Origin of the sequence: Psychrosphaera ytuae, assembly GCF_017638545.1 — a bacterium.
Classification (GTDB): domain Bacteria; phylum Pseudomonadota; class Gammaproteobacteria; order Enterobacterales; family Alteromonadaceae; genus Psychrosphaera; species Psychrosphaera ytuae.
Genome location: NZ_CP072110.1, coordinates 806,290 through 921,632, shown reverse-complemented (window position 1 = coordinate 921,632; position 115,343 = coordinate 806,290). Strand labels below are relative to the sequence as shown.

Here is a 115,343-nt window from a genome sequence, read left to right as displayed (position 1 = left end):
TCAAGTGTTACAAAGTACAACAAAATTTGCTATCTTTCACGGCTTTGCACCAAGCACGGTGCAACTGTAGATATAATAACCGCAACAAGAAGTTCGATTCACTTTTAAGTAATTTCGAATAAAGATATGGTAAAAAACAACAGTTGCTGTAAGTTATTCGGTTGGTCGCAAAATGACAAATGCGGCCTTATATAACAACAATAAATTATCGTTACTAAACACTCGGCAGAACGTTAGAAAATAAATGCGCTTAAAACATATAAAGTTGGTGGGGTTTAAGTCCTTCGTTGATGCAACCACCGTTCCTTTTCCTGAGCAGATGACCGCAATTGTCGGGCCTAATGGCTGCGGCAAATCAAACGTCATCGATGCTGTGCGTTGGGTGTTAGGCGAAAGTTCTGCCAAAAACCTGCGTGGCGATGCCATGACAGACGTTATTTTCAACGGTTCGACTAATCGTAAGCCGGTATCTCAAGCTTCTGTTGAGTTGGTATTTGATAATACCGAAGGGCGCTTACAAGGCCAACTAGCGGATCGTAATGAAATATCGGTCAAACGTTTGGTGACTAAAGATGCGGTTTCTTCCTACTTTTTAAATGGCACTAAATGTCGCCGTCGCGATATTACCGATATCTTCTTGGGTACGGGATTAGGTCCACGAAGTTATGCGATCATTGAACAGGGGATGATTTCAAGGCTTATAGAGTCTAAACCTCAAGAGTTGCGGATCTTTTTAGAAGAAGCCGCGGGTATTTCTAAATACAAAGAACGCCGTCGAGAAACAGAAAACCGTATTAAACACACTCGTGAAAACCTCGAACGACTGGCGGATGTTCGCGAAGAGTTAGGAACTCAACTCGAAAAACTCAAGCGACAAGCGGCCACAGCTCGTCGATATAAACAGCTGAAACAACAAGAACGTCAATACAAAGCTGAGCTCCATGCCTTGAAATGGCATGAGTACAACGAGCAACTCAATTTTCACGAGCAACAAAGACTGATAAAAGAAACCGAACTCGAGTCCTTCATGGCCGAGCAACGAGGTGGTGAGCTAGGGCTGATTAAACTCAAAGAACAGCTCAATAGCCTCAACGACAAAGCACAAGAAACACAACAAAAGGTGTTTCAAACCTCAAATACAATCACCAAACTTGAGCAACAGATTGTTTTTGATCAAGAACGCGCTAGCCAGCGTGAAGATCAAAAAACACAGCTGATATCGGCAATAAAAGACGCCGACGAGTTACTCGAGCATGAGCGCGAAAACCTTCAGACCCTAGAATTACAGCTTGAAGACCTTGAACCTCAACAAATGTTGGCGACAGAACAATACGAACAAGTTCAAGCGGAGTTATTGGCAGCCGAAGAAAGCTACGAGCGTCAGCAAAATAGCATTGCTCAGCAACTCAAAAATTTGTCTCAGGCCCAACAAAACGTCAAGGTCATTGAAACTCGAGTCCATCACGCACAAATAGAGTTAGCAAGAAATCAACAGCGCCAGCGAGACTTAAGTCAAGAGTTACAAGACTTGTCCATTCATGAGCATCAAGAAGAGATTGAGCTTCACAAAGCAAAACTGACTGAACTCACCGATACAGTAACTGATTTGCAATCCCAAATTCAGCAGTGGCAAAAGACCGCCACTGAATTAACTGCGCAGCACGAACAATCAAAGCAAGCGGTAAAGGCATCAGAGCGAGCACTGCACGAAACCACTATTCATCTTGAGCAGTTACAAAACTGGCAAATTGAGTTTGAACAAACTCAAAATCAACAAACGCAAATTGAGGTGTTGGGACCGGCAATATCTGCGCTTGATGTTGAACCCAAATGGCTTGCTGCCGTTGAATATATGATGCAACAGCACGGTCAGCCCTTACTAGTTAATAAGTTGCCGTCTGAGGCGCATCATCAAGCGCATGATGGTCAGTATTTACTATCGGGCAAACAAGCGGATAGCCAACCTGGCTCGCTCGCCAGTGTTATTCGTGATGGCGTATTTCCCGCTTGGTTTAATTTGATTGGATTGGCAGACAATCAACAACATGCACAAACCTTGTTATCACAAGGTTGGCATTTTGCAGTGACGACCGACGGCACTTGGTTTGGTCAAAACTGGCAAGGTCGAGGTAACTTCGAACAGTCAGGTAATCAATCGGTCCTACAAAAGCGACAAGAGATCGAAAAGTTATCTGCCTTGAAACAATCTCAATCAGATGAGCTTGCAGATTTAATGGCGCAACAAACAACACTAGAAGCAAAACTTGGAGACGCAAATGCGTCTTTGAAAGAGCTAGAAAGTAAGTTTGCTGAAAGCCAAAAACAACAACACAGCTGCGAACTAGAAATTCGTTTATTAGAGCAACAAGCCAGCTCTGTGCTTCAACAAAAAAACAAAATAAGCCAGGAGCTCAATGAACTCTCGCAAGGAATCGAAGAGTCAGCACTGAGCATAGAAATGTTGCAGGAAGAGTTGTTGATGGCACAAGAGTCAGAGCTCGAATTACAACAAGACTCTGAACAAACTGAGGAAGGTAAAGCCGAGGCACAAAGACGTTTACAAAACATCAAATCTCAGGTCGAACAAATAAACCGTGAGCGTCAGCAAGTCGAATTACAAGTACAAGACATAAAATCTAAAATCGCTAACCTAACAGCAAACCTTCAACGCGCCGAAGCTCACCGAGCGCAAACAGAGCAAAAGTTGACTCAGCTGTTAGACCAAGGTCAAGAACTACAAACGGCAGAATTACTACACGAGCAGCTCGAAGAACAATTACAGCTAAGACTCGAATTAGAGGAGTTATTACTAGAACAAAACAAAGCTGTGGCGGACGTCGCAGAACAAATCAAAACCCTTGAACAAGGTCAGTCTGGGGTTATGGCTAAATTAGATAAGATGCGTGATGTTATTGCCGATGTCAAAATGGAATCGGAAGGGGTAAGAGTTCGGGCGCAAAATATGATTGAAGTTTTGGCCCAGATGAATGTCAACCTCAAAGAACTTCTCGAAAACATGCCAAGCGAAGCAGAAAAAGAAGCGTGGAGCGAAGCATTGGAGAAAACCACACACTCAATCCAGCGTTTGGGTGCAATCAACTTAGCCGCGATTGAAGAATATGACATTCAGGCTGAACGTAAAGGTTATCTCGACGAGCAATTTGAAGACTTAACCAGTGCACTAGAAACGCTCGAAGCGGCAATTAGAAAAATTGACCGAGAATCAAGAGCTAAGTTCAAAGAGACCTATGAGCAAGTCAATGAAGGTCTACAAACTCTTTTCCCAAAAGTGTTTGGCGGCGGTGCAGCCTATTTAGAACTCACCGATGACGATTTATTAGAAACAGGTGTGACCATTATGGCCCGTCCACCTGGTAAGAAAAACTCAACGATCCACTTGTTAAGTGGTGGCGAAAAAGCCCTGACCGCATTATCATTGGTCTTTTCAATATTTAAGCTAAATCCAGCACCGTTTTGTATGTTGGATGAGGTCGATGCACCGCTCGATGACGCAAACGTGGGGCGTTTTTGTAAACTGGTTAACGAAATGTCAGATTCTGTTCAGTTTATTTATATCAGTCACAATAAGGTTGCAATGGAAATGGCAACCCACTTGACCGGTGTAACAATGCAAGAGCCAGGTGTGTCGAGATTAGTTGCCGTGGACATTCAGCAAGCCGTTGAAATGGCAGAAGCGGTGTAATCAATTTATAGATTTTGCCCAGATAAGCAATACGGATAGAAAGCAAAAGGTTAATAATAAAAATGGCAGAAGAGTTACGTTTAGCGCTTTCATTATTAGGTTCATTAGCAGTCGGTGCGGTGGTGTTGCACGGCATTTGGACAGTTAGAAAAACGAGTTTAGAAGAACGCAAGCAAGCAGAACAACAAAAACAGCAAGAAACGCCAGAGATTGATGAAGAAGAGCAAGAAATCCAAGCTCTAAAAATCAAACAAATGGAAATCGATTTCTCTGATTTATCCGATAATGGTTCAGAGGGAAGTACTACAGGTCTTCCAGTGGTGGATATGAATGTAGACTCTATCTACGACAAATCCAAAACTGAGATGGACCAAACTGTCACGAGCGAAGCTAATTTAGCCGAACCCAACCTGTCCGGCGCAAATCAACCTGAACAAAAACAGGGTGAAATGCAGTCGTTTTTGAGTCACGCTCGACAACTCAATCAAAATCCAGATGTCGAAATTCAATCGTCTCAGTCAGCTGAACAACAAAGACAAAACCAACAAGCAGAGTTTGCTGGAATGGAAGTTACGTCAAGCCAAGTTAAAAACGTAGATGTTGGCGAAGCTAGTGATATTGACAATATCAGCAGCTTCCGTAACGACGATGACACTGTTTTGGTTGAGGGCTTTTCCGCATTTGGAAATATTCGGGATGACGAAGTTGAAACTGAGCAACTACGCGGATTGAGCTCAGGCGATGTAGAACGTGATGTTGCTTCAGTATCTGCAGCGGAACAATCTGAGCAGCCAGTCGCTCAACAAACATCAACAGATACTCAAAAAACTGAACCCAAACAAGAAGTTCTGATCTTGTTTGTCGATAAACCATCAGGTGAAATGATCGAAGGTGCCAAATTGTTGCCGCTGTTACTCACTTTAGGCTTCAAGTTTGGTGAGATGGATTTTTTCCATCGTCATGAGCAAAGCTCGGGACATGGTGAAATCCTATTTAGTTTGGCCAACATGTATAACCCTGGGACGTTTGATATCGACCACATGGAACAAGTATCGACTCGTGGTTTAAGTATTTTTATGACGTTGCCAAACGCAGGCGAGGCACTACAAACATTTAATATGATGCACAATGCTGCCAAAAAGATTGCCGATGAGTTTGGTGCTCGAGTACTTGATGCAGAACGTCAACCGTTAGACGTGGTTAGAGTGCGCAATTATGTTGATAAAATTAGAAAGTTCTAATTTTTTCGATATAGATTTGTGACATATCTTTGTGAAATTACTGTGTAGATAATAACAATAATAAAAGCCAAGGATGCTAAGGAAATTTAAATGAAAAATTGGATTGCAGGTGCAATGGGCCTGGCGTTAGTTGCCTGTGGCTCGGATAATGAAAACTACCTCGAAAGTGGCAAACAATCCATTGAACAACAGTCCTTTAGCACCGCTGTTATTCAACTCAAAAATGCCGTTCGACAGCAGCCTGAAGACGCTGAGTCTCGTTACTTTTTAGCTGTCGCTTACATGAGTGTCGGAGACGTGTCTGGGGCCGAAAAAGAGTTCGAACGAGCTTTGGATTTGGGTTACGACGCGAATGAAGTTGTTCCCAATCTAACCAAACTTTATCAAAGTAAAGGCAACAAAAAAGGTATCCACAAGCTAGTTGCCAAAGCAAAGGGAACTCGACCACAAGTACTCGCTGAGCTAAAGCTGAGCCAAGCAAAAGTTTATGTGGAAGCTGGCGAGCACGAGAAAGCACAAGCCGTTTTAGACGAATTAAAAGAAATCCCGGGCTCTGGTGAATTCGGCTTGTTGGGATTAGCGTATTCATTTGTTATCAAGAACAACATTGATGCGGCACTTGTACAATTAGATAATGTGTTGGAGCGTTATCCAAATCAACAAGAGGCTTTACGACTGAAGGGCAGGTTGCTACTTGCCAACGATCAAAAAGAGCAAGCCGCCAATGTCTTTGTCACTTACACTCAACAATATCCAAATGATGTAAATAGTAAGGCTTTATTAGCTCGTCTGTATATGGACTTAGATAAGCCTGAACAAGCTGACGAGCTGTTTAATGAATTAGCTAAAGCCTTTCCAAAAGCACTAGAAATTGCGACGCTGCAAGCTAACACCAAGATGGCATTGCGTCAGTATGAGCAAGCCAATCAAGCAGCAGAGCGAGCTCTGTTGATCAACAGCGAAGATGTTACGGCGCGACTCATTGCAGGTGTAAGTAGTTATTTTCTTAATAACCATGCTGACGTAAACCGTCACTTATCTCTTGTAGCTGGTCTCTTACCAGAGAGTCATCCAGCGATTCGAATTTTAGCAGACAGTCAGCTAAAGCTAGGTCAATCACTTGATGCAAGTGAGACGTTAACAGCCATACAAGGTGCCGACCTCAACAGTGGCGATGCGCTGCTTATGACACAAGTGGGTCGTGGTCTTGTTGTAGATGGCCAGCTTAAAAAAGCCAAACAAATCTTATCTGAGATTCCAGAAAACGTTGAGCAGCCTGAGTCTCTAGTTAACTTAGGTTTACTCAAACTTTCCATGAATGACGTTTCGGGCGTTGAAGACTTAGAGCTAGCGACGGAAAAACTAGACAAACAGCCGTTACAACTGCAACAGGTACTAGCAATTGCGTACTTGAAGTCTAACCAACTTGATAAGGCGTTAGAATTAGCAGAGCAAATGATCGCTCAGTCAGAAAGCCAAGTCCAAGGGTTTTTGTTAAAGTCTCGAGTCGCATTGATCAAAGGTCAACGTGATGAGTCTTTAGCGCTTTTGCAGCAAGCGGCCGAGCTAGCGCCTAACAATGCAAACATTCAATTAGCACTCGCACTTGTACCGTCCATTAATAATGTGGCCGATGCCGAAGTTGCGCTAAACAAGCTAGAGGCGATCCTCGAACTAGAACCGAGCTTTACTCCTGCTATTACTCAACATTATGGGCTTACCAAGCGCTTTGGTGTACCACAAAAAATGACAGTTCACTTAGCTGACTATCTACAACAAAATCCATCAGACATAGAGCGCAGCCTTTTATATGCCAATATCCTAATAACGGAAGGGCACGCGAAAAAAAGTCTAGAGATATTAAAAAGTGAACAGTTCAATGCCGAATTGAGCAAACCTTTGCGAGAAACTTATAACGGTATTTTGGCACAAGCTTATATTCAAGATCGCCAATTTGATAAAGCGTTTGACCACTACAAAACTTGGTATCAAACGGAACCGTCAAACGTAAATGCGGTTAAAGGCTACACACGTCTCCTACAAGCTCAAAACCTAACCAAAGAAGCGCTTTATGTGACGTCTTCTTATATGGAGGATGTTTCTAGCGAGAATATGGAGATAGCGCTTTTACACGCTCAAAACTTAGTTCAAAGTAACCAGCTAGAAGAGTTTCAGGCGCTTCATGACAACTTTAGTGACGAAATAAAAAGCCTACCTTTTGTCAAAGGGTTGTTAGGTCAAAAGTATATGCTGAGCCGTCAGCCAAAAGAAGCACTGCCTTTGTTAAAGGCGTCGTATGATCAGCAACCTACACCTAATGTAACCGCGTTTTTAGTAAGTGCACTAAATGCGACCCAAGGGCAACAGGTGGCTGTTTCATTTTTGAAGGCACACGTGCTTAAGTATCCTACAGACGCTGCAAATGCATTGCGCTACGCGACATTACAGACGTACAAAAACAATGATGAAGCAATTAAATACTATAAAAAGGTCTTAGAGCTAACTCCGCAAAATGCGGTTGCTGCCAATAACCTCGCTCACGTTTTGATGAACGAAGGGCAATTAAACGATGCATTAAAATATGGCGAGCAATCTTTAGCTATAGCGCCTCGTAACCCGAATATTTTAGATACTGTCGCAATGATTCAGTTGAAGCTGGGTAACAAGGAGCAGGCATTAGACTTATTATCTAAAGCTATGGTAGAAGCAGACGAGAAAGTTTCTGATGAGACTTTTGTTAATTATATTGAAGTCTTGTTTGTCAATAACGAAGTTAAGTTGGCTGAGCGTAAGCTTGCACAACGAGATATTAATGACAAACAACAAATGGAACGTCTAAAACAGTTACAGGCTCAATACATAAACTAGCTAAGCTTTAAATGCACTGTAGCTGTAAATTACCCATTAAAAAAGGAGACCCAGGTCTCCTTTTTTAGTAGCTATTTTAGGACGAGACATATCATTTTGCCAAGCTGGATTAGGCTTTGATTCCTTTGGTTAGTGTCGGTCCAGACTTTTTCTGACCATAGGCGTCGTAAGTAGAGTTTTTACTGCCACCAAGTAACAACATTTTGACTTGGTCAATAGCCACTTCGTTTTGTTTTGCCGTCAGATAGATCACTTCGTTTTGGGTTTGGCACTCTTCTAAGAGTTGGGTAATGATCTGCTTGGCTTCTACCAACGTTGGCTCAGTTGTTAACGCCTCGACATTAGGTGACTTAGCAATGGTGTTGTCGGTTTCTACTACTTTTTTTAACAGAGCTTCTTTTTGTTGAGCAATCTCAATGATTTTATCTCCGCTGCGCGTCTTCACTGCTTCTAATTCAAGCACCAGAAGGGCCTGCATGTCTTTTAACAGTTGAGTTTGTTGGCTTAACAATGCCTGCAACGATTGATATTGAGATTGTTCTGTCATAGTTATAACTTAAATTCAAAGTCCGCTAGCTTTTGAGCCAACTTATCATAATTAATCTTATAATTGCCATCAGTGATAGCCTGTTTAATTTCTTCAACCTTTTTACGGTCAAAGTTTTCTGTATCAGAAATCTTCTTTTGTAAATCTTTTAGCTGCTTGGCTTGTGGCGTTAACGCAACGGAGTCTTTCTCAGCTGCTTTAGATGAAGCAGTTTGTTGTTGAGACTGCTGCACATTATCTTGCTTTAATTGCTCAAGCTTTTGATTTTTAGGCGAATAAACAGAGTTGTTCACTCCGCTATTTTTACCATTGTTTATGTTGTTTACCATAACACACCCATAACGTATTTCTCTTCTATAAGCATATCGGCGCTCAGCCCAATAACTTTAGGCGATTCATGCATATTATCCGAAAAAACAGCTAACGTCTTATAGTTTAATTAAAATTTGACGTAGATCGTCAATGACCCCTTTTACGATACGCTCAGAGTTGTTGTTTTTAACTCTGATAGATTCGCCAAACGAGCCGTTTTCCATTGCAGTACCCGAGGTTTTAATTTGCATATTAGACATTGTAGCAACAATTGCGACACTGTCTCCTTTACAGACTAAACAAACATCAGAGCTGCTGATTTGATAACCTTGGGCAATATTTCGCATCGCACGGCCGCCTGCGATTCTTGCAATGTCATCCGTCGCCTTATTGTTTACCCTGTGTTTGTCGACCAAGGTCTTTTTAATCATGTCATCAGTGATGACCTCACCTTTGGCGATATTTGTTGTGGTGACAAGCGTTTCGATTAGTTCTTGCACCTGTACCTGTACATAGGCTTTCCATTCGTGACCCTCGGCTAAGCATTCTGCTTTGACAGGAAACTGACGGCTAAAGCTGCGACTTTGTGACATTGTCACGACGATATCTTCAGGACACTGTTTGATTCTAATTCGTGAGTCAAGTGGCAGGGCGGTAACAGTGATGTTATCGGTTTGATTTGGGTTTAACTGAGCACTTACATGTTCAGAAACTTCTTCTAAAAGTGTTTGATGTGCTAAAGAAATTTTCCCCATTGCCGATGTAGTTGGCATCGAAATGAACAAATAAACACCAGTTAAAATAATTGTTAACAAATTTTTCAACATATTAATCGCCTTTTTACTATGCTGTATCATATAGTTAAAGATAGTTAGTGCATCCTAGATAGATAAAAATAAACGCGTCGATAATTTGACGTTGTTATATCAATAACCTAATTTTTAATACGCTACTTAACGTTTTTAACCTTTGCCTTTTGAACAAACCACACCGAATACGGCTGTCGTTTGTTGTAATTTCCCCAGATTCTAATGGGAAATGGCTTGATATAAGGGGTCTAAACGTAAACTAGCAAGTACCGTTCCTAGTTTTGGAGAAAGTTTATGGCGGGTATTCTTGACTCAGTCAATCAAAGAACCCAGTTAGTTGGTCAGAACAGACTAGAATTACTATTGTTTAAATTGAAAGGGCGCCAGAGATACGGAATTAACGTGTTTAAAGTTAGAGAAGTATTGCAGTGTCCGCCTCTAACATCGATGCCAAAACTAAACTCCTTTGTAAAAGGGATCGCTCATATCCGTGGTCAAACTATCTCGGTGATTGATATGGGGTTGGCGACGGGTGGAAGGCCTATTCAAGATGTTGAAAATAGCTTCATTATCATCACCGAATACAACCGTACCATTCAAGGTTTCTTGGTCGATTCAGTTGAGCGCATTGTCAACTTAAATTGGGAATCGATTATGCCTCCGCCGCAAGGCTCTGGCCGTTATAACTATCTGACTGCGGTGACCGAAATCGACAAAGAGTTGGTTGAAATCCTAGACGTTGAAAAAATTCTAGAGGAAATCGCGCCATCAAGCACTCAGGTTAGTGCTGGTGTTGTTTCTGATTCAGGCATCAAAGACGATCTCGGTGACAGAAGCATTTTAATTGTGGATGACTCATCAGTTGCCCGTAATCAGGTTAAGCGTGCATTAGAAGGTGTTGGTTTGCCTATTGTTGCGAAGAAAAACGGTAAAGAGGCATTAGATTACCTAGCGGAAATTTCTGCAGATTGCGCTGAGTCTGTTACCGAAAAAATTGGCTTATTAATCTCTGACGTTGAAATGCCAGAGATGGACGGCTATACCTTAACTGCAGAAGTTAAATCACGTCCTAAATTATCAGATTTGCACGTAATTCTGCATACCTCATTGAGTGGGGTATTCAATCATGCCATGGTCGAAAAAGTTGGTGCAGACGACTTTATCGCGAAGTTTAATCCAGATGAATTAGCGGGCGCAGTCCAAAAATGGCTGCATCAAGACTAATTAAGGATCAGTAGAGTAAATTTATAGTGGGAAATAAAAATCTCGGCGATAGCGAGTACCGTGTCTTTTGTGAATTTTTAGAGCAGCAGTGCGGTATCGTATTAGGCGACAATAAAATGTACTTGGTAAAAAGTCGATTGTCGCCATTGATGACTCGGTTCGGAATAGAGTCGTTAGGTGAACTTGTAAATAAAACTCTCAAACCTACTGAGCGTCAGTTGCGTTCAGCTGTTGTTGATGCCATGACAACAAACGAGACTCTGTGGTTTAGAGATACCTATCCGTTCGAATTACTAAAAACCAGACTCTTTCCAGAAATAGACACAGGTCGCACTGTCAAAATTTGGTCAGCGGCGAGTTCGTCAGGGCAAGAGCCATACTCTATTGCGATGAGCATAGATGAATACAAAAAAGCGGCCGGTATGAAAAGCAAGAGTAGCTTTTCAGTGGTGGGTACAGATATCAGTAACACCATGTTAGAGCTGTGTAAAAATGCCGAATACGACAACCTTGCCCTGTCACGTGGCTTGTCCCCAGAGCGTAAACGAAACTATTTTGAAGATAGTGGAAACGGCATGATGCAAGTAAAGGCAGACATTCGCCGCATGGTAAGTTTTAGGCACCTAAATTTATTAGATAGTTTCAATCTGATGGGAAAATTTGACATTATTTTTTGTCGAAATGTGCTTATTTACTTTTCTCCAGAAATTAAGTCACAAATCATCAATAAGTTTGCTGAACAACTGAATCCTAAAGGATATTTGATACTTGGTGCCTCTGAATCTATGTCGGGACTGAGTGATAAATACGATATGATCCGCTGTAATCCAGGTATAATTTACCAGAAAAAATAACCGCCAAAATTTTTTGGCCTTCTTTTTGCATTTCATTTGCCATAACGAATCACTGCTTGTGGAGCAATTATGGCAATCAGTCTAGATAAAGCATTTGGCATACATCAACACGCCTTATTAGTTCGGTCAGACCGAGCTGAGGTGTTAGCGAGTAATATCGCCAATGCAGATACCCCTGGATACAAAGCAAAAGACCTTAATTTTGCTGATGCGCTGTCCAATGCGCAGAAAAAGTCAGGCTACAACATGTCTCGTACACATGAAAAGCACTACGACTTGTCCATAAATATGAACTCAAGCACACAATTCAGAAACCCTATGCAGCCTGATACTGGCGACGGCAACAGTGTCGATGTTCAGGTTGAGCGTAATAACTTTATGCAGAACTCAATGGAGTATCAAATGAGTTTGCGCTTTTTAAATGGAAAGATAAAAAGCTTGAATAAAGCGTTGAGCGGAGGACAGTAATCATGAGCTTATATAACGTATTTGATGTGTCAGGCACAGGCATGAGTGCCCAGTCTGTAAGACTAAACACCACCGCAAGTAACATTGCCAACGCGAATACAGTTTCGAGTAGCATTGATCAGACTTATCGAGCTCGTCATCCAGTTTTTGCTGCTGAAATGACAAAAGCACAAAGTGAGCAGTCTCAAGGTGTAAATGTTCTTGGCATTGTAGAGAGTGATGCTCCGCTTAAAATTGAATACAGCCCAAATCATCCGATGGCAGACAGCGAAGGGTATATCTACAAACCTAACGTTAATGTCGTAGAAGAAATGGCCAACATGATTTCTGCATCTCGTTCATACCAGACCAATGTCCAGCTGGCGGATGCAGCCAAAACTATGTTGAGCAAAACCCTTCAACTGGGCCAACGATAAGGTAGTTGCCAATGATTAACAATACGATAACCAACCCGGCAACGGATAAACTTCGTTGGCAAGAAGAAGACATCACGACCAATGAAATCAATGGTCAATTGGGTCAAGAAGACTTCTTTACCTTACTGACGACTCAGTTGTCGATGCAAGATCCAATGAACCCGACCAGCAATGAAGACATGATTGCGCAAATGACGCAATTTACCATGGCAGAAGGCATTACAGACTTAGGGTCTAAATTTGACCAGCTCAGTGCTTCAATGACTTCAAACCAAGCCCTTGAAGCATCGTCTTTGGTCGGCCGTAACGTATTAACAGCAAGTTCGATTGCCTACTCAGATGGCAATGGAATTAGTGGCCAAATCCCACTGCAAAAAGCGACGCAAAACGTAATCGTCGAGGTCAAACATCAGAATGGGCAATCAATTGCCATTCCTTACGGCTCTCAAAATGCCGGAATGCTTGACTTTGCATGGGACGGCAAAGGTCCAGACGGCGAAGCTTGGCCGCCAGGACAGTATCAAATAACGGTTAATGGCTTACCGGCTGGTGAGACAGAAGCCCAACAAATCCCTGTTCTTACATACGGAAACGTAAGCTCAGTAACGTTAGGACAGAATGGCACAGGTCTTGAATTAAATATTCAAGGTTTGGGCTCCATCGGACTTGCTGACATCTTAGCAGTCGGTGAATAGATTAGTAAAAGTAGGAGAATCCTATGTCTTTTAATATCGCCTTAAGTGGCTTAAAAGCAGCGCAAAAAGATTTAGACGTAACCGCGAACAACATTGCCAACGTAAACACGTACGGCTTTAAAGAGTCTCGCGCAGAATTTGCGGATGTATATTCTTCATCCATTTTTACTAACGCCAAGACAGCAAACGGTGAAGGTGTATTAGTAAACGATGTCGCACAGCAGTTTGGTCAAGGTAGTTTGTTATTTACCTCTAACTCGCTCGACATGGCAATCTCAGGTGGTGGCTTTTTTGCCATGACCAACGACTTGTTAAGCCGTGACATTACATATACTCGTGCAGGTGCATTTAAACTTAATGCAGAAAACTACATTGTTGATTCAAACGGTAGCTTCTTACAGGGTTTCCCGGTCAACGATGATGGTTCAGTCAAATCGGTTTCTTTAAGTACAACGACACCAATTGAAGTACCGGATACTGCTGGTGCGCCTCAGCAAACAGCGCAAATCGATATGTCGTTTAACTTAGACAGTGGTGAATTCCCGTTAGACCCGACGTTATTCGACCCAACAGATACAAATACCTACACGTCGTCAACTTCGACCGTAATTTATGACTCGTTAGGTAATAGCCGCATTGCGTCTATGTACTTTGTTAAAACATCTTCACCAAACAACGTTCAGGCGGCTGCTGCGGCTGATGCAACCTCTGCAACAGATGGTTTTGTTGGTGGTATCGCAGCGGTTCCTGCGGCAGAGCAAGCCAATGAAAACAGTTGGATGGTATTTGCCACAGTTACAGACGAGCAGGGCAATACAGTTCCTGTCGACCTGCAAAACGACAACGTGTTGGGTGCAACGGGCGTTGAATTTGAAACTCGTGCTGGTCAGCGTGGTATGTTACTTCAGTTTGATAGCTCAGGTGCGGTATCACCAGCGACGTTCCCTTATCCACAAACAGAACGTTTAGGTGAAACAACGGCTCCAACAACAATTGCGCCGCCTCCAGTTGCTCCTTATGACGGTGCAGGTGCGATTACTAACGGTGCTGATCCTGACCAACGTGTTAACCTTAACTTTACTAACTTAAATCAGTTCTCTGCGCCATTCGAAGTATCGGCATTGAGCCAAGATGGTAAAACAGTAGGTCGATTAACAGGTGTTACTATTGGTACTGATGGCTTAATCGAAGCTAAGTATTCAAACGGTGACTCAGTTCCTGTAACCAAAATCGCTCTGGTTCGTTTTGCTAATGACCAAGGTCTTACTCAAATTGGTAATACATCATGGACCGAAAGTCAGGATTCAGGTGCGCCATTAGCGGGTGAGGCGGATTCTGGTACATTTGGTCAAATTCGTTCAGGTACACTTGAACAATCAAACACTAACTTAACAACGGAATTGGTTGACCTAATCACGGCTCAGCGTAACTACCAGGCTAACTCTCGTGCCTTGGAAGTTAACTCAACCATTACCCAGACTATCCTTCAGCTTCGTTAATTTAGATAGTTGAGGAATAACAGTTCCAGGGAGAACAGAGGGGTCAGAGTCAGCAAGCTAAAAAGCACATAAAAATGACTCGGCCCCTTTGTTAATTTTCCTAAAGCAATTCATCCTCTTTGAATGTCTTCGGTTGATTGCTCGTAATGTATTTGATGCATCTCGCTTTGAATACACAATAAGTTCGCCATGGAGGTGTCTTATTAATGCGAGTATTTCAACCAACCCCTCATATCTAGCCAAAAATGAACTAAGATAAATTGACTTAATTAATGAACAGTTAGCGCATTTTCGGTATACTCTCGCGCTTTCAAAAATACCCACAAATTTAATCGGAGTAGTCATGTTTAATCTGATCACCAAGAGTGATTCAAATGTAAAAAATGACGTGTTATCTGGTATTACGGTTGCACTAGCGCTCGTACCAGAAGCCGTAGCTTTTGCCTTTGTCGCTGGTGTTGACCCTATGGTAGGTCTATATGCGGCATTTATGATGGGCTTAATCACCTCGGCAATCGGTGGTCGTCCTGGGATGATTTCTGGTGCGACAGGCGCGATGGCTGTTGTAATGGTGGCATTAGTTGCAACACACGGTGTGCAATATCTATTTGCGGCCGTGATACTCGCCGGTATCCTGCAAATATTGGCCGGAGTCTTCAAGCTCGGCAAGTTTATTCGACTCGTTCCGTATCCTGTGATGTTAGGTTTCGTCAATGGTTTGGCGATCGTTATTTTCTTGGCACAAATGGGTCAATTTAAAGTATTGGACTCACTGGGCAACAGTCAGTGGATGCAAGGCGAAGCCTTATATATCATGCTAGGCCTAGTTGCTCTGACTATGGCAATCATTCACTTTTTGCCAAAGATCACTACCGCTGTACCAGCGTCACTCGTTGCGATTTTGACCGTTACAGGTATTGTTCATGGTTTAGATGTAGAAGCACGTACCGTAATCGACTTTGTTCGTGACATGCTACCTGAAGCTGAAAAAGCAACGGCAACGTTAGCAGGTGAATTACCTAGCTTTGCTATTCCGGCACCTGAAACTGGCTTTTTGTCTTTAGAAACCTTATACATCATTTTACCAACTGCAGTAATTCTTGCCCTTGTTGGTTTAATTGAGTCTTTATTAACCTTATCGCTTATCGATGAGCTTACTGACACTCGTGGCAGTACAAACCGTGAATGTATCGGCCAAGGCGTTGCCAACAGCGTCAATGGTTTCTTTGGAGGTATGGGTGGTTGTGCCATGATTGGTCAATCAATGATCAACATCAATTCTGGTGGTCGTGGCCGCTTGTCGGGTATTACCGCTGCCGTTGTTCTACTTGCGTTCATCTTATTCCTTGCACCATGGATTGAATTAATCCCACTAGCGGCATTAGTGGGTGTAATGTTTATGGTTGTTTTAGGTACCTTTGAGTGGGCGTCGTTCCGCATATTACGCGGGGCCAACAAAGAAGACGCTTTTGTACTTATTTTAGTAACCGGTGTAACCGTTATTGCTGACTTGGCCATTGCTGTAATTGTTGGTGTTATCGTGTCTGCACTTGTATTTGCTTGGAAACACGCATCACACATCAACGCTAAAACTCGCATCGATGAAGAAGGCTGGAAAGTATATGAGCTAGACGGTCCGCTATTCTTCGGCTCTGTGTCTTACTTCCGTGATTTATTCAAAGTCGATCAAGATCCTGAGCACGTTGTGATTGAATTTAAAGAGTCTCGTATTTGGGACAGCTCGGGTATTGATGCCCTAGATGGCTTAGCCGATAAATATCAAAAGGCCGGTAAAAAACTCCATATTCGTCACATTAGCCCAGAGTGTCGTTCGTTGTTGAACAAGGCGCAAAAGTTCGTCGAGATCAATGTAAATGAAGATCCTCGTTATAAAGTGGCAACTGACAAGCTCGATTAATTTGATATAAATCAACAGAATCGAAACTCTGTACAAAAAAAGTCCAAATTGCGTAAGCCTGCGATTTGGACTTTTTTATTTGAGCCCGTATAATGCGCGCCGGCTTAACGCCCACCAATCATCTAAAATTTTAATCCGCAATGCTCCGGGCTTACGACTCGGGGGGCAAAGAGGAATGTATATGTCACAAGTAGTTGTGTGCGCAATGTATAAGTTTGTGCGCTTAGAAAATTTCCAAGAATTACGTCAACCACTGCAAGAAGCAATGGAAAACAACGGCGTTAAAGGTACCTTACTTCTAGCAGAAGAAGGCATCAACGGTACAGTTGCTGGTAGCCGCGAAGGTATCGATGCAGTTTTAGCTCATATCAAACAAGATGAGCGTCTAGCTGATATTTCTTACAAAGAAAGCTTTGATGAAGAAATGCCGTTTTACCGCAGCAAAGTAAAACTTAAAAAAGAAATTGTGACTATGGGTGTTGAAGGTATAGACCCTCGAGAAGTTGTGGGTACTTACGTTAAGCCAAAAGATTGGAATGATTTGATTTCTGACCCTGAAGTATTTGTAGTTGATACTCGTAATGATTACGAAATTCAAATTGGTACTTTCAAAAACGCAGTAAACCCACAAACAGAAACCTTCCGTGAGTTTCCTGAGTACGTTGCTAAAAACATGGATCCGGCTAAACACAAAAAAGTCGCTATGTTCTGTACGGGTGGAATCCGCTGTGAAAAATCAACAGCCTACATGAAAGAGCAGGGCTTTGAAGAGGTTTATCACCTAGAAGGCGGTATTCTTAAGTACTTAGAAGAAGTACCAAAAGAAGAAACCATGTGGGAAGGTGAGTGTTTTGTTTTTGACAATCGTGTTGCGGTTGATCACGACCTTAACAAAGGTCATTACGATCAGTGTCACGCGTGTCGCATGCCAATCACAGAAGAAGAAATGCAGTCTGAAAAATACGAAAAAGGCATTTCTTGTCCACACTGTTTCGACAAAGTAACAGACGAACAGCGCGAACGATTTGCTGAGCGTCAAAAACAAATCGAATTAGCAAAAGCCCGTGGCGAAGAGCACATCGGCTCAGAAGCAAAAGAAGTGATTGCCGCTCGCCAAGAAGAAAAGCGCAAACAAAAAGAAGCCGCTCGTGAGGCTGCTAAAAAGTCAGCTTAATCCAACGTAGTTGCAAGTAAGCGATTCATTCATTGCTAATAAAAAAACGATGCATATGCATCGTTTTTTTATGTCTCTTAATTAATAACCTTAGCTTTGCGACGCAGCCTAATTAAACTCAAGCCTGCGAGCAACCAAATAAGGTTCATAGAGCCACTGTTATCTTCTTCTTCTGGGTCTGAAACTAACAGGGTATAAGTTGTTTCCGTTGTCAAACCTGACGTGTCTGTGGCTGAGAGTGTGATCAAAAACTCTCCCGCTTCTGTAGGCCTGCCTGCAATTCCATAGGTCTCTGAGTCAAATACAATACCAGCAGGGAACCCTGTCGCTGTGAAGGTCATAACGTCGTTATCTGGGTCCGTAAATACATCGGCGACACTGCCACCATAAGCTTCACCCACTTTTAATGTTTGGGTTGATAGCTCAATTGCGACCGGCGCTTCATTGATATTGATGACCTTTGTTTTTAAGGAATGTTGAAAAGACCAGCCATCATATTCAACTACCAACCTAAACGGAGCCAATTGATCAAATTGCAATGCGGTTGTTTTATCGACTTCAAATTCGACCACACCATCGAACAACTCCGCTTCGGTCAATAAATTAAACATAGCTAACTGAACCATTGCCTCAGCATCTGGATTTAAAAATACCGAGGTAAGATCAAACTCAACCGTTTGTTGTTGACTCACTTCAGCTGGCTCAACGATAGATGCAAGAGAGAAGGGGATTTCAAAATCGATAAGCTTGATCCCAGCCGCACTGTTAGAATCAATAATCACAGCTCTGTCATCTGATAATAAAAAGGCCCGGCCAAAGTTTTCATTTACCTGGCTAGGTGCCTGTAAATAAGTAAAGGCACCAAGCTCGTTTGAATATGCGTCGGCAAAGTTGTAATAGAATAATAAACCACCTTGTGCCAAAACCGTCCCTGTTGCTGGGTTATAGCTTAACGCATCAGGAATAAAAGAATTATATGTCACCAACTCAACTACAGTCTCATCATCTAATAGCTCATAGGTCGAGTTATCTTCGCTAAAAAACGCAAATAAACGCTGTTCGACTGGACTTATAAACAAGCGATAATTCTGCTTAGTTTCAGAAATAGGCAAAGACCAAGTTTGGTTTAGCCACTGTGTTGTTTGTGTCACGACCACAGCCCCATTTTCTTCAACTGTGGTCGTCGTCACGACTTGGCGAGTGAAATAGGTAGGCATGGTGTGCGTGGTTTCAGCCGTACTATTAGAGATACTGCCGTTTTCATGTAACACAACACCATCTTGGTATTGCATCAAATAGGCGTGTTCGTCGAGTTTAATAACGGGGCCAGTTTCTTCGTTTTCTTCAACTGTCGCATTATCAACAAGGGTAACGCACGTACCAATCACCCCATCATTGGCAATAGGACAGCCTTTAAGAACCAGTTTATAACCCGCTTCAGATTCTGTATCGGGCTGTTTTGTTATAAAAAATACTTCCGTTCCATCAGCACTAATAGCTTGCTCGGTTACTCCTAATGAATCTTGGAGTAGTACTTGATCTATCAAGGTGTCATTGTGATACGTCTGTAAATAGTACTCAAAAGTCGGCGCAGTAACTGGACTGCTCTCTACTCGGTCGCTTACCACAGCGACAAGCAACTCCACAGGTTCATCTGAGCCTAATAGCACAGTATCTGTGTGTTCTATTTGTGCCCAGTCATTATTGACCATCAGTGAACGCACAGTGCGTGAGAAAACAGAGGTTGTTGAGGTTGCTCCATCTTCATCCACGACTTCTTGTTGCGCTTCAACAAAGTTTACGATGCCAAATTGAAATACATGATCAAAAGAACTGAGAGACTCTGGTGCAACAACCGTATTCTTGCGCTCAGACTCAACTTCAATCATATAACGAGTGCTGACTTCAATAGGGTTTTGAAAACCAATTTTGTTTGCGGTCAGATCAAATTTACGTGGTCCTAGCCAAACAACATCACCAGCAATAATGGGCTGTGCAGCTGCAGAGGTATACTGAATGCCCTGCATTAAGCGGTCGTATTGGTCTTCGGCAGTTAAAAACGCTTGGTTTTCAGTGTCTGTTTGAGGGTTATAAATAGAAAAATTTTGGTGGCCGCTTTGAAACTCTTCGCTATAACCGATAAATACAGCACCAGATGTATTGTCTGCATAATCAGGCACCCAAGCATTTTCACCGCCTATCGCTTCAAAGGTTGGCGAGTCAGTTAATGGAAAATCAGTGATGTACAATTGATTGGCTTTGTAAGTATACAAACTGTTTTGGTGGCTAAACATATCCACCGAGCCCCATAGTGCTTCAATCAACACAGGTGCCTGAACACGGTCGTTTTGGTATCGATAAACCTGACCTTGCGAGGTGTAAATCTCGCCGTTGGTTTGCACAAAAGAGCCAGAAGATAAATTAGGTATGACAAAATCATCAGCCGTATAAACCACACTTTCTTCTACAACATGACCGTTTACTTTGAAGGTAATTAGCTGATTAGCAACATTCGCCAAAAACAAGTTTTGCTCTGCGGCAAACTCTAAGCCTGCAACATTATTATTGTCAGAGGTATTCTCTAGCACTTCTGCGGTGATGTCGGTAAGCGCTCCATCTGGCAGTCCTTCAGCGTTCAATGCCTGACTAAATACTTTGCCCTGATTTGTAGTTAAATACAGATGGTCACCAGCACCGGTGATATAAATGGATTGCCAAGGGTCATTACTTGGGCTCTCTAATTGAGCTTCACTGGCCCATTTGACGTCATCAATGGTTAAAACATGTAAAAGGAAAATCTCTGCAGAGTAAAAACGTTGAGCGATAGAGGGGTGCTGTTTGACCCCAGAGTAGACATCCAAGTTAGGTTGAGCCGGGCTAGAAGAAGAGAACGCCACAGCTAAAATGAATAATATTGAAATGAGCTTATTCAAAATAAATCCCTGTTTTATTTTTATGCAATCCAGTATCAGTTTACTGTGAAATACAATCAAATCAAAAGGGATTTATTGATTAATTTGCTGTGCTAGTTTGGTTAATTCGCTGTTGACGTCTAACAAACAATAAGAACAAAAATAAGCTAACAAAACTAATAAGAGCGGGCTCGTTAACGTTAGTTGGGGCCTGAACCTGTGGAGCTAGAGAGGGGGCTAGGTTCATTGGCAAACTGGTGTTTTGCGACGAATATTGTGGCGTGTCATCGAGTAGGACGACCGCATAATCGCGATTAAACGAGGTAATATCTAGCACAGGTAAGTCGAATACCTTACTTGTTCCTGAGCCATAGTTGATGACTTTGTTATCACCTGCAGCCCACCAACTACCAGCGGAAGAAAAGTCCACTTCCGTTAATTTGAAATCCAACCCCTGAAACTTTGAGAATGAACGATTACTTTCGTAACCATTTGGCCCTGCCACCCATAGTTTGCCATCTTCTAAAGTCACCACCAAAAAATCATCATCATAGGAAGCAATATCAACTATTCTCTGAGTAAAGGTGTGCTTGGTGTTGTTTTTGTAATTCAAAACGCTGTAGTCACCAGCGGCCCACCAACCTCCTGTAGTTGAATAGTCGAGCATCTTCACTTCAAAGTCAGCATTGCGAAGTTGTGATAAAGAAGTATTACTGAGGTAGCCATGAGGACCTGCTAAATAAAACTCACCGTTATCTAATACCGCTGCGACAAAACGTTCGTTATAGCTGGTGATATCTAGAATATTACTTTCGAAGGTAAAGGTAGTGGAACTGTTGTAATTCATCAAAGTGTTTTGGCCAGCAGCCCACCACCCACCTGTGGTTGAGTAGTCAATCTGTCGAATTTCAAAATCAACAGAGCGGAATTTGCTAAGCGCACTTTCTTTATAATAGCCATTAGGACCAATCTGAACGATCAGAGACGCATAAACTGAGTTTGTTAAAGCCAGAGTAACAAGAGCAATTATTATTTTTATACTTTTCATATTGTTATTCACGTTTAAGAAAGCGCATGTAAAAGGTGGCTAACGACTTTTTACAAAATACTGATTATTTTTTAGTATTGCATACTAATTCAACAAAAGTCGCTAACTTTTTGACTAATATAATGGTTTATAAAAACAAATCAACCTGATTTGTAGCAAAATGATACATACGAATTTGTTGTTGTTTTGGTAGCTAAGTCAAAAAGCGAGCTGTTAGCCTTTGTTTTTAAGTCTTTGGCAAAAATTACAAAAACAAATCAACAAGGTTGTTGTAATAACGCAATCCTTGTTGAGTTAGTTGTAACTCAGCAGAGCGCGTGTCTTGATTGGAAGTGTTATTTTGATTGAGTAGACCTAACTCTACCGCTTTGCTTATTGCAGGTTCGACGGTCGAGCGCTCTAATCCGGTTCTTTGTTCAAACTCAGAAAGAGAGAACGGAGCTCTCAAACGCAGTCGATTCATAAAGTACTCAAACGGCAAGTCATCAGTCTCAACCTGCCATTGTTTATAGCGATAGGACTTTGTGAAGTCCATGTAACCTTTGGGGTGTTTGACTTTTTCGGTGCGAATGATGGTGTCTGAGTTTAAGTCGGTAATTTTGCCATGTGCACCACAACCTATTCCTAAATAGTCACCAAACTGCCAATAATTGAGATTATGTCGACACTGATGTTCCGGCTTAGAGTAGGCGGATATTTCGTATTGTTCGTATCCCGCTGATTTCAATAATTCGTGGCCTTGGGCCTGAATGTCCCACAATACTTCATCTTCAGGAAGCTCAGGAGGCTTCGAATAAAATAGCGTATTAGGCTCGATTGTTAGCTGATACCAGGATAGATGATAAGGCTCTAACGCAATGGCTTGTTTTAAGTCGGCAAGGGCTTGCTCGAGTGACTGATTTGGCAATCCATGCATCAAATCAAGGTTAAACGTCGCTACCGCATCATGGGCAAATCCCGCGGCTTTGAGCGCCTCTTCACTGTTGTGAATACGGCCAAGCTGTTTTAGTTTTTCTAATTCAAAACTTTGTACACCGATAGAAATGCGATTAACGCCCGATTTAGAAAAACCAGAAAACTTATTGGTTTCTAAGGTGCCAGGGTTGGCTTCTAGAGTGATTTCGATATCTTCTGCAAAAGGCACGAGCTCTTCAATGCCTTTTAGTAATCTATCCATCGCTTGTTCTGACAATAAGCTTGGCGTGCCACCACCAAAAAATATCGTAGATAAAGGCCGACCCTGAACAAATTCTAAGTCAGCTGCTAAATCGTCAAGCAGGTGTGAGACATACTCGGTTTCGGGAATGCCGCCTTTTAAGGCGTGAGAATTAAAGTCACAGTAAGGGCACTTTTGCACACACCAAGGAATGTGAACATATAAAGACAGTGGTGGAAGTTGCAAAAGACTCAAAAACTCATTCCTAATATGACTGTTTTGGCGATAACCAATTTTGTTAAAACAATAACTTTAGTGAAACAAAATAGGCTAAATACCCAGTTGTTTAAACTTTTCTAACAAGGCTCTGAGGGCTTGACCACGATGACTGCGCGCATGCTTTTCATCAGGACTTAGTTGCGCAGCTGTTTTGTTTAAATCAGGTTGAAAAAAAACAGGATCATATCCGAAGCCGTTGTCACCATGGCGTTCTGTTGTTATCACACCATCCCAGTATCCTTCACAGATCACAGGACAAGGATCATTGGCATGGCGCATAAAGACCAATACAGTAACAAATCGCGCCTGGCGCTGCTCCATCGGAACCCCGTCCAATTTACTCAACAACTTGTCAATGTTGGTTCCATCGGTTGCACCTGGACCGGCGAATCGAGCAGAGTATATTCCGGGTTTGCCATTTAACGCGGCAACTTCGAGACCAGAGTCATCAGCAATACAAGGTAAACCTGTCATTTCGGCAGCATGGCGGGCTTTAATAATGGCATTTTCGACAAAGGTGGTACCTGTCTCTGGGACGTCTCCGACATTATATTGCTTTTGCGGAACAACATTAAAACCCAACGGCGCCAACATTTCTTGTAACTCATTGACTTTACCTTGATTGCCGGAGGCTAATAACAACTCTTTCATTACCTTGTCCTATCTTTTATCCAAAAAAGCATTCCAAATGCGGTTCGCGCGAAGGGCGCATGATACAAAAAAAAACGCCAAGTTAATACAAACTTGGCGTCTTTAACGATCAGTTTACTAGAAACTATTATGCGAAGTTTTGATTCGCGAAGTCCCAGTTTACTAATGCCCAGAAACCTTTTAGGTATTCAGGACGTACGTTGCGGTAATCGATGTAGTAAGCGTGTTCCCACAGGTCAACAGTGATAAGAGGTGTAACACCTTCTTCAGTGATTGGCGTGCCAGCATTAGACGTGTTTACGATGTCTAAAGAACCGTCAGCTAATTTAACTAACCAAGTCCAGCTTGAACCGAAGTTGTTAACTGCTTTGTCATTGAATGCTTCTTGGAACTTCTCGAAAGAACCCCATTTTGCGTTGATTGCGTCAGCTACTGCACCAGTAGGAGCGCCACCGCCGTTCGGGCTTAAAGAATTCCAGTAGAACGTGTGGTTCCAGATTTGTGCTGCGTTGTTGAATACGCCACCTTCAGAAGTTTTAACGATTTCTTCTAGAGATTTGCCTTCAAACTCAGTACCACCGATTAGACCGTTTAATTTTACAACGTAAGTGTTGTGATGCTTACCATGGTGAAAGTCTAAAGTCTCTGCTGAGATATGAGGTTCTAATGCATCTTTAGCATATGGTAGTGCTGGTAATTCGAATGCCATAATGGTTGTCTCCGTTGGCTTTGTTTATGTTTATTGATAAAATCGACGGACTTGATTGATAACTCTCAAGTGTCCGTTTTGTATTTTATTTTAATGTGCTGGACTTGAAAAAGCCCAATCTGTTCATACTTAATAAGACTTAAAGATTGATTTTCAAGTCTAAAATTACAAAACGCCTTATTTTATTTTTAAGATCAGGCTTAAGTCTAGTCGTCGTGAAAAAAATTACCATTAAGTTGAGGTTACAATGGAAACCATTGAAAAAATTAAAAAACAGATCGCAGAAAACCCAATTCTTTTATACATGAAGGGCAGCCCGAAATTGCCATCATGTGGTTTTTCATCGCAAGCCTCACAAGCCCTAATGCAGTGTGGCGAACCGTTCGCATACGTAGATATTCTACAAAACCCAGATATCCGTGCTGAGTTACCAGCTTATGCAGAGTGGCCAACATTCCCACAACTATGGGTTGAAGGCGAGTTAATCGGCGGTTGTGACATCATCTTAGAGATGTTCCAAAAAGGCGAACTTCAGCCGTTAATTAGCGAAACAGCCGCTAAATTCAAAACTGAAGAAGACGCGTCTGAGTAATTTAGGCACTGCTTAATCATCGAATTAAACAAAAACCGACCTGATGGTCGGTTTTTTATTGGCGTAAGAATTGCTTTCAACAGATGACTAGTACTAACATTTATACGTAATTTTCGAGTAATTGTCGGTTACCAAAAAGCGTTTAGGTGCTTTTGTTGTTTTCCTTTGGTGTTGTATTTAAGGTGTTTGAACACGTATGAGATTATTTTCTGTCCTATTTTTTACTTTGCTGCTAACCGCCTGCGGTGGTAGTGAACCAGAAGGGCCGTCAGGCGCTAATGTTGCAAGTATTAACTTAGGCAGCGATATGGTGGTGGCAGAAGGGCAAGTGATTGCCATTACGGCAGTGGTTTACCCAACAGAAGGGGCGACGACGTGGACCCAAATTGAAGGGCCGGCTATTGAGGACTTTCCAACTGATGCAGCACTAGAGCTTAGTGTTTTAGCGCCACAAGTCGATGTAGATACGGATATTGTTATAGAGGTCGTTTACGTTGCACCAGACGGTCAAAGAGTTGACGATCAAGTTACAATCACGGTTAAAAATATTCCTCGCAACCCTGTAGCAGTCATAGATAATACCTCATCGGCCGTCGCACCGTATAAAACATTTGAGTTGATCACCTTATCAGGTAAAAACAGTTACGATACGGACGGCGAAGTTCGTGCTTATCAGTGGCGACAAATAGACACGCATATTCCGCTTCAGTTTTTCTCGGCGACCGACGGTGATACGGTAACCATTCAAGCGCCGTATGTAGAAGCGTTAACTCACTTTCAAATCGAACTAACGGTAACCGATAACTTCGAATTAATTGGTACCAACATTATTACCATTCCAGTCGCTGCTGCGGCAGGTACGGTCAGCCCGGATGCAGGCCAAGATCAGACAGTCAATGAGTTCTCTCTAGTAAAGCTCGATGCGTCTAACAGCTTCTCAGTCGACAATGTGATTTCTTGTACTTGGACACAAATTAGTGGCATCAGTGTTGACTTAATCAACGCTGACCAATGTATCGCCGAGTTTTATGCGCCCAATGTAGACATTACAGAAGCGCTGAGTTTTCAGGTTGAAGCAATCGATGGCAATGGCAACAGCTCTACGGATACGGTCAACGTCACCGTTAATCCACTTAATTTGGGGACATTACATGACACGGGTGTCGTTGATTGTTACGACGATGACGGTCTGATCCCTTGTGACAATGTGGATTATCCCAACCAAGATGCAGACTCAGGTCGCGACTCGGTCGCCAATGCAATAGATAAATACGGTGCAGGTGAAAAAACCTTCGATTTTACCAAATTTGACGTCAATGGCGATGAGCTAAGCAATGACGCGTTGGTGTTTAGCTGCGTCCGTGACAACTTCACTGGCCTCGTTTGGGAAGTGAAAGAGTCAAATGCATCACCTCAGTACAGTGCTTTGCGCGGAGTCGAGAACTACTATTCAATCGTTGACGAAGCTAACCCTGTGGGTTCATGTCCATCTGCTTATGTCTGTTCGGTCGAGGCCTATATTGAAGCGGTAAATGATCAGGCCTTTTGTGGCGGCGCCAACTGGCGACTACCGACTTATATAGAGTTAATGGGGATCATGGATTATGGCGACACAGATCAAAATAGCTTGTTACCTAATGAGTTTTTTCCATACGCACCTGACCGTGCTGCATTAAACCATATGTTTTATTGGGTATCGGATATTAATGTTGAAGGTGGAGGTGAGTTATTCAATTGGGTGCTCGACGTCAGCAATGGTGATGACTCAGCTATCAAATCTTCATCCTCCGCGTACGTTCGGTTAGTACGCCGCCCTTAATAGATAGAGTGAACCAAATGAAAAACATATCCAACTTTACCACTGTGATCATTCCGTCTTTCTTATCGACGTTACTTTTGAGCTTTAATCTGTTTGCAGAGCAGCGCTGTGAAACCGGAGATGAAACAACGCCAAGTGAGAATTTTATTACCGAAGGGATCAGTTCGGATTACGTGATTGACTCCACAACGGGGTTGGCATGGGCGCGTTGTGTGGTCGGTCAAACTTGGGATGCGACTAATGAAATGTGCGTCGGTGAAGCATTGAGGCTTACCTGGCAACAAGCTTTGCAAACCGCGACGGCATATTCGGCAGGAAACTTTGACGATTGGCGTGTTCCTAACGTAAAAGAGCTCGCTTCAATCGTTGAGCGTACCTGTGTTGAACCCGCAGCCAACCAAGCTATTTTTGCCAATACGCCAGATGAGCGTCACTGGACCTCGACCCCTAATACGAGCGCCAATAAACGCGATGAAGCTTGGTCTGTTGCTTTTTACAACGGCCGTATAGACAGTAATGACAAAAACGCAGATTACTACGTACGCATGGTAAGGTACGCTGAATAACTTGGCTTTTCATGTCACAAAACTGGACACTTAAGACTGAAATAGGTAAAACGCATTTGTAAAAGCGTTTTTATAAGAAGCCTTAAGTAGAGAGTATCTGGTCTAGTACATGGTTCATAAGTTCTTCATTATTTTGCTCATCGCAGGGGCAACCTTAATGCCTTTTGGCAATAAGTCGTTCGCCAATGAGTGCCACATTCGTTTAGAGCTTGGCTTGTTGATCTCACCCGATCACATCAGAGTAATGGAACGTGGCCGTACTCAGGTTCAAATAAACCACGATACTCAATTGTTTATTCGCGGCGAAATGATCGAGTTAACTGACCAAGAGCGGTTTTTACTCAAAGAATTCAGCCGCGGTCTACGCAAAGAATTACCAGAAATCGTTACCATTGCCATGGATAGCATGGATTTAGGCTTTGACGCCTTACAAAAAGTAATTACAGGTTTGGCGGGTACGGATGTATCACAAGAAACTCAAGCCCAGTTTTTATATTTACGAAATTCACTCCTCAAACGATTTTCTCGCTCTGGCGACAACTTCTATATTGCTCCGCAAGGAATGGACGAACTCGACGAGTTCTTCTCTGATGAGCTCTCGTCAAAAATCTCATCCGTAGTCACAGATTCACTTAATGTGATGTTAGGGGCAATGGGCCAAGCGTATCGAAGAAGTGAAGGAGCCGTCGAAGGCCAACAATCAGACTTAGATGACAGCGTTAACGAGTTAACCAATAACGTCGAACAAGCGCTGAAATACAACGCTAACCGCCTTGCACAAAAAGCAGAAGCGTTTTGTGAACGCTTTAAAACACTTGATAAAATCGAAGCTCGGCTACAAAATCAAATTCCACAACTCAGAAAATACGATATTCTGAGCAACCCAGGTGGTGACTAGCCAGCAATTTTGTTGCTTATTTATCCATTAGACCCTCATAACCTTGCAGAATCTCCGTGATGTCGGTATAAACCGGGGGTTAACATTTAAAACTGTACGTAAAATAGAAAAACAAAGCACATCTATTAATACAAAAAATATTACAACAAATATTAGAACAAAAAGGGGTTCACAATGAACAAACCTGTCGCAGCAGGGGAGATGTTAGGCCACCCTAAAGGCCTCTTCCTGCTATTCGGAACAGAAATGTGGGAGCGCATGAGTTACTACGGTATGCGTGGTATCTTCGTACTTTATTTATCAAGCCTTGCAACAGCAACGGCAATGGGCTGGGATATGGCGTACTTCGGTATCGACCCTCTGTCAGCAGATGCCCAAGAAGCTTACCAAAAAGAACTTCAAGCTAATGCCTTAAACATCCTAGGTTTATACGCAATGTTGGTTTACGTCACACCTGTACTTGGTGGTTGGATGGCCGACAACGTATGGGGCCAGCGTAAGTCCATCATCTTTGGTGGTGTGGTCATGATGTTAGGTCAATTCGCGTTAGGTACGCCGCATTCTGTGGTTGCTGGCTTTGAAGTAGAGATGATGTGGTTAGGCTTAGCGTTACTGATCATTGGTAACGGCTTCTTCAAACCAAATATCTCTACCATGGTGGGTGACTTATACGAAGAAGGTGACAAACGTCGTGATGCGGCATTCACTATCTTCTACATGGGTATCAACACGGGCTCTATTTTAGGTTATTTCGTCGTAGGTACAGTAGGCGAGAAGTTTGATTACCAATACGGCTTTATCGTAGCGGGTATCGGTATGTTACTAGGTGTGTTAATGCAATTAGCGCTATCAAACAAATACCTAGGTAACGTGGGTGTTGAACCTTCAGCAAAACAAACGAAAGGCTTAGACCAAGCTGCTGTTAACAAGCCACTAACACCAGAAGAGCGCGACCGCGTTAAAGTTATTTTAATCATGTCGTTCTTTACTATCGTATTTTGGGCTGGTTTTGAGCAAGCGGCAGGTTCAATGAACCTATTTGCTAAATACAAAACCGACCTAGTGTTCTTTGGTTGGGAAATGCCAGCATCATGGTTACAAGCGGTTAACCCTATCTTCATCATAATCATGGCTCCAATGTTTGCCGCGATTTGGTTAAAAATGGGTGAAGCTGAGCCAAACTCTCCTAAGAAGTTTGCCTTGGGTATGTTCTTCCTAGGTCTTGGTTTCATTTCTATGGTTGGTGCGGCTTTACAAATCGGTGACGACGAAAGCTTAAAAGCACACGTTATCTGGTTGGTCATGGCGTATATTTTCCACACCATGGGTGAGTTGTGTTTATCACCAATTGGTTTGTCAATGGTATCTCGCTTAGCACCACTTAAGTTCACATCACTACTTATGGGTATGTGGTTCTTATTCTCTGGCTTTGGTAACTACGCAGCTGCTGCAATTGGTAAACAAGTTGGTGATGCAGGTCCATTATCGACATTCGGTGGTGTTGCGATCATGGCATTTACCGCGGGTATCTGCTTATGGTTACTCAGTGACAAGCTGGTTGACTGGATGCACGGTGCCGAAGACTACGTAGCTGACGATTTAGAATCAAAAATCGAAGAAGAAATGTCAGTAGTAGGTACGCACGAAGGCACACAAGAAGAACACGTTAAAAACTAAGTTTTAACTTGTTTATAAAATTGATAAAGACCCAGCTTCGGCTGGGTTTTTTGACTCATGGTTTAAATTACTTTAGCATCCGACCAGTGGGTAGATTGTTCTGCTCAATATTTATAATAAATAAAACATAATTAACAATGTAAACAAGGATGTGGCTATGCACTCTAAAAGTGTAAAGGGCAGTATTTTTGCTGGTCTTTTATTATCAATAACTGCATGTGGCGGAGGCTCCGAGCCTGCCGCAGATAACAATACCAGTTCTTCAGCAGACAATACTAACAATAATTCAAGTACGACAAAGGTCGAACATCAAGTACGCGTTATTGACGGCTACATCAGAAATGCAATTGCTTATGTAGATTTAAACAACAATGGTACCTTTGACACAACCGAGCCAAATGCCTTGTCTGGAGAGGGAGGCGTTGCAACCCTTGATTTAACGGGTCTTGATCTTGAGCTTTCCACACTGGTGGTTTCTGTTTCGGTCCCTGAAGGAGCCGTTGATGAATCAACGATAAGTGACTCCAGTCCTACAGGTATACCTATTACTGCCGAAAATACGTTTGTCTTGGCTACGTTACCAGGAGAGCAAAACGCGACTCCATATACTTCAATCATAATGGCACTGGCCGCCGAAACTGGAGATTTAGTTGAAAGCCAAATCCATGTTGAAACCACTCTGGGTTTGACCGGAACTGAACTAAAGTCGGACTATATTGCAAGTGGTGATGAAGTACTTTCATTACTGGCAGAGTTGATTGTGAGTGCTCAAGTGATAGAGCCAACTAACTTAGGTCAAGTGTCAAAGTTTGACGCAGAGGTATCACTTCAGCTTACCAACCAACTAAAAGAACAAGTCGAAGACTCTATCGAAGCTAATACCTTTCAACAAAATAAACAAAAGATCACAACATCAGCACGTGTTCTTACCGAATCAGTACAGACTTTTATAAACGAAAACAAAACCACACTTTCTAGCTTAACCAGCGATCAGCTCTCAGCCCTTGTTGGTATATTTCAATTAAGTACTCAACGCACTATAGAACAAGCTACGTCTGACAACGAGCTGAGTAACTTAGCTGAAAAAGCGACTGCATTAAATGCGATTACAGCTAGTGCTATCTTAAGTCAACTGGAACAAGACCTTAACATCGAAAGTGGTATTGAACGCGCAGCGGTTGTTATTAATCTAATCAATGATGTTATTGATGGCGTTCTAGCATCTAACGGCGAATTAGATACAGACCAGACATTAGCCTTGACACAATTAGTGTTGGATTTAACACTGACCGAACTTCAAACAAGTTCAGATTCTGAGGTGACATTTGAAGCTGCAATTGAGGCACTGTCAGAGTCGTTGGTTACTATCGCTAACTCAGTAGTGGTTCAAATTAGTAAGGGCTTTGCTGTTAACGACCTTGATGGTGATGGTATCTTAAACAGCGAAGACGAAGACATCGATGGCGATGGCGTTCTTAATAAAGATGATGCTTTTGTCTATGACTCAACAGAATCAAAAGACATCGACCAAGATGGTATTGGTGATAATAAAGATAAGCTAATAGCCGTCAATGTTAATAATATTCAAGAACACAAGACAAGAATCTTAGGGAAAACCGAAGTTACATTTGCCGATGAAAACAACGTCTACGCAGCACAAAGCGATGGGTTGTTCATATTTAATAATGCATCTGAATTAGGCACAAACCCAGACTACAATCACGTGTTAAAAGCCGAATTTGAAGCGTTAAATATTGTTAAAACATTTTACATTCAGAAATTGTCATCAGGCGACTTTATTGTTGCGGGTATAAGAAAAGAGGACAAAGCCGACCGACGTTCACCGGTACCTTTCTTTGTTAGCATTACAAAAAATGACAATGCCTACGCAATCAAACACGTCAACACTGATGTTCAGATCAGTGACAATAGTGACACCTCTTCTGAAGGCTTCATACCTAACACTTTTGTGCTGTCTTCAAATGAAGAGATGCTATACGCCGTCATACACAACTTCCAACAAGTCTATATTGTGGGCTATCAATTACATAGCAGCCACGAAATGACCTATGTAAATCGTGTAGATGTATCCTATAGCGGTTTAGTGGATTACTACAAAAATTTAGCTCTAGACTATTCAGGTAATTTTATCTATTACACTACATCAGTAGGCTACGATTATCTCAACGGTGCGATCAGTGCAATTAAAGTGGACCCTTCTACCGGTTTTCTAAGCCTTTCAAATCACCAAGACGTGACTGAAGAAGATATCGGAAGCACCGTCATTGAAGCTTTTGGTATGGGCAAAATGTTGTTTGCAACTGCAAATGGCATTAATGTTATGACCATCAACGAAGAGTCTGGTCAATTGACACCAAGCCAAACTATTGCGAATGAAGTACCTTCTAGCCCATTATCCCTGTCTATTAACAGCAAAGGTGATCGCGCTGTACTGCAAGAATTTGGGCCATTAGAAGGAACAACAAAGATAAAGTCTTTCTCTGTTGATCAAAGTGGCGATTTAGTTCTAGCAGGTAATAATACGACAGTAGATTACTTATCGCCGATGACTTGGGCAGACGATGAAACTTCTATCGGCATTCAAGTTTTTTCAGGTCAGCGTGTTAAATATAACCACCAATCTCATACCGTCAAGGAAAGCCCGATAGGTTTACCTTATTTGAGTAGCACAACCAATTTAAATACTTCTGAAAACGGCTACTGGATGCTGAATTTATCAATTACAGCATACATAAACACTTCTGGACAAACGCCAGAAATAGCGCCGTTAAGAACAATATTTGACGTAGAAGAACATTCTCAATTGACGTTCAGAATGGGAGACCTAAATAGTTTAGGGCAAGCGATTCTGCCAAATGAGACTTTCAAAGATTCTCGCGTAAGTTTGATTACTTACGACGAAACCTCAAAAAGACTGTCACAAACCTTCTTAAAATCAGAACCACGGCTCGCAACAACATTTTATCAAGCATGGGTACTAAAGAATGATTTGGTTGTCCTGCTTTATCGTTCATACGAAAACTTCCAACCTCAATACCTTCTCGGCGTATTTGATATCCAAGATGGCTCATTAAAACTGCAAAGTGAAGTAGATATAACTAACTTCAGTGGTTTATATGGACAAAAGCTAATATCAAAAACGGACGACTCATTTAGTATTGGTTGGAGAGAGTTTACCCTTATTGACGGTCAGCTATATGAACTGTTCGAAACAACGGATAAACGCTGGACTCTTTATGAAGGCCAATTCCATATCGAAATCGCGGATACGGAGCAGTATCAAGTGTTCAAAAACATGGCTGATACATCAGAGTTAGTATTAACATCCAGTGTTGAGGCGGTTAAATCGATTTTTAAAGTCGATGAAGAGCACTTTGTGACTCACGAGTTGGTATCTGCCGATGAATCTAAGGTCAAGCTTAACAAACTAAATTCTGATGGCAGCCTCGAGTTGGTTTCAGAAGTGACGGCTAAAGGCAAAAGTAACGAGCAAGTTCTAGAACGAGCACCTAATGGTCAAACGTTTTGGATCATAGACACAGAAATCGAACAAAAAGTAATTAAATTCGATATTCCAAAGCTATAACTCTTAACAGTTTTAGCATTAAAAAACCCAGCTTAGTCTGGGTTTTTTATTTTTAACAAAACTCTCACTATTAATTTTTTTTTAGCAAGGCTACTATAGCCCTAATTTATAGAATTAGCGTTGATACGGACATTTAATGAAGTATTTAGTTACCGGTGCCGCGGGTTTTATTGGGTTTCATACCGCGCAGCAGCTGTGCGAACAAGGCCATCAAGTTATCGGAGTCGATAATTTAAACGACTATTATGAAGTTTCGCTCAAAGAAGCTCGTTTAGAACAACTTGCGCCCTATTCAAACTTCGAGTTTTTTAAGCTAGACATTGCTGATAGAGAGGCGATTGCAGCCTTATTTGAACAGCAACAATTCGATATTGTCATCCATTTAGCGGCTCAAGCTGGTGTTCGTTATTCTCTAGAAAACCCTTTTGCTTATGCCGACTCTAATTTAACAGGGCATTTAAGTATTTTAGAAGGGTGCCGCAACAATCAGGTTAAACACTTGGTTTATGCGTCTTCTAGTTCCGTGTATGGATTAAATTCACAAATGCCGTTTAGTTGCGAACACAGTGTTGATCATCCAATTTCACTGTATGCGGCGACCAAAAAGTCTAATGAGTTGATGAGCCACAGTTATTCTCATCTATACAATTTACCAACCACAGGTTTGCGCTTTTTTACGGTTTATGGCCCTTGGGGACGTCCTGATATGGCGTTGTTCAAATTCACTAAAAAGATCATGAACGGTGAACAAATCGACATCTACAATAATGGTCTACTAAGTCGAGATTTCACCTACATTGATGACATTGTTGAAGGTGTATTAAGAGTAGCCAACAATATTCCAGAGCCAAATCCAAACTGGAACCCTGAGACAGGTTCAGCCAAACAAAGCTCTGCGCCTTACCGATTGTTTAATATCGGTAATGGTCAGCCCGTAAAACTTTTAGACTTTGTTGACGAGTTGGAATCTGCCCTGTCGGTTCCGGTTAAACGCAACATGATGCCAATGCAGCCAGGAGATGTTTATAAGACCTGGGCTGAAACACAAGATTTATTTGACGCAATAGATTACCAACCACAAACCAACCTAAAAGAGGGTGTTGCTAAGTTTGTTGAGTGGTACCGTGCGTATTACAAAAATTAAATTTAAAGATAGGGAATTCTAAGTGAAGAGTTTTAACATTGCGGTTGCTGGGACTGGATATGTGGGTTTATCAAATGCGTTGCTACTGGCCCAACACAATAAAGTGGTGGCGGTTGATATCCTTGAAGATAAGGTAGCGTTACTTAATGACAAAAAAAGCCCAATTGTCGACGCTGAAATTTCAGACTTTTTGGCAAATAAAGACATCGACTTTACTGCAACGACGGACGCTGAGCTAGCCTACAAAGACGCAGACTTTGTGATTATCGCTACTCCTACTGACTACGATGTAGAAACAAATTATTTTAATACCAGCTCTGTTGAGGCGGTGATTAAACAGGTAACACAGATTAACCCTTCGGCTGTAATGGTGATTAAGTCGACTGTTCCTGTTGGGTATACCGCAAAAATCAAACAAGAGCTTGATAATCAACAAATCATCTTTTCGCCTGAGTTTTTAAGAGAGGGTAAAGCCCTTTACGATAATTTATATCCATCTCGTATCATTGTGGGTGAGCAATCAGAGCGGGCTCAAACGTTTGCCAAGCTACTTGCTCAAGGCGCGATTAAACAAGACCCAGAAGTACTGTTGACTAACTCAACCGAAGCGGAAGCTATTAAACTTTTCTCAAATACGTATTTAGCAATGCGAGTGGCTTACTTTAATGAGTTAGATAGTTATGCAGAAATTCATGGATTGGATTCGCGCCAAATCATAGAAGGGGTAAGTCTAGACCCAAGAATTGGTAACCACTACAACAACCCTTCGTTTGGTTACGGCGGCTACTGTCTGCCAAAAGACACCAAGCAGTTACTAGCCAACTTTAACAAAGTGCCACAAAACCTGATCCGTGCCATTGTTGATGCCAATACGACTCGTAAAGACTTTGTTGCTGATTCGATCATCGCCAAACAGCCTAAAAAAGTAGGCATGTATCGACTGATCATGAAAGCTGGTTCGGATAACTTCAGAGCATCAGCGATTCAAGGCATCATGAAGCGTATCAAAGCCAAAGGTATCGAGGTTGTGGTGTATGAGCCTGTGTTAGACGAAGAAGATTTCTTTAACTCTAAAGTCATTAAAGATCTTGCTAAATTTAAACAAACCTGCGATGTGATAGTTGCGAATCGCATGGTAGAAGAGTTGAGTGATGTTGTGGACAAGGTTTATACCAGAGATTTGTTTGGTAGCGATTAATATTGTTAGCGCATTGGAAAAAAGAAATAATTTGTTGTTCAAAATTAAATCAAATAATATTTTAGGAAATCCCAGCTTTGCTGGGATTTTTATTTTTTATTTAATAAGTTGACGTCTGTTTGGCTAAATTATAGGTAATTTAATTACATTTTTAACAAATTCACAGGTGCATTTAGAGCCCTATTCAGTTAGTATGTGCGTCCGATTTTTGGTAAGGGAATACATCCAAATAGCTTCCTTTTCCAAACCCAACAAAAGTTTTTAAATTAAGTCATTAAATTGGTTGAGGATTTTATATGTACAGGGCCTTTTTGAAAGGGGTGTTATCAGTTACAGCGGTATTGACACTCACCTGCGCACCATTAGTCACCGCACAAATTTCGACGACACCGTCAGCGGCACAAATCGAACAATTTAAAAAACTTCCAAAAGCTCAACAGCAAGCGCTAGCAAAGCAGTTTGGTATTGATTTAAATGCATTAGAAAGCTCTCCGTCAAATACTACTAATACGCAAGTCAAGCCAGAGCAGCAGTATTTAAACTCCAACGCAACAGCTGTTGATGATGCACTTTTGAGCCAAGCGATAGAAATGCGTCAAAAAAATGTTAACGAATTACGCCCATTTGGTTATGAGATGTTCAAAGGCATGCAGGGCGCTTTTGTGCCTAGTGGTACCGCAAGCGTTCCAGCTGACTATGTTATTGGACCAGGGGATAGTTTAGAAATTAACCTATATGGCAAACAGTCTTCGTCCCAAGTAGTTACCGTGGATAGTGAAGGAAAAATTACCTTTGCTGAATTACCACCACTTAATGTAGTTGGCTTAACCTACTCAGAGGTTAAACAACGCATCGCTGAAGTTGTTGAAGTCAGTATGATCGGGATTAAGTCATCGGTTTCTATTGCTGGCTTGCGTAATATACAAGTGTACGTGGTTGGCGATGTTAAAAATCCGGGGGCGTATCAGTTATCAAGCTTGTCTACAATGACCAATGCGTTGTTTATTTCCGGAGGACCGACAGAAGTTGGCTCTTTGCGAAATGTCGAACTAAAACGAGCGGGTAAAACAATCTCTAAGCTAGACTTATACAAGCTTTTCACTCAAGGTGACGTGTCTGCAGATCAAAGATTACAGGAAGGAGACGTAGTTTTTGTAAATGCAATCAATGCTCAAGTTCAAGTTTATGGTGAAGTTCGTCGCCCAGCTATTTACGAGCTTTCTGATAACACAAAAATTTCTGATCTTATTGAGTTAGCTGGAGGTCTTACTTCCCTTGCTTATCCTAAAAACATCTTAGTGACTACCCTTGATAATAATTATCAACGCGAAGTTAGACGCCTAGATTTAACACAAAAACAATTTGATTACGTTGCTAAAGCGGGCGATATCATTCGCGTGTTACCTATCTCACAACAATTCAGTAAAGTAGTTCATGTTGGTGGTGCAGTGTCGCGCCCAAGCAGTTATGCATTTTATGATGGCATGACGCTCAGCGAACTTATTAAAAGTAAAGACGACTTGTCACCTTCAACGGATATGAATTATGCGCTTGTTGTTTCAGAACTGAGTGAAGGCGGAATTGAGTTACAGCAATTTAAGCCTAAAGCTTTGTTTACACAAAACTCATTACAATTAAAAGCGAATGACATTGTATTGTTCTTTAATAAATACGATGAAAGTGACTTCCGTTCCGCTAATTTGAGTAAGCGCCAGTATTTTAACGATAAGTTAAATGACATTCCTGATCTAACCACTAACGAAAAAATTGATTTAGCCAACAGTGCTAAAGAACAAGCGACCAGTTTACTTGCTAATCAGTGGTTAAAACAAAATGTCAACGCCCTGCAATCAGAGAGTGGTTTAAACTACCTTTACAAACTAAAAACAGGTGATTTACAAGCACAACAAGAAGCGCTGGCATCAACTAAAAGCTTATCTCGTCAAGATTTGATTGTGCCGGTTATAAAACTGTTAGAAGCTAATGTTTTACCGGGTCATTTAGTCGCTACCGTTGAAGTCACGGGCGAAGTGCATTTCCCAGGTGTATATCCAATTTCGGAGTCTGCAACGATTGTTGATATTATCTCTGCTGCAGGCGGAGTAACGGAATCGGCTAATATGGAACTGGCCGAAATCTCAAGAACCCTTTATCAAGCTAAAGATGCGTCCAAAGAACACATCCAGTTTTCAATCAGTGCCGCATTAAACGATGAAGGCCATAACAATCTTGCATTGCAACCCAAAGATGTAGTCAACGTGTTCCAGCAAGCTAATTGGCAAAAAGAGTCAAAAATTACTATTGCAGGTGAAGTCGCTTACCCAGGTACTTACACAATCCGTGAAGGTGAAGGTTTAGCAGCTGTCTTAGAAAGGGCCGGTGGTTTAACGCAATTTGCCGCGCCTCAAGCTGCATTTTTCACTCGTGTTTCTCTAAAAGAGATGGAGCAGCGCCAAGCACGTGACTTAGCTCGTAACCTGAGTAAGGAATTGGCATTCAAATCTATCTCATCTAGTTATGGTTCAGTTGCAGTAGGTGAAGTACAGACATTAGTTAATCAACTTACCACAGTTGAAGGTGTCGGACGTCTCGTAATTGATTTAAATAAAGTCATTAATGAAACCACTTATGACATTCAACTTGAAGATGGTGACAAATTAATGGTACCTACTTACCGCCGTGAAGTTAATGTTATAGGCGAAGTTCAAGTTGCTACTTCCCACGTCCACAATGAAAGTTGGAACTTAGAAGACTATCTACAAAGTAGTGGTGGTTTGCGTCAGCAAGCTGACGAGGATCGCGTTTATGTTATTCGAGCCAATGGCCTGGTTGAAGTACCTGATTACACTTGGTTAGGTGTTAACGAAACCAGGATTAATCCAGGTGATACGATTGTCGTTCCTTTGGATGCAAACTACACAGATAGACTTACATTATGGGAAAAAGCTACGTCAATTTTTTATCAGTTGACGGTTGGTTTAGCTGCGTTGGGTAGGTTATAACAAAATGAATGACATGAATGAAAGTGAAATCCAAAGGTTAGAAAAAAAGATATCAGAATTGCAATTTAATTTAGAAGGGAAATGGGCGAGTACGAGACCAGTACAACAGTCACAGGTGGAACTAGTCAATGAAAACGAAATAGATATCGCAAAACTGGCATCGGTCATTTGGCAGGGTAGAGTTAAAATTATAATGCTAACAGTATTTATAACAATTGTGTCTGTGTTATATGCCTTATCACTACCGAATATATACACTTCTACCATAAAGTTAGTTCCTTCTAGTCAAGATAGTGAAGGGGGGCTTTCTTCATTGGCATCCAAGTATGGTGGATTAGCGTCTATGGCTGGTATTGACTTAGGTGGTAGTGGGGAAAGTAATTCAGTTGCCCATGCAGTTGAGCTGATGAAAAGCTGGCCCTACCTCGAAGAGTTTGTAGAAAGTAATGACCTTAAAGTTACTTTAATGGCAACTAATGGATGGAGTCGAGATTCAAATAGGTTGCTTTATGACGAATCGGTCTATGATTTAACGACAAAAACTTGGAAGATGAAAAGTACTTGGTTTAGTGATAAATTAAAATCGGCAGAACCCACAAGTTATGAGACCTATCAAAAAATAAAAAAAGATATACTTGATGTAAATTTTGACGAAGAACTTGGTATTTTTAGTATTTCTATAAATCATTTTTCACCACAAGTAGCTTACGAGCTCACTGAAAGGTTAAAAGACAGTATTAACAACTACTTTAAGTTGCAAGATAGAAGAGAAGCACTTGCAAGCATTGAGTTTTTAGAAAGAAAAATTGAGTCAACAAATAATGCGCAAATGAGAGAAGTGTTTTATTCAATGATTGAGTCTCATACCCAAAAAGTTATGATGACAGAGGTAAATAAAGAGTATTTGTTAAAAACTTTAATTCCCGCAAAGAAACCTGAACCCGATAATAAAACAAAACCGAAACGTGCGATTATTGTAGGTTTCGGTGTATTCATGGGACTATTTTGGGGCACTATATTGGTGTTTCTAATAAACTTTCGCAGTAAAAAAGAAGTGTAAAATGAAAAAGATATTAACAGTGTTTGGTACGCGACCTGAAGCGATAAAAATGGCACCACTAGTTAAATCATTAAATAGTGATAGCCGCTATGAAGCTAAGGTATGCGTTACCGCTCAACATAGAGAGATGTTAGACCAAGTATTAGAACTCTTTGATATTATCCCGGATTTTGATCTGGATTTAATGAAAGAAGGGCAAACGCTACCGGATATAACAAGTCGTATTCTTTTAGAACTTACACCAGTGTTAAAAACTTTTAAACCAGATGTTGTATTAGTACATGGTGATACAGCTACTACATTTGCAGCTAGCCTAGCTGCATATTATGAACAAATCCCTGTGGGGCATATTGAGGCTGGTCTTCGGACTGGGAATATATACTCTCCTTGGCCAGAGGAGGCGAACCGCAGGCTTACAGGAGCTATTACAAGTTATCATTTCGCGCCTACTAATACTTCAAAACAAAACTTGTTGGCGGAGAATATCAATAGTAAAAATATATTTGTGACAGGAAATACTGTCATAGATGCATTGCTGTTAGTCAAAGAAAAGGTTGAAACTGATGCGACTTTAAAAACCAAAATGGAATTTAATTTTCCATTTTTAAATAATAATAAAAAATTGGTTTTGATCACCGGACACCGACGAGAGAGCTTTGGTGGGGGATTTGAGCGTATATGTTCATCACTAAATGAATTAGCGCTTAAATATCCTGATGTTGTTTTTTGTTACCCTGTACACCTTAACCCAAACGTACAAGAGCCAGTTAACAGGCTTTTGGCAAACCTATCAAATGTGTATTTGATAGAACCTCAGCAATATTTACCTTTCGTATATTTAATGAATCGAGCAGACATTATATTAACAGACTCTGGCGGGATTCAAGAGGAAGCACCAAGTTTAGGAAAGCCAGTACTAGTTATGAGGGAGACGACTGAACGTCCGGAGGCTGTAGAGGCCGGTACCGTGAAACTTGTAGGAACAGACGTGGAGAAAATTGTTAGTCAAGTTTCTTTGTTACTTGATGACAAAACACATTATAAAGCTATGAGTGTGGCTCACAACCCATATGGTGATGGTAAAGCGTGCCGCCGTATTTGTGATGTTTTGGCGCGGTAGCCGCATTAAATTATACGATTTAGTTAAAATTTTATTAGGGAATTAAAGTGTCAATTAATAATGAGTTAGTAAATAAAAGCCTTTTTGAAACAATATCGGTAGTAGGCTTAGGGTATATCGGTTTGCCGACAGCAGCTATGTTCGCATCTCGTAAGAAAAAAGTGGTGGGTGTCGATGTTAACCAACAAGCCGTTGACACGATTAATCGCGGTGAAATACATATAGTCGAGCCAGATCTTGACGACTTAGTACACTCTGCAGTTACAAATGGCTTTCTGAGTGCTACCACTACCCCTCAAGCCTCGGATGCATTTTTAATAGCTGTGCCAACACCATTCAAAGATAGCAATAACAATCAAAAGGAAATACCAGTACCAGATTTAAAATATATAAAAGAAGCGGCAACTGCAATTGCCCCAGTTTTGAAAAAGGGTGATTTAGTTATTTTAGAGTCAACTTCTCCCGTTGGTGCAACAGAACAGATGGCTGAATGGTTGAAGGAAATTCGTAAAGATCTTTCATTTCCTCAAGATAACAATGATAGTCCCGACATTAATATCGCACATTGCCCTGAAAGAGTTTTACCAGGCCATGTTGTACGCGAATTAGTTGAAAATGACCGCGTAATTGGTGGGATGACCGAAATGTGCTCACTTAGAGCTGTTGACCTTTACAAAACGTTCGTGGAAGGTGAGTGCGTAGTCACCAATGCAAGAACAGCAGAAATGGCTAAATTGACAGAAAACTCGTGTCGTGATGTTCAAATTGCATTTGCTAATGAACTTTCAGTAATATGTGACAAACTAGATATAAATGTTTGGGAGCTTATTTCTTTAGCTAATCGTCACCCACGAATAAATATATTGCAACCTGGTCCAGGTGTAGGCGGTCATTGCATAGCTGTTGACCCTTGGTTTATAGTAAGCAAAACTCCAAACGAAGCTCAGCTAATCCATACTGCACGTAAGGTCAATGATAGCAAACCAAATTGGGTTGTAGATAAAGTTAAGCAAAAAATAGCGGAGTTTTTGATAGCGAACCCTAATAAGCGAGCTTCAGAAGTAACGATTGGATGCTTTGGCTTAGCTTTTAAGCCTGACATAGATGATTTGAGGGAGAGTCCGGCACTTAACATAGCGGAGGAAATAGCAAATTTCCACCCTGGCCGTGTGATCGGAATAGAGCCTAATATTAAAAAGTTATCGACGAGCTCTCCATTAGAGTTAGCATCAATCGATACTGGTATTACAAAATCAGATATCGCTTTAATTCTCGTTAATCACAAAGAGTTTTATACTGTAAATTTCCAGAGTTTGGAGTTTCTTATCGATACTAAAGGTATGGTTAATTAGTATAGTCATCTAATGAAAAAAAAACTCATATCTTTTGGACTAGGGGAAGCTATTGCCAAAGGTCTGAATATTCTTCTTATACTAATACTTCCTTTTTTTGCAGACATAGAAGATTTTGCACTCATTACCTTACTTATAGCAGCTGAGCAATTTTTGCTCAGCGTTACATTGATGGGTAACAACACGGTTGCAATTAGGTTTTTTTCTAAGTTTAAATCCAAGCAAGGAGTATTCCACCGAACAATATTATTGGGTAGTGTTAGAAGGGCTTCATTAGTTACCATTGCAACCCTCTTAATAATTCTATCTTTTTTAAACGTAGATGGTGGGAGGGATAGCTACCTGCTTATCGCTTTATCTATGCCATTACTTGTTTATATTGAAGTTGAAGTCGCTATTTACAGAGCGAAAGGGATATTAAAAAGATATATATTAACTCGCGTTCTCTATAGCGCGTTACGGTTTTTGTTAACTCTTACCTTTGTTATGACTTACTCAGGCCCTGCATCTTATGCTTTATCTGTAATTACAGCAGCATTCATAGTTTGGCTTTGTTTGTTGTACTTTGAACCTTCTTACGGAGCAACAAAACGTCCTAAAAAGCTTGATTATTTATTGGCAAGGTATTCAGTTCCACTTGGTTTACAAGCGGTTATTGCTGTAACCTATACAATAGTCGACAGATTTATGTTAGACCAATTTTTAGATAAAAGTGCAGTGGCAATATATTCTTTTTCTTCGACTTTAGCGATGGCAATGTTTTTTTTCGCAAGTGTAGTTGTAACGGCACTGTTGCCAGGAGTATATGAGAACTCGATTGACATTGAAAAGAGTCTACTGAAGCTAAAGAAACTTATTTTTCAAATAATTATATTATTCGTCCCTAGTTCGATTATTACGATTATAGTCTTTATCTTGTATACAGATTTTATATCACCTCAATATGCATCAGGTCTTATGTGCTTATTAGTTATCAACTTTTCTTTGTATGTACACCTAGGATATTTATACTCATTTTATAAATTGAACCTGTTCAAAAGTATTAAGTTTGTGCCTGTTGTGGGCGGGATTGCTTTGGCTTTCAATGTGCTTTTAAACTTAAAGTTAATCCCGAGTTATGGTATTGAAGGAGCGGCAATTTCTACTCTATTAAGTGAACTTTTGTCTTTTTTATTTTTGTATGTGGCTTCAATTCAAATGCATAAGAATAGAGTAAGAAAAAATGTTAGTTAAAAAGTCTGAGCTATTCAGTTTGATTTTTTTATGGTTTATCAGCTTAACTTCATTCGCCCTTTCAAATGAGTTAGTCAAAGAGTATTCATATCTTTTATTTCTTGCTTGTGCAACTACCGTAGTCATTGTAATAACCCTACGTGGTGACTTGTGTCACTTTATGACTCCTTCAATATTAGCCTGCTTATATATTTCAGTGTCTTTCACACTTGGGGCATTTGCTTTTTCTCAAGGTTATGTATTAAGAAATACACCTAATTATGAAAACTTTCGAAGTTGGGAATTTATCAATATTAGCACCTTCTATATGTTAGTTATGATTACTCTATTGTTTTCATTTAACGTGTTGTTTGAAAGCCCTAAGATTGACTCTATTTTAAAGAGGATACGAGGACCAAAGCTTTTATACAAACATCGCCTAAAGTCTTACTTAGTAATATATTGTTCACTTGCATTACCTTTTATTTTTATGGCAATGATACTTGGTAGTGAGCAAGGTAGTGGTTTTGAAATAATTCCTAAAACTATCGCATGTTTAGCTGTTGTATCTTACTTAGCGTTCAACAAAGTACGATACAGAGGAGGAGTTTATATACTTCTGATTATGCTCCTAGCGTTTATTTCCGTTGATAGTAAAAGGGAAGCTGTGTTCCTAATCTTTCCAATGCTTTTTTTAGAATTCGCTATTTCTAAGCAAAAGCTTAATACCGTACTAATTTTTAAAGTGATTGTAGCTTTAGTATTTTTAGGAGCTTTGATTATATCGATGTCGCTAGTTAGGGGATACGGGAATTTTGAACAGGTAAACTCGATTATCACTGCGCTGCCATTTATATTTAGCTACATGTCCTCTGAAAGCTTTCTCGCTGCGTTTTTCAATAACATAGAAGTCAATTACACATATTATCATTCACTACAAGCCGTTGAATACATTATCAATGATTTCAGTTTGGTTTCGGCCGGTTCTACAATTATCAAAGTGTTATTTGTATTTTATCCGAGGGAGTTAGGGGATATTAAACCGAGTAGCATAATAGATCTATACACCACATATCATGATCCTACTTTTAGGGCAATTGGTGGGTCTTGGCCGGTTAACTTTTTTTCAGAACTTTTTTGGAATTTTGGCTACGTTGCTCCAATTTTTGGAGTGTTGCTGTTTGGCCTTATAGGTAAGCTTTATATTGCTTTTCTCAGAATTGTCGAAGAGCAAAAAGTAGCCCTAATTGCACCTACGCTTTTTATTTATATGAATTTTTTGACATATGTAAGAGGGAGCGGATTGGATATGTACTTTGTTTTTAGTTTGATTTCTCTTTTTGTATGCATTTTGGCATACTTCATTTTTTACATATTAGGGAAGCAGTAAAAGAATGTTGAGTTACATTTTGAATAGAGTTTTTAGAAAATTAGTACCGGTCGCATTAAAAAATAGCGCTGTTTGTAGTACATCAAAGATTGAGGCAGGTACGAGTTTTCTTAACTCAACAATGGAGAAGCACTCATTTTGTGGTTATGACTGCGACATCAATAATACTGAAATTGGTGCATTTTGTTCAATTGCAAACAATGTGATAATAGGCGGTGGTGAACACCCTACAGAGTGGATTTCGTCTTCTCCAGCTTTTTATAGAGGTCGAGACAGTATAAAATTTAAGGCTGTGGAAATTGAAAGGCCTGAAACTAAGAAAACTATAATAAAGAATGACGTCTGGATTGGCCGCAATGTGCTTATAAAGCAAGGGGTTACTATCGGTAATGGTGCGGTTGTAGGAATGGGAAGTATCGTTACAAAAGACGTACCTGATTACGCTATTGTAGTAGGGAGTCCTGCCAAAGTTATCAAATACAGGTTCAACCAACAATTAATTGAAGACATCCTGGAGTCCAAGTGGTGGGAGTTGGCGGATGAGGAGCTTCAAAAAGTATCTAAAAATGCAGATAAACCACAACTTTTTCTAAAGGAAATAGAGGCATTATGTCTAAACCGAAAGTATTAATACTTTATAACTTTATTTTACATTATAGAGTACCTTTTTTTAATGAGTTAACTAAGCATTACGATGTCACCGTTTTACACTCTGGTGATTACCAAAAAACTAAAGAAGATAACTTTAGAGTTTTGAGTAGGGAAGTTAAAAAGTTAGGCCCTTTTTTCATTCAGAGTGGGGTTATTAAAGAGTGCAAGAGTGACTATGATATCGTGATAAGCCTCTTTGATATAAGGTGGCTATCAACTTTGATTTATCTTAGCTTTTTTAAAAGAAAGAATGTCAAGCACATTTTATGGGGAGCGTGGCTAACGAAAAGCAAGATAGCAAACTTTCTTCGATTAAAGTACATGCAAAAGGCGACTGCTAATGTCTTTTATACTTATTCAGCATTAGATGACTTTAAAAAACTTGGTTTAGATGGGAAATCTTACGTCGCAAATAATACATTTGATGTCAAGCCAGGCTTGAAATCTTATGAAAATACTGAAAAAGACTTAATTTTAAACGTTGGAAGTCTAAACAAAAGAAAGCAAAACGACATATTAATAAAGGCTTTTTTCGAAATAATAGATGAGATACCTGATAATATCAATTTAACCTTTATAGGTACAGGTGGTGATGAGGCCAGCTTAAGAGCGCTTACACGAGAATTGGGCATTGAGCAACGTGTAGAATTTATAGCTCCTATAACTAGCGCTGATGTACTTAAATCTTACTATCGTCGCGCTATTGTGTCCGCTTCATTTGGGCAGGCAGGTCTTTCTGTGTTGCAAAGTATGGGTTTCGGTGTGCCTTTTTTAACGAGTAAAGGCGCAATAAGTGGTGGTGAAATTACGAATATAAAAAATGAAGAAAATGGCATATTAGTAGATGATTTGGAAGATTTAAAAAGGTCATTGAAGGTTTTGTGCAATGACATGTCTTATAGTAAAAAACTCGGTAAAGCGGCGTACCAGTATTATTTTAAATATTGTACTATCTCAAATATGGTTGCTGGCTTTTTAGATTCAATCAACTCAACGAATACAAGTATTATAGATAAAAGGAAATAAGATGTTGCACCAAGTTTGTTCACGTTGTGTGATGGACACTACAGATAGCAAAATAGTTTTTGATAGCAATGGGGTATGTGACCACTGTCTTACGTTCGATAAGGATATACTGCCAAAGTGGAATCCCGAAGGGTTGGAGGACGACGCTCTAGAAAAGCTAGCTGAAAAAATTAAAAAAGAAGGTCAGGGACAGGACTTTGACTGCATAATAGGTATGAGTGGTGGTATCGACAGCTCATATTTACTTTACTTAGCAAAAGAAAAACTAGGGCTAAGACCTTTGGTTTTTCACGTGGACGCAGGTTGGAATTCGCAAGAAGCTGTAAATAATATAGAGCGACTTGTTGATGGTTTAGGTCTCGATCTATACACAGAGGTTATAGATTGGGAAGAAATGAAAGATTTGCAGCTTTCGTTTTTTAAGTCAGGGGTTTCACATATTGATACACCTCAAGACCATGCATTTTTTGCAACGATGTACAAATTTGCCTCAAAACACAAAGTGAAGAATATTCTTACTGGCGGAAATTATTCTACAGAGTGCATTAGAAACCCATTAGAGTGGATGTATTTTCAGTCGGATTCAAGGCAACTAAAAGATATACAAGAAAAGTTTGGCACTAGAAAGTTAAAAAAGTTTCCAGTGACGAATATCCTTTGGCACAAGGTGTATTTACCTTACTTTAAAGGTATAAAGCTTACCAGACCTTTAGACTTCCTAAAATATAATAAAGAGGAAGCTACGAGGCTTTTAGAGAGTAAGTTCGGCTATCAACGTTACCCTCAGAAGCATTTTGAATCTAGGTTTACGAGGTTCTATGAAGGTTATTGGCTGCCAGAAAAATTTGGTTACGATACAAGAAAGGTACAGTTTTCCAGTTTGATTTTGACTGGCCAAATGACAAGAGAAGAGGCGTTAGAACAATTAAAGTCTCCAGCTATGTCTCCCGAGCAAGTTCGACAGGAGTTTGAATATATATCTAATAAATTGGGGATTACTACGAGTGAATTGAAAAGCTATTTTGACGCCCCGAATAAATCCTATAAAGACTATAAGTCTCAGCAAGGTCTCTACGATATAGGTGCGAGAGCACTCAGAGCTATTGGATTAGAAAAAGGTGGTAAACGTTGATTGCTATAGTAGATTACGGATTAGGTAATGTAAAAGCATTCGCTAATATTTATAAGAGGCTAAACATTCCTTATTTTTTTGCTAAAAACAGTAAAGATTTACAAATGGCTACCCATATTATTCTCCCAGGAGTGGGGGCGTTTGATTTTGCAATGAAAAAGTTAAACCAGTCAGGTATGAGAGCTACATTGGATGACTTAGTCCAAGTGAAAAAAATACCAGTCCTTGGTATCTGTGTAGGAATGCAGATTATGGCAAAGAGTAGTGAAGAGGGTAAAGCTGAGGGCCTCGGGTGGATTAACAGCCGAGTAGTGAAGTTTAAAAGCGAAGTGGAAAATTTTCCCTTACCTCATATGGGTTGGAACAATTTAGAAATTAAAAAAAACTTACCTTTGTTCAAAGGACTAGATACAGAAAAGCGGTTTTACTTCCTACATTCATATCATTTCGAAGCCAGTTGTGAAGGTACTATAGCGATTTCAAATTATTCAAGTCCAATCGGCTGCGTGATAAATGTGGATAATGTCTTCGGGATTCAGTGCCACCCTGAGAAAAGTCACCATAATGGTGTAGCGCTATTGAAAAACTTTTATGAGGTGTGTCGTGCTTAGGTCTCGTGTTATCCCAATTCTGCTGGTCAGAGAAAAAGGCTTAGTTAAAACCACAAAGTTTAAAGATGATAAGTATGTAGGAGATCCTTTAAATGCTGTTAGAATTTTTAATGAAAAAGAAGCTGATGAGTTAACAATTTTAGATTTAGACGCAACAGTGAAGGGGAATGAGCCAGATTATGGAGTGATAGAAAGCTGGGCTGCTGAGTGCAGAATGCCGCTGTGCTATGGTGGTGGTATAAAAACATTGGAACAGGCTCTAAAAATATTATCATTGGGTGTTGAAAAGATTGCGCTCAGTTCAGTTGTGTTAGAGAACCCTGAGTTAATTGCTGAAATTTCTGAACAAGTAGGTAGCCAAAGCGTAGTAGTTGTTATTGACGTGAAGAAAAGGCTTTTGGGTGGGTATAAAATTTACACTCACAACGCCACAAAGTCACATAGGCATGACTTATTTGAGTTAATAAGGAAGGTTGAGTCCCTAGGTGCAGGAGAGATCGTGATAAATAATATCGATGATGACGGTACAATGCAGGGCTACAATTATGAGCTGATGGCAGAGCTGAAGAAAGTTACCAAAGTTCCATTGACTTATGCTGGTGGTTGCAATGGACATAAAGATTTAAAAAAGGCTATAAAAGAGTTCTCTCCTATTGGTGTTGCGGCTGGAAGCCTTTTTGTATTTAAAGGAAAATATAGAGCTGTTTTAATTAATTACCCAAATCAATTTGAAAAAAATAGCTTATTTGAAATGGAAAAGATTTACTGATGTATCAAGTATTACAAAATCTCGCCAATGGCGAAACGACACTAGTTGATGTTCCTTGCCCTAAAGGAAAGGCTGGAAATGTATTAATTGCAACTAAGCAAACACTTGTATCTGTCGGTACAGAGCGTATGTTAGTGGACTTTGGAAAAGCAGGCTGGATAGAAAAGGCTAGGTCTCAACCAGATAAAGTTAAAATGGTTTTAGGGAAAGTCAAGACAGACGGCGTAGCAGCTACTTACGATGCGGTGAAGTCGAAGTTGGATCAACCATTGCCTCTGGGCTATTGCAACGTAGGAACTGTTATTGACGGCAGTGACTCGGGCTTTGAGAAAGGAACAAGGGTCGTATCAAACGGGAATCATGCAGAAGTTGTGAGGGTGCCCAAAAATTTAGTTGCCGCGATCCCTGAAAACGTAGATGATGAATCAGCTGCATTTACTGTTATTGGCGCTATTGCGATGCAGGGGATTCGCTTAATCAAACCAACTTTAGGCGAGACGGTCGTAGTAACCGGACTTGGTTTGATTGGCTTACTCGCAGTACAAATATTGAGGGCTAACGGCTGTAGGGTCTTAGGAATAGACTTTGACAGTTCAAAATGTGAATTGGCCAAGCAATTTGGTGCTGAAGTTGTTGATTTATCTAAAGGTGAAGACGCAATCTTAGCTGCGGAAGCGTTTTCTCGCGGCAGGGGGGTTGATGCTGTTTTAATCACTGCCAGTTCTAAAAGTAATGAAATTATGCATCAAGCAGCGACAATGTGCCGCAAGCGTGGTCGTATAGTATTGGTAGGTGTTGTTGGTCTGGAGTTAAGTAGAGCTGATTTTTATGAAAAAGAAATTTCATTTCAAGTATCTTGTTCGTATGGGCCTGGACGATACGACGAAGAGTACGAAGAAAACGGTAAAGATTATCCAATTGCCTTTGTTCGATGGACAGAACAACGTAATTTTGAAGCTATATTAGATCTTATGTCTAGTGGTGCAGTTGATGTAAAACCCTTAATAAGTCATCGCTTTAATATCGAAGAAGTTAAATTAGCATACGAAAAGCTTAACGATAGAGCATCATTAGGTATTCTTCTTGGATATACTAATTCTGATAATTTATCTTTGCAAAATGCAACGGTAGATTTAGAAAAAGATAGTATAAGGAGCGCTGATACAGGTAACGTTGCATTTATTGGTGGTGGTAACTACGCCTCTAGAGTTTTAATCCCAGCATTTAAAAAAGCAGGCGCATCACTCTCAACTATAGTCACGAGTGGTGGTATCAGTGCGGTCCATCACGGGAAAAAGAATGGATTCAACTGCGCATCAACCGATATTAAACAAGCGCTCAACGAGAACACTGATACGGTAGTCATTGCTACGCAGCATAACCTCCATGCTGAGCAAGCCTTAGTGGCGTTAGAAAACAACAAGCATGTATTTGTTGAGAAGCCACTGGCTTTAACTCACGAAGAAATAGATGCGCTAGAAAGTGCACAAAAAGCAGCGAATAAAATTGTTATGGTAGGGTACAACAGACGGTTTGCCCCTCATATTCAAAAAATGAAATCTTTACTTGATAAAAAGGCTTCTCCTAAGTCGTTTATCATGACGATGAATGCGGGTGATATACCCTCAGACCACTGGACTCAAGATCCTAAAGTTGGCGGTGGTCGAATAATAGGAGAAGCATGTCACTATATAGATCTTATGCGATTTCTAGCTGGTTCAAAAATTACCTCATTTAGTGCTAAAAAAATGGGTGAAAACCCTTATGTTGAGATAACCGAAGACAAAGCTATTATAACTTTATCATTTGAAGACGGCTCCGTAGGCTCGATCCATTATTTTGCTAATGGTGGTAAGTCTTTTGCCAAGGAAAGAATAGAAGTATTTTGTGACAATGGTGTCCTGCAATTAGATAACTTTAGGAAGCTCAAAGGTTACGGTTGGAAAGGATTTAATAAAATGAATCTTTGGTCCCAAGATAAAGGTCAAGCTAACTGTTCAAAGTTATTTATGGATGCCGTAAAATGTGGTGGAGAACCTCCAATTCCAAATGATGAGATTTTTGAAGTCGCCAGGGCTTCAATTGACATAGCGGAACAACTAAGAAAATAAATGGACTTTTTAGGGGCGAAAGCCCCTTTTAATTTATTATGACTAAATTCTTCTTATTATTTAATACAGTTAAGTATTTAAAGCCAATTCAACTTTTTTACCGTTTATATAGAACACTGTTTAAGCCTAAGGTAACTGATAGCTGGCGACGAAAAGAGTTAAATCAAACAAGCCTTTGGATCCATCATACCTTCTACGATGAGACCCTTTTAGGTTTTGAAGAGGCGAATTTTTTAAATTGCAACAGGCCTCTGTCTTTTCCTGAATCGTGGAATGATGAGTCTCCCGGAAAGTTGTGGGTTTATAACCTACATTATTTTGAGGACTTCCTTTGCCATGCATCATCAAATAAGGAAAAATTTCATATTGATTTTTTCGATAAATGGATAGATGGAAACCCCCTGGGCAAAGGAAATGGCTGGGAACCGTACCCAATTTCTTTAAGAATAAGTAATGTATTAAAAGCTTGGCTCGGCGGTCTGAATCTGCAAGAGAGACATTTTCAAAGTATTTATATGCAAGCCAGCTTTTTATCAAATGATTTAGAAAAGCATCTTCTGGGTAACCATTATTTTGTTAACCTCAAAGCATTGTTATTCGCTGGTATCGTGTTTGATAAACAGACGTGGAGTGAAGTAGCTATAAATGGTTTACTAAAGGAGATTCCAGAACAAATAAATACAGACGGTGGCTATTTCGAGCTAACACCTATGTATCACTCGATGATTTTGGTAGATATGCTCGATATGTATAACCTTTTAAGGGCTTTCCCTGAGCGTTCCTCAAAAGAGTTTATAGATTTAATAGAGCTATACGTACCAAAAATGATTTGGTTTATGGAACAGATGCATCATTTAGATGGTGAGGTGTCCTTTTTTAATGACTCAGCAATTGGAATCGCACCTTCGAAGAATACAATTATGTCTTACGCAAAAAAACTGGGTTTTGAGCCATCGCTGGAACAAACAGATTCTTTATTATTGGAAGATTTTGCAGATAGTGGATATATGGTGGCCTCCAGTGAAAAACTCAAACTAATCTTCGATGCAGCAAGAGTGGGCCCGGATTATATCCCTGGTCATGCGCATGCCGATACGCTGTCATTTGAGTTGTCGATAGGAAAGGAAAGAGTGATAGTTAACTCCGGTACTTCTCAATACGGGATGAGTGAGCAAAGACTATTAGAGCGAAAAACTGTGTCTCATAACACCGTGGAAATAGATGGTAAAGACTCTTCACAAGTTTGGAGCGGCTTCAGAGTTGCAAAGAGAGCAAAAATAACAGAAAGGCGGTGTAGAGTTGATAGCGGCAATATTTTAATGGAGGCAGCTCATGATGGATACAAGACTCTTTTTGGTGGCGTGATTCACAAACGCTTTTTAGATTTGTCGTGTGACACATTGACTATCAAAGACTCTTTTAGTGGAGTGTATAACTCTGCTGTTTCACGGTTTTATTTTCACCCATCATTGAAAGTGTTCTTGGATGACGACATTTTGCATGTTGTCGGTGATGCTTTTAAAATGAAAAGTAATCTTTCCGGCCTTGATGTGTCGCTGAAATCTACAAAGTGGCATCCTGAGTTTGGCGTTTCAATACCGAACAGTTGCCTAAATATAAAAACCTCGGATTCTAATCTAGAACTTACTTTTGAATGGAAAACTAAGTAGTTATGCATATTCTTTTTTTAACGGACAACTTTCCTCCAGAGGGTAACGCCCCCGCAACAAGAACTTTTGAGCATGCCAGAGAATGGGTCAAGAACGGACATAAGGTGACTATAATAACAGGAGCCCCTAATTTTCCGGAAGGGAAGCTATTTGACGGTTATGAAAATAAGTGGTTTTCAAAAGAACTGTTGGCCGGAATTGAGGTGAGAAGAGTTAAAACATACATAACCGCAAATGAAGGCTTCGCTAAACGAATATTAGATTTCATGTCCTTTATGGTTACAAGTTTTTTTGCAGGATTATTTGTTAAAAAGCCAGATGTGATTGTTGGTACTTCTCCACAGTTTTTCACCGCTGTTAGTGCATGGGCACTATCGGCAATAAGAAGAAAACCTTTTGTGTTTGAACTGAGAGATATATGGCCAGCTTCCATTACAGCAGTTGGCGCGATGGGAAAAACACTCCCAATACGAGTGTTAGAAAAAATTGAAATGTTTCTCTATCGTCGTGCAGATAAAATAATTTCTGTAACGCATAGCTTTAAAAAAGAACTAATAGAACGAGGTATTGACGGAGCAAAAATAGATGTCGTTTTGAATGGCGTTGACTTGACAGCTTATTCGCCTTCTAAAATGAAAAGTCTAGAGTTTGCCGATGCCTACCAATTATCAGATAAGTTTGTTGTTGGTTATGTTGGAACGCATGGGATGGCACACTCACTTGATAAAGTAGTTGAAGCAGCGGAATTGATAGAAGACTTAGAGAATGTAGTTGTTCTTTTTGCAGGGGGGGGGGCGGCTAAATCTCAAGTAGAGAGCCTCGCAGTGGAAAAAGGACTAAAAAACGTCGTTTTAATACCGAGACAAGATAAAAAGAAAATGGCAAGTTTGTGGAGTCTGTGTGATATATCACTTATTAGCCTCAAAGATACCCCTTTATTTAAAACAGTCATCCCTTCAAAAATCTTTGAATCTATGGGGATGGGGTTGCCCATGATTATGTGTGCACCAGAAGGAGAGGCAAGTGACATTATCTTGAATGCTGATGCTGGTGTTTTGGTCAAACCGGAGTCGCCGGAGGAATTAGCAAAAACGATTCGAGAGTTGTACATAGATAGAATTCGACTTAAACGCTTAGCTGACAACAGTTATGATAGTGCAGCGCAGTTTGATAGAAAAAGATTAGCGTTGTTAATGGAATCGAAATTAAAGAGTTTGCTTTGATACTGATATCCAAAAAGTTGGAAAATAAGTCTCGAATAAATGATAATACGGCTGTTCGATTGGAAGGCTTCACACTATTAGTTAAGAGGATTTAATGGATTATCCATTTGTAGAATTTTTATTCGTGTTTTTTGTTGCGGCATCTTCCCTTTATATTTTTAGGAAGATTGGAAAAGCTATTGGTTTAGTGGATAAGCCAAATGCTAGAAAACACCATGATGGAGCGGTTCCTCTTATTGGCGGCGTTTCTATTTGTTTTACCGTGGTACATTATTTGTACTTCAACCCTGTGCTTAATGGCTACAATAATCTATTTATCGCAGCTATCGTGATATTAACGGTACTAGGCGCAGTTGATGATAGATTTGATGTTAGCTTTAAGTTTCGGATTTTGGTCCAAGCAATTATCTCGGTTGTGATGATTCATTACAGCGGAATTATGCTTGCCGATTTAGGTAACTTGTTTGGTCTAGGGAATATAGAACTAGGTTGGTTGGGGTGGCCGGTAACTGTATTGGCCGTTGTTGGTGCGATTAATGCGTTTAACATGGTTGATGGTATTGACGGTCTATTAGGTGGCTTGTCAATCGTAACCTTTGGTTCTGTAGCGGTACTTATGGGCTGGACAGGTCAAGAAGGCAAGTTGTACATCAGCTTGTTGTTTTTGGTGGCGATTATTCCATTTATCTTTTTGAACTTAGGCATTATTGGCCGTGAACGAAAAGTATTTATGGGTGATGCTGGCAGTATGATGATCGGATTTACGGTTGTATGGTTGTTATTAGGTGCTAGCCAAGAGCAATCTGCAAATACGATTCGCCCAGTTACTTGTTTGTGGTTAATTGCAATTCCGTTGTTTGATATGGCGTCTATTGTGATTCGTCGTGTACGTCGTGGGCACTCACCATTTTACCCCGATCGCGATCATATACACCACATTTTACAACGCTTTGAATTTAGTGATATGAGAAGCTTGGTGTTGATTTGTAGTATCGCAATTTTATTAGCGGGTTTTGGTGTAATTGGTGAGGTTTATAAGGTACCTGAATCAGTGATGTTTATATCATTTTTGGTCACTTTTGTGGTTTATCACCTAACTCTTAAGCAGCTTTGTGTAGCGCGTCCTCATGACTTGCCAAGTGAAGCTGGGAGCCTAAAATCATCTGATCAGCAAGCTTAAATTAAAGCTATCTGAACTATTAAAAACTAAACCCCAGACCAAAATCTGGGGTTTAGTTTTTTTTTGCCTAATTTATTCATTTCTATTCATTTAAAAAACTGTTTTAACTTTGAGGTATTTGGTACTTTGTTTTAAAACTTATTCCCAAATTCTTGATTAATTACCTTAATGTTTAAACGGAACCCAAGATGACGAATCATCAGTTGACGCACTTAAAGGCGTTGGAAGCGGAGTCTATCCATATTATTCGTGAAGTCGCTGCGGAGTTTGATAACCCAGTGATGCTTTATTCCATAGGTAAAGATTCGGCCGTTATGTTGCACCTGGCACGTAAGGCGTTTTATCCAGCCAAAATTCCTTTTCCTCTCTTACATGTCGACACGACTTGGAAATTCAAAGAAATGATCGAGTTTCGCGATCGTCTTGCCAAAGAGTATGACTTTGACCTGATTGTGCATAAAAACCAAGAAGGTATCGATATGGGGGTAGGACCTTTTAGTCATGGTAGCTCTAAGCATACCGATATCATGAAAACCCAAGCGCTTAAACAAGCGCTAGATGCAGGTGGTTATGATGCGGCATTTGGTGGGGCACGTCGTGATGAAGAAAAGTCTCGTGCTAAAGAGCGGGTTTATTCGTTTCGCGATAAAAACCACGCCTGGGATCCTAAGAAACAACGCCCGGAACTTTGGAATATCTACAATAGCAAAGTCGATAAAGGTGAGAGTATTCGAGTGTTTCCTTTGTCTAACTGGACTGAGCTGGATATTTGGCAATACATTTATTTAGAAAACATCGAAATTGTTCCCCTTTATTTGGCCAAAGAGCGCCCGGTTGTTGAGCGTGATGGTACTTTGATAATGGTGGACGACGAACGTATGCCACTTAATGAAGGTGAAACACCTGAGATGAAGATGGTGCGTTTTAGAACATTGGGTTGTTATCCACTGACCGGTGCGGTTGAAAGCGAAGCGGCGACATTACCGGATATAATTCAAGAAATGTTGTTAACTAAAACATCTGAGCGTCAAGGTCGGATGATTGACCATGACCAAGCTGGCTCGATGGAGAAGAAAAAAATGGAAGGGTACTTCTAATGGCGCATCAATCGGATTTAATTCAAGACGATATTTTAGAGTACTTAAAACAGCACGAAAACAAAGAGTTGTTGCGTTTTATCACCTGTGGCTCTGTAGATGATGGCAAAAGCACCTTGATTGGGCGTTTGTTACACGATTCTAAAATGATTTTTGAAGACCAACTGGCAGCGATAAAAAACGACTCCAAACGCTTTAACACGACAGACGAAGAACTAGACCTCGCTTTATTAGTCGATGGTCTACAATCTGAACGTGAGCAGGGCATAACCATAGACGTTGCATACCGTTATTTTTCGACGGATAAGCGTAAGTTCATTATTGCGGACACGCCTGGGCACGAGCAATACACTCGCAATATGGCAACTGGTGCATCGACCGCTGACTTAGCTATCATTCTTATTGACGCTCGTTATGGGGTACAAACTCAAACTCGTCGACACAGTTTTATTACCTCGTTAATTGGCTTACAAAATGTCATTGTTGCGGTAAACAAAATGGATCTGATGGGCTTTTCTGAACAGGTCTTTGAAGATATCAAAGCTGATTATTTAACATTAGCTGAAAAGCTAGATCTGCCAAATATTCAGTTTGTGCCAATATCGGCGCTAAAGGGTGATAATGTCGTAAACCGCTCAGAGCAATCACCTTGGTATCACGGCATGACATTAATGGAAATGCTAGAGAACACTCCAATAGCGCGCTCGTATAACTACGAAACCTTTAGAATGCCGGTGCAGTACGTCAATCGTCCTAATTTGGACTTTAGAGGCTTTGCTGGAACTATCGCTGCTGGAACGGTTCGGGTCGGTGACGAGCTGACTGTGTTGCCATCGGGTAAGTCGTCGAAAGTGAAAGACATTGTCACTTTTGATGGTAACTTAGAACAAGCAACCGTTCCGCAGGCTGTTACGATTACCTTAGAGGATGAAATTGATATTAGTCGTGGCGACGTATTAGTTCATACCAATAAGCTGGCGCAAGTGGCCGATCAATTGGAGGTTGATTTGGTATGGATGGGTGAGAGTCCTCTAGTGCCGAATAAACAATACGATTTTAAATTTGCTACCAAAAGTACCACAGGCTCGGTGTCTAACATAGACTATAAAATTGATGTAAACACGATGGAGCAGACCGAAGCGCTTCGTTTAGAATTAAATGAAATTGGTCGTTGTCAGCTATCATTAAACCACCAAATTGCGTTTGATAATTACAAAGATATCAAAGGTACTGGAGCCTTTATCGTAATTGACCGCCTTACTAATGTTACTGTAGGTGCCGGGATGATCCGTCGGGCGGGTAAAGAACTCAATAAGCAAGCCCAATTTAGTGAGTTTGAACTTGAGTTTAATGCATTGGTAAGAAAACACTTCCCTCATTGGGATGCGAAGGATATTTCATTGTTTAAATAATGGACTATTGAAAAAGTTCGTTGATTGAATGATGATTAACTCAAACAACAAATAGGTCAAAACAATGGAAGGGATGCTCGCAAACGTGTTCTCTACAGATGGGCAAAGCGCTCAAGTGTGGGTATTACTGATTTTTGTTTTGACCTTAATTGGCTTGTTTAAGTTTCAGCACGTACCTGAGCGGATTTTTGGTGCAGCTTGTTTGGCCTGTTTGGGATTGGACTTTGTAACAACAAAACAGTTACTCGCTAATACAGTTAACCCAGGGCTTGTAACACTGATGTTGTTAGTTGTTTGTGCGTTCGCCCTTGAACAAACCAGCTATTTGAGACGCCTGTCTCAGTTTTTATTAAACAAAGCGTCGCCTTTTACGTACATAAAGACTCTTTTCACCACGCTTATCGCCTCGGCTTTTTTGAATAACACCGCGGTCGTTGCAACCCTGATTAATCCAATAAAAACCAACAAAGTCATTGCGCCAAATAAGCTGTTATTGCCCTTGTCTTATGCTGCAATTCTCGGCGGTACATTAACACTCATTGGCACATCGACTAACCTGATTGTGAACTCACTACTAATTGAAAAAGGCGAGCCAGGGTTTGGCTTTTTTGATTTCTTTTTGATTGGTATTTGTACCTCTGTTGTGTGTTTGGCTTTAGTGATTATTCGAGCTGGTTCACTAAAAGGTGAAATAACCAAAGACAAAGAGCATGCAGGGTATTTTTTAGAAGCCAAAGTAAGCCCTGAATCAGAACTGATAGGCCAAACCGTAGAACAAAACGGCCTTCGGAACCTAGAGCAGCTGTTTTTGGTAGAAGTCATCCGTAATGGCCGACTGATAACGCCTGTGTCTCCATCAGATATCATTTTAGCTAACGACAAACTCATCTTTTCTGGCGATGTAGAAAAAGTAACGGTATTACAACAGTTTGATGGCTTGACTACCTTTGCTGAGCAAGATGGCGAGCTGCGCGAAAACCTTACAGAAGTGGTAGTAAAGCCTGGTAGTGCGATTGTCGGAAGAACATTAAAGTCATCGGCATTCCGCTCTCGATTTGATGCCGCTGTCGTTGCGGTAAAGAGAGAAGGGGGACGCTTATCAGGAAAGCTTGGTAACATCGTTATCCAGTCGGGCGATTTTTTGGTGTTGGCCGTAGGCCCTGACTTTAGTAAGCGAACCAATATCAGCAAAAACTTCTTTATCTTAAGCGGTAAAAAAGTTGAAAATGCTTTGAGCGGCTGGCGTGAAAAACTCACTCTGTGGGGGTTTATTGGTGCCATCGCATTAGCCGTGCTGACCTCAATTAGTTTGCTTAAAGCATTTTTGTTTTACATGGCGTTGTTAGTCGCAACCCAATGTTTGGAAATCAACGAAATTAAACGGCGCTTTCCTCTCGAATTATGGGCGGTTGTAGTCGGCGCACTAACCCTAGCCACCTCATTTGATAATGTCGGTATCAGTGAAGTGATAGCCAATACCGTCGCAGTCAACGCCGCCGAGGCAGGCGTGTATTTTGGTTTCATCTTAGTCTTTGTAGTCACCCTTATCCTTACCGAGCTTATCACCAATAATGCGGCTGCAGCCTTAATGTTTCCGATTGCGTATTCGTTAGCAAAAGGCTTTGGTGTCGATATTTTGCCATTTGTATTGGCAGTGGCGTACGGAGCGAGTGGTAGTTTTATGAGTCCGTATGGTTACCAAACAAACTTGATGGTGTTTAATGCGGGGAATTACTCGTTTAAGGATGTTATTAAGTTTGGTTGGCCTGTGTCTCTCACATACAGTGTGATGGTTCTGACACTTATTCCAATGGTGTTTCCTTTCTAATTCAGTTGCGAGGTCCTCTTATCTCCTATTCAGAGAATGGGCTAAGCATGAGTGGCCCGTGTGCAGTTGCGAGCTCCTAACTTGGGTAGTCTAACCCTTGACCGCTTCAAGCACATCCATGTGACGCTTACGGCCAAACATCCTGTTTGGACTATCAAGTGTTAGACTACCCAACTCAGCATCTGCAATTCACTCCTTGCGTTAATCGTCTCTGAAATGAGCACTCATCAAATCGGCGACGCTGAATGTTAGGGATGAGTATTGGGTGAGCGTTTACGAGGCGTTGCCGCACAGGGATGTGCGGCTGGGAGCATTACAGGGACGTACTTGCGCGGCCGAGATAAAGGCCACCCAATGGTCAGCCCATTCTCAGAGCTTAAGTTAAACTCCACGGGTTAAAGTACCCAGGTTAGGAGCTCGCAACTGCACAGGCAGTCCTCATACTTAGCCCATTATCTGAACTTACAGCGTGTTTCGCGCCGACGACGCTGAATGTTAGGGATGAGTATTGGGTGAGCGTTTACGAGGCGTTGCCGCACAGGGATGTGCGGCTGGGAGCATTACAGGGACGTACTTGCGCGGCCGAGACAAAGGCCACCCAATGGTCAGCCCATTCACTGAGTAAGCGGACAAGAGGCTTTTCGCATACTAACCGTTTGCTAGATAGTCTGAGAACGCTTCACCAAGAGCAGGGTGACGCTTACTATACTCAACAAACGCCTTCATATAACCCAACTTATCACCACAATCATGATAAGAGCCCTTCATTACATACGCATTAACCTGTTCCCAATCCATTAACGTTGCAATAGCATCAGTTAATTGAATTTCATCACCGGCACCAACTGGTGTTTTTTCAAGGATATCCCAGATTTCTGCAGATAAAACATAACGGCCAACTACAGCTAGGTTTGAAGGTGCGTCTTCAACCGATGGCTTTTCAACCATGCCAACCATAGCCTTAGATTCACCGGCTTTGATTTTTACACCGTCTATGTCAGCAATCCCATACTTATTAACGTCTTCGTTAGGAACTGGGTCAACCATGATTTGGCTGGCTCGAGTCTCGTCATAAAGTGCGATCATTTCGGCTAGATTGTCTGTCTTTAGGTTTGAGTCGTAGTCATTGATCATGACATCCGGTAAAACAACAGCAAAAGGGTGGTTACCAATTAAAGGTCGAGCACAAGCTACGGCATGACCAAGCCCTTTAGCTTCACCTTGACGAACGTGCATGATAGTCACATCTTTAGGGCAGATAGCCTGGACTTCATCCAGTAACTGACGCTTAACTCGCTTTTCTAAAATTGATTCTAATTCGAAGCTTTTATCGAAGTGGTTTTCGATACTGTTTTTAGATGAATGAGTGACAAGAACGATTTCTTTAATACCAGCGGAAATAATCTCGTTTACTACGTATTGAATAATGGGCTTATCCGCAATAGGCAGCATTTCTTTTGGAATCGCTTTAGATGCCGGAAGCATACGCGTACCAAGCCCTGCAACAGGAATAATGGCTTTTTTAACTTTTGAAAGGTTTTTATTATCTTTTTTCATTGAAAATTCCTTTGTGTCCTTATTTCAATGTTAATAAATAGGTTGTTTGAATCTTTGTCGCTGGAGTCAATTCTCCACTACGACAAATGGACTATACCAAGAGACTACAACTTTTACACTTATCTAAATTAACTAAGTTAAATTTGTTCAGACTAGCCTTTTGTAGCTAATTTAGTCGATAAGCCCCAAGAGTTAAATAAAAGCGGTGCATAGTGAAAAGATTAGGTGTATCGTATGAAACAATATGTAACAAAAATGTTCATCAAGAGATAAAAGATGAACATGTTGACGGATCAACATACAGACAAAAACACAAATATAAAAATAACAATAAATAATAACAAAAATTAAGAGGTGGTCTGGGTTATGTCTAGTCGTTCGGTACTGGCAGCAAATAACCTATTTGCCTTGTTGGCAAAGTTACTTGAAGGTGGCAAATCTGTTTTAGTTGCCTTGCTAGTTATTCAATTCTTTTCTCCTGATGAGTTCGGTGTATATAGCGTAGCGATCGCTGTCGGCTCTGTCGTCGCTATTGTGGCAGAGTTTCGGTTAATGGGGATATTACTCAGACTCTATAGCCAATTTCCTTCAATAACCTCTCGATTAATAACCAACGCTATCGCGATTAACATTGCTTTTGCTTTACTGGGTATCAGTGTCACCGCTTTGTCATTTTTGTTTGTCGATGAACTACTTTTCCAATGTTTAATTTTGTTTTCTTTGTCGTATCTCTTTAAGTTTGGCCGCTGTATTCGAGGTGTTTTGGTCGCTGAGCGACAAAATGTTTGGGTCGCAACCATCGAAATTATATCTGGGATTTTGGTGCTGAGTAGCATTACTCTCGCGTTGTTAAACAATGCGTCTATTCAAACTGTTGTTCTTATCAGAGCTTTGGACTTTTTAGTTGTTTCTTTGCTGTATGTTTATGTTGCTCGCGGTACTTCAATTTTAGAACGTAAAACAAAACAAAGAGCCAAACTTTCTCCTCGCCTGATTGGCTTTTTGGTGAAAAAGTCCTTTCCGTTGGTATTGTCAGGTGCGGCCATGCTGTTATTTCAACGCATCGATCTGATTTTAATTCAAAGTTATTTGTCATCGACTCAAGCGGGTATATATGCCGCGGCTACGGCGGTAGTCAGTGTGTTTGGTATCGTTGCATTAGTGCTGTCGGAGAGCTTGGCGCCAAAACTATTTACGTCAAATAAATACCCACAAAGTGAAGAACACAAACGAACTTGTGATGCAGATCTGAGATTTGGTCAAGTTGTCATGTTGCTTGGTTTGATTATGAGTATTTTGAGCTTTTGGATCAGCCCACTGGTTATTCACTGTTTTTTTTCGGCAGAGTACAGATCGGCAATAGACGTCGCAAAAGTATTGAGTTTAACGCCGTTTGCCATTTCCTTAGGTGCGTTTGCGGGTCAAGTCATTATTAAACACAAATTAGAGCAAGGGGTGTTTGTCAAAAGTATCGTCGCCTGCTTTGTCTCTATTTGCTTAAACCTGTGGTGGATTCCACAGTTTGGTATCACAGGGGCGGCTTGGGCAACCGTTGTAGGGCTGATGGTTGCCAATTATTTGAGTCACTTTTTTATTGTCCGTCTAAAACCAATTTTCGTATTACAAAATCAAGTTGTAGTTGAGTTGTTAGAGCAACTTATACCTCGCTTTAAAAATGCAGAGAGCCGTCGATGATCCATAGAGATGTAAATTTAAAGCCGTTTAATAGCTTTCAAATCCCTTGTATTGCTCAGACTTACGCTTCATTTGATTCTGAGGAACAGTTGTTTGATTTGATGGAGCGCGAAGAACATTGGCCAGTGTTAACCACGACCAATATTGCCAATGTGTTTGTGTTGGGAGGTGGGAGTAATATTTTACTTCCTGATCGACTGCACAAGTTTGTAATTCATCCACAAAATAAAGATATTTTTGTGAGTCCCTTAGACAGAGGCATGATAACGGTAGGGGCTGGAACAGATTGGGACGAACTAGTCGCTTATACCGTAACCAATCACTTGGCTGGATTAGAACGTTTGACCTTAATTCCCGGTAATGTTGGAGCAAGTGTTGTGCAAAATATTGGGGCTTATGGAGCAGAAGTCGCAGATGTTGTACAGCAGGTTCGATGTTTAAACCTTATTACAAGAGAAATTGAAGTGTTAACAAATAGCGATTGCCAATTTAGTTATCGCTCGAGTGTTTTTAAATCGCGGCCAGAACTATTGGTTGTAGAGGTAACGTTTAAGTTACAAGTGGTGCCTTTTTTCTTTCGATATATTCCGTCTGTTTTAGATTTACCAACGCTAATCAGTCTCTCCTTAAAGTCAATCAGGATTGAATCTGCGAGTAAATCGGTTAAACGTAAATGGCGTGGATTTAAGTTAAAAATGCATTTTGACAAGGTACGAGAATTACTTGCTGTAGAGTCTCTGCCGATCCGTTTAAAAAGAGCAGTGGTAAAGTTTATTCGCACAAGAACAATGCCTAATCCCAAGCAAGTTGCCAATGTCGGATGTTTCTTTAAAAGTCCTATTTTACCCGTTAAAACGTACTTAAATTTACAAAGTCGATTACAAGGCGTTGGTACTTACCCTCACTCGGACGAGACCATCAAAGTATCAGCGGGTGATTTAATCAAACACGTTGGCTTAAATGGCTATCAACAAGGCAATGTTCACATAGAAACGAATCGACCTTTAATTATCATCAGCAACGGTCAAGCAACGGGCCATGAAATCAGTCAGTTTGCGACCATGGTACAAAACACTGTATTAAAAGAAACTGGGATCAGGATCGAACCAGAAGTGGTAATTCTTGATGAAGGTGAGGCTCAAAACTTAGGCGTTATTGATGAGCAACAGGCTCTTAAAGAGGTCAATGCGCTTTTTGTAGAGAAGCATAAACAAATCAATTACTCCCGTAATGAGGAGCAGTCAGCGTGATTTATACCTTTACGTATCAGCGTGCCCTTAACTTTGGTGCAACATTACAGGCTTATGCTCTTGCAAAGTTTTTAAATGACAATGAACTACCGACACAAGTGGTCGATTATCTTCCGCCTTACATGCACTGGCAAACCAAGCGGCCCATGAAGTCACTCAAAGGAAGTATTGAAAAATACAAAAAGTACCGAAAATTTTCTGCGTTTCGTCGTCAATTTATGCCTTTGACACCCAAAACCTTTTATTCGAGAAATGGATTAAAGAGATTAGTCAATCCTAGTGCGTTTGTGGTGGGCAGTGACCAAGTCTGGAACCCTAACTTACATGGTGAGTCGCGCGACAAAAAAACGGGAAAAGCGAATTTTGATATGACGTATTTGTTCGATTTTCCTTTGCCTGAAGCTTCCCAGACTAGGGTGAAAAAAGTCGCTTATGCCGCGAGTGCTGGAAGCGTTAGGTTTAGAGACATTACCAACAGACAAATTCAGGACGCGATTAGTGGTTTTGATGCAATTGGTTGTCGTGAGCGTATCCTGGAACAAGACGTAAAGGTTTCACTTGATGAGTCGAATGCGTGTAACAGCACTAAGCCACAAACAGATACGGTACTCGACCCATCTCTACTACTCAGAGATTACAGTGAAATAGAGCTTAATCATTTAGTTCCCAAACATGATTATGTGGTTTCGTACGTCGTTGGCTCTGGTGACATGTTGAGTACTTTTGAGAAGCGGGTTTCAGAAGCAAAACACTTATTTGGATTACCAGTTATTCACCTTGGGGCTAAAGCAATAGCGAGCGCAGACCAAAATGTCTTGGACATAGGTCCGCGTGAATGGCTAACGTATATTAAAAACGCTAAATACGTAATAACAAATTCATTTCACGGTTGTGCGTTTTCACTTAATTTTAATCGTCAGTTTACTTTGATCCCTCATAAGCTAACGGAGCTCAATCAGCGTCAAAAAACGCTATTAGAGGGGGTAGGACTGAGTGAGCGGTTATTAGCAGATGGAGAGGCAATAAGTGAGGAAAATTGTCGCCCAATAGACTTTAACGAAGTGAACAAAAACTTGGATGCACTCATACGTCATTCACAGCGGTTTTTAATCGAAGCACTGCAAAGTAATTGAGAACATAAAGGCAATTAGTTTGGTCATCCGGTTATTTTCGATTACACCTTTGATTTACTACTCTTTTGCTTTCGACAGCTTGTTGAAGGTTGATTTGGGTTTTCAAATACACCTGGGCATCCTTTGTATTTTGGCGTTGAACCTTTATTTTGCGCTGCGAAAGCCCAATAAGTTCAGAGGCGGATTAAACAACGACAAGTTATTTATCGCATTTATCTTTTTTGCCATGGTGTCTGGCGCAGCCCTGTCTACGCCAGGTTACAAACAAATTTCAATTTATTTGTTTATCGCTTTTAATGTTGCTTTATTTTGTCATTATAGTTGGCCTTCCATTGGGCAAAAGCAACTGCTGACCTTTCAGTGGATCATGATCACAACCGGTTTGATCCAATTTGCTGCTTTCAAACTGTTTGATTATCAAATTGCTTTTATTGACGCCACTCATTATGAAAAAGGCTATTCGGTAACACAGCGACTTAGAGGCTTTTTTGTAGAACCTAATTGGTATGCAATTGCCATTACATTCAATACGTTACTTTTATATGGTCGCCATGTTTGGCAACGCGTCAAGGAATATAAGTGGACGACTTTAATTACAATCATTGTCATGCTTCTTAACGGCACGTTAACCACACTTGCTGTATTGGCGTTTGTCTATTTTGCGACGGCGTTTAGACGAAACCCGGTCAGAGGCATGATGATTGGGATTGTACTTACTGCATTAGTGTGGGCATTTTTGAGTTATCGAGCGTCATTACTTGGAAATACCGACTCCAACCGAGTCCTAAACCATAGTTCAAGGGTAATGCCAGTCTTGCGAGTAGCTATGTACCAAAGTAATCAAGAGTGGCCGAAAGTCTTTTTTGGCCATGGCCTAGGAAGTTGGGGAACAAAAGCGATAGAAAACCGCTTATCGGTACTGGTATATGAAGTAAATGCAACAACAAGAGATGGCAGTGAATTGCCTGTGTTTTTGTTTGAGTTTGGCCTGTTAGGAACCTTGTTATTTTTGCTCTATCTGTTGAATAAGTACATTCGGTTTCACCGAGATGACTTTCATTTTAAGGGCGCTGTATTGTTGTTCTTTTGTTGTTTTGCATTGTACCCAACCCTGAAGTTTTGGATGTATATGCCTTACTTTTTTTATGCTGTGAGTTTTTTAAATGAACAAAAGTATTCTGACCTTACTTAATCTTGATTTGACTTTCATTGCTTATCAAAAGCAACGAACAGGTCGTATTGGGAAATTAAAAGGTGTGTTATCACCGTCTTTTATTTGCACTGCGATTTATCGTATTGGTCATTCATTACATCGAGTTGGTATCCCTGTTTTACCTAAACTTTTTTGGTGGTTGAATATCATTTTATTTAGCTCGGATATAGATCATAGAGCAAAACTCTATGCAGCTTTATATTTTCCTCACCCTTTAGCCATTGTTATTGGCCATCAAGTACAAATTTATGGCTCGGCAAAAATAATGCAGGGCGCGACACTTGGCGGAAACTTAGGAAGCACTGCGTTGGTTGAAGGGGAGTGTATTTCGCAACCTAAAATTAATGGAAATGTGTTTATCGGACCAAATTCCATGGTTGTGGGTCCGATAGAACTGACCGGAAAACTCTTTGTTGGAGGTATGGTAATGGTTTCTCGCTCTATTAATGGCGAGGGCGTCGTTGGTAAAAAAGCGCTATTTGCACTAGAGAACTCACATCGACGAGAACTCGGTGTAGAGCAATTGCAATCCACGAACGAACAAATTTCAGTGCGATAATCATGCTAATTCATCTTATCAACAACAAGGATGTAAACCGAGGTGGCGCTCAGAAAATGCTAGCGCTTATCCATGGTATTACCGGCGGTCAGGTTATGTGTTTAGCGGACAGTCAATTTACTCGTAAACCATTTGCGCTTTTCGATATCTATTTAAAGACGATTAATCAAGCTAGGCATGCAACTAAAGTTGTAGCTCACTCAAGAATGTACTTGCCGTTACTCTTCATGTTGCGATTGATGGGTATAAAAACGTGTTTTTATTTACATGCGAGCTACCGCGCAAAACCTTGGTTGTTTAAATTGTTTAGAGCTAATGAATACATCGCCGTATCACAAAGCGCCAAGTCCTATTTAATGGCTCAAGGCATAAGTGAGACGAAGATATCGGTTGTTTATAATCCATTGACTGACGCTCAACTACTAACTCAACCTATTGATATCTTAGATATCGTGCAAAAAACTTGGCTCGAACAGCTCCAATCCAAAACAATTAAAGTATTTTCTGTTGGCTCATTACATCCTTGGAAAGGCTTTAAAGAAGCGATCCAAATACTAGATCATGTTGCACAAAACTTGGACATTAAGATCGTTTATAGTGTTGTTGGCCAAGGGCCTGAGTTAGAAAACTTACAAAAACAGGTGATAAAGCTAAAAAGTGAGCATTTGTCGGTAAAGTTGTTAGGTTTCTCTAAATGTCCATATCAGTTAGTAACTGACGCGTATATTCAGTTAATTCCGTCATTAGAAGAGGGTTTTGGATTAACTTTGATAGAGGGAATGGCAAATAATAAATTGATCTTATACCGACAGATCCCAAGCCTTCACGAACTAGCTGAAAAGGATCCTTTTTGCTTTGGGTTTGATCATAAAATTGATGTTATCGATCACTTAAATGAGCGTATCTTAATCGAAAATGTCTTCCAAGATAAAAATTTATTAAAAAACAGACAGCGAGCTATTGAGCTTAAATTTAGTTATGATAACTTTGTAACGTGTATTAATGATACGTTGATGTCTAGTTATTGAACTAAGCTTCAAAAAGTATAAAAAGTGAGCATTTGTGAAAGAAGTTACTTTTTTGAATTGTCGCATGCATCCATTAACTATGGATGAGTCTGTTGATGTCATTAAAAATGCAATCGAGCAGCAGCGCTTTTTTCAACACGTAGTGGTCAACGTTGCAAAGTTGGTCAATATGCGCTCGGACCGCAATTTATTTGAATCAGTGAACGACAGTGACTTGATAAATATAGATGGCCAAGGCGTAGTACTAGGCGCAAGAGCGGTTGGCATTGATGTACCTGAACGAGTTGCAGGCATTGACTTGTTTCACCAATTAGTCTCGATGAGCTCGAAAGAGGGCTTCCCAATATATTTATTGGGGGCAGAGCAATCCGTGTTGGTAAAGACCAAAGAGGTTTTAGAGCATCAGTACCCAAATTTAATAATTGCGGGCTCTCATCACGGCTACTTTGACGATGAAAAAGAGATCGTTGCTCAAGTTAGAGCTTCTGGTGCCAAGCTGATGTTTGTTGCCATGTCGTCGCCTAAAAAAGAGAATTTTATTAATACTTGGAAAAGTGATCTTGGCGTCAATTTTGTGATGGGCGTGGGTGGTACCTTTGACGTGATTGCGGGGAAGGTCAAGCGAGCGCCGGTTTGGATGCAAAAATATGGCTTAGAGTGGTTGTATCGAGTTATTCAAGAGCCGCGCCGTATGTTTAAAAGGTATTTAGTAACGAATACTAAGTTTGCTTTGCTTTTATTAAAAGAAGTGATGTTAAAAGAATTACTGTTTAAGAATTATAAGAATAAATAAACCGTTATGAATGAAAGAAAGCGCGGAATACTCCACAATAACACGTCAGCTATTTCACTTACGCAACGATTCGTTGATGTTGTTGTTATTGTATTAGCACTGGTCGTGAGCCTGGACTATTTGGGCATAGAGTGGCAGTTGCAACATTCTACCGCTTTGGCGATAGCGGTATTTCTATTTCACTTTAGCAGTGAAGTTGACAGCATCTATATCTCTTGGCGGGGACTATCGTTAGCGAAAGAGTTGCAAAAAGTCATGTTGCACTGGTTTTTGTCTTTTGCATTTATTGCGTTGTCGGTTCAATTTTTATTTCCAGAGTTTATTCAACCGGAAGCACTCCAGTTAATGTGGTTTGCCTCTGCCGGCCTAGGTTTATCGATTTATCGAGTCGCATTGCGTTTGGTGCTGCGTATTCTTCGCAGTCATAATCACAATACTAGAAACTTTGTGGTCGCAGGTGCCGGTCAACTCGGTTTCGAAATTGCTCACAGAATCAGTCAAAAGCCTTCATTGGGATTGAAGTTTAAAGGCTTTTATGACGATGCTAAAACGCCCATGTACAGTGAGCACTGCATGGGTACTCTAGAACAACTTATTGATGATTGTCGCTCAGGTAATATAGACAGAGTATATATTGCTTTGCCTATGCGCGCAGAGCCCAGAATAAAGTGGTTGATTCAAAAACTAGCGGATTCAACAGCCTCTGTGTATTTGGTCCCAAATGTTTTCATGTTTAACTTACTTCACGCACGAACAGATACACTGGACGGTATTCCAACCATAAGTATTTATGACACCCCAATAGACGGTAGCAACGCTGTGTTAAAAAGGATTGAAGACATTGTGCTAGCAAGTGTGATTTTGTGTTTGATTACACCGGTTTTACTAGTTATTGCAGCGGCGGTCAAATTGACGTCGAAAGGACCGGTTTTGTTTAAACAGTTGCGTTACGGTATCGACGGTAAGCCTATTGAAGTTTGGAAGTTTAGGACTATGTCAGTAATGGAAAATGGTTCGAACGTTCAACAGGCTACTAAAAATGACCCAAGGCTTACTTCGATTGGTGGTTTTTTGAGGGGGACATCACTTGATGAGTTACCTCAGTTCTTTAATGTATTAAACGGCCAAATGTCGATAGTCGGACCTCGACCGCATGCAGTTCAACACAATGAAGAGTATCGACAACTCATTGATGGCTATATGTTGCGTCATAAAGTGAAGCCTGGCATTACAGGGTGGGCACAAATTAACGGTTGGCGTGGCGAAACCGATGTTTTGGATAAAATGGAAAAAAGAGTCGAATACGACCTTGATTATATTACAAATTGGTCGGTTTGGTTTGATTTGAAAATCGTGTTTAAAACTGTGTTTAAAGGCTTTATCAATAAAAACGCTTATTAAAGGTGTAAAAGCGCTATAACATTTCTCCATAAGTTACATTTAATTGTTACTCGGATATTGCGTATTTCTGTCAATCAAGTCTTTGATTTTGATAAAAGTACGTTAGTATTTAGTGAGAATAAAGCGAAGTAGCTAAACGAGCTACGAAGCGTATGTACAAGGGATGAATATGAGCGACTCTAATCAAAATCCAACGAAGTCAGACAACGTTGTTTGGCATCAGCACAATGTCTCACATCAACAACGTATTAATGTAAATGGTCATCAAGCTGCCGTACTTTGGTATACAGGACTCAGCGGGTCTGGTAAATCGACCGTTGCTAATGCGGTCGACCAAAAGCTATTTGAAAGAGGCTGTCATACTTACGTGTTAGATGGCGATAATGTGCGCCACGGATTAAATGGCGATTTGACTTTCAGTGATAAGGATAGGGTTGAAAATATTCGCCGAATTGGTGAAGTCAGTAAGTTATTTGTCGATGCTGGTCTAATTGTCTCTACTGCATTTATTTCTCCTTTTGCGGTTGATCGTAAGATGGTTCGGGATTTAATGCCACAAGGGCAATTTATCGAAGTGTTTGTTGATACTCCACTTGAGATCTGTGAAAAAAGGGATCCAAAAGGTTTATATAAAAAAGCCCGCAATGGCGAAATCAAGAATTTTACCGGTATTGATTCGGCTTATGACCGTCCAGAGTCTCCAGAAGTACATCTCGACACACGCGGTTTGGATATAGAGCAATGTGCTGATGCGGTCATTGCCAAATTAGATGAACTTGGTTTATTGACTGTTTAGTCGTGTCTCTTATGAATTACGATGTATTTAATGGCGATGCCGATGGTATTTTGGCATTGGTTCAGTGGCGTTTGGCTTATCCCGAAGAAAATCAACTCATTACTGGGATAAAACGCGATATTAGCTTGCTCAAAAGGATACCAATAGAAAATATCGATAAAACGTCTACGGTTACTGTGTTTGACATTTCGATGGAAAAAAACATTGAAGCATTGGAGTGTATTCTTCAGCGCGGAGCAAAGGTGGTTTATGCAGATCATCATAGGCCTGGTGAAATTCCGCAATCTAGTCAGTTAGATGCTCATATCGACTTGTCAGCAGATACCTGTTCGGCGTTAATTGTAGATCAGTTACTTAACGGTAAGTTTCATTATTGGGCCATAGCGGCAGCTTACGGCGACAATTTAGTGGATGTCGCTGATAAGTTAGCCCGTAAAGCAGGACTCTCTGATAGCGAAGCGAATCTATTAAAAGAGTTTGGGACGCTTATTAATTACAATGGCTATGGTGCTCAAACTGATGATCTTACTTACCACCCTGCAGATCTATTCAGATTACTCGTAAAGGAGTCAAACCCTTTTGATATTATTGGCCAAACCGGCTCGCCGTATGACGTGTTAAAAACCGCGTTTGAATCGGATTTTAAACAAGCGGAAAGCGCAGAGGTGATTCATGAGTCGTCGGTTTGTCTCGCGGTACAGCTTGCAGATGAGCCCTGGAGTCGAAGGATAAGTGGTACTTTTGGAAACCATTTGGCCAATCAAAATCCAGAACGTGCACATTTAGTGATAACAGAAGTAGACAATCAACATGTGTTAGTTAGTCTACGCGCTCCTTTACATAATAAAGCTCATGCTGGAGATATTTGCTCGCAATTTGATACTGGAGGGGGCAGAGCAGGAGCTGCTGGTATAAATAAATTACCCAAAGAAAAATTAACTGAGCTAATAAGGTCTGTAGAAAGTACATACCAGAAATGAAAATAAGAAATTTGTCATAATTCGTGTGTATAATTGAAAAAATGGACATGCTGGAAAAGGGGCTTGAAATGGTAAAACAAAAAATACTCGTAACAGGAGGTGCCGGTTACATTGGTAGTCACACTATCGTTGAGTTATTAAATGAAAATTACCAGGTGGTTGTGATCGACAACCTTTCTAACTCAAGTCCAACTAGCTTGGCCAGAGTAAAAGAAATTACCGGCAAGGACGTTTGTTTTTTTGAAGGGGATATTAGAGATAGAGCCTTGTTGCAATCAGTGTTCAAGGAACACAATGATATCGATGCCGTAATTCACTTTGCTGCTCTAAAAGCCGTTGGTGAATCAACTGAGATGCCATTGACCTACTATCAAAATAACGTAGGCGGTACATTAACCTTATTAGAAGAGCTCAAAAAAGCAGATATTAAACGATTTGTGTTTAGTTCATCTGCGACTGTGTATGGCGATCCCGCTTCGGTGCCAATTACTGAGAGTTTTCCTACCTCTGCAACTAACCCGTATGGCCAGTCTAAACTCGCGACCGAGTTTGTTTTACAAGATTTACAAAAGTCTGATTCAAGTTGGTCGATTTCTATTTTGCGTTACTTTAACCCAGTTGGCGCCCATGAGTCTGGCTTAATTGGTGAAAGTCCAAATGGTATCCCAAATAATTTAATGCCTTTTGTTCAACAAGTCGCAATAGGGCAACGTGAGCAACTAGCTGTATTCGGTGATGACTATGACACACCAGATGGCACGGGCATTCGCGATTATATCCATGTGGTCGACCTAGCTAAAGGTCATTTAAAAGCGCTTGAAAAAATTACTAAAGAAACTGACTTGTTTATTCATAACTTAGGTACGGGCAACGGTTACTCGGTTCTTGAGATGGTTAAAGCGTTTGAAGCGCAAACCGGACAGCCTATTCCTTATGCTATTGCTCCTCGTCGCCCAGGCGATATTGCAAAGTGTTGGGCTGCAACTGAGAAGTCTGAGCGTGAGCTGGGCTGGAAGGCTGAGCTTAACTTAGATGACATGGTGAAGAGTGCCTGGAATTGGCAGGTACGCAATCCAAACGGGTACAACTAAACCGTTCATCACTACAACTGAGAATGGGCTGACCATGAGTAGGTCGTGTGCAATTGCGAGCTCCTAACTCGAGTAGTCTAATCCTCTTAACTTGAGCTCAGAGAATGGGCTGACCATTGGGTGGCCTTTATCTCGGCCGCTCAAGTACGTCCCTGTAATGCTCCCAGCCGCACATCCCTGTGCGGCAACGCCTCGTAAACGCTCACCCAATACTCATCCCTAATATCCAGAGTTATCGGCTCGAAACTCACTGCAATTTAAGTGAATAGGCTAAGCATGAGGAATGCCTGTGCAGTTGCGAGCTCCTAACCTGGGTACCCAACTCAGGATCTGCAATTCATAATTTGGTGTTAATCGCCTATAGCTGGCACTGCAGATGTTCCTATTTGAAATAAGCACTGGCCATATCGACGATTCTGAGTTTAAGGGATGAGTATGAGTAGTTGCTTTTCGAGGTAGTCCACGCATGGATGCGTGGCCGTAAGCATTACAGGGATGTACTTGCGCGGCCGAGGAAAGCCAACTACTCATGCTTAGCCCATTCTCTGAGTAGGAGATAAGAAGAGAAAACTATTCAAGTTAGGAGAAGGGCCACTCGCGGTCAGCCCATTTCCTGAGTAGGTGGTAGAGGAGATGACTAAAAATAGCGAGAGAATGTCAGAGAAACGCCCGCCATATTCGTAAACGTGTCAGGTCCCGTTGCAGGCGTGCTAGGCTTATCATCCGGGTGAATCTTGTCACGGGCAAGTTTATCCATAAATTGAACCTCCATGCCGATGCTCCATTTTTTCCAATGAGGAGGGCGATAAAAGCCACCAAAACCGGCTGTATAACCATAGGCCGGGCTTCGGAAGTCATACTTTGCAGCTCCTATAAATGCGCCTAATTGCCATTGGCTGTTTAAAATGTAGCGATAATCAATTGCTCGAAATGCAGTGAGAAGAGCGCCATTAATGCGTTGCAACTCAACTTTAGTGCCAATGATAGAGTGCTCGCCCATACGCTTTAATAAGGCAAGGCCCATTAATGGCGATAACTCAGTATCGCCATATTCCGGTGGAGGTGCGGAGAAATCATCAATGACTTTTAGCTTCAATAAACTCGCACCGACATCAAATCTCCAAGTCACGTCTCTAATTTGCCAGTCACTTAATTCGTCCTCTGAGCTAGAGGCATAACTAGAAAAACTTATCGCTGTAATCAGGGTTAACAGAGAACATAGTAGGTACTTTTTTGTAATCTGTGGCAGTGTTTTTAACATGTTGATATTGTTGCCTTGTATTTAAATTTCAAATGAGCAATTGTCTTTATTGAAATAGGGTAAAGCTTAGAGACGTGTATTTTTCGTCAAAAGTATTTCGCGTATTAAGTATACTTATCTTTGAATTGTATCCAGCGACATTGGTATACCAATCAAGAGAAAATGTTCTACCGTTAACATAATCATAACTTGATAGTTCGTTGTTTTTGATGGTACTAAATCCAAACTCTACTCGTTCAGAAGGTGAAATTTGCCACCCAAGTTCTAAATTATGCGTTGATGCACCAATTGATTCACCGGCACCAGAGTTCGAACGAGCTCGCAACTCTGCTCCATAATGACCAATAATTCTGCCATCATTGACCAGGCCATCACGATAGACGTGATGAACATACCAGCCATTTTGCCAATTACTGTACTCATAATTTAATGAGAAACGGTTAAACAGCAAAGGGAAATCAAATCCTGCTGATAATGATGAATTACCTAATCGGTAGTTGGTGCCACGACTTGTGTCCTCGCCTGCGTATTCCATGTAGATAGAGAACGGCGTGTCACCAGGGAAGTCGAACCGTGTGACAATGGAAGCGGCCTGATTACCAAATTGTTCATCGACACTTAGATTTTCGCTTGTATTATCCGAACCGCTTGGATCAAAAAATGCGTCTAAGATATCACCAAAGCCATTACCGCGTTCACCACCACCTGACTGCAAAATTCGATTTAACGCTAGAGTGAAACCTGGCGCTGGTGAGATAGAGAAATGCACACCGGTTAACATTGGCTTGCCGGTTATTAGTTCACCTTGGTATAAAATATTTTGGCTTTCTGATAATTGACCCGCAAAAAGCTCATAGTTAATGTTCCAGTCGGTCAGCGGTGTATTGTTTGAAAGAGATACGTTTGCGAATGTTGGTGCATGAGTGCTTAATAGCATCGCAGACTGTTTGAAAGGCGAAAGCCAGTGAGGCTTGTAGCCCACATCTAACTGCAGATACGGCACACCGATTGAGACGTAGCTGTCTTCAAGGTTAACTTCACCTTGCCATGCCTTTGCTCCCGCATTAAGTGCCAAATAATCACCATAGGTCAGTACTGCTTGGCCTTGTAATTGCCATACCGCATCTATTTCTTCACCGCGCTGATTGGCAATTGCCATCGTGGGTTGGGTGTCATTTAGGTCTGAGTCTTTGGTGTAACGAGCGCTAACACTTGCATGGTTGACATAAGAGCCAGAGTCAACACGCTCTATGTAATCCTTTACCACATAACAACCTTTTTTTAGAGCAGGCTTGGATACATTTTCGACGTCACAGATTTTTTGGACGGCACGGCGCACTTGGTTAATAGCATAGGGGCGTTTAACTGCGCCCAACTCAGCTGCAACCATCAGACGGTTGATGTGTGATTCGAGATAAGGATTTTGATTTAAAGGGACATAGCCCGATACACCTGACGAACTCGCAAGAGACGAGAGTGGTGCCATCAGCAGAGCTGTAAGGCCCAAGGCTGTTGGAGTGGAAGCTAAGGGGAAAAAAGCAGATTTACGCACTCAAATCATCCTATCTTATTGTTTAAAGGAAGTTATTCTAAACGAGCAAGCTAATTGAGAAAACCCTCTTACTGCCAACTGTCGGGAAATTTACCTCTCAAAACATAACTAAAGGCGATGAGTTCGGCAATGATTATATACAGATTAGGGGGAATCTCCTGGCCTTCTTTGAGATGCTCTAAACGGCGAAAAAGTTCTGGGTCTTGATGAACCAAAAGCTTGTTTTCTCTGGCATTAGCAATAATTTGTTCTGCCAATTTGTGATAGCCCTTGATGGCTAAATTGGGTGCGTTTTTGCCATCGTATAAAAGAGAGAGTGCACCTTTTTCTAAGTTTTCTTTCATTACAATTAATTACACTTTTATGTCGATTAAGCCGCTTTGTTTGCCGCTGTTTGGTTTATTTTTGGCCAGGTTCGGTTGTTCAATCGATAGGTTAGGCTCGAGTTGAATGTCATTTTTGACCGAAAACCCAAATTTACGGAGCCGCTCTTCTAGTTGCGGCCAAGTTTGTTCAACACTACTTTGTAGTTTTAAATTTGAACAATAACAGCGACTAGAAAGCGAAAGACCAATAAGATCAAACTCAACACACAACAAGCCGAGTGCATCCAAATCAAAGTTTAACGTAAAGCTGAGCGGCTGCAATTCGCCTTTGGTTGATTTGGATTGAGATGTTTCTTCGTCTTTGCCGGTCACTTTGTTGTGCTCTGGATTTTGAGTATCACGACTCATCGCTGCGAGCTCATTATTTGGTAGGCGCGCAGAGTCAGTATCTGCTGCACTTGGTTGGCGCTCGCGGATCACTAGGCTGGCCTTGTCTTGTAATGGAATCGGCACTAATAACTTTAATAGTTGTGCGATACCGTCTGTTTTGTTGCTGAGCTTGTTGGCATTTGATGCCGGGCTCTGTGAGCCAAGCGCAAATACGACCCGTAGAACGTCGTAGGTTGCCGTACTCATCGACTGGTTGGCATCAGCGCGTGCAGTTTGCGCTAGGGTCAGTTGGCTAATGATAGGTAACCACTGTGACAACGTTAGTCTTGGCTGGCCTTGTTGAGTTTGGTGCTTGTTGAGGTGTTCAACTAACCAATTGGCGAGATTAGCGGGGAGCTGTTCGATCTTAGGCGCTGGTGCTTGTTGTAACCAGTTCGCTAATTGAGTCGAAAGTGCTGGGCTAATCGGAATGTTCAATTGTGAGTTGGCGCTGTGACCACCTCGCATGCTGTTGAGAACGGCAAACTGAATCGACAAGCTCATTGTCTGAGCCTGTTGGCTGGTACCCGAGCCTGTACCCGAAGAGGTGTTAGACGGGTTAATGGGTGGTGTTTTTGAGTCCATAACAATTGCATGCTAGAGCCGCATTGCTAAATAGGCAAGCGGTTTTGGCTATGATACAATTTTGCCGGTCACTTAAAACCATCATTCACTTGATAAAAATTAATAATAGTAAAGACGAAGTATGATCCCAGAACTTGGTAATTTTGCGCTCATGGTGGCGTTTGCGTTTAGTTTGTTGCTGTCTATTTTTCCCTTGATTGGTTTGCGAACAAACAACCTGAAACTCATGCAAATGGCACCTAATCTAACGATTGGTCTGTTTTCTTTCACATTGTTTGCCTTTGGTTGTTTGGTGTATGCGTTTTTAACCGATGACTTTTCGGTTATTAACGTAGCGCAAAACTCTAATTCTTTACTTCCTGACCACTATAAATTTGCTGCAAGTTTTGGTAGTCACGAAGGCTCATTTTTGTTGTGGCTAGTGATGCAATCTGGCTGGATGTTTGCGGTTGTAATGAAATCAAAGTCATTACCTGCGGACATGCGAACTCGTATTTTAATGGTCCTTGGCTGGATTTGTGTCGGCTTTTACGCCTATATCATCATCGCCTCTAATCCATTTGAGCGAACCCTTCCTTATTTCCCTGTTGATGGTCGCGACCTTAACCCGTTACTGCAAGACATTGGCATGATCATTCATCCACCCTTGTTGTACATGGGTTATGTGGGCTTGAGTATTAGCTTTGCGTTTGCCATTGCAGCGCTATTGAGCGGTAATCTAGATTCGACATGGGCCAAATGGTCCCGCCCTTGGACGGCGGCGGCCTGGGCGTTTTTGACTCTAGGAATTACTATAGGTAGCTGGTGGGCGTACTCTGAGCTTGGCTGGGGAGGCTGGTGGTTCTGGGACCCAGTCGAAAATGCATCCTTTATGCCTTGGTTAGTAGCAACAGCACTATTGCACAGTTTGGCGGTGTCGGAAAAACGCAATGCGTTTAAGAGTTGGACCGTATTTTTAGCGATTGCGGCATTTAGTTTGAGTCTGTTGGGGACGTTTTTGGTTCGTTCTGGAGTGATCGTATCTGTTCATGCTTTTGCGACCGATCCTGCTCGCGGAGTGTTTATTCTTATTTTGCTTGCGCTCGTTGTGGGTGGCAGCTTATTACTTTATTCCATTCGTTCAGGCGCAATAAAAAGTGTTGGCAAGTTTTCGATGTTTTCGCGAGAAAGTATGTTGTGGAGTAACAATGTACTTCTTGTCGCAGCGACGTTAATCACTTTGTTGGGTACCTTGATGCCGTTGATTCACAAAGAGATTGGCTTGGGCTCGATTTCAATTGGTGCACCGTTTTTTAATCAAATGTTTACATACCTCATTGTGCCATTTGCGCTACTTATGGGTATTGCTCCGCTTGTGCGTTGGAAACAAGACAAATTGAATAAGTTTGTTACTGCTCCAGCGGCAATTGGCGTTGCTTCAGTGGTACTCAGTGTCGTGTGGCTGTGGGCTGAGTTTGGTGAATTACATGTACTGGCCGTTTTGGCGGCTTCACTGGGCTTGTGGATTGTTATCTTTACCGCCAAAGAGTTTCGTCAAACCTGGTTAAAACTGGGTTTTGCAAAGATACCTATGAGTCATTATGCGATGGCGCTTGGTCATATTGGATTGGCGTTTGTAATCGCAGGTGCGGGTCTTACCTCACAATACACGCAAGAGCGTGATGTAAAGCTGTGGCCTGGCGATAGTGCCGAATTAATGGGCTACACCTATAAATTTAACGCGATAAAAGATATTGAAGGTCCAAACTACGAAGGGTGGGCGGCCGATATTAGTATTTACAAAGGTAACTTTTTGGAAGCGAATTTGCTGGCTGAAAAGCGCCACTATCCTGTGCAGCGTAATACGATGACAGAAGCGGCAATTGATGATGGCTTCTTCAGAGACATTTATGTGTCGTTGGGTGAGTTGTTGCCGGATGATGCTTGGGCACTTCGAATTTATGTCAAACCATACGTCCGTTGGTTGTGGTTAGGCGGTATTTTGGTGGCGATAGGTGGCTTCTTAACTCTGTTTGACCGTCGTTATCGCGGCTTAAAAAAAGCTTAATGTTTTAAACAAGTTGTAAGGAATTCAACTCAATGAACAAACGATTTTTATTATCACTAACGCCGTTTTTAATTTTTGGTTTGTTATGTGTGTTTTTGTTAAAAGGCTTGTTTAGCGATCCGACCAAACGCGACTCTGCATTACTCGAACGACCGTTGCCAGAGTTCAAACTGGTGGACTTGTATGATGATTCGGTGATCCATGACCGCCAATCACTGCTCGGCCAGCCGGTATTACTCAACGTTTGGGGTACGTGGTGTACAACGTGTAAATACGAACTGCCATTTTTAACCAAGTTGAGAGAAGAGTATGGGGTCAAAATCGTTGGTATTTATTACGAACAAGCGCACGCTCCGCAGTTTGGTCAATTTGTTGATGTGAAAGATATTCGTGTAGACGTCAAAGAGATGTTGGCGCGTTGGGGTAATCCATATCAGTACAATATTTTAGATTTGGATCGCAGTTTGTCACTTGATCTCGGTGTGACAGGTGCGCCTGAGTCGTTTTTGGTAGATGCGAATGGTGTGATCAAAAAACACCACATGGGTGATATTAATGAGCGAATTTGGCGCTCAGAGTTAGCACCAATTTGGAACTCAATGGAGAGCCGTGATGTTAACAATTAAAAACGCTAAGGTTATGACTATAAAGTCGCTGTCTGTTGGTTTACTTTGCTTATCTAGTATTGCTGTTAGCCCAAGTGCTTTTTCGCAACCTACAAACGAAGCTACTGAGCAGCTAGAAGCCAAACAAGAATCCAAACAAGAATCAAAAGACATCACACCATTTAAAGACGACGCACAAAAGTCCATGTATTTGGAACTAGTCACTGAATTGCGCTGCCCTAAATGCCAAAACCAAAACATTGCGGATAGTAATGCGGTTATCGCACAAGACATGCGAGTCAAAACCAAAGAGTTGCTAGACGAAGGCTATTCAAAACAAGACGTAATAGACTACATGGTCAATCGCTACGGTCAGTTTGCTCACTATCAGCCGCCATTGACGCTTGCGACGAGTATATTGTGGTTTTTACCAGTCGCATTTATTTTGTTTTGTGTTGTGTTGTTGATCCAAAAAAGTCAAAAACGCATTGCCAAACAAAGTGACGCGGATGTCGCAAACACAGCCAACCCGGCACAGGCAGCGATTGACGAGGCCGAATTAGATAAAGAGCTAAACGCTTTGTTAGACGACAGCAGCGACTCAAACCAATCAAACACCACCTCAAAGAACAAAACAGAGGGTAATTAACACACATGTCACTTTCTTTAACTTCATTTTGGATCAACATCGTTGCCATGGTTGTGGTTGCGTGTGTGTTTATTTTAGTGCCTTTGTATAAGTTTAACCGAGACAGCACCAATAAAGGATTAAAATCAAATTGGTACAAAACTCGTTTAGCAGAATTAAAAGAAGAGTTAGCGTCAGGGCAATTTAGTCAGCAAGAATACGACGAAGCGGTGACTGAATTAAAGTTAACGGCAACCGATGAGCTGCGTTTAGAAAGCAATCAAGACAATGGCGCTGTCTCAAGTTCAGATAATGGAAAAGAAGCCGACTCTCAACGTGCAATCGCGCCGTATTTAATTGCCGCGCTCGTCATTTTTATCGCTACTTTGATGACGACGTTTGTCCAATATGGTGAAGAGCACAAGCTTGAAGAATGGCGCGCAACACTCGATAAAATGCCAGCGTTGTCTAAACAAGTGTTAGAAAACAGTGCGGCAACACCGACGGAGCAAGATTTAAAGGACTTTGCGTTAGGTTTGCGTACTCGATTGGCCAACGAGCCTAGCTCTGTAGGTTGGATGTTGTTAGGTCGCACCCTAAATATGTTGCGTGATCTCGATGGCGCCATCGACGCGTTTGATAAATCTCTTCGTTTAGAGCCGAGCAGTGGCTCTACAATTGTCAGTTTGGGTCAAGCACTACAAGAACGTGGCGAACCTGGAGATTATCGACGTTCTATTCGAGTATTGCGAAGCGCCTTAGAGTTAAACCCACAAAACCTGACGGCGTTGATTTTGTTTGCTGAAGGTAAGCTGTTAGACGAGCAGTACGCGTCTTCTTTAGATGACTTTACGTTTATTGATCGAGTTGTGCCACCGAATGATCCGCGCGCAGGTGCCGTCAAGCAGCGCATTGCGTTTTTGAAGGACAAGTTAGGCTTGAACCTTAACGCCCAAGAATCTGAGGAGTTAGCCGGGATAAAAGCGAATGCGCAAGAAAACCCAACAGCGCAGCCAGAGCAATCTGCATCAGGTGTGACCGTTAATGTAGAGATCCGCGTTGAACAAAATGTTGATATAAGCCAGTTTAGCCATTTGTTTGTATTTGCCAAATCGCCTGAAATGCCGATGCCTCTAGCAGTTAAAAAGCTAGCAGTATCTGAGCTTGCAGACCTGACAAAAGGGATAACTATTACTTTGACAGAGCAAGACGTTATGATGCCTACTTTGTCACTGGCGAGTCAGTCTAGTGTTGACGTATTCGCGCGTTTGTCGTTAGACGAACAAGCGCCTTTTGTGCCGGGTGACTTACAAGCACAACAAACAAATATTGCATTGCCCACCGAGTCAATTGTAAAACTAACGATTATCGCTCAATCTGAGGAACAGAAATGAATTACACAATGAAAGCCGTCTTAATTGCTGCGCTAGTAGCACTGACCTCGGCTTGTGCGCAGGGACCAAACGAACAACAAACCGCAGCGGCTACCACAAATCAAGTCGAAACCTTAAATGAAAGCGGTAACTTAGCCACGGTTCCGGTTGATGAAACAAAGCCTTTTGAGCCAGAGCCTGCGACCGAATCACAATACGTTGACGAGCGCGACCCATTTGAAAGCTTTAACCGCAGTATGTGGGACTTCAACTGGGAAGTGTTAGACAAACATATCCTGCGCCCACTTGCAGTAGGCTACACCTCATTGCCTCAACCGGTTCAGCAAGGTACTCGAAGTTTTGTGACCAATTTAGAAGAGCCAGGCTACGCCCTGAACAGCTTGGTACAACTTAAATTTAAAAAAGCCGCAACGGGTGTGGGCAGATTTGTGATCAATTCAACCATCGGCTTACTCGGTATTTTTGACGTAGCAGACGCTATGGGGCTTAAACGCCACAAGGAAGACTTCGGCCAAACCTTGGCAATGGTCGGTGTTGGTAATGGCCCGTTTATCATGCTTCCTGGCTATGGCCCAACGACGGTGCGTGATGGAGTAGGGGATTTTGTTGACAGTGAAATTTTCCCTATGTATTTGATTGAATGGCCTTGGTCTTTGGTAAAAACTGGCTTGAAGGCGGTGTATTCACGCGCGGATATGTTGCAGCAGGAACGTTTGATTTATGACTCGACGGATCCGTATATTTTTGTGAAGGAAGCTTATTTTCAAAATCAGAATTATCAGATTTTTGATGGTAATCCGCCTGTGAAGGAGGAGTTTAAGTTGGACGATGAGTTTTTGGACGAAATCGACTAATAAGTTTGTGAATAGGCTGACCATTGGGTGGCCTTTATCTCGGCCGCTCAAGTACGTCCTTGTAATGCTCCCAGCCGCACATCCTTGTGCGGCAACGCCTCGTAAACGCTCACCCAATACTCATCCCTAATATCCAGCGTTGTCGGCGCGAAACACTGCTGGTCTAGTGAATGGGCTGACCATTGGGTGGCTTATGTGCAGTTGCGAGCTCCTAACCTGGGTACTTTAACCCTTGACCGCTTCAAGCACATCCATGTGACGCTTACGGCCAAACATCCTGTTTGGACTTTCAAGGGTTAAAGTACCCAACTCAGGATCTGCAATTCACACTTTGGTGTTAACCGCTTGTAGCTGGCACTGCAGAAGTTCCAATTTGAAATAAGCACTGGCAATATCGACGATTCTGAGTTTAAGGGATGAGTATGAGCGGTTGCTTTCCGAGGTAGTCCACGCATGGATGCGTGGCCGTAAGCATTACAGGGATGTACTTGCGCGGCCGAGGCAAAGCCAACCACTCATGGTCAGCCCATTCACTGAGCTTAAGTTAAGAGGATTAAACTGCCCAAGTTAGGAGCTCGCAACGGCACAGGCAGTCCTTATGCTTAGCCCATTCACTTAACTTGCAGTGTGTTTAGCGCCGACAACGCTGAATATTAGGGATGAGTATTGGGTGAGCGTTTGCGAGGCGTTGCCGCACAGGGATGTGCGGCTGGGAGCATTACAAGGACGTACTTGCGCGGCCGAGATAAAGGCCACCCAATGATCAGCCCATTTACTGAGCAGGAGTAACTAAAGGTTAATCGTATAGAGACTCAAAATAGCTCTCAAGAATCACCACTGCCGACTGAGAATCCACATTTCCCTTCTTAAGATTGCGATAACCACCACGGTCAAACAAATGCGCCTTCGCATCTGCTGTACTCAACCTTTCATCGTGCGTCGTGACATTAACCCCAAAACGACCATGAAGACGATTGGCAAACTTCTTTGCACGCAGTGTCATAGGTTGTTCAGTGCCATCCATATTGAGAGGTAGGCCTACGACAACCAAATCTGGTTGCCATTCGTCTAACAGCTTTTTGATGTCGTCCCAATTTGGCGTGCCGTCTTTAGCTTTAACAGCACCAATTGGAGAGGCCGTGCCTGTTAAACTTTGGCCGATAGCAAAACCAATGCTGCCTGTACCAAAGTCTATGCCCATGATTGTTTGTGTGGTCATTAAGCGTGGCCTGCAAAACTGGTTAATTGTGAGATGTCGATGCCTAACATTTTAACTGCGGTTTCCCAGCGCTCAGAAGCAGGGGTGTTAAAAATAACTTCAGGGTCGGCTTTGACGGTCAACCATGAGTTGTTAGCAATCTCTTGCTCTAGCTGACCTGCAGACCAACCTGCGTAGCCTAACGTCACTAAAAAGTCTTCTGGACCTGACTTTTTGCCTAAGTTTTCCAAAATATCTTTGGAAGTGGTCACCATGATTCCTTCTTCTAGCTGAAGGCTTGAAGACCAGGTGCGGTTACCTTTGTGCAACACAAAGCCGCGGTCGGTCTGAACTGGGCCGCCAGCTAACACCATGTTTTCCTCAAGTGGTGAGGTTTCTGGTAAGTCGATTTGAATTTCTTTAAGCAGGCGTTTTACAGACATGTCTGTCTGTTTGTTGACGACAAGACCCATTGCGCCTTGTTCGTCGTGTTCGCAAATGTAGGTAACCGAACGCTGAAAGTAGCCGTCGTCCATCGATGGCATGGCGATCAAAAACTGGTTAGCTAAACTCAAGGAGCTTGAAAATTTAACAGTCATGGGCGCTCCTTGGTTTATAAATGACGCATTGCTAGACGCTTTTCGATGGCGTCAAACAAATGCCCAGTGATGCTGATGTCATAGGCGGCTTCGATTTCTCGAATACAGGTTGGGCTGGTGACGTTAATTTCGGTAACAAAGTCACCAATTACGTCTAGACCAACAAAAATAAGGCCTTTTTCTTTAAGGGTTGGACCAATCGCTTTGGCGATTTTCCAATCTGTATCTGACAGAGGACGAGCTTCGCCACGACCGCCTGCGGCTAGGTTACCTCTAGTTTCGCCTTTTGCTGGAATTCGAGCCAGAGTGTAAGGCATTGGCTCGCCATCTACGATAAGAATGCGTTTGTCACCGTTGCTGATATCCGGAATAAACCCTTGAACCATTGCGTAGCGTGTTGCGTGTTCGGTTAGAGTTTCGATGATTACGGATAGGTTTGGATCGCCTTCTTTTACTCTAAAGATAGACGCGCCACCCATGCCGTCTAACGGCTTCAGGATGATATCTTTTTGTTCTTGGTAAAACTCTTTGATCAGCTGCGCATCACGGGTCACTATGGTCGGTGGTACAAACTCACTGAACCAGCTTGTGTATAGTTTTTCGTTGGCATCCCGCAGGCTTTGTGGTTTGTTTACAATTAACGTACCTTCGTCTTCAGCTCGCTCGAGCATATAAGTGGCGTAAATAAATTCGGTATCAAAAGGCGGATCTTTACGCATCAAAATGACGTCTAGTTCTGATAAACGAATGTGTGATACTTCACCTAAAGTGTAATGGTCGCCAGCTTGGTTTTTAACTGTTAAAGGGCGAACGCGACCAAAAGCGTGACCATCGCGAAGATATAGGTCGTTCATTTCGAGGTAAAACAATTCGTAATCGCGAGACTGTGCCTCAAGTAACATGGCGAAGCTAGAGTCTTTTTTGATGTTGATGTCTGCGATGGGGTCCATCACGATTCCAAGTTTTACCGTCATAATATTCTGCTTTCTCTGTCAAAAATTAAAAGTCTTGCGAAATACACTCAATCATAAGCCCCATAGTATAGAAGGCATCAGGCATTTCGCGACTGCAAGGGCGATTAGGCTAAATCGCCAAATTGAACTTGTAACGCCGTTAATAGTGTTAAGGCGGCGGTTTCCGTTCTTAAAATGCGAGGTCCCATCAGGATTTCTTGATAGCCGGCATTTGCAGCAGCTTCGATTTCATCGTCGTTAAGACCACCTTCTGGACCGATAACGAAACGCACACCAGAATCGGGAACACTCAATCCTGATACAGAAATGGAGGCTCTAGGATGCAAATTCAACTTCAACTCATCGGTTTTTTGTTGAATAAATTCATTAAAATCAATTGGTGGATGGATCACAGGTACAGTTGCTCGGCCGCACTGCTCACACGCTGAAATGGCGATTTTTTGCCATTGTTGATGTTTTTTCTCAAGACGTTCGCCTTTTAGTTTAACACCACAGCGTTCAGTAAAAATCGGGGTGATCTCTGTCACGCCTAATTCCACCGACTTTTGAATCGTAAAATCCATCTTGTCGCCGCGAGAGATACCTTGAGCAAGGTGAATTGATAGGGGACTCTCGTTTGTGACTTCAGTTTTGTCGGTGATTTCTACACTGACGTTTTTTTTGGTTACTTCTACAATTGTCGCAGCGTAATCAAACCCATCGCCACAAAACAACGTAATAGCTTGGCCAGGCGTCATTCGCAAAACTCGGCCAACGTGATTAGCCGCATCGGCGGCGAGTTGAATTGTGCTATTAAGCTCGAGGGAAGAAGGTTCAAAAATTCTTGGGATCCGCATGGTCGTCTGTCTTTGTTGATCGGTGGATTTAATAAAAGTTTCAATGGCTTTATTCTAGCAACTCAAAGTAGTATTGAATATCGGATCATTCGAATTCCCTGTGAATAAATTTAATAAATAAAAGAGTAGGTTATGACTGCATATGTTGAAGTGAACAACCTGTCCAAAGAATACGACGATGTGAAAGCCGTCAATGGCATTTCTTTTTCTGTGAAAAAAGGCATTTGTTTTGGTTTGTTAGGTCCAAATGGCGCGGGCAAAACCACCACGATAGAAATGATGGAAGGCCTGATCAAACCGTCAGGCGGTGAAATTTCGTTTTTTGGCGATCCACTCAATAAAGAATCTTTGAAAGAAATAGGTATTCAGTTTCAGCATACGGCGTTACAGGATTTTTTGACCGTGGGCGAAACCCTAAAAATGTTTCAGGCGTTTTATCCTAATCCTGCAAATTTGAATGATGTGATGGAAATGTGTGACTTGGTTGATATTCAAGACCGACGTCATCAAAAGCTATCAGGCGGCCAAAAGCAACGTTTGTTGTTGGCACTGGCCTTAATCAACGACCCAAAAATCTTGTTTTTGGATGAGCCAACAACAGGATTAGATCCTCACGCTAGAAGAAACTTTTGGGACCTGATCACTAAGATCAAACATCAAGGTAAAACCATTATTTTGACCACTCATTACATGGACGAAGCGGAGTACTTGTGTGATGAAATCGTGATCATGGACAAAGGCAACATCATCGCTCAAAACACACCGTCAAAACTCCTCACTGAACACTTTTCTGGCGCCATTATTCGCTTGCCAATTGAGAATCTCGCAGGTCATGAAATTGCCGATTTTGGTCGACGTTTTGGCGAACACCATGTGGACATAGATGCGAAAGATGTTGAGGTTTCGATTAGTGAGTTGTTAACAAGAGGCGTTAAATTAGACGGACTGCAGGTTAAATCAGCAAATCTTGATGATTTATTCATTAAATTGACCGGTCATCAATTAACGCAAAGTCAGGAAGAACAAGGCGAACAAGCCAATTTGGACTCGGTGGAGTAGACAGATATGAAGTTATTTTTTTCGCGATTTTACGCCATATTAAAAGGTCGAAATTTAGAGTTTTTTAGAGATAAATCATCGTTAACTTGGAGTATTGTTTTTCCTGTTTTGTTACTGGTTGGTTTTGCGCTTGTGTTTAGCGGTGATGGAAAAGATCAATTCAAAGTTGGCTTATTAAATTCTCCGGTTGGGCAAGGTGCGGTGAATGTTGAGCCTTCGTCTTTTGACACCTCTAAGCAAGCCTCTGAGAACGCTTCAGAAAAGCATACTCAAAGTGCAGGTTTTTTAGCGACAAAATACGTCGAGTTTGTAGATTATGAAAATTCAGATGTCGCCATCGAAAAGCTACGTCAGCACCGACTGGATATGTTGATCGACTTTGAGTCTAAACAATACTGGATCAATGAGTCGTCGCCAAACGGTTATTTTATGGAAAAGCTGTTAGTGGGGTATGAACCAAGCTCAAGTCAGTGGCAGCAACAAACGGTAGATGGCCGTCAAATCCGGTATTTGGATTTTGTGTTACCTGGTATTTTAGGTATGAACATGATGTTCAGTTGCTTATTTGGCGTAGGTTATGTGATTGTGCGTTATCGCAAAAACATGGTTTTAAAACGCCTCAACGCAACACCTGTTACTGCGTTTGAGTTTTTGACGGCTCAAGTGGTTTCACGCTTGTTTATCGTGATGTTTTTATCAACTTCGGTGTTTGTAGGTTGTGACTTTTTATTCGATTTTTACATGTTGGGTAGTTATTTAGACCTCTTTATCGTCGGTATATTAGGGGCGTTTTCACTCATTTCATTAGGCCTAATGATTGCGTCACGCTCTCGCAGTGAAGAGCTCACTGGCGGACTGTTAAACCTTGCTACCTGGCCCATGATGATCTTATCCGGGGTGTGGTTTTCGTTAGAAGGTAGCCCAGAGTTTATTCAGCAAATTGCCTATGCATTGCCATTGACGCATTTGGTTGAAGGAGCGAGAGCCGTGATGACCGAAGGTGCAAGTTTGGCTGATATTGCTGATCATGTGTTGGTGATGGTTGGTATGACGGTGGTGTTTTTGGGGATTGGGACGACGCTGTTTCGTTGGGAAGGAGATGGTCGGTAAAGTGTCGGCGCTAAACACACTGCAAGTTAAGTGAATGGGCTAAGCATTAGGACTGCCTGTGCCGTTGCGAGCTCCTAACCTGGGTACTTTAACCCTTGACCGCTTCAAGCACATCCATGTGACGCTTACGGCCAAACATCCTGTTTGGACTATCAAGGGTTATAGTACCCAACTCAGGATCTGCAATTCACACTTTGGTGTTAACCGCTTATAGCTGGCACTGCAGACGTTCCTATTTGAAATAAGCACTGACCATATCGACGATTCTGAGTTTAAGGGATGAGTATGAGCGGTTGCTTTCCGAGGTAGTCCACGCAGGGATGCGTGGCCGTAAGCATTACAGGGATGTACTTGCGCGGCCGAGGCAAAGCCAACCACTCATGGTCAGCCTATTCACAGAACGTGCAGTATGTTTCGTGCCGACAAAGCTAAATATTAGGGATGAGTATGAGAGATGAGTATGAGCGGTTGCTTTTTCGAGGCAGACACAAAAAAAGGACGCCGAAGCGTCCTTTTTAGATAAATCCTGAGATTTATAGGCCAGCGTCAGCGCGTAACGCCTCAACCTTGTCCGTGCGCTCCCAAGGGAACTCATCACGACCAAAGTGACCGTAAGCCGCAGTACCTTTGTAGATAGGGCGCTCAAGGTCAAGCATTTGAATAAGACCGTATGGACGTAAGTCGAAGTGACGACGTACCAACTCAATTAGCTTGTCTTCTTCTAGCTTGCTTGTGCCAAATGTTTCAACACTGATAGACGTTGGCTCTGCAACACCGATAGCGTAAGAAACTTGGATTTCAGCTTTGTCAGCAAGGCCCGCTGCTACTAAGTTTTTAGCAACATAACGCGCTGCGTAAGCGGCAGAGCGATCAACTTTAGAAGGATCTTTACCAGAGAACGCACCACCACCGTGACGTGCCATACCACCGTATGTGTCAACAATGATTTTACGACCAGTAAGACCACAGTCACCCATAGGACCACCGATTACGAAACGGCCTGTTGGGTTGATGAAGAATTTGGTTTGCTCGTTTAACCACTCAGACGGAAGAACCGGCTTGATGATTTCTTCGCGAACGGCTTCAACTAAGTCTTTTTGTGAAATAGTGTCACAGTGCTGAGTTGAAAGAACAACCGCGTCAATGCCAACAGGCTTGCCGTTTTCGTATGCAAACGTCACCTGTGATTTTGCATCTGGACGCAACCAAGGAAGGGTACCGTTTTTGCGAACTTCAGCTTGACGCTTAACTAGACGGTGCGAGTACTCGATTGGAGCAGGCATTAATACGTCTGTTTCGTTACACGCGTAACCAAACATTAAGCCTTGGTCACCTGCGCCTTGATCAGCAGGGTCTTTGCGGTCAACACCTTGGTTGATGTCTGGAGATTGTTTACCGATCGTGTTTAAGATGGCACAAGAATCAGCGTCAAAGCCCATGTCTGAGTGAACGTAACCAATTTCACGAACGGTGTTACGAGTAAGCTCTTCGATGTCTACCCATGCCGATGTAGTGATTTCACCACCGACCATTACCATTCCAGTTTTTACGTAAGTTTCACAAGCAACACGTGCTTTTGGGTCTTGTTCTAAAATTGCGTCTAACACTGCGTCAGAAATTTGGTCCGCGATTTTATCCGGATGACCCTCAGATACAGATTCTGATGTGAATAAATGTTTTGCCATTAAGTCACTCTCTAGGTTTATGAAAAATTTAGTCAGGTAATTTTAAGCCATAAACCCTAAATTTGCCTAACACTTTTTTACGCCTAGACGTCTAAACCGAAAAGTTAAGTTTACAAACGGACGTGAGAAGCCGTTACTTCAACTGTTTATTCATACCTTGTTACATGTTGTTCGTTAGCTTTTAGTGGCTAATTTGATATAAATAGCGGCCTTATCACGTGATCTTATAATAACTACACGGAGTCAAATCGGATGAAGGTATTTGCCGCTGGTCAAAAATCAAAATTCGCGAAAACAGTGATTGCTTCTGCAATGTTTGTTGCATTAGCTGGCTGTTCTGCTACTCAAACGTCTTCAACAGCGCCAGAAGTTGTTGTTTCAAATGCCAAAATGGAATACGTACGTAGCGTTGAAGGGATTGAGGAGTATACCCTTTCTAATGGGATGAAGGTGCTTTTATACCCAGATTCAGCTCAACCTAAAACTCTGGTTAATATCACCTATAGAGTTGGCTCTGTTCATGAGAATTACGGTGAAACGGGTATGGCCCACTTGCTAGAGCACATGTTGTTTAAAGGCTCTACGAGTTACAAAGACATTGATTTAGAATTCAATAAGCGCGGTATGCGTGTAAATGCGACGACGTGGTTAGATAGAACCAACTATTTTGAATTGTTTGAGTACGACGAGACCAACTTAGAGTGGGCTCTGGGCATGGAAGCGGACCGTATGGTTAACGCAACCTTCACGGCCGAGCAGTTAGAATCTGAGATGACGGTTGTCCGCAATGAAATGGAGCGCGGTGAAAACAGCCCATTTAGAATGTTGTCGTCGCGTTTGTCGTCAACGGCTTATTTGTGGCACAACTACGCAAACTCAACAATTGGCGCGCGTTCTGACGTCGAAAACTTCCCATTTGATAAGCTTCGTGCGTTTTACAAAAAACACTACCGTCCGGATAATGCAGTATTAACCCTCGCTGGTCGTTTTGAAAAAGACAAAGCCATTGAGCTTATCGAAAAAACATTCGGTAAATTACAGCAACCTGAAACACCGATTGAGCCGCTATATACAGTAGAGCCAACTCAAGATGGTGAGCGCGAAGTAAACTTACGCCGCACAGGTGACGTACCTATGATTGGCGCTGTGTATCATGTGCCTTCGGCGCTTCACGAAGATACCCCAGCTCTTCAAGTATTGGCGACCGTGTTATCAGACAGTGCTCGTGGCCGAATGCAAAAGCAATTGGTCGAGCCAGGTTTAGCGACGGGAGCAACAGCGTTTTCTTATCTATTGAAAGACCCATCAATCTTTATGTTGGTAGGTCAGGGCAGTAAAGATAAAGACACTAAAGAAATGGAAAAAACACTGATTTCTTTGGTAGAAGACTTAGATGAAAACAAGGTGACAGCTGAAGAAGTTGCGACGGCTAAGGCGGCAATCTTAAAAGACACAGAAGAGTCTTTGCGCAATGTTACAGGCGTAGGCATGGAGTTATCAGAATTTATCGCGATGGGTGATTATCGTTATATTTTCTATTTCCGCGATTTAGTTGAAAAAGTCACTGTTGAAGATGTGCAGCGTGTTGCAGAGAAGTATTTTGTTTCGAGTAACCGCACGATCGGGCGCTTTATCCCAACCAAAGAGCCGGTTCGTGCGGAAATTTCGGAAGCGAAAGACATTTCTGAAATATTAGCCGACTATAAAGGCCGTAAGGCGGTAGAAAGTGGTGAAGTGTATGACAACACAGTAGAAAACGTGTTGGCTCGCTTGCAAGAGTTTGAATGGCAAACGGGTACCAAAGTCAGTGTTTACCCTAAAAAACTTCGTGCCGGTGAAGTACATATCGCAATGAACTTCCCGGTCGGTAGTGACAAAACTCTAAAAGGTTATGAGGCGGACTTTAAACTCTTAGGTGGCTTGTTGTTCTCAGGAACAAAAACTTACAGTAAAGCAGATATCGCTTCTAAGCTAGATGCGTTAAAGGCGTCAGTAAGTATTTCTACCCGCTCGTTAGGTGAAATTAATGTCTCTATCAAAGCAGTTAAAGAAAACCTAGATGAGACGTTACTGTTTGTTCAAGAGTTAATGACGAACCCTGCTTTTGATGAGGCTGAAATCGAAATCGACCGCAAAGCTTCAATCACAGGGCTAGAAATGAGCCGCAGTGAACCTCGTTCTGTTGCGCTTAATGCGCTAAACAAGGCATTTGACGGTTATGGAAAGGACAGCGCGTTTGGTTATAAAACCATTGACGAGCAAATTGATGGCTTAAAAGCGGTTAATCAAAAGCGCCTTAAAGCACTACACAAATCATTGTTCGACGCTTCCAACGGGTTTATCTCCGTTGTTGGTGACGTTGAGCCTGAAGCGATTTCTAAAGACTTAGAAGCTTACTTTGGTGGCATCGACGGTTCAGCCGATTATATTGAACCAGAGCAAACTTTTGTTAGTCCTGCGGGCCTAGACATGTGGATTGAGACGCCAGATAAAGCCAACGCTCAGTTGTATATAGCCCACACGGTTGACTTAAATGAGCAACACCCTGATTTCCACGCAGCGTATATCGCTAACCAAATCTTTGGTGGTAGTGGTTTTGCTTCGCGCTTGATGCAGCGTATCCGAGTCAAAGAAGGTTATAGCTACGGCACAGGTTCTGGCCTTGGTCTAGAGTACGATGAAGAAAAAGGTCTTTTCTACATGTCAGCGATTGCTGCGCCAGAAAACATGAAGAAAGTTGTGGAAGCTTATAAAGAAGAAGTCCAAAAAGTCTTGGACAATGGCTTCACAGAAAAAGAAGTAAAGGATGCCATCGAGGGTGCTCTTAAATCACAGCGTGTTACTTGGTCGTCTGAAAGCTACATTGCTCGTATGCTGAACGAAAACAAAAAAGTAGAACGCGATATTCGTTGGTTTAAAGAGTATCAAGACAAGGTTCAGGGTTTGACTGTAGAACAAGTCAACGAGGCATTTGCTAAGTACATTGCAACCCAAGAGTTGAATGTTTTTGCTGCGGGTGACTGGGCAAAAGTGAACAAACAGTAATTTATTAACTGGATTAGCAATAACAAAAGCGCGGTCAATTGGCCGCGCTTTTTTGTTATTAGTCTCAGGAAATTTTTCTAATTCAATTAGATCCAGTAGACTGATTTCAGTTGTATTACCAAACTACTGACAAAACAGTATTAATAAGAATAAGGACTTGTTATGCAACCTATTCCTAAGCGAACACTCGTGACCGCCGTTTCTTCATTGTTGGCGGTGACCTTGTCTTTTGACTCCTTGTCTTTTGACTCAGCAAATAGCGGGACAGATGAACACGGCGAAGCAACCTCGATTGCCGCGCAAACTCAAAGTAAATTCAGTCCTGAAGATATTTTTGAGCTTGAGTATGCGGTTGATCCGCAAGTTTCTCCAGATGGCAAATGGGTGATTTATACTCGTCGTACTAATGACATCATGACTGACGGCACTCGTAGTAACTTGTGGATAGCCAAAACTGACGGCAGCCAGCATCGCCCGCTACTATCAGGGAAAAAAGCTTTCTATGGCGCCAAATGGTCACCGACCGGCGATCGCATCGTTTATCAATCGAATGAAGAGGGCAAAACACAACTCTATGTTCGTTGGATGGATACAGGTCAAACGGCACTGATTTCAAACGTACCAAAAGGGCAAGGAAATGTGACCTGGTCCCCGGACGGTCAGTACCTTGCTTTTACAATGTCTGTTGATGACACTAACCGCCCGTTTTCAGTCAAAATGCCGAAAAAGCCAAAGGGCGCCACTTGGTCTAAGCCAGTAAAATACGTCACTAAAGCGCGATATCAAGCGGACGGAGCCGGTATTTTGGAGCCAAGTTTTAGACATATATTTGTGATCCCAGCTGATGGTGGAACGGCAAGACAGTTAACCTCAGGTAACTATAATCACGGCGGCAACTTGACCTGGTCTAAAGATGGCAGTGAGATATTTTTCTCGGCTAATCGCAGTGACAATTGGGAATATGAGTCTCGTGAATCGGATATTTACTCAGTTACTGCATTTGGCCCAAATGCAGGCACGATAACGCAAATTACCAATACCCCAGGTGATGAATACTCGCCTGTCGTATCGCCAAATGGCAAATACCTCGCATATTTGCATTCTGACAACAAAAAGTTGGCGTATCGCAACCGTCACTTATTTGTAAAAACTTTGGGTAAACAAGACAGCAAAAACATCACCAGCGATATCGATAACTCAGTGTCTGGACCGATTTGGAATGAAAAAAGCTCAGGGCTTTATTATCAAATGACTGAGCGCGGCACCATTACTGTCGGTTATTCAAGTCTAAAGGGCAAACACAAGAAGTTGGCCACTGGGTTAGGTGGCACGACAATTGGACGACCTTATGCGTTTGCTGCTTTTCACGCAGATGATGATGTGATTGCCTACACCAAAGGTTCAGGCCAGCGTCCGGCTGATATTTTTGTCAAAGATGGCCGTGATGAAGTGAGAATTTCTGCCCTTAATGAAGATTTATTAGGTCACAAAAAACTAGGCGAAGTAAAAGAGATCATCTACAACTCTTCTATTGATGGTGAAGAGATTCAGGGTTGGTACATTTTGCCGCCGGATTACGACCCAACGAAGAAATATCCATTAATATTAGAAATTCACGGTGGCCCTCATTTGGCCTATGGACCTCATTTCTCGGCTGAGCTACAACGTTTTGCCGCCGAAGGCTACATAGTGTTTTATGACAATCACAGAGGCTCAACAGGTTACGGTGAGCGATTTGCTTTGTTATTACAAAACAAATATTCGAGCAAATGGGACTTTGCCGATCACATGTCGGGCGTCGATGCGTTAATCGAGAAGGGCATGGTTGATCCAGAACGACTGTATATCACGGGTGGTTCTGCTGGTGGTATTGCGACGGCTTATGCGATTGGTTTAACAGACCGCTTTAAAGCGGCAGTTGTAGCCAAGCCAGTGATTAACTGGATATCGAAAGTTTTGACGGCTGATAGTTACCTAGGTCAGATCCCTAACCAATTCCCTGGAATGCCTTGGGAAAATGTAGAGCACTATTGGGAGCGTTCACCATTGTCACTAGTAGGCAATGTAACCACGCCAACCATGTTGTTGACTGGTGAAAATGACCGTCGTACACCTATGTCAGAAACTGAGCAGTATTACCAAGCGCTTAAGCTACGCAAAATTGATACTGTAATGGTGCGTGTGCCTGACTCACCGCACGGTATAGCCGGCCGTCCGTCTCGAATGATTGCTAAGATTGAAAACATTCTAGGGTGGTTCGAAAAATATTCGGTGAAGGCTGAGAAGACAGACACCAAATAATTGTGTCCGTTAGCTTAAATAACAAAACCTCGATGTATGTCATTACATCGAGGTTTTTTTATAGGAAAGACCAAACGTTAACTTATATACATTTAGCTGGCTTTGGCAGGCCCGCGATGCGCGTAGCTTGTTTTGCGGGGCCCTTTGGGAATAATTTGTACAGATATATACTGTTGCCTTTTTCTTCGCCAAGTTGTTTGGCCATCGCCTTTACCAGCATTCTGATGGCTGGAGAAGTTTTGTATTCTTTATAAAAGTCTCGTACAAAATGAACCACTTCCCAATGGTTATCAGTCATTTCTATGTTTTCTAGTGAGGCAATATGAAGGGCCAAAGGCTCACTCCAGTCCTCTAAATTGGCAAGGTATTCGTGTTTGTCGGTTTCGTATTGTTTGCCATTATATTCAATCATGAAATTGTAAAAGCCTTTGTTTCTATAATTTGGGAAAGTAATAATTGTTGCTGTTAGCTCAAGCTGTTTACCAGCTCAACACGTTGTTGGCTTGCTCAGTGAGTTTGACCCATTGCTCATCGTCTAAAATTTCAATGGCTTCACTTGGGTGAATGTTTCTGGCTAACACGTCAGTTGCCCGTGCGTATAGCAGCTCAGACGGGCTAGTGATGTTCGCTTGTAACAGATAAACGGCATCTTGCATAAAAAACACACGATCAGTCGATGTCACCAAAGGTTGGGCTTTGAGCCAACCGTCAGGACTAAAAATCAGGTGCAGACTGTATTCATGAGAAGAGAAGGGCATGTCGCTTTCCTTAAATAACGTAAACGTGGTCGGCGGCTTGTTTTAATGCATTCAGCTGTTGTTGTGACGCAAGCTGAACACCATCAATTAATTCGTGTTGGTCAAATCCATATTGTTCGAGGCTAGCACGACATGCATAGACTTCTTCAATATCGTAAATCTCAAGCGCTTTAATGGTGCTTAAATAATCCTTTTGACCGATAGATTCTGGGTCTTGATGAGCCAGGGTCTGAAACACGCCTTGGCCCAAAAACATTACTTTTACGGATTGTTCATACGAGCCAAAAATAAGACTTAAATCTAACGCTTCCTTGCCTTGCAAGTCATTAAAACTAGGTAGTGTGTGGATCACTAAGATGTTTTTTACGTTCATTCCTGTCTCCACTTATTTAAACTGAATGACTTTGTCAGCTAGCGTTGATGCCTCTGCGTACTCGGCGAGTCCCGCGATTTTAAAGCCATTAGCTAAGTGCGCCTCATTGACACCGCGCTTTACCCCGGCGGTGACACACAGCCAGATAGGAACACCATGGGTGTTGTGCAGGTCTTGCAATGCTTGTTGACCGTTAAACTCATCACTACTGATCTCAAGGTTGGGCAGGGCAATACTTGCACCGTCTTGATACAAAAAAATAGCATCAATCTTATGACCTTGTTGAATCGCTGCCGTGGCGAAATCAGTGGCTGAACGCACAGATTGATGTGACCAAGGCGAGCTATGGATCATTAAGAGATAACGCATAAACGAATTTAAAACCTGTTATTGTAAAAAAAAAACACTGAGCAACCTTGCCTTTAAGTTTAAATCAATTTGGCTAATGAACCTAGTCAGCAGGTTTTAAAAAGCAAAAAAAAACGCTGCACGAGGCAGCGTTTTTCTGATGAACGTATCTTTTAATCATCACCGCTTAATGCGTTAAGGATGTTTAAAAGAGAGATAAAGATATTGTAAATCGAAGCGAACAATGCAGCTGCCGCTAGGATGTAGTTTGTCTCACCGCCACGTACAATTGCTTGAGTTTGAAGCATGATTGCACCTGAAGAAATCATGATTACAATACCGCTAATAGCTAGGCTTAGAGCTGGCATCGCTAAGAAAATGTTGGCAATGATTGCAACAATCGCAACGATGAAGCCCGCAGTGATCATGCCGCCCATGAATGATAAGTCGCGCTTAGTTGTTAAAGCATAAGCAGACATACCAAAGAAGCTTAGCGCCGTGCCCGCTAATGCCATCAATACGATGTCAGCACCGCCAGCAGCAACGTACATGTTTACGATAGGGCCAACTGTGTATCCCAAAAAGCCAGTGTAGGCGAAGATAGTTACTAGGCCCATTGATGAGTTAGCTGTTTTGTGTAGTAGGAAAGATAAGCCTAACGTACCAACAAAAAAGATGATGATGTTTGGCATTGGTAAATTAAACGCCATCGCTACGCCTGCAACAACAGCAGCAAACGCTAAAGTCATCGCTAAAAGTGAATATGTGTTTCTCAGTACACGGTTCTGCTGTAATGCAGACGTCTGAGTACCTTGATACGCCATTCTACTGTCCATTTGGAACTCCTATAATGTTCTATAAATGTTTTTAATTATAAAACGGTTAATGTTTTACCTTGCGGTAGTGTTCATTAAAATTTTTACCTGGTCAATATATTGTGGTTATTCTCAATTCTTTCAATGACTGTACGATGAAAATTTCGGCACAGTTTAAAAGCACAACCTGTTTCACAATAAAAGATCACTCATGCCTATTTATATTTAACGACCTAATCTAGTTATATGGATTAATACAAATATGATTGGTTCCCACAAATCGACTAAAAAACCGATAAATTGCATATAAAAATGACACTTTGGTTCAAAAATCACCATTCAAACCATGAAATTAACATTTTTTTAAAGTAACCCTTTACAACGTCCAAGAAGGTCACTAATATGCGCTCCATCAAGTGGAGAGGTGGCAGAGTTCGGTCGAATGCACCTGACTTGAAATCAGGCGAAGGGTTAAACCTTCCGGGGGTTCGAATCCCTCCCTCTCCGCCACTTACATAAATTAATGAGTTAACCGATTATATAACTTGTTAATGACCTAAGACATATTAGTGTCGACATAAAGGTCCAATCTTTTTGGAGAGGTGGCAGAGTTCGGTCGAATGCACCTGACTTGAAATCAGGCGAAGGGTTAAACCTTCCGGGGGTTCGAATCCCTCCCTCTCCGCCATATAAAACAACCCGCTCATTGAGCGGGTTTTTTTATATCTGCGAGATGGGTCGGGATGAGAACACCCGCTGGGTTCGACAAATTTGTTGGGAACAAATTTGAACGCCGAAGGCGGCCCGAAGGGCAAAATACAGGATGTATTTTGTAATCCCTCCCTCTCAACGTCGTTGTGAGGGCGATTATTTGATATTAAACGCTACCGAAGTAAGTGAGTTACTCACAAGAATTTAGCGGATATTAGATTCGACTATTGGTCTCAATAATTGAAAGGCTATTCCTCAACTAAACTTTTCGTTAATTTTTACATGAGTTGTGCAAAATCTTAAATTGCGTCTAAAGTTTAATCATTATTCATGTGATAGGGACGTTAAATATGAAAGCTTCCATTTTGTTCTTAATTGCACTTACTTTAAGTGGCTGCTCCATTTTCCGCTCTAATATCGGCACTAAACTTGATACTGGCTTGTCAATTGCGTTGATAGCTGATACTCAAGTGACCTCCCCTTATAAAGGGAAAAATAAATTCAGAACAATTGAAGCTGACTTCATTGTTAACGTAGCAATTCGAACAACTGCACAAGAAGAGCTTTCATTAAAGCATTTGAGATTGCTTCTTGAGGATATAGGTGAACAAAATGTCGATATCATCACATATTTGGGAGATGGAGCTAATAGTGGTTGCAAAGATGAAGTTTCTGGATTCTTTAAAGTTTTAGAGGAGTCTCGAGCTCGACTACAAAAACCTTTATTCTTTGTAATAGGCAATCATGACTATTTAGCTACTGGAAACCAACCATCAATTGAGGCTCTAGAAGACACTTGTAGTGAAAAGAACGGCTTTGTATCTAAGCTCGATTTAATTCGAATCGTACAAAAATTTAACCTTGATTCATTTAATCAATATAAGGGCGATTACTTATTGTCATTCAAAGACAATGTCGAAGATTTATCAAATGAATGTTTACTCTCTATTGTTGAAAATCAACAAAAAAGTGGTTGTTTTTACGGTGCAATTATAACTTATTTGAAAAATGGAATATCCGGCGAGTTAATTTTGGCAGATAGCTCAGACTATAAGGATATAGATGTACAGCCAGCATTATTGCGAAATGATTTTTATGGCCATCGGGGTTCAATTTCATGGAAAGGAGAGTCTCAAACAAGCTGGTTTATATCAAATTTTGGAAATCCAACTGTTCGTATAATTGCAACTCATTACCCAATAGAAAATTTAGCCTACGTTAGTGCTGGCCCAATTGGTCGGCCAGGCGACTTGCTACTGAAGGGACGCCATTCAAACCTATGGTTAACAGGTCACTCACATGAAAAAAACGCGGATGATGTAATTTTTACACATAAGATCGGGTCAGGAGATGAAAAAAGGTTTACTACCCAAATAAACGTGGGCTCAACAACTGATTTTACCCCTCACTTTTCAATTGCTACTTCAGTAGAGAAAAGGGTAATAAAAAAGTCATTTACTTCTATAGAAAAGATTGGGTCTAAGAGTTGTGAATTAATGTTAGATAGCTTAGGAGCATTTGATCTTTTACAAGTGTTGGATGTTCAACATTCCCAGCAAGATCGACTGGGGTTAACCGGTTTGTATCGAAACAAGAATTACAACACTGAAAATGCACGACGAAATATAAATACTTTGCTGGATAGCGTCTCTGAAGATGATAAGGGGAAATTGATACGTTGTATGATGTATGAAGCCTCAAAGAACGAAAGCGAACTAAGAAGTGTTTTGTAATAAACGGCTGATAAATAAATTAAATATACAGATACTATATTTGTTTTATCTTTGATCGAAATGGTACTTATTGGTTCTTGATAAGGAACTTATTATGAAAATACAACAATTTGTTTCGTTATTACTTTTAATTGTTTTTTCGTCATCAAGTTACGCTGAAAAGTGTTCAGCCGTAAAAAATAAAATAAAGCATGGTCACAGTGTATTTTGGGATGCGGATACATTTCGATTTGAAAATGACATGTTTGATATTCTTGGTAACAATGATGATCAAAATTACACATACGGTGCTTCTTGGGGATGGGGAAATTGCAAGGCTCAAGCTCACCCTCTTTATGCAGAATGGGCGACTGACTTTTTAAGTTTTGATAGCGTTATGTTCCATAAACGAGCTCATCATTTTGAAATAGCATTAACTAATTTTACACCCGACGAGTTGCGCTCTGAAACTCCAGTTTTAAATGACCGCCCCTATGCGTCATTGCTATCTGCAACCTCTACGCTTTATGCCGTAAATCAGAGCGATGAAAGTATTAGCTATGGAGCTTCTTTTACATATGGCTTATTAGGCCTTCCATTAGGTGGTGCACTTCAGGCTACATGGCATGACGTGCTTAGGAATACATTTGACAATAAAGAACCTTATGATCCAAAAGGTTGGGACAACCAAATAGGAAATGGTGGTGAGTTAACAGCTAAAATTGAGTATTCAGTCCACAAAAAGTTTGGGAATTTTGGTACTAGTAATTCCGAACTAGTAGGTTACAGCAGCTTAAACCTTGGATATTACACTATGGCATCCTTTGGTTTCCTTTGGAATTCAAACCAAGAGTATATCAATTATGCATATGATGCTTTTGTATTAGCCAACCCAATGGGGAGCAATAATAAGATGATGGGAGTTCAACCACTTAAGAAAAGTTTTAGTTGGGCAGATACGAACATTTTCTTTGGACTACAAGCAACAGCAGTCGGATATAATGCACTACTTCAATGTCAAGGAAAAGGAGTAGGAAGTCAACATTGTCTAGCCTCTGATGATGTAAGTCCTGTATTAGGTGAGTTTACAATTGGTGCACTTATACCGTTTGATGACTACAACATTATTATTTCCTGGCATGGAAGAACCTCTGAGCACAAAATGGAGGGGCCATACGAGAGGACACACAGTTGGGGTGGTATTACATTTAACTGGAATAATTAATTTTCAGTTAGTTTTGCAAGCTGCCACTAGATGGCTTCAGTTTTTTTTATATGGATTCTGGACGGGATGAGAACACCCGCTGGGTTCGACAAACCGTTTTCTTGTTTTCGTTCAGCAACACTTTATTAAGGTCAAACGTCTTAATAGACCCTCAATTATTTGTCATAAAACGGTTAAACTAGCCCGCTACACTTTAGGTCTCACGCTTGAAAAAGCATCTAATAAGAAAATAAACAATGAAATTACAAATAGTTAAAAAGTCGCTATTAGCATGTGCGGTAACGCTGTTAGTAGCAGGTTGCCAAGCTGAAAACCCATCAGTTGATTCTAAAAACTCGTTGGCAGGTCAATCTAATCGAGTATCGGAAAATGCCAATGGAACTTCTTCAAATTTAACAATTGCAACATGGAACTTAGAGCACCTTGCATACCCAGCTGAGGCTGGATGTCGACCTCGCACGTCAGAAGAAATGGCAAAGTTAAAAGCTTATGCCAACACAATTAACGCGGATATTGTTGCGATGCAAGAGGTTCATTCAGCGCAAGCCGTGCACCAAATTTTCCCGGCGTCAGATTGGCAAGTAGTTATGTCAGGACGTGCGGACAATGAGCCATTTGAATGTCGCAGCAACGGTAATATTTCTACTCAACAAAAAGTTGCCTTTGCTGTTAAAAAAGGACTAGAAATCCAAAATGTGGATTCAAAAGCTGAATTTGCGCTTAACTCACGTGGTTTGCGTCACGCTCTTGAGATATCAGTTAACAGTGATTTAGGTCCAATGTCATTGTTAAACGTACACATGAAAAGCGGCTGCTTCGTCCCAGATTATGCTAAATCTGATAAACGTTCATGCCAAACTTACGCACAACAAGCGCCAATTTTAGACGAATATGTAGAAACTAAAGAGTTGGGAAATACCCCTTACGTTATTTTGGGCGACTTTAATCACAGATTGGCAGAGCCAGGTAATGCGATGGCGTCACTTTTAGAACAAAACTCTAATGGCAGTGTCTCTACACTTCAAAACACCACAAAAAGCCTAAAAGGGTGCCATCAGTATTACCCAGTACCGATTGACCATATTTTGATGGGTAAAGTCCCACAAACTGTGGCAAAACAAAGTGCTGATGTACACCACTATCAGGACATGGAGCCTAAGAGGATGTTAAGTGATCATTGCGCCGTCACTTTGACTTTATCAGCAAACTAACGCAGCGTTCTCACCTTAAATCTCATTTTCAAATTAAACTTCAGTGGCTAGCTTTAAAGCTGGTCACTGTCTTTTTATTGATTCGTCATTTTCAGATTTATAAGCCGTTAATTGATTTACATCAAGCTGACTCACTGACACTAGGAGTACAGTTTTTGTACGTTAAGTGAACTAAACAAAACTTTGCACGTAATAGATAAGTTAAAGGTAAATAAATGGGATCAAATATGAAGGTGGCAATTATTGGCGCAGGTATGTCGGGTTCATTACTTGCGAATAAACTAAATGAACAAGGTGTTGATGTTACTGTCATTGAAAAATCGAGAGGCAGAGGCGGGCGAATGTCCACTAAGCGTTTGTCATGGGCAAACTGCGATATGGGCGCGCAATATTTTACCTTTAGAGACTGCCAAACAAAGCCATTACTGCAACGTTGGCTATCTGAGGGCTTGATTAGTCCTTGGCCCTTTGAACCAAGTCGGATTAGAGGAGGGGTGTTACTCTCGTCTTTTGATAAAGAAGAGCGCTACGTATCAACGCCCGACATGAACTCTCTTGCCAAATCACTACTTACTGACGTCAAAATCAAACTCAATTGCCGAGTTAACAGGGTGACTCGCGACGATACTGATGAATTATTACCTAAGTGGTTTTTGTGGGACGAGCAAGGCGACCTAATAGGTGTTTACAATTGGATAGTCTCTACTATTCCAGCCGAGCAAGCCGCTGATTTATTTGAAACAGAACCAGAAATTTATCAATCCATTCCTAAACGCGTTCATTCACCTTGTTGGGCCGTAACAATAGCAACCAAAGGTGAAGTACACGATGATGTCCAAGGCGTATTCGGAGAGCGAGAAGTATCTTGGCTTGCACGACAGACCACACGTCCAGGTAGAGAGGGCGTAAGTAGTGAGGATGATCCTCATTACGACGATATTTGGAATATTCATTTCTCTCCTGAGTTTACCGAACAACACAAAGATAAATCTGCCGCAATGATCGAAACTATGGCGTTTGATTGGTTAAATCAGTTGCTTATCGACAACGATAAAACAGAAGGAATTGTCGCCGTGGAGGGGTACTGTCATTACTGGCGTTACGCGCGGTTGAGTTTGGATTATGAACAGCAAGTCGAACAACAAGGGTGTAACGCGATAGTGGACTCAAGTCAGCAAGTCGCAATCATAGGTGACTGGACTTGTGGAGGTCGAGTTGAAGGAGCTATGCTTAGCGCGATCAAATGTTATGAAAAGCTATTGCCTTTCATAACTTTTAACAAAAAGAGAATAACGGTCAGTGAGCATGCGTGACAAACTAAATTACCAAGGTATAGATTAAATTACCAAGGTATAGCCGCTCCCTGCCAGTCGACATAACTCAGGGTGTTATCGAATTTTTGTGCTTTAACGACGTTTAGAAAGTAGCGCGCTGACTGACGTTGATCAAACAGTTGTTCGCTCGGCACATTACTTTGGAACGGTTTGGATAGTGGCGAATCTGTCGTTCCTGGGTGGTAGCTTATGAGTTTAATCCCTTTGTAACTTCTGGCGCACTCAATCGCTACGTTCTTCAATAGCATGTTAAGCGCCGCTTTACTGGAGCGGTAACTGTGCCAACCACCTAAACCATTATCTCCAATGCTGCCTATTCGCGCTGACAAAACGGCTATTTTAAACGACTGTTGTTTGTCTACATTCGCAAGTAGTTGTTGGATGATAACGACGGGGACTGTGGTATTGGCGTGTATAACTTGCTCAAAGTGGTTCGCCTCAAATTGAGAGAGGGCTTTTTCTGGCATGAATTCTTCATTGTGTAATATCCCGTTAAAAATATACGCTCCCTTTAGATTCGAATGCTTGAGTTGCACTTCGGTTAATGCTTTAGACAAAGATTGTTGGGTATAGTCAGCAACAGTTATCCAATGTAACTCAGAGTCGTACGAACTCAGGTCGTCGGGAAGTGTGCCACGAGAAAAACCATAGATTGTGACTTGATGCTCGGGACTTTGTGTATCAATCAACTCTTTTATCACGCCTCTGGCAATCGCGGAGTTCGCCCCAAACACTAAATATACGTGTTCCATATTAAGTCCTTAATCTGGACGGCCAATTTGGCAAGATTCACAACGTGCTTTGCCGGTTAAAATGGCCGAAATTGAATAACGGTTTTTGGCAAACCAGAGGTAAACAGGATCGGCAAAAAAGCGAACCCAACGCCAAGTTAGAGGTTTAAACAACCAGCCTTTACCAACGAGTGCCCATGCTTGATAAGTAACATCTAACGCTGTGATTAAATCACCTTGCGGAGTGATAGCGTGGAGAATGCGGTTAGCATGACTCGGGTCGACTTGAGGATACTTTTGCATCTCTGAGTCTAGTTGAATATTGATAAAATCAATTTGATGTTGATGGTCGTGTTTCGACAATTTTTTCATTTCTGCGACGCACAAAGGGCAACAACCATCGTAAAACAATTTAAAACTCATGCTTTATCTCTAATTTAGATTACAAAGACCTTTACGGTCAGTGCGAAACCACTTCATCCAATGCAGGCTTCAACGTCTCGTACTTAAAGTTGAAACCTGCTTTGACTAAATTTTCTGGAATTGCATTTTGACCATAAACCAATAGGTCGGCCATTTCGCCCATAATAAGTCTTAATACAAACTCTGGTACGGGAAACAAGCAAGGTCGGTTCAGTGATTTTGCTAGGGTTTTGGCAAATTCCGCATTGGTAACGGGGTGAGGCGCAGTAAAATTAAAAGGCCCATTTAAAACAGGGTGCTCAATCAAAAACTGAATACCTGCGACCATATCGTCAATATGGATCCAAGGCATAAACTGTTCACCTGAGGCGATTTTGCCACCAAGCCCCAGCTTAAATGGTAAAAGCATTTTATCGAGTGCGCCGCCAGAGTGGCTCAGAACAATACCTGTGCGCAACAACGCTACGTTGGCGTGTTTGGCTTGTAATGCGATGTCTTCCCAACGCTGACATAAGGTATGCGAGAACTCTGGAAAGTGAGGGCTGTGCGTTTCGGTTATCAAGCCTTTCGGCTGACGACCATAAATGCCTACGGCACTGCCACTTATAAAACGAATAGGGTTATCGGCATTGCATTCTCTATTAATTTTGTTAACCAATTGCTCAGTCAATTGCCAACGAGATTGGCACAAAGTACGTTTTTGTTGTTGAGTCCATCGCTTGTTAACAATCGGCTCGCCGGCAAGGTTAAGAGCCACGTCGAAGTTCGCCATGTTTACTTGAGCCAAATTATCAATAATCGAAACTTCATCTTTCAGATTTTGCTTTGCTTTGGATACATCACGGGTCAGTACCGTAAACTCATATTCAGCACCACTTGCCAAACTACTTTCGATAAATGTTCGGCCAATTAGGCCGGTGCCACCCGTTACTAAAATTTTCATTATCTTTTCGTTAATCAATAAGGATTTAACTTGTTTATTAAGTGTAGTTCTTTTACGGTACTTAGCTCGAATTCGCTCACTCTTTTGAATGTAAAACCTCGGTAGATCCATTACACTGTTGTGGTTCAAGAGAAAGATTGAAAAAGGAAATCAATTTGGAACTCAACCAACCTAAACGCGCGACGCCTTATCTAGTTGCGTTTGCCTCAATCATAATCATTATTGCCGGTCTTAAAGTAGCAGCGCCTATTTTGGTTCAGCTACTGATGGCGCTATTTGTAGCAGTTATTTGCATGCCGTCTATTCGTTGGATGGAAGACCATAAAGTCCCTCGTTCAATGGCGGTTATCATAGTGTTGGCTGTGATATTAGCCTTTGTTTATGCCATTTTTGCCTTGGTAGGAGACTCGATTAACGCATTTAATGCCAATAAAGAGTTTTATATAGAGCAGCTAGACGGACGGATTAAGTCAATATTTGCGTGGTTGTCAGAACAAGGTATACCAGTTGAAGCCGTCAACATCGGTGCCGCCTTCGAAAATATCGATATTATGTCGATGATAACGCTCGTATTGGGTGGGGTGGGCAACATATTTAGTGACTTCTTTATCATCTTTTTAAGCGTTATCTTTATTTTGGCTGAAGCTACAAGCTTTCCAGCAAAATTCGCCAATGCCTTTGCTGATGCCAAAGACAAGATGGTCCATGTAAATCACATACTGAGCAAAATTCGTCATTACTTAGCGATTAAAGCCGCCACAAGTTTGCTAACTGGCGTATTAGCGTCAATTTGTTTGGTCATTATTGGTGTTGATTATCCTTTTTTATGGGGCATGTTGGCCTTTTTACTTAATTTTATTCCTACATTGGGCTCGTTAATTGCGGCGGTACCGCCGGTGATTCTTTCGTTGATTCAGCTGGGGCCGATTGGTGTCGTTTGGACAGCGGCGAGTTATTTTGCGATTAACAACATTGTTGGTAACTATTTAGAACCCAAGCTAATGGGGCGGATGTTAGGTTTGTCTGCGTTTGTTGTGTTTTTATCTTTAATTGTCTGGGGTTATATCTTTGGTTCTGTTGGCATGTTTTTGTCAGTGCCATTAACTATGATGATAAAAATCGCCCTTGATACCAGTGAAAAAACACGTTGGTTAGGAATTTTGTTAGGTCCAGAGGACGACGCAAATGTAAAAGCGTTGGACGAACCAGAAACGTCTTTGGAAGAGACGGAAAATAAGTAGTTTTTCAAAGCTATACTGTTAAGGCCACTTGGCTGTTTTTATAAGTACAGAAATAAAGGGGATAGTTTGTGCTTACATTATTAGCGAAAATATTAGGAGCATTGAGCTCTGACACTCGACCACTGCAACTCTCGTTGGCGTTTGGGTTTGCGTTTTTAATTGGGTTTAATGGCTTCTTGTCCTTGGTTGGTCTTGCCGTTATTGCTCTGTTGTTTATTGTACGAGTTAACCTATCTATTTTTCTCGCTATGTCTGCGGTGTTTGGCGTGCTGTCTTTGCTGTTATCGCCACTAACTGCTGGCTTAGGTAAGTCACTATTAACTGAACCTACATGGGCAGAGATGTGGACCTCTTTATACAACACCTACTGGTTCAGAGTGTTTGAGCTTAACAATACCTTAGAGTTAGGAGCTGCGGTATTTTCTTTATTTGCTTTTGTGCCTGTCGTTGTTGTTGCCCATTGGCTTGTCCTCAAATATAGAAAAGTATTTATGGACTGGGTGAGTAGGTTTAAGGTCGTACAGACGCTTAAAGCATCGAAGTTTTACCGTATTTATGAAGCTGTTCACGGTTAAGGTGAGGGACGCACAATGACAGATAAAGTAACTGAAACAACCAATGATAAAGCGGCACAAAAACAATCGTCCAAGCCAAAAAACCAGGGCATGATTCGTCCAGTGGGTACGGGTGCACTGTTTGCGTTGACTGGAAGTGTATTTGCCGCCGGCTATTTTGCTGCAGAGCCAATCACAAAAAGCATAATCACCTCTGTGATGGAAAATACCATTGGTGCTGAGACCAACATTGATTCGGTAGATTTGAGTTTAAGTCCGTTTGGTATCGCAGTGAATGGCCTTCAACAAACGGATCCTGAAGACCTTAATCGCAACTTATTTGAGTTTAAAACTGCTTCAGCCAAGGTCAACCCGTTTGAGTTAATATTGGGTAATACCGTAATTGATGATTTAACCGTTGATGGGTTGCAGTTTTATACAGCTCGTAGTCAAGCTGGAGAAGCGGTTGAGCAAACGGCTCAAGGCTCAATCAAAGAAAGCGCCAGTGAGTTTGCTGGTGGATTAGAAGTTCCAAGTGCCAAAGACGTGATTGCTAATGCAGACTTATTGACTGAGCAAAAAGGTCGTCAGCTTAAACAAGTGTGGCAAACTGAAAACAAAGCACTCAAATCAAAAGTAGAGGCTTTGCCGAGTAAATCGTCAGTAGACAAATACAAAGCGCAGTGGCAAGAAATTCAAGATACGAAAATACAATCCGCAGAAGACATCGCGGCGCTCAAAGCAAAAATTGATAAGTTAAAAGCAGACATCAAAAAGGACAGAGCTGCAGTAAAAGAACTCAGCGAACAATACAAGGTCAGCAAAACCAACGTAGATGTTGCTTATAAAGAGCTTAAGGCGGCGCCTGGCCAAGATTGGCAAAACATTAAAGCTAAATATCCAATCGACGACCCAAATGCTGTGGCCATCTCAAAATTGATTTTTGGTGATGAAATTACGGGCTATTTAGTTACTGCCCAACAAGCTTACGAAAAAGTAAAACCATATATCGATGCCAATAAAGAGGTTAAGGCTGAAGACAAACTCTCTGCAGAGTCACTTATTGAAGGCGAGTATATCGAGTTTCCATTGGATAACCCGTATCCGTCTTGGATAGTACAAAACCTTTTGGTTAATGTGTCTGCACCGTCTGGAGAGCAGTTTAAACTGACTGGGCGCGAAATTAACATAGAGCACTTTATTCGTAACAAAGACAGTCAATATCAAGTCGCTCTTGTTTCGAGTGATCCTAAAAAGCGCTTCGACTTAGAAGGCCGATACGCGGTTGATCAAGCCAAAAACTTTTCTACCCAAGGTAATTACGGTATCGCTAATTTACCTGTGGTAAATAAGCAGCTTTCAGATAGTGACGATATTCAATTGACAATGACGGACGCACTTGTCTTTGGTGAGGGCAACTACCAGTTTGATAGCAATATTATCAGCACTAATGACATTCGCTTTGAAGGCGTTAAATTAACCGGTAATGCAACGACTGAACTGGCGAAAATTGCTCTGAATACGTTAACTCAGGTTAATAAGTTCGGTTTAAATGTAGGTATTACAGGTCAGCCTGACTCGCCGGATATTAAGATAAAGTCGGATTTAGACAATCAGCTTAATAATGCCTTTAAGTCTCAAGTTAAAGCAAAATGGAATGAGTTTGAGGGCGATGCCAAACAGCAACTACAGGCCAAATTGCAATCCGAGCTTAACCTAAACTCTGATGACTTAGCTAAGTTTGAACAATACAAAGAACGCTTGGGTAACCTTGAGCAAGAGTTCGAGAAGTTCAAAGAAGGCCAATTAGACGGTCTTATTGAGCAAAAGAAAAAAGAACTCGAAGACAAACTCAAGAACAAAGCGAAGGACAAACTCAAAGACAAGTTGAAAGACAAGTTAGGCGATTTTGACTTTGGTCTTTAACACAAGTTGAAGTTGAGAGATTAAAAACAAAAAAAGACGCTGAATAAGCGTCTTTTTTGTAAGCCTGAGGTTTTAGCTCAAACGACGGCGACCCAAAATGAATGCCATACCCGCTAGCATTAATGCCCAAGCCGTAGGTTCAGGCACCTCTGTTGGATCGGTTGGGTTTGTCGGCCCAGTTGGGTCAGTCGGGTCAGTTGGTGTACCTGTACCAGGCTCACGAAGAGACATGCTATAAGAACCCATATCAGTTAAAGTCATCACTGGTGCACCTTGAGTAAATGGTTCATTCAGCGCCATTGACAAATAGAAGTCATCATTCATAGCGTTTGTGTCCAAATATGAAGTCGAGTGTTGAACAAATAGACTACCAAAGTCTAACGACTCGACAGTAAGGCCAAAAGACTGTGGGGAATCACCACTTGCAGGAGCAGAGTTTGAGAAAAAATATGCATCAGACTGATCTGTTCCTGTTGGATCTTGCTGAACAAGCGTAAAATCATAAAAAGATAATGATGCTGTAGGGCAAGTTGTTGCGCCAGAACAGTTGGTGCCATTTAGCCAGTCACTTAACTTAAAGCTAAAAAATGGATTGTCTTTGTCATCATCAAACCAAAAAGACGCTTCGTAATCAAAATTAAGCACTGGAGAGCTAACAAAGCTATCTACAGTAGGGGTTAAATCTGTCAAAGGTGTGTTGAAACTGAAAGTGCCAGCACCATTATATTGACCAGAATATGGGCCTTGTGAGCTAATAGCCAAAATAGAACCACTGTAAGAGATATCAAATATGTTGATGAAGTCTGCTTTCGCTACAGCAGGAACAACTAATGCCGATGCCAACAATGAAGATAGGATAAGTTTTTTCACTATTAACCCCTTAAACCACTAACAGTGTAAATTTGTTTACTTTTTTAAATCCAAAAGGGCTAAAAATATAAAAATTTATGCCTTTTTATAATTATTGGCGATTTTGCTGGAAAATCCAGCAATTAGCAAGCTGTTTTAAACTCAACAATTGTTTTAATTCAGTTGTTTATTGGCTACACTCATTAACATATTGAAGGAAGTCCGACCAGTTGAGGCAAAAATGACAATCGACCAACTATTTGAAGCGTTTAACCAACCAGCCGATGTATATAAGTTAACAATCCCAGATCACTGGTCACAAGGGCGTACAGTATTTGGCGGTATTTCCGCAGCACTTGCTTACCAAGCATCAGCAAACCTAATCTCAGACGGTAGGGAGTTACGCGCGTTTCACTGTAACTTTGTTGGCCCTCTTAACGTTGAGCAAGAAATTGAAGTCAGTGCTGAAGTGTTGCGCACTGGTAAAAGCGTGACCCAAATTCTTGCCAAAGTAACACAAGCGGGACAAGTTGGGGTGATGGTGCAGTTGTGCTTTGGTGTCGCTCGAGAGTCTAAACTCGATTTTAAAGATCATCCTAGCCACAACATGCCACTGCCCAAAAAGCCGAAGTTTATTCCACAAATTCCTAAAATAGTGCCTAAGTTTATTCGTCATTTTGATTTGGCGATGGAAGTTGGTTCATTTGGTGTTGGTTCGACGCGTGATCCTGAAATGCACGGTTGGTGTCGTTTTAGTAAAGCCCCTAAAGAAATCAGTATGGCGCACTTGATTGCGATGATGGACTGTTGGCCACCGAGTATGTTCCAAATGATGAAAATCCCGGCGCCAGCGAGCACTATGAGTTGGGATATCGAATTTATTCACCCGGTAAGTAAGATCAATCCAGAAGATTGGCTAGCTATGGTTGTTAAAGCCAGTCACGTAAATCAAGGTTATGGTCACGAAGAGGCAAAATTCTGGGATACCAACGGCAATTTAATTGCTTTGTCTCGACAAGTCGTAACCGTGTTTGCGTAATATATTTCGCACATTTTAACTATTTAGTCGGCTGTTAATTTTTTGATAAACAATGAGTCTTTGTTGGTTTTTATTCGTATAATTGACAAATCACACTGAAAAACAACCGTGTAGGTCAGTTGCAAATACAGAGGATACCAAAGTGGAACTAGCTAATTTACGTCGTGAATATTGCCAAGGTAAGTTGACCGAGCAAGATGTAGATGACAATCCAATCGTGCAATTTGAGGCGTGGTTACAACAAGTCATCGACGCTAAATTACCGGATCCAACTGCTATGGTTGTTGCGACAGTGGATGAATCTGGGCAGCCTTCACAACGAATAGTGTTGCTTAAACACTGCGACCAAAACGGATTTGTATTTTTTACCAATCTAGGTAGCCGTAAAGCGCAAGAGCTCAAAGCCAATCCAAAGATTTCATTACATTTTCCTTGGCATATTTTAGAGCGACAAGTCATTGTTTATGGTGAAGTCGAGCCACTGAGTCAAAAAGAAAATATGAGTTACTTTTTATCTCGTCCAAAAGAGAGCCAGCTAGCGGCATACGCCTCACATCAAAGTCATCCAATTAGTTCGCGCGATTTGTTGATGCAAGGGTTCGAACGAATGAAACAAAAGTTTAAAGACGGTGCGATTCCGGCGCCTGACTTTTGGGGTGGGTTTAGGGTAAAACCGAGCAAAATTGAGTTTTGGCAGGGTGGTGAACATAGATTACACGACCGTATTTTGTATGAATTAGTTGGTGAAACTTGGTCTAAAAAGCGCCTCGCTCCCTAACGAGTCGCGTTGTTATGAATTGGTTTGATAGCCATTGTCATTTGGATTTTGATGCGTTTGATGATGACAGGGAAGCGGTCATCAAAAGCGCATTAGACAAAGGTGTGTCTCATATTTTTGTGCCGGGTGTCAGTCGAGATAACTGGCAGAAAATAGAAAATTTAGTCCAAGTTCATCCTATGCTTTGCGCAGGTGTTGGCATCCATCCATATTTTTTAGACACATACCAACAGCAAGATCTCGATTTGCTTTACAACTATGCTCAAAAAGGTTGGGTTAAAGCTATAGGGGAGTGCGGTATCGACGGGTTTTTAGCAGCCACAACACGGTTTTCAGTAGAGCAACAACAATCAATTTTTGAAGCCCAAATAGACATTGCGAATCAAACCAATAAACCTCTCATCGTGCATCACCGCAAGTCTCATCATTTAATCCTTCAATCTTTTAAACGTTGTAACCCTAAAAATGGCGGTATTATCCATGCATTCAGTGGTTCTTTGACCGATGCACAGCATTACATTGCCTTGGGTTTTAAACTCGGTTGTGGCGGCACCATTACCTATGAACGCGCCGCTAAGACCCGAAACGTTTTTAATCAGTTAGATTTGCAACATATCGTGTTAGAAACGGACTCACCTGACATGCCATTAGCGGGATTTCAGGGACAAGTAAACAAACCAGAGCGAGTTGAATTGGTGGGGCGTTGTTTAGCTGATGTAAAGGGATTAGATGTTGCAGTTGTTGCGGAGCAGACAAGCACAAACGCCAAAACGCTGCTTAGTGTAAGTTAGAAAATCAGTTAATCTTTTACCACGTAGGCATTTGCAGAGAAGGGTTTTAAGCCGTTAGTAAACAAGTAACCGATAAAACCGGCTAGTAACGCGATCAAAATAACTTGTTTGGTCAAAGAGTGAATGTAACTTAAACCGGATTTTTGAAGATTTTTAGTAAGTACTGTCACTCGAACAAACCCCAGTAAAGTGCCATCCTCTGCGGTTATTTCTGATACATAAGGGGTTGGAAAAAACGCATCGAGCGATTCATTATCTGGTGAATCAGTCTCAATAGCAGACGGCATCAAACCCATAAACCGACTTATTGCCGGTAAAGCATTTTGGCTTTTTGATAAAACTGTGCCCGTTTTGTCATAGATCAGCATTTCATAAATGTAGTCCGATTTAAGTGCTGATTCGGTTAGGTGATCAAGTGAAGCCTGATCTTTATTGGCAATATAAAACGACGCACTGTGACTGGTTTGTTTAAGGATGTTTTTGGCGAGTACAATGGCGTTTTCTATCAACACCGCTTCGCCTTTTTGTTTGATATCTGACCATAGAGTTAAAGTCACCACAACGAGCGCAACTGCAGCTAAAAGCTGAAGGATTTTTTTGCTAAAAGACGAGGTCTTTATGTAGGTAACTTTGGTGGCCATGTTTTCCTTAGTCTGGCTGTCAGTTTTTCCCAATCCAAACAAAAGTGTAGGTCAGGATAAATTTACTTTAAATAGTGCGCATTAATTGCTGAAAAAGCAATGAAGTTTGTTATATTCCTCCATTCGCTTTACAAACTAACACATAATTTCTCTACATTATAAACCACGGTGACAACGGGCAATGACTTCAACAAATCTACAACAATGGACTCTTGATTTATTATCAAATAAAGCCGAAGAGGCGCCATCCAATGCAATGAGTAATGAGTACGTCACCTTATTCGGCACATGGAGTCAGGAAGAGCTCGATAGTTTTATTAATACTGCAGAGTTTGTCGGACCTAAGCTTATTTTAAAATGTATTCAGCCAACAACTGGCTTAGCACCAGCGGTAAGGTTTTTTAATGTCACCAACGGTGAATCGCTAAAAAAGCAGTTCGATGGTGATCAACGAGTTGTTAACGTATGTGGTTCACTTCCTACACTCGCTGAGCCTGGTTTACTGGTAATGGACATGGACAGTACCGCTATTCAAATTGAGTGTATTGATGAAATAGCCAAACTTGCAGGAGTCGGAGAACAAGTTGCAGAGGTTACCGCCAAAGCGATGCGTGGTGAGCTAGACTTTGCGGAAAGCTTACATGCTCGAGTTGCGACCCTAAAAGGAGCTTCGACTAGTATTATCGAACAAGTCGCAAATGTTTTGCCTTTAATGCCAGGGCTTGAGGCTTTGGTATCTGAGTTACAAAAACACAATTGGAAAATTGCCATTGTTTCGGGCGGTTTTACTGCTATGACTGAAGCGCTCAAGAACCAATTGGGTTTAGATCGCACTATTGCTAACAATCTTGATATGGATAATGGACGATTAACCGGAACTGTATCGGGAGCTGTGGTTGATGCTCAAGCTAAAGCTGATGCAGTTGTATCTTTGGCGGCAGAGTTTGGTATTCCAATGACACAGACTATTGCCATGGGTGATGGCGCAAATGATTTGTTGATGATGGCAAAAGCGCAATTAGGTGTTGCCTTCCACGCGAAACCAGTAGTGCGCGAACAAGCTGATATTAGCGTGAGGGAAGGTGGTTTAGATCAACTGTTGTACTTTGTCAGATAGAATATTCAA

General features: G+C 41.5%; 98 protein-coding genes and 2 tRNA genes. 71 read left to right on the top strand and 29 right to left on the bottom strand.

All coding sequences use genetic code 11. The features are described from left to right. Window positions 1-244: 244 nt before the first annotated feature. The 3 genes from smc (at window position 245) to prsT (ending at window position 7,812) form a co-directional block, all read left to right on the top strand. A complete protein-coding gene (gene smc / locus J1N51_RS04095) occupies window positions 245-3,703 on the top strand; it encodes a chromosome segregation protein SMC (protein ID WP_208832712.1) in 3,459 nt (1,152 codons plus the stop codon). Between the two features lie 62 nt (window positions 3,704-3,765). Continuing rightward, the gene (gene zipA / locus J1N51_RS04090) at window positions 3,766-4,944 is read left to right on the top strand and encodes a cell division protein ZipA (protein WP_208832711.1); all 1,179 of its coding nucleotides are present in this window, start codon (window positions 3,766-3,768) and stop codon (window positions 4,942-4,944) included. Window positions 4,945-5,034: 90 nt separating this feature from the next. Further along, window positions 5,035-7,812, top strand: coding sequence for an XrtA/PEP-CTERM system TPR-repeat protein PrsT (gene prsT / locus J1N51_RS04085; protein WP_208832710.1), 2,778 nt, complete (start codon window positions 5,035-5,037; stop codon window positions 7,810-7,812). Between the two features lie 109 nt (window positions 7,813-7,921). On the opposite strand, the gene flgN is transcribed toward prsT, so the two are convergent. The 3 genes from flgN to flgA form a co-directional block, all read right to left on the bottom strand. Then, window positions 7,922-8,359, bottom strand: a complete 438-nt coding sequence (gene flgN / locus J1N51_RS04080) for a flagellar export chaperone FlgN (protein ID WP_208832709.1) — start codon at window positions 8,357-8,359, stop codon at window positions 7,922-7,924. 2 nt (window positions 8,360-8,361) lie between these two features. Then, the gene (gene flgM / locus J1N51_RS04075) at window positions 8,362-8,688 is read right to left on the bottom strand and encodes a flagellar biosynthesis anti-sigma factor FlgM (RefSeq protein WP_208832708.1); all 327 of its coding nucleotides are present in this window, start codon (window positions 8,686-8,688) and stop codon (window positions 8,362-8,364) included. Window positions 8,689-8,787: 99 nt separating this feature from the next. Continuing rightward, window positions 8,788-9,498, bottom strand: coding sequence for a flagellar basal body P-ring formation chaperone FlgA (gene flgA, locus J1N51_RS04070; protein ID WP_208832707.1), 711 nt, complete (start codon window positions 9,496-9,498; stop codon window positions 8,788-8,790). Between the two features lie 276 nt (window positions 9,499-9,774). Here flgA and J1N51_RS04065 point away from each other — a divergent pair, with 276 nt between their 5' ends. The 8 genes from J1N51_RS04065 to trhO all read left to right on the top strand — a co-directional run bounded on the left by J1N51_RS04065 (window position 9,775) and on the right by trhO (window position 17,728). Beyond that, window positions 9,775-10,704, top strand: coding sequence for a chemotaxis protein CheV (locus J1N51_RS04065; RefSeq protein WP_208832706.1), 930 nt, complete (start codon window positions 9,775-9,777; stop codon window positions 10,702-10,704). 26 nt (window positions 10,705-10,730) lie between these two features. After that, entirely contained in the window at window positions 10,731-11,558 is an 828-nt protein-coding gene (locus J1N51_RS04060) for a CheR family methyltransferase (RefSeq protein ID WP_208832705.1), read from the top strand. Window positions 11,559-11,627: 69 nt separating this feature from the next. Further along, the gene (gene flgB / locus J1N51_RS04055) at window positions 11,628-12,026 is read left to right on the top strand and encodes a flagellar basal body rod protein FlgB (RefSeq protein ID WP_208832704.1); all 399 of its coding nucleotides are present in this window, start codon (window positions 11,628-11,630) and stop codon (window positions 12,024-12,026) included. Window positions 12,027-12,028: 2 nt separating this feature from the next. Beyond that, window positions 12,029-12,442: a flagellar basal body rod protein FlgC gene (gene flgC / locus J1N51_RS04050; RefSeq protein WP_208832703.1), complete on the top strand. Its 414-nt coding sequence runs from the start codon at window positions 12,029-12,031 to the stop codon at window positions 12,440-12,442. Window positions 12,443-12,453: 11 nt separating this feature from the next. Further along, window positions 12,454-13,137 carry a flagellar hook assembly protein FlgD gene (locus tag J1N51_RS04045; RefSeq protein ID WP_208832702.1) on the top strand — a complete coding sequence of 228 codons (684 nt, stop codon included), beginning with the start codon at window positions 12,454-12,456 and terminating at the stop codon, window positions 13,135-13,137. 23 nt (window positions 13,138-13,160) lie between these two features. Then, entirely contained in the window at window positions 13,161-14,636 is a 1,476-nt protein-coding gene (gene flgE / locus J1N51_RS04040; RefSeq protein ID WP_208832701.1) for a flagellar hook protein FlgE, read from the top strand. Between the two features lie 343 nt (window positions 14,637-14,979). After that, window positions 14,980-16,554: a SulP family inorganic anion transporter gene (locus J1N51_RS04035; protein ID WP_208832700.1), complete on the top strand. Its 1,575-nt coding sequence runs from the start codon at window positions 14,980-14,982 to the stop codon at window positions 16,552-16,554. A gap of 181 nt (window positions 16,555-16,735) precedes the next feature. Then, window positions 16,736-17,728 carry an oxygen-dependent tRNA uridine(34) hydroxylase TrhO gene (gene trhO, locus J1N51_RS04030; RefSeq protein WP_208832699.1) on the top strand — a complete coding sequence of 331 codons (993 nt, stop codon included), beginning with the start codon at window positions 16,736-16,738 and terminating at the stop codon, window positions 17,726-17,728. 77 nt (window positions 17,729-17,805) lie between these two features. Here the strand turns inward: trhO and J1N51_RS04025 are convergent, their stop codons facing one another. The 5 genes from J1N51_RS04025 to J1N51_RS04005 all read right to left on the bottom strand — a co-directional run bounded on the left by J1N51_RS04025 (window position 17,806) and on the right by J1N51_RS04005 (window position 24,483). After that, window positions 17,806-20,661 (bottom strand): putative Ig domain-containing protein, encoded by a 2,856-nt coding sequence (locus J1N51_RS04025; RefSeq protein ID WP_208832698.1) that lies wholly within the window; start codon window positions 20,659-20,661, stop codon window positions 17,806-17,808. 79 nt (window positions 20,662-20,740) lie between these two features. After that, on the bottom strand, window positions 20,741-21,688 hold the full coding sequence (locus J1N51_RS04020; protein ID WP_208832697.1) for a hypothetical protein: 948 nt from the start codon (window positions 21,686-21,688) through the stop codon (window positions 20,741-20,743). A gap of 244 nt (window positions 21,689-21,932) precedes the next feature. Continuing rightward, on the bottom strand, window positions 21,933-23,090 hold the full coding sequence (gene hemW, locus J1N51_RS04015) for a radical SAM family heme chaperone HemW (RefSeq protein WP_208833313.1): 1,158 nt from the start codon (window positions 23,088-23,090) through the stop codon (window positions 21,933-21,935). Window positions 23,091-23,174: 84 nt separating this feature from the next. Then, window positions 23,175-23,774, bottom strand: coding sequence for an XTP/dITP diphosphatase (locus J1N51_RS04010; RefSeq protein ID WP_208832696.1), 600 nt, complete (start codon window positions 23,772-23,774; stop codon window positions 23,175-23,177). Window positions 23,775-23,901: 127 nt separating this feature from the next. Continuing rightward, window positions 23,902-24,483 carry a Fe-Mn family superoxide dismutase gene (locus J1N51_RS04005; protein ID WP_208832695.1) on the bottom strand — a complete coding sequence of 194 codons (582 nt, stop codon included), beginning with the start codon at window positions 24,481-24,483 and terminating at the stop codon, window positions 23,902-23,904. Between the two features lie 247 nt (window positions 24,484-24,730). On the opposite strand from J1N51_RS04005, the gene J1N51_RS04000 reads away from it, so the two are divergent. From J1N51_RS04000 to J1N51_RS03870, 27 genes are all read left to right on the top strand, one after another. After that, window positions 24,731-25,075 carry a Grx4 family monothiol glutaredoxin gene (locus tag J1N51_RS04000; RefSeq protein ID WP_208832694.1) on the top strand — a complete coding sequence of 115 codons (345 nt, stop codon included), beginning with the start codon at window positions 24,731-24,733 and terminating at the stop codon, window positions 25,073-25,075. Window positions 25,076-25,271: 196 nt separating this feature from the next. Then, on the top strand, window positions 25,272-26,894 hold the full coding sequence (locus J1N51_RS03995; RefSeq protein ID WP_208832693.1) for an Lcl C-terminal domain-containing protein: 1,623 nt from the start codon (window positions 25,272-25,274) through the stop codon (window positions 26,892-26,894). A 17-nt stretch (window positions 26,895-26,911) separates the two neighbouring features. Next, window positions 26,912-27,460, top strand: coding sequence for an Lcl C-terminal domain-containing protein (locus J1N51_RS03990; protein ID WP_208832692.1), 549 nt, complete (start codon window positions 26,912-26,914; stop codon window positions 27,458-27,460). A gap of 109 nt (window positions 27,461-27,569) precedes the next feature. Then, on the top strand, window positions 27,570-28,358 hold the full coding sequence (locus tag J1N51_RS03985; protein WP_208832691.1) for a DUF2884 family protein: 789 nt from the start codon (window positions 27,570-27,572) through the stop codon (window positions 28,356-28,358). 174 nt (window positions 28,359-28,532) lie between these two features. Then, on the top strand, window positions 28,533-30,035 hold the full coding sequence (locus J1N51_RS03980) for a peptide MFS transporter (protein ID WP_208832690.1): 1,503 nt from the start codon (window positions 28,533-28,535) through the stop codon (window positions 30,033-30,035). Between the two features lie 157 nt (window positions 30,036-30,192). Beyond that, window positions 30,193-33,642 (top strand): hypothetical protein, encoded by a 3,450-nt coding sequence (locus J1N51_RS03975; protein ID WP_208832689.1) that lies wholly within the window; start codon window positions 30,193-30,195, stop codon window positions 33,640-33,642. A 136-nt stretch (window positions 33,643-33,778) separates the two neighbouring features. After that, window positions 33,779-34,786, top strand: a complete 1,008-nt coding sequence (locus J1N51_RS03970; RefSeq protein ID WP_208832688.1) for an NAD-dependent epimerase — start codon at window positions 33,779-33,781, stop codon at window positions 34,784-34,786. 22 nt (window positions 34,787-34,808) lie between these two features. After that, on the top strand, window positions 34,809-35,984 hold the full coding sequence (locus J1N51_RS03965) for a nucleotide sugar dehydrogenase (protein WP_208832687.1): 1,176 nt from the start codon (window positions 34,809-34,811) through the stop codon (window positions 35,982-35,984). Window positions 35,985-36,280: 296 nt separating this feature from the next. Next, entirely contained in the window at window positions 36,281-38,986 is a 2,706-nt protein-coding gene (locus J1N51_RS03960; protein ID WP_208832686.1) for an SLBB domain-containing protein, read from the top strand. 4 nt (window positions 38,987-38,990) lie between these two features. Beyond that, complete coding sequence (locus J1N51_RS03955; protein ID WP_208832685.1) at window positions 38,991-40,046, top strand: Wzz/FepE/Etk N-terminal domain-containing protein; 1,056 nt, start codon at window positions 38,991-38,993, stop codon at window positions 40,044-40,046. A gap of 1 nt (window position 40,047) precedes the next feature. Beyond that, window positions 40,048-41,166, top strand: coding sequence for a non-hydrolyzing UDP-N-acetylglucosamine 2-epimerase (wecB, locus tag J1N51_RS03950; protein WP_208832684.1), 1,119 nt, complete (start codon window positions 40,048-40,050; stop codon window positions 41,164-41,166). 137 nt (window positions 41,167-41,303) lie between these two features. Next, a complete protein-coding gene (gene wecC, locus J1N51_RS03945) occupies window positions 41,304-42,518 on the top strand; it encodes a UDP-N-acetyl-D-mannosamine dehydrogenase (RefSeq protein WP_232842886.1) in 1,215 nt (404 codons plus the stop codon). Between the two features lie 12 nt (window positions 42,519-42,530). Continuing rightward, window positions 42,531-43,751, top strand: a complete 1,221-nt coding sequence (locus tag J1N51_RS03940; protein WP_208832683.1) for an oligosaccharide flippase family protein — start codon at window positions 42,531-42,533, stop codon at window positions 43,749-43,751. After that, window positions 43,741-45,120, top strand: a complete 1,380-nt coding sequence (locus J1N51_RS03935; RefSeq protein ID WP_208832682.1) for an O-antigen polymerase — start codon at window positions 43,741-43,743, stop codon at window positions 45,118-45,120. Before J1N51_RS03940 ends, J1N51_RS03935 begins: the two co-directional genes overlap by 11 nt. A 4-nt stretch (window positions 45,121-45,124) precedes the next feature. Then, the gene (locus tag J1N51_RS14770; protein WP_208832681.1) at window positions 45,125-45,751 is read left to right on the top strand and encodes a CatB-related O-acetyltransferase; all 627 of its coding nucleotides are present in this window, start codon (window positions 45,125-45,127) and stop codon (window positions 45,749-45,751) included. After that, entirely contained in the window at window positions 45,730-46,797 is a 1,068-nt protein-coding gene (locus J1N51_RS03925) for a glycosyltransferase family 4 protein (RefSeq protein WP_208832680.1), read from the top strand. The genes J1N51_RS14770 and J1N51_RS03925 overlap by 22 nt, the downstream gene beginning before the upstream one ends. Before the next feature lies 1 nt (window position 46,798). Then, window positions 46,799-47,929: an N-acetyl sugar amidotransferase gene (locus J1N51_RS03920; RefSeq protein ID WP_208832679.1), complete on the top strand. Its 1,131-nt coding sequence runs from the start codon at window positions 46,799-46,801 to the stop codon at window positions 47,927-47,929. After that, window positions 47,926-48,540 carry an imidazole glycerol phosphate synthase subunit HisH gene (gene hisH, locus J1N51_RS03915; RefSeq protein WP_208832678.1) on the top strand — a complete coding sequence of 205 codons (615 nt, stop codon included), beginning with the start codon at window positions 47,926-47,928 and terminating at the stop codon, window positions 48,538-48,540. The genes J1N51_RS03920 and hisH overlap by 4 nt, the downstream gene beginning before the upstream one ends. Beyond that, window positions 48,533-49,309: an AglZ/HisF2 family acetamidino modification protein gene (locus J1N51_RS03910; RefSeq protein ID WP_208832677.1), complete on the top strand. Its 777-nt coding sequence runs from the start codon at window positions 48,533-48,535 to the stop codon at window positions 49,307-49,309. The genes hisH and J1N51_RS03910 overlap by 8 nt, the downstream gene beginning before the upstream one ends. Further along, on the top strand, window positions 49,309-51,420 hold the full coding sequence (locus tag J1N51_RS03905) for a bi-domain-containing oxidoreductase (protein ID WP_208832676.1): 2,112 nt from the start codon (window positions 49,309-49,311) through the stop codon (window positions 51,418-51,420). The genes J1N51_RS03910 and J1N51_RS03905 overlap by 1 nt, the downstream gene beginning before the upstream one ends. Before the next feature lie 38 nt (window positions 51,421-51,458). After that, on the top strand, window positions 51,459-53,090 hold the full coding sequence (locus J1N51_RS03900) for a heparinase II/III family protein (RefSeq protein ID WP_208832675.1): 1,632 nt from the start codon (window positions 51,459-51,461) through the stop codon (window positions 53,088-53,090). A 2-nt stretch (window positions 53,091-53,092) separates the two neighbouring features. Continuing rightward, window positions 53,093-54,313, top strand: a complete 1,221-nt coding sequence (locus tag J1N51_RS03895; protein ID WP_208832674.1) for a glycosyltransferase family 4 protein — start codon at window positions 53,093-53,095, stop codon at window positions 54,311-54,313. 94 nt (window positions 54,314-54,407) lie between these two features. Then, window positions 54,408-55,493: a UDP-N-acetylglucosamine--undecaprenyl-phosphate N-acetylglucosaminephosphotransferase gene (gene wecA / locus J1N51_RS03890; protein ID WP_208832673.1), complete on the top strand. Its 1,086-nt coding sequence runs from the start codon at window positions 54,408-54,410 to the stop codon at window positions 55,491-55,493. Window positions 55,494-55,681: 188 nt separating this feature from the next. Continuing rightward, a complete protein-coding gene (gene cysD / locus J1N51_RS03885) occupies window positions 55,682-56,590 on the top strand; it encodes a sulfate adenylyltransferase subunit CysD (protein ID WP_208832672.1) in 909 nt (302 codons plus the stop codon). Then, the gene (gene cysN, locus J1N51_RS03880; protein ID WP_208832671.1) at window positions 56,590-58,002 is read left to right on the top strand and encodes a sulfate adenylyltransferase subunit CysN; all 1,413 of its coding nucleotides are present in this window, start codon (window positions 56,590-56,592) and stop codon (window positions 58,000-58,002) included. The genes cysD and cysN overlap by 1 nt, the downstream gene beginning before the upstream one ends. Before the next feature lie 64 nt (window positions 58,003-58,066). Next, on the top strand, window positions 58,067-59,830 hold the full coding sequence (locus tag J1N51_RS03875) for an SLC13 family permease (protein ID WP_232842854.1): 1,764 nt from the start codon (window positions 58,067-58,069) through the stop codon (window positions 59,828-59,830). Between the two features lie 261 nt (window positions 59,831-60,091). Next, window positions 60,092-60,229: a hypothetical protein gene (locus J1N51_RS03870; protein WP_208832670.1), complete on the top strand. Its 138-nt coding sequence runs from the start codon at window positions 60,092-60,094 to the stop codon at window positions 60,227-60,229. A gap of 249 nt (window positions 60,230-60,478) precedes the next feature. On the opposite strand, the gene galU is transcribed toward J1N51_RS03870, so the two are convergent. Continuing rightward, window positions 60,479-61,387, bottom strand: a complete 909-nt coding sequence (gene galU / locus J1N51_RS03865) for a UTP--glucose-1-phosphate uridylyltransferase GalU (protein ID WP_208832669.1) — start codon at window positions 61,385-61,387, stop codon at window positions 60,479-60,481. A 366-nt stretch (window positions 61,388-61,753) separates the two neighbouring features. On the opposite strand from galU, the gene J1N51_RS03860 reads away from it, so the two are divergent. The 11 genes from J1N51_RS03860 (at window position 61,754) to galE (ending at window position 73,326) form a co-directional block, all read left to right on the top strand. After that, the gene (locus tag J1N51_RS03860) at window positions 61,754-63,082 is read left to right on the top strand and encodes an oligosaccharide flippase family protein (protein WP_208832668.1); all 1,329 of its coding nucleotides are present in this window, start codon (window positions 61,754-61,756) and stop codon (window positions 63,080-63,082) included. Then, on the top strand, window positions 63,079-64,332 hold the full coding sequence (locus J1N51_RS03855; protein ID WP_208832667.1) for an FAD-binding protein: 1,254 nt from the start codon (window positions 63,079-63,081) through the stop codon (window positions 64,330-64,332). Before J1N51_RS03860 ends, J1N51_RS03855 begins: the two co-directional genes overlap by 4 nt. Further along, window positions 64,329-65,465 carry a polysaccharide pyruvyl transferase family protein gene (locus J1N51_RS03850; protein WP_208832666.1) on the top strand — a complete coding sequence of 379 codons (1,137 nt, stop codon included), beginning with the start codon at window positions 64,329-64,331 and terminating at the stop codon, window positions 65,463-65,465. Before J1N51_RS03855 ends, J1N51_RS03850 begins: the two co-directional genes overlap by 4 nt. Before the next feature lie 130 nt (window positions 65,466-65,595). Next, window positions 65,596-66,657, top strand: a complete 1,062-nt coding sequence (locus J1N51_RS03845) for a hypothetical protein (RefSeq protein ID WP_208832665.1) — start codon at window positions 65,596-65,598, stop codon at window positions 66,655-66,657. Then, a complete protein-coding gene (locus tag J1N51_RS03840) occupies window positions 66,629-67,237 on the top strand; it encodes a hypothetical protein (protein ID WP_208832664.1) in 609 nt (202 codons plus the stop codon). The genes J1N51_RS03845 and J1N51_RS03840 overlap by 29 nt, the downstream gene beginning before the upstream one ends. A gap of 2 nt (window positions 67,238-67,239) precedes the next feature. Next, window positions 67,240-68,265: a glycosyltransferase gene (locus J1N51_RS03835; RefSeq protein ID WP_208832663.1), complete on the top strand. Its 1,026-nt coding sequence runs from the start codon at window positions 67,240-67,242 to the stop codon at window positions 68,263-68,265. Window positions 68,266-68,299: 34 nt separating this feature from the next. Further along, window positions 68,300-69,058, top strand: coding sequence for a WecB/TagA/CpsF family glycosyltransferase (locus J1N51_RS03830; RefSeq protein ID WP_269802012.1), 759 nt, complete (start codon window positions 68,300-68,302; stop codon window positions 69,056-69,058). Window positions 69,059-69,064: 6 nt separating this feature from the next. Next, on the top strand, window positions 69,065-70,459 hold the full coding sequence (locus J1N51_RS03825; protein WP_208832662.1) for an undecaprenyl-phosphate glucose phosphotransferase: 1,395 nt from the start codon (window positions 69,065-69,067) through the stop codon (window positions 70,457-70,459). A 169-nt stretch (window positions 70,460-70,628) separates the two neighbouring features. Continuing rightward, window positions 70,629-71,255, top strand: coding sequence for an adenylyl-sulfate kinase (cysC, locus tag J1N51_RS03820; RefSeq protein ID WP_408635881.1), 627 nt, complete (start codon window positions 70,629-70,631; stop codon window positions 71,253-71,255). A gap of 11 nt (window positions 71,256-71,266) precedes the next feature. Beyond that, window positions 71,267-72,235, top strand: coding sequence for a DHH family phosphoesterase (locus J1N51_RS03815; protein WP_208832660.1), 969 nt, complete (start codon window positions 71,267-71,269; stop codon window positions 72,233-72,235). Between the two features lie 68 nt (window positions 72,236-72,303). Continuing rightward, complete coding sequence (gene galE, locus J1N51_RS03810) at window positions 72,304-73,326, top strand: UDP-glucose 4-epimerase GalE (RefSeq protein ID WP_208832659.1); 1,023 nt, start codon at window positions 72,304-72,306, stop codon at window positions 73,324-73,326. Between the two features lie 63 nt (window positions 73,327-73,389). Here the strand turns inward: galE and J1N51_RS03805 are convergent, their stop codons facing one another. The 5 genes from J1N51_RS03805 to J1N51_RS03785 form a co-directional block, all read right to left on the bottom strand. After that, window positions 73,390-73,536 carry a hypothetical protein gene (locus tag J1N51_RS03805; protein ID WP_208832658.1) on the bottom strand — a complete coding sequence of 49 codons (147 nt, stop codon included), beginning with the start codon at window positions 73,534-73,536 and terminating at the stop codon, window positions 73,390-73,392. A gap of 427 nt (window positions 73,537-73,963) precedes the next feature. Continuing rightward, window positions 73,964-74,587 (bottom strand): hypothetical protein, encoded by a 624-nt coding sequence (locus tag J1N51_RS03800; protein WP_208832657.1) that lies wholly within the window; start codon window positions 74,585-74,587, stop codon window positions 73,964-73,966. 46 nt (window positions 74,588-74,633) lie between these two features. Further along, the gene (locus J1N51_RS03795) at window positions 74,634-76,139 is read right to left on the bottom strand and encodes a capsule assembly Wzi family protein (RefSeq protein WP_208832656.1); all 1,506 of its coding nucleotides are present in this window, start codon (window positions 76,137-76,139) and stop codon (window positions 74,634-74,636) included. Window positions 76,140-76,207: 68 nt separating this feature from the next. Then, window positions 76,208-76,483 carry an EscU/YscU/HrcU family type III secretion system export apparatus switch protein gene (locus J1N51_RS03790; protein ID WP_208832655.1) on the bottom strand — a complete coding sequence of 92 codons (276 nt, stop codon included), beginning with the start codon at window positions 76,481-76,483 and terminating at the stop codon, window positions 76,208-76,210. A gap of 9 nt (window positions 76,484-76,492) precedes the next feature. Continuing rightward, window positions 76,493-77,479, bottom strand: a complete 987-nt coding sequence (locus J1N51_RS03785; RefSeq protein WP_208832654.1) for a hypothetical protein — start codon at window positions 77,477-77,479, stop codon at window positions 76,493-76,495. Between the two features lie 121 nt (window positions 77,480-77,600). Between J1N51_RS03785 and J1N51_RS03780 the strand changes: the two genes are divergently transcribed. From J1N51_RS03780 to J1N51_RS03760, 5 genes are read left to right on the top strand one after another with little or no spacing between them, the layout of a single operon-like run. Next, complete coding sequence (locus J1N51_RS03780; RefSeq protein ID WP_208832653.1) at window positions 77,601-79,526, top strand: heme lyase CcmF/NrfE family subunit; 1,926 nt, start codon at window positions 77,601-77,603, stop codon at window positions 79,524-79,526. A 32-nt stretch (window positions 79,527-79,558) separates the two neighbouring features. Beyond that, complete coding sequence (locus tag J1N51_RS03775; protein ID WP_208832652.1) at window positions 79,559-80,152, top strand: DsbE family thiol:disulfide interchange protein; 594 nt, start codon at window positions 79,559-79,561, stop codon at window positions 80,150-80,152. After that, entirely contained in the window at window positions 80,139-80,780 is a 642-nt protein-coding gene (locus J1N51_RS03770) for a cytochrome c-type biogenesis protein (RefSeq protein WP_232842853.1), read from the top strand. Before J1N51_RS03775 ends, J1N51_RS03770 begins: the two co-directional genes overlap by 14 nt. Before the next feature lie 5 nt (window positions 80,781-80,785). Further along, window positions 80,786-82,153: a c-type cytochrome biogenesis protein CcmI gene (gene ccmI, locus J1N51_RS03765; RefSeq protein ID WP_208832651.1), complete on the top strand. Its 1,368-nt coding sequence runs from the start codon at window positions 80,786-80,788 to the stop codon at window positions 82,151-82,153. Continuing rightward, window positions 82,150-83,007: an MlaA family lipoprotein gene (locus J1N51_RS03760; RefSeq protein ID WP_208832650.1), complete on the top strand. Its 858-nt coding sequence runs from the start codon at window positions 82,150-82,152 to the stop codon at window positions 83,005-83,007. The genes ccmI and J1N51_RS03760 overlap by 4 nt, the downstream gene beginning before the upstream one ends. Before the next feature lie 796 nt (window positions 83,008-83,803). Here the strand turns inward: J1N51_RS03760 and ruvX are convergent. The 4 genes from ruvX to rsmE form a co-directional block, all read right to left on the bottom strand. Continuing rightward, window positions 83,804-84,226 (bottom strand): Holliday junction resolvase RuvX, encoded by a 423-nt coding sequence (ruvX, locus tag J1N51_RS03755; RefSeq protein WP_208832649.1) that lies wholly within the window; start codon window positions 84,224-84,226, stop codon window positions 83,804-83,806. Continuing rightward, on the bottom strand, window positions 84,226-84,804 hold the full coding sequence (locus J1N51_RS03750; RefSeq protein WP_208832648.1) for a YqgE/AlgH family protein: 579 nt from the start codon (window positions 84,802-84,804) through the stop codon (window positions 84,226-84,228). The genes ruvX and J1N51_RS03750 overlap by 1 nt, the downstream gene beginning before the upstream one ends. A gap of 14 nt (window positions 84,805-84,818) precedes the next feature. After that, window positions 84,819-85,778, bottom strand: a complete 960-nt coding sequence (gene gshB, locus J1N51_RS03745) for a glutathione synthase (RefSeq protein WP_208832647.1) — start codon at window positions 85,776-85,778, stop codon at window positions 84,819-84,821. A 104-nt stretch (window positions 85,779-85,882) separates the two neighbouring features. Continuing rightward, window positions 85,883-86,614 (bottom strand): 16S rRNA (uracil(1498)-N(3))-methyltransferase, encoded by a 732-nt coding sequence (rsmE, locus tag J1N51_RS03740; RefSeq protein WP_208832646.1) that lies wholly within the window; start codon window positions 86,612-86,614, stop codon window positions 85,883-85,885. A 132-nt stretch (window positions 86,615-86,746) separates the two neighbouring features. Here rsmE and J1N51_RS03735 point away from each other — a divergent pair, with 132 nt between their 5' ends. Then, window positions 86,747-87,673, top strand: a complete 927-nt coding sequence (locus J1N51_RS03735) for an ABC transporter ATP-binding protein (protein ID WP_208832645.1) — start codon at window positions 86,747-86,749, stop codon at window positions 87,671-87,673. 6 nt (window positions 87,674-87,679) lie between these two features. Continuing rightward, window positions 87,680-88,783, top strand: coding sequence for an ABC transporter permease (locus J1N51_RS03730; RefSeq protein WP_208832644.1), 1,104 nt, complete (start codon window positions 87,680-87,682; stop codon window positions 88,781-88,783). A gap of 533 nt (window positions 88,784-89,316) precedes the next feature. Here J1N51_RS03730 and metK read toward each other — a convergent pair. After that, the gene (metK, locus tag J1N51_RS03725; protein ID WP_208832643.1) at window positions 89,317-90,468 is read right to left on the bottom strand and encodes a methionine adenosyltransferase; all 1,152 of its coding nucleotides are present in this window, start codon (window positions 90,466-90,468) and stop codon (window positions 89,317-89,319) included. Between the two features lie 252 nt (window positions 90,469-90,720). On the opposite strand from metK, the gene J1N51_RS03720 reads away from it, so the two are divergent. After that, the gene (locus J1N51_RS03720) at window positions 90,721-93,513 is read left to right on the top strand and encodes a M16 family metallopeptidase (RefSeq protein ID WP_208832642.1); all 2,793 of its coding nucleotides are present in this window, start codon (window positions 90,721-90,723) and stop codon (window positions 93,511-93,513) included. A 162-nt stretch (window positions 93,514-93,675) separates the two neighbouring features. After that, complete coding sequence (locus tag J1N51_RS03715) at window positions 93,676-95,814, top strand: S9 family peptidase (RefSeq protein WP_208832641.1); 2,139 nt, start codon at window positions 93,676-93,678, stop codon at window positions 95,812-95,814. Between the two features lie 82 nt (window positions 95,815-95,896). On the opposite strand, the gene J1N51_RS03710 is transcribed toward J1N51_RS03715, so the two are convergent. From J1N51_RS03710 to J1N51_RS03690, 5 genes are all read right to left on the bottom strand, one after another. Further along, window positions 95,897-96,226 carry a TusE/DsrC/DsvC family sulfur relay protein gene (locus J1N51_RS03710; protein ID WP_208832640.1) on the bottom strand — a complete coding sequence of 110 codons (330 nt, stop codon included), beginning with the start codon at window positions 96,224-96,226 and terminating at the stop codon, window positions 95,897-95,899. A gap of 67 nt (window positions 96,227-96,293) precedes the next feature. Continuing rightward, on the bottom strand, window positions 96,294-96,572 hold the full coding sequence (locus J1N51_RS03705; RefSeq protein WP_208832639.1) for a DsrH/TusB family sulfur metabolism protein: 279 nt from the start codon (window positions 96,570-96,572) through the stop codon (window positions 96,294-96,296). A gap of 10 nt (window positions 96,573-96,582) precedes the next feature. Beyond that, window positions 96,583-96,945 carry a sulfurtransferase complex subunit TusC gene (gene tusC / locus J1N51_RS03700; protein WP_208832638.1) on the bottom strand — a complete coding sequence of 121 codons (363 nt, stop codon included), beginning with the start codon at window positions 96,943-96,945 and terminating at the stop codon, window positions 96,583-96,585. 12 nt (window positions 96,946-96,957) lie between these two features. Then, window positions 96,958-97,314 (bottom strand): sulfurtransferase complex subunit TusD, encoded by a 357-nt coding sequence (gene tusD / locus J1N51_RS03695; RefSeq protein WP_208832637.1) that lies wholly within the window; start codon window positions 97,312-97,314, stop codon window positions 96,958-96,960. A gap of 152 nt (window positions 97,315-97,466) precedes the next feature. Then, window positions 97,467-98,129, bottom strand: coding sequence for a Bax inhibitor-1/YccA family protein (locus J1N51_RS03690; RefSeq protein ID WP_208832636.1), 663 nt, complete (start codon window positions 98,127-98,129; stop codon window positions 97,467-97,469). Window positions 98,130-98,526: 397 nt separating this feature from the next. Here J1N51_RS03690 and J1N51_RS03685 point away from each other — a divergent pair. The 6 genes from J1N51_RS03685 (at window position 98,527) to J1N51_RS03660 (ending at window position 104,280) form a co-directional block, all read left to right on the top strand. Then, window positions 98,527-98,618 (top strand) — tRNA-Ser (locus J1N51_RS03685). Window positions 98,619-98,704: 86 nt separating this feature from the next. Next, window positions 98,705-98,796: transfer RNA gene (locus J1N51_RS03680), tRNA-Ser, on the top strand. A gap of 373 nt (window positions 98,797-99,169) precedes the next feature. Then, window positions 99,170-100,552 carry a metallophosphoesterase gene (locus J1N51_RS03675; protein ID WP_208832635.1) on the top strand — a complete coding sequence of 461 codons (1,383 nt, stop codon included), beginning with the start codon at window positions 99,170-99,172 and terminating at the stop codon, window positions 100,550-100,552. A 94-nt stretch (window positions 100,553-100,646) separates the two neighbouring features. After that, on the top strand, window positions 100,647-101,756 hold the full coding sequence (locus J1N51_RS03670; RefSeq protein ID WP_208832634.1) for a lipid A-modifier LpxR family protein: 1,110 nt from the start codon (window positions 100,647-100,649) through the stop codon (window positions 101,754-101,756). A 236-nt stretch (window positions 101,757-101,992) separates the two neighbouring features. Then, on the top strand, window positions 101,993-102,967 hold the full coding sequence (locus J1N51_RS03665; protein WP_208832633.1) for an endonuclease/exonuclease/phosphatase family protein: 975 nt from the start codon (window positions 101,993-101,995) through the stop codon (window positions 102,965-102,967). 215 nt (window positions 102,968-103,182) lie between these two features. Continuing rightward, window positions 103,183-104,280: an NAD(P)/FAD-dependent oxidoreductase gene (locus J1N51_RS03660; RefSeq protein WP_208832632.1), complete on the top strand. Its 1,098-nt coding sequence runs from the start codon at window positions 103,183-103,185 to the stop codon at window positions 104,278-104,280. A 29-nt stretch (window positions 104,281-104,309) separates the two neighbouring features. Here the strand turns inward: J1N51_RS03660 and J1N51_RS03655 are convergent, their stop codons facing one another. From J1N51_RS03655 to J1N51_RS03645, 3 genes are read right to left on the bottom strand one after another with little or no spacing between them, the layout of a single operon-like run. After that, window positions 104,310-105,053 (bottom strand): SDR family NAD(P)-dependent oxidoreductase, encoded by a 744-nt coding sequence (locus J1N51_RS03655; protein WP_208832631.1) that lies wholly within the window; start codon window positions 105,051-105,053, stop codon window positions 104,310-104,312. 9 nt (window positions 105,054-105,062) lie between these two features. Continuing rightward, complete coding sequence (locus J1N51_RS03650; RefSeq protein ID WP_208832630.1) at window positions 105,063-105,455, bottom strand: thiol-disulfide oxidoreductase DCC family protein; 393 nt, start codon at window positions 105,453-105,455, stop codon at window positions 105,063-105,065. Window positions 105,456-105,492: 37 nt separating this feature from the next. Continuing rightward, entirely contained in the window at window positions 105,493-106,398 is a 906-nt protein-coding gene (locus J1N51_RS03645) for a TIGR01777 family oxidoreductase (protein WP_208832629.1), read from the bottom strand. A gap of 155 nt (window positions 106,399-106,553) precedes the next feature. Here J1N51_RS03645 and J1N51_RS03640 point away from each other — a divergent pair, with 155 nt between their 5' ends. The 3 genes from J1N51_RS03640 (at window position 106,554) to J1N51_RS03630 (ending at window position 110,119) form a co-directional block, all read left to right on the top strand. Beyond that, on the top strand, window positions 106,554-107,639 hold the full coding sequence (locus tag J1N51_RS03640) for an AI-2E family transporter (RefSeq protein WP_208832628.1): 1,086 nt from the start codon (window positions 106,554-106,556) through the stop codon (window positions 107,637-107,639). 68 nt (window positions 107,640-107,707) lie between these two features. Then, window positions 107,708-108,214 (top strand): TIGR03546 family protein, encoded by a 507-nt coding sequence (locus J1N51_RS03635; RefSeq protein ID WP_208832627.1) that lies wholly within the window; start codon window positions 107,708-107,710, stop codon window positions 108,212-108,214. Between the two features lie 15 nt (window positions 108,215-108,229). Then, window positions 108,230-110,119, top strand: coding sequence for a TIGR03545 family protein (locus tag J1N51_RS03630; RefSeq protein WP_208832626.1), 1,890 nt, complete (start codon window positions 108,230-108,232; stop codon window positions 110,117-110,119). Between the two features lie 72 nt (window positions 110,120-110,191). Here J1N51_RS03630 and J1N51_RS03625 read toward each other — a convergent pair whose 3' ends face one another. Continuing rightward, the gene (locus J1N51_RS03625; RefSeq protein ID WP_208832625.1) at window positions 110,192-110,989 is read right to left on the bottom strand and encodes a PEP-CTERM sorting domain-containing protein; all 798 of its coding nucleotides are present in this window, start codon (window positions 110,987-110,989) and stop codon (window positions 110,192-110,194) included. 220 nt (window positions 110,990-111,209) lie between these two features. Between J1N51_RS03625 and J1N51_RS03620 the strand changes: the two genes are divergently transcribed. From J1N51_RS03620 to J1N51_RS03610, 3 genes are all read left to right on the top strand, one after another. Further along, the gene (locus tag J1N51_RS03620; protein ID WP_208832624.1) at window positions 111,210-112,007 is read left to right on the top strand and encodes an acyl-CoA thioesterase; all 798 of its coding nucleotides are present in this window, start codon (window positions 111,210-111,212) and stop codon (window positions 112,005-112,007) included. Window positions 112,008-112,149: 142 nt separating this feature from the next. After that, on the top strand, window positions 112,150-112,785 hold the full coding sequence (gene pdxH, locus J1N51_RS03615) for a pyridoxamine 5'-phosphate oxidase (RefSeq protein WP_208832623.1): 636 nt from the start codon (window positions 112,150-112,152) through the stop codon (window positions 112,783-112,785). Between the two features lie 14 nt (window positions 112,786-112,799). Continuing rightward, on the top strand, window positions 112,800-113,576 hold the full coding sequence (locus tag J1N51_RS03610) for a TatD family hydrolase (RefSeq protein WP_208832622.1): 777 nt from the start codon (window positions 112,800-112,802) through the stop codon (window positions 113,574-113,576). A gap of 8 nt (window positions 113,577-113,584) precedes the next feature. Here J1N51_RS03610 and J1N51_RS03605 read toward each other — a convergent pair whose 3' ends face one another. Beyond that, window positions 113,585-114,217 carry an AhpA/YtjB family protein gene (locus J1N51_RS03605; protein ID WP_208832621.1) on the bottom strand — a complete coding sequence of 211 codons (633 nt, stop codon included), beginning with the start codon at window positions 114,215-114,217 and terminating at the stop codon, window positions 113,585-113,587. A gap of 181 nt (window positions 114,218-114,398) precedes the next feature. Between J1N51_RS03605 and serB the strand changes: the two genes are divergently transcribed. After that, on the top strand, window positions 114,399-115,334 hold the full coding sequence (gene serB, locus J1N51_RS03600) for a phosphoserine phosphatase SerB (RefSeq protein WP_208832620.1): 936 nt from the start codon (window positions 114,399-114,401) through the stop codon (window positions 115,332-115,334). Window positions 115,335-115,343: the final 9 nt, after the last annotated feature.

Excerpts from the sequence above, each read along its gene's own strand:
- wecA (WP_208832673.1), top strand. The coding sequence starts at position 54,408 with ATGGATTATCCATTTGTAGAATTTTTATTCGTGTTTTTTGTTGCGGCA.
- J1N51_RS03730 (WP_208832644.1), top strand. The coding sequence starts at position 87,680 with ATGAAGTTATTTTTTTCGCGATTTTACGCCATATTAAAAGGTCGAAAT.
- cysD (WP_208832672.1), top strand. The coding sequence starts at position 55,682 with ATGACGAATCATCAGTTGACGCACTTAAAGGCGTTGGAAGCGGAGTCT.
- galU (WP_208832669.1), bottom strand. The coding sequence starts at position 61,387 with ATGAAAAAAGATAATAAAAACCTTTCAAAAGTTAAAAAAGCCATTATT.
- J1N51_RS03715 (WP_208832641.1), top strand. The coding sequence starts at position 93,676 with ATGCAACCTATTCCTAAGCGAACACTCGTGACCGCCGTTTCTTCATTG.
- J1N51_RS03735 (WP_208832645.1), top strand. The coding sequence starts at position 86,747 with ATGACTGCATATGTTGAAGTGAACAACCTGTCCAAAGAATACGACGAT.
- tusD (WP_208832637.1), bottom strand. The coding sequence starts at position 97,314 with ATGCGTTATCTCTTAATGATCCATAGCTCGCCTTGGTCACATCAATCT.
- J1N51_RS03990 (WP_208832692.1), top strand. The coding sequence starts at position 26,912 with ATGAAAAACATATCCAACTTTACCACTGTGATCATTCCGTCTTTCTTA.
- J1N51_RS03920 (WP_208832679.1), top strand. The coding sequence starts at position 46,799 with ATGTTGCACCAAGTTTGTTCACGTTGTGTGATGGACACTACAGATAGC.
- J1N51_RS03670 (WP_208832634.1), top strand. The coding sequence starts at position 100,647 with ATGAAAATACAACAATTTGTTTCGTTATTACTTTTAATTGTTTTTTCG.
- J1N51_RS03975 (WP_208832689.1), top strand. The coding sequence starts at position 30,193 with ATGCACTCTAAAAGTGTAAAGGGCAGTATTTTTGCTGGTCTTTTATTA.
- J1N51_RS04000 (WP_208832694.1), top strand. The coding sequence starts at position 24,731 with ATGGAAACCATTGAAAAAATTAAAAAACAGATCGCAGAAAACCCAATT.
- flgM (WP_208832708.1), bottom strand. The coding sequence starts at position 8,688 with ATGGTAAACAACATAAACAATGGTAAAAATAGCGGAGTGAACAACTCT.
- J1N51_RS03960 (WP_208832686.1), top strand. The coding sequence starts at position 36,281 with ATGTACAGGGCCTTTTTGAAAGGGGTGTTATCAGTTACAGCGGTATTG.
- J1N51_RS03815 (WP_208832660.1), top strand. The coding sequence starts at position 71,267 with ATGAATTACGATGTATTTAATGGCGATGCCGATGGTATTTTGGCATTG.
- metK (WP_208832643.1), bottom strand. The coding sequence starts at position 90,468 with ATGGCAAAACATTTATTCACATCAGAATCTGTATCTGAGGGTCATCCG.
- flgE (WP_208832701.1), top strand. The coding sequence starts at position 13,161 with ATGTCTTTTAATATCGCCTTAAGTGGCTTAAAAGCAGCGCAAAAAGAT.
- J1N51_RS03935 (WP_208832682.1), top strand. The coding sequence starts at position 43,741 with ATGTTAGTTAAAAAGTCTGAGCTATTCAGTTTGATTTTTTTATGGTTT.
- J1N51_RS03705 (WP_208832639.1), bottom strand. The coding sequence starts at position 96,572 with ATGCCCTTCTCTTCTCATGAATACAGTCTGCACCTGATTTTTAGTCCT.
- ccmI (WP_208832651.1), top strand. The coding sequence starts at position 80,786 with ATGTCACTTTCTTTAACTTCATTTTGGATCAACATCGTTGCCATGGTT.
- J1N51_RS03720 (WP_208832642.1), top strand. The coding sequence starts at position 90,721 with ATGAAGGTATTTGCCGCTGGTCAAAAATCAAAATTCGCGAAAACAGTG.
- J1N51_RS04020 (WP_208832697.1), bottom strand. The coding sequence starts at position 21,688 with ATGAAAAGTATAAAAATAATAATTGCTCTTGTTACTCTGGCTTTAACA.
- J1N51_RS03760 (WP_208832650.1), top strand. The coding sequence starts at position 82,150 with ATGAATTACACAATGAAAGCCGTCTTAATTGCTGCGCTAGTAGCACTG.
- flgC (WP_208832703.1), top strand. The coding sequence starts at position 12,029 with ATGAGCTTATATAACGTATTTGATGTGTCAGGCACAGGCATGAGTGCC.
- J1N51_RS04045 (WP_208832702.1), top strand. The coding sequence starts at position 12,454 with ATGATTAACAATACGATAACCAACCCGGCAACGGATAAACTTCGTTGG.
- J1N51_RS03610 (WP_208832622.1), top strand. The coding sequence starts at position 112,800 with ATGAATTGGTTTGATAGCCATTGTCATTTGGATTTTGATGCGTTTGAT.
- zipA (WP_208832711.1), top strand. The coding sequence starts at position 3,766 with ATGGCAGAAGAGTTACGTTTAGCGCTTTCATTATTAGGTTCATTAGCA.
- J1N51_RS03895 (WP_208832674.1), top strand. The coding sequence starts at position 53,093 with ATGCATATTCTTTTTTTAACGGACAACTTTCCTCCAGAGGGTAACGCC.
- J1N51_RS03605 (WP_208832621.1), bottom strand. The coding sequence starts at position 114,217 with ATGGCCACCAAAGTTACCTACATAAAGACCTCGTCTTTTAGCAAAAAA.
- ruvX (WP_208832649.1), bottom strand. The coding sequence starts at position 84,226 with ATGACCACACAAACAATCATGGGCATAGACTTTGGTACAGGCAGCATT.
- J1N51_RS03650 (WP_208832630.1), bottom strand. The coding sequence starts at position 105,455 with ATGAGTTTTAAATTGTTTTACGATGGTTGTTGCCCTTTGTGCGTCGCA.
- J1N51_RS03675 (WP_208832635.1), top strand. The coding sequence starts at position 99,170 with ATGAAAGCTTCCATTTTGTTCTTAATTGCACTTACTTTAAGTGGCTGC.
- J1N51_RS03925 (WP_208832680.1), top strand. The coding sequence starts at position 45,730 with ATGTCTAAACCGAAAGTATTAATACTTTATAACTTTATTTTACATTAT.
- J1N51_RS03995 (WP_208832693.1), top strand. The coding sequence starts at position 25,272 with ATGAGATTATTTTCTGTCCTATTTTTTACTTTGCTGCTAACCGCCTGC.
- J1N51_RS03800 (WP_208832657.1), bottom strand. The coding sequence starts at position 74,587 with ATGTTAAAAACACTGCCACAGATTACAAAAAAGTACCTACTATGTTCT.
- tusC (WP_208832638.1), bottom strand. The coding sequence starts at position 96,945 with ATGAACGTAAAAAACATCTTAGTGATCCACACACTACCTAGTTTTAAT.
- J1N51_RS03905 (WP_208832676.1), top strand. The coding sequence starts at position 49,309 with ATGTATCAAGTATTACAAAATCTCGCCAATGGCGAAACGACACTAGTT.
- J1N51_RS04010 (WP_208832696.1), bottom strand. The coding sequence starts at position 23,774 with ATGAAAGAGTTGTTATTAGCCTCCGGCAATCAAGGTAAAGTCAATGAG.
- wecC (WP_232842886.1), top strand. The coding sequence starts at position 41,304 with ATGTTCGCATCTCGTAAGAAAAAAGTGGTGGGTGTCGATGTTAACCAA.
- J1N51_RS03955 (WP_208832685.1), top strand. The coding sequence starts at position 38,991 with ATGAATGACATGAATGAAAGTGAAATCCAAAGGTTAGAAAAAAAGATA.
- flgB (WP_208832704.1), top strand. The coding sequence starts at position 11,628 with ATGGCAATCAGTCTAGATAAAGCATTTGGCATACATCAACACGCCTTA.
- cysC (WP_408635881.1), top strand. The coding sequence starts at position 70,629 with ATGAGCGACTCTAATCAAAATCCAACGAAGTCAGACAACGTTGTTTGG.
- J1N51_RS03900 (WP_208832675.1), top strand. The coding sequence starts at position 51,459 with ATGACTAAATTCTTCTTATTATTTAATACAGTTAAGTATTTAAAGCCA.
- wecB (WP_208832684.1), top strand. The coding sequence starts at position 40,048 with ATGAAAAAGATATTAACAGTGTTTGGTACGCGACCTGAAGCGATAAAA.
- J1N51_RS03970 (WP_208832688.1), top strand. The coding sequence starts at position 33,779 with ATGAAGTATTTAGTTACCGGTGCCGCGGGTTTTATTGGGTTTCATACC.
- gshB (WP_208832647.1), bottom strand. The coding sequence starts at position 85,778 with ATGACGGTAAAACTTGGAATCGTGATGGACCCCATCGCAGACATCAAC.
- J1N51_RS03750 (WP_208832648.1), bottom strand. The coding sequence starts at position 84,804 with ATGACTGTTAAATTTTCAAGCTCCTTGAGTTTAGCTAACCAGTTTTTG.
- J1N51_RS03875 (WP_232842854.1), top strand. The coding sequence starts at position 58,067 with ATGGAAGGGATGCTCGCAAACGTGTTCTCTACAGATGGGCAAAGCGCT.
- flgA (WP_208832707.1), bottom strand. The coding sequence starts at position 9,498 with ATGTTGAAAAATTTGTTAACAATTATTTTAACTGGTGTTTATTTGTTC.
- J1N51_RS03835 (WP_208832663.1), top strand. The coding sequence starts at position 67,240 with ATGCTAATTCATCTTATCAACAACAAGGATGTAAACCGAGGTGGCGCT.
- prsT (WP_208832710.1), top strand. The coding sequence starts at position 5,035 with ATGAAAAATTGGATTGCAGGTGCAATGGGCCTGGCGTTAGTTGCCTGT.
- J1N51_RS03980 (WP_208832690.1), top strand. The coding sequence starts at position 28,533 with ATGAACAAACCTGTCGCAGCAGGGGAGATGTTAGGCCACCCTAAAGGC.
- J1N51_RS03825 (WP_208832662.1), top strand. The coding sequence starts at position 69,065 with ATGAATGAAAGAAAGCGCGGAATACTCCACAATAACACGTCAGCTATT.
- J1N51_RS03780 (WP_208832653.1), top strand. The coding sequence starts at position 77,601 with ATGATCCCAGAACTTGGTAATTTTGCGCTCATGGTGGCGTTTGCGTTT.
- J1N51_RS03940 (WP_208832683.1), top strand. The coding sequence starts at position 42,531 with ATGAAAAAAAAACTCATATCTTTTGGACTAGGGGAAGCTATTGCCAAA.
- smc (WP_208832712.1), top strand. The coding sequence starts at position 245 with ATGCGCTTAAAACATATAAAGTTGGTGGGGTTTAAGTCCTTCGTTGAT.
- J1N51_RS04005 (WP_208832695.1), bottom strand. The coding sequence starts at position 24,483 with ATGGCATTCGAATTACCAGCACTACCATATGCTAAAGATGCATTAGAA.
- serB (WP_208832620.1), top strand. The coding sequence starts at position 114,399 with ATGACTTCAACAAATCTACAACAATGGACTCTTGATTTATTATCAAAT.
- J1N51_RS03785 (WP_208832654.1), bottom strand. The coding sequence starts at position 77,479 with ATGGACTCAAAAACACCACCCATTAACCCGTCTAACACCTCTTCGGGT.
- J1N51_RS03710 (WP_208832640.1), bottom strand. The coding sequence starts at position 96,226 with ATGATTGAATATAATGGCAAACAATACGAAACCGACAAACACGAATAC.
- J1N51_RS03855 (WP_208832667.1), top strand. The coding sequence starts at position 63,079 with ATGATCCATAGAGATGTAAATTTAAAGCCGTTTAATAGCTTTCAAATC.
- J1N51_RS03775 (WP_208832652.1), top strand. The coding sequence starts at position 79,559 with ATGAACAAACGATTTTTATTATCACTAACGCCGTTTTTAATTTTTGGT.
- trhO (WP_208832699.1), top strand. The coding sequence starts at position 16,736 with ATGTCACAAGTAGTTGTGTGCGCAATGTATAAGTTTGTGCGCTTAGAA.
- cysN (WP_208832671.1), top strand. The coding sequence starts at position 56,590 with ATGGCGCATCAATCGGATTTAATTCAAGACGATATTTTAGAGTACTTA.
- J1N51_RS03985 (WP_208832691.1), top strand. The coding sequence starts at position 27,570 with ATGGTTCATAAGTTCTTCATTATTTTGCTCATCGCAGGGGCAACCTTA.
- J1N51_RS14770 (WP_208832681.1), top strand. The coding sequence starts at position 45,125 with ATGTTGAGTTACATTTTGAATAGAGTTTTTAGAAAATTAGTACCGGTC.
- J1N51_RS03655 (WP_208832631.1), bottom strand. The coding sequence starts at position 105,053 with ATGGAACACGTATATTTAGTGTTTGGGGCGAACTCCGCGATTGCCAGA.
- J1N51_RS03860 (WP_208832668.1), top strand. The coding sequence starts at position 61,754 with ATGTCTAGTCGTTCGGTACTGGCAGCAAATAACCTATTTGCCTTGTTG.
- J1N51_RS03770 (WP_232842853.1), top strand. The coding sequence starts at position 80,139 with ATGTTAACAATTAAAAACGCTAAGGTTATGACTATAAAGTCGCTGTCT.
- J1N51_RS03690 (WP_208832636.1), bottom strand. The coding sequence starts at position 98,129 with ATGGACAGTAGAATGGCGTATCAAGGTACTCAGACGTCTGCATTACAG.
- J1N51_RS03790 (WP_208832655.1), bottom strand. The coding sequence starts at position 76,483 with ATGAAAGAAAACTTAGAAAAAGGTGCACTCTCTCTTTTATACGATGGC.
- J1N51_RS04035 (WP_208832700.1), top strand. The coding sequence starts at position 14,980 with ATGTTTAATCTGATCACCAAGAGTGATTCAAATGTAAAAAATGACGTG.
- J1N51_RS03660 (WP_208832632.1), top strand. The coding sequence starts at position 103,183 with ATGGGATCAAATATGAAGGTGGCAATTATTGGCGCAGGTATGTCGGGT.
- rsmE (WP_208832646.1), bottom strand. The coding sequence starts at position 86,614 with ATGCGGATCCCAAGAATTTTTGAACCTTCTTCCCTCGAGCTTAATAGC.
- J1N51_RS03620 (WP_208832624.1), top strand. The coding sequence starts at position 111,210 with ATGACAATCGACCAACTATTTGAAGCGTTTAACCAACCAGCCGATGTA.
- flgN (WP_208832709.1), bottom strand. The coding sequence starts at position 8,359 with ATGACAGAACAATCTCAATATCAATCGTTGCAGGCATTGTTAAGCCAA.
- J1N51_RS03840 (WP_208832664.1), top strand. The coding sequence starts at position 66,629 with ATGAACAAAAGTATTCTGACCTTACTTAATCTTGATTTGACTTTCATT.
- J1N51_RS04065 (WP_208832706.1), top strand. The coding sequence starts at position 9,775 with ATGGCGGGTATTCTTGACTCAGTCAATCAAAGAACCCAGTTAGTTGGT.
- J1N51_RS03630 (WP_208832626.1), top strand. The coding sequence starts at position 108,230 with ATGACAGATAAAGTAACTGAAACAACCAATGATAAAGCGGCACAAAAA.
- J1N51_RS03665 (WP_208832633.1), top strand. The coding sequence starts at position 101,993 with ATGAAATTACAAATAGTTAAAAAGTCGCTATTAGCATGTGCGGTAACG.
- J1N51_RS03645 (WP_208832629.1), bottom strand. The coding sequence starts at position 106,398 with ATGAAAATTTTAGTAACGGGTGGCACCGGCCTAATTGGCCGAACATTT.
- galE (WP_208832659.1), top strand. The coding sequence starts at position 72,304 with ATGGTAAAACAAAAAATACTCGTAACAGGAGGTGCCGGTTACATTGGT.